General features: G+C 65.8%; 114 protein-coding genes (2 of these 114 running past the window's edge). 41 read left to right on the top strand and 73 right to left on the bottom strand.

Annotation, left to right across the window (positions count from 1 at the left end):
* From ACN9MV_RS16840 to ACN9MV_RS16825, 4 genes are all read right to left on the bottom strand, one after another.
* Positions 1-857 carry the 5' end (the start) of a DUF2169 family type VI secretion system accessory protein gene (locus ACN9MV_RS16840; protein WP_426388698.1) on the bottom strand. The gene continues 1807 nt to the left of window position 1, outside the view, so 857 of the gene's 2664 nt are visible here — the first part of the coding sequence; its start codon is at positions 855-857; its stop codon lies off the left edge, out of view.
* Positions 858-879: 22 nt separating this feature from the next.
* Complete coding sequence (locus ACN9MV_RS16835) at positions 880-1269, bottom strand: DUF3592 domain-containing protein (protein WP_307614261.1); 390 nt, start codon at positions 1267-1269, stop codon at positions 880-882.
* A 5-nt stretch (positions 1270-1274) separates the two neighbouring features.
* Positions 1275-3611: a type VI secretion system Vgr family protein gene (locus ACN9MV_RS16830; protein WP_426388696.1), complete on the bottom strand. Its 2337-nt coding sequence runs from the start codon at positions 3609-3611 to the stop codon at positions 1275-1277.
* A gap of 138 nt (positions 3612-3749) precedes the next feature.
* Positions 3750-4886: an iron-containing alcohol dehydrogenase gene (locus tag ACN9MV_RS16825; protein ID WP_426388692.1), complete on the bottom strand. Its 1137-nt coding sequence runs from the start codon at positions 4884-4886 to the stop codon at positions 3750-3752.
* Between the two features lie 141 nt (positions 4887-5027).
* Between ACN9MV_RS16825 and ACN9MV_RS16820 the strand changes: the two genes are divergently transcribed.
* Positions 5028-5942 carry an alpha/beta hydrolase gene (locus ACN9MV_RS16820; RefSeq protein WP_426388691.1) on the top strand — a complete coding sequence of 305 codons (915 nt, stop codon included), beginning with the start codon at positions 5028-5030 and terminating at the stop codon, positions 5940-5942.
* A complete protein-coding gene (locus ACN9MV_RS16815) occupies positions 5939-6829 on the top strand; it encodes a YbgC/FadM family acyl-CoA thioesterase (RefSeq protein WP_426388689.1) in 891 nt (296 codons plus the stop codon). Before ACN9MV_RS16820 ends, ACN9MV_RS16815 begins: the two co-directional genes overlap by 4 nt.
* 2 nt (positions 6830-6831) lie before the next feature.
* Here the strand turns inward: ACN9MV_RS16815 and ACN9MV_RS16810 are convergent, their stop codons facing one another.
* Positions 6832-7749 (bottom strand): hypothetical protein, encoded by a 918-nt coding sequence (locus ACN9MV_RS16810; RefSeq protein ID WP_426388687.1) that lies wholly within the window; start codon positions 7747-7749, stop codon positions 6832-6834.
* A gap of 147 nt (positions 7750-7896) precedes the next feature.
* Positions 7897-8823, bottom strand: coding sequence for a YgfZ/GcvT domain-containing protein (locus ACN9MV_RS16805; protein WP_426388686.1), 927 nt, complete (start codon positions 8821-8823; stop codon positions 7897-7899).
* 125 nt (positions 8824-8948) lie between these two features.
* Here ACN9MV_RS16805 and mltG point away from each other — a divergent pair, with 125 nt between their 5' ends.
* From mltG to ACN9MV_RS16770, 7 genes are all read left to right on the top strand, one after another.
* The gene (mltG, locus tag ACN9MV_RS16800) at positions 8949-9974 is read left to right on the top strand and encodes an endolytic transglycosylase MltG (protein WP_093173509.1); all 1026 of its coding nucleotides are present in this window, start codon (positions 8949-8951) and stop codon (positions 9972-9974) included.
* Positions 9971-10627, top strand: a complete 657-nt coding sequence (tmk, locus tag ACN9MV_RS16795) for a dTMP kinase (protein WP_426388684.1) — start codon at positions 9971-9973, stop codon at positions 10625-10627. The genes mltG and tmk overlap by 4 nt, the downstream gene beginning before the upstream one ends.
* Positions 10624-11637, top strand: a complete 1014-nt coding sequence (locus ACN9MV_RS16790; protein WP_426388682.1) for a DNA polymerase III subunit delta' — start codon at positions 10624-10626, stop codon at positions 11635-11637. The genes tmk and ACN9MV_RS16790 overlap by 4 nt, the downstream gene beginning before the upstream one ends.
* The gene (locus tag ACN9MV_RS16785; RefSeq protein WP_093056792.1) at positions 11634-12011 is read left to right on the top strand and encodes a PilZ domain-containing protein; all 378 of its coding nucleotides are present in this window, start codon (positions 11634-11636) and stop codon (positions 12009-12011) included. The genes ACN9MV_RS16790 and ACN9MV_RS16785 overlap by 4 nt, the downstream gene beginning before the upstream one ends.
* 73 nt (positions 12012-12084) lie before the next feature.
* Entirely contained in the window at positions 12085-12891 is an 807-nt protein-coding gene (locus ACN9MV_RS16780; RefSeq protein WP_093075199.1) for a TatD family hydrolase, read from the top strand.
* Positions 12888-13568, top strand: a complete 681-nt coding sequence (locus ACN9MV_RS16775; RefSeq protein ID WP_426388679.1) for an ankyrin repeat domain-containing protein — start codon at positions 12888-12890, stop codon at positions 13566-13568. The genes ACN9MV_RS16780 and ACN9MV_RS16775 overlap by 4 nt, the downstream gene beginning before the upstream one ends.
* Positions 13562-13777 carry a DUF4124 domain-containing protein gene (locus ACN9MV_RS16770; protein WP_426388678.1) on the top strand — a complete coding sequence of 72 codons (216 nt, stop codon included), beginning with the start codon at positions 13562-13564 and terminating at the stop codon, positions 13775-13777. The genes ACN9MV_RS16775 and ACN9MV_RS16770 overlap by 7 nt, the downstream gene beginning before the upstream one ends.
* Before the next feature lie 582 nt (positions 13778-14359).
* On the opposite strand, the gene ACN9MV_RS16765 is transcribed toward ACN9MV_RS16770, so the two are convergent.
* The 5 genes from ACN9MV_RS16765 to ACN9MV_RS16745 all read right to left on the bottom strand — a co-directional run bounded on the left by ACN9MV_RS16765 (position 14360) and on the right by ACN9MV_RS16745 (position 19955).
* Entirely contained in the window at positions 14360-15898 is a 1539-nt protein-coding gene (locus tag ACN9MV_RS16765; protein WP_426388677.1) for an ArnT family glycosyltransferase, read from the bottom strand.
* A complete protein-coding gene (locus tag ACN9MV_RS16760; protein WP_426388676.1) occupies positions 15898-16998 on the bottom strand; it encodes a glycosyltransferase family 2 protein in 1101 nt (366 codons plus the stop codon). Before ACN9MV_RS16760 ends, ACN9MV_RS16765 begins: the two co-directional genes overlap by 1 nt.
* A gap of 89 nt (positions 16999-17087) precedes the next feature.
* The gene (locus tag ACN9MV_RS16755; protein ID WP_426388674.1) at positions 17088-18467 is read right to left on the bottom strand and encodes a sensor histidine kinase; all 1380 of its coding nucleotides are present in this window, start codon (positions 18465-18467) and stop codon (positions 17088-17090) included.
* Positions 18436-19122: a response regulator transcription factor gene (locus ACN9MV_RS16750; protein WP_426388673.1), complete on the bottom strand. Its 687-nt coding sequence runs from the start codon at positions 19120-19122 to the stop codon at positions 18436-18438. The genes ACN9MV_RS16755 and ACN9MV_RS16750 overlap by 32 nt, the downstream gene beginning before the upstream one ends.
* 95 nt (positions 19123-19217) lie before the next feature.
* Positions 19218-19955 (bottom strand): SDR family oxidoreductase, encoded by a 738-nt coding sequence (locus ACN9MV_RS16745; protein WP_426388671.1) that lies wholly within the window; start codon positions 19953-19955, stop codon positions 19218-19220.
* A 160-nt stretch (positions 19956-20115) separates the two neighbouring features.
* Here ACN9MV_RS16745 and ACN9MV_RS16740 point away from each other — a divergent pair, with 160 nt between their 5' ends.
* The gene (locus ACN9MV_RS16740; protein ID WP_256216635.1) at positions 20116-20556 is read left to right on the top strand and encodes a MarR family winged helix-turn-helix transcriptional regulator; all 441 of its coding nucleotides are present in this window, start codon (positions 20116-20118) and stop codon (positions 20554-20556) included.
* 65 nt (positions 20557-20621) lie between these two features.
* Here ACN9MV_RS16740 and ACN9MV_RS16735 read toward each other — a convergent pair whose 3' ends face one another.
* From ACN9MV_RS16735 to ACN9MV_RS16695, 9 genes are all read right to left on the bottom strand, one after another.
* On the bottom strand, positions 20622-21284 hold the full coding sequence (locus ACN9MV_RS16735) for a carboxymuconolactone decarboxylase family protein (RefSeq protein ID WP_093074190.1): 663 nt from the start codon (positions 21282-21284) through the stop codon (positions 20622-20624).
* Between the two features lie 124 nt (positions 21285-21408).
* Positions 21409-21732 carry a hypothetical protein gene (locus tag ACN9MV_RS16730; RefSeq protein WP_093173521.1) on the bottom strand — a complete coding sequence of 108 codons (324 nt, stop codon included), beginning with the start codon at positions 21730-21732 and terminating at the stop codon, positions 21409-21411.
* Positions 21733-21814: 82 nt separating this feature from the next.
* Positions 21815-22555, bottom strand: a complete 741-nt coding sequence (locus ACN9MV_RS16725) for an SDR family oxidoreductase (RefSeq protein WP_093173525.1) — start codon at positions 22553-22555, stop codon at positions 21815-21817.
* A gap of 22 nt (positions 22556-22577) precedes the next feature.
* Positions 22578-23609, bottom strand: coding sequence for an amidohydrolase family protein (locus tag ACN9MV_RS16720; protein ID WP_426388668.1), 1032 nt, complete (start codon positions 23607-23609; stop codon positions 22578-22580).
* Between the two features lie 27 nt (positions 23610-23636).
* Positions 23637-24332 carry a type 1 glutamine amidotransferase domain-containing protein gene (locus ACN9MV_RS16715; protein WP_093074200.1) on the bottom strand — a complete coding sequence of 232 codons (696 nt, stop codon included), beginning with the start codon at positions 24330-24332 and terminating at the stop codon, positions 23637-23639.
* 28 nt (positions 24333-24360) lie between these two features.
* Positions 24361-24660: a superoxide dismutase gene (locus ACN9MV_RS16710; RefSeq protein WP_426388667.1), complete on the bottom strand. Its 300-nt coding sequence runs from the start codon at positions 24658-24660 to the stop codon at positions 24361-24363.
* A gap of 26 nt (positions 24661-24686) precedes the next feature.
* Positions 24687-25256, bottom strand: a complete 570-nt coding sequence (locus ACN9MV_RS16705) for a flavodoxin family protein (RefSeq protein WP_426393177.1) — start codon at positions 25254-25256, stop codon at positions 24687-24689.
* Between the two features lie 214 nt (positions 25257-25470).
* A complete protein-coding gene (locus tag ACN9MV_RS16700) occupies positions 25471-26166 on the bottom strand; it encodes a helix-turn-helix transcriptional regulator (protein ID WP_093074206.1) in 696 nt (231 codons plus the stop codon).
* A gap of 1 nt (position 26167) precedes the next feature.
* Positions 26168-27100: an NAD(P)-dependent alcohol dehydrogenase gene (locus ACN9MV_RS16695; RefSeq protein ID WP_426388665.1), complete on the bottom strand. Its 933-nt coding sequence runs from the start codon at positions 27098-27100 to the stop codon at positions 26168-26170.
* A gap of 288 nt (positions 27101-27388) precedes the next feature.
* On the opposite strand from ACN9MV_RS16695, the gene ACN9MV_RS16690 reads away from it, so the two are divergent.
* Positions 27389-28339, top strand: a complete 951-nt coding sequence (locus ACN9MV_RS16690) for a LysR family transcriptional regulator (protein ID WP_426388664.1) — start codon at positions 27389-27391, stop codon at positions 28337-28339.
* A gap of 45 nt (positions 28340-28384) precedes the next feature.
* Here ACN9MV_RS16690 and ACN9MV_RS16685 read toward each other — a convergent pair whose 3' ends face one another.
* The gene (locus ACN9MV_RS16685) at positions 28385-28696 is read right to left on the bottom strand and encodes a zinc-binding dehydrogenase (RefSeq protein ID WP_426388663.1); all 312 of its coding nucleotides are present in this window, start codon (positions 28694-28696) and stop codon (positions 28385-28387) included.
* Positions 28677-29657 (bottom strand): AraC family transcriptional regulator N-terminal domain-containing protein, encoded by a 981-nt coding sequence (locus ACN9MV_RS16680; protein ID WP_426388662.1) that lies wholly within the window; start codon positions 29655-29657, stop codon positions 28677-28679. The genes ACN9MV_RS16685 and ACN9MV_RS16680 overlap by 20 nt, the downstream gene beginning before the upstream one ends.
* A gap of 113 nt (positions 29658-29770) precedes the next feature.
* Between ACN9MV_RS16680 and ACN9MV_RS16675 the strand changes: the two genes are divergently transcribed.
* The 3 genes from ACN9MV_RS16675 to ACN9MV_RS16665 all read left to right on the top strand — a co-directional run bounded on the left by ACN9MV_RS16675 (position 29771) and on the right by ACN9MV_RS16665 (position 32376).
* The gene (locus ACN9MV_RS16675; protein WP_426388661.1) at positions 29771-30502 is read left to right on the top strand and encodes a putative quinol monooxygenase; all 732 of its coding nucleotides are present in this window, start codon (positions 29771-29773) and stop codon (positions 30500-30502) included.
* A gap of 24 nt (positions 30503-30526) precedes the next feature.
* Positions 30527-30946, top strand: a complete 420-nt coding sequence (locus tag ACN9MV_RS16670; RefSeq protein ID WP_426388659.1) for a DUF1330 domain-containing protein — start codon at positions 30527-30529, stop codon at positions 30944-30946.
* Between the two features lie 290 nt (positions 30947-31236).
* Positions 31237-32376: a hypothetical protein gene (locus ACN9MV_RS16665; RefSeq protein ID WP_426388657.1), complete on the top strand. Its 1140-nt coding sequence runs from the start codon at positions 31237-31239 to the stop codon at positions 32374-32376.
* Between the two features lie 131 nt (positions 32377-32507).
* Here ACN9MV_RS16665 and ACN9MV_RS16660 read toward each other — a convergent pair whose 3' ends face one another.
* The 6 genes from ACN9MV_RS16660 to ACN9MV_RS16635 all read right to left on the bottom strand — a co-directional run bounded on the left by ACN9MV_RS16660 (position 32508) and on the right by ACN9MV_RS16635 (position 39737).
* A complete protein-coding gene (locus tag ACN9MV_RS16660; RefSeq protein ID WP_426388656.1) occupies positions 32508-32855 on the bottom strand; it encodes an alpha/beta hydrolase in 348 nt (115 codons plus the stop codon).
* Positions 32856-33048: 193 nt separating this feature from the next.
* A complete protein-coding gene (locus ACN9MV_RS16655; protein WP_426388655.1) occupies positions 33049-33954 on the bottom strand; it encodes a LysR substrate-binding domain-containing protein in 906 nt (301 codons plus the stop codon).
* A 52-nt stretch (positions 33955-34006) separates the two neighbouring features.
* On the bottom strand, positions 34007-34813 hold the full coding sequence (locus ACN9MV_RS16650) for an oxidoreductase (protein WP_426388653.1): 807 nt from the start codon (positions 34811-34813) through the stop codon (positions 34007-34009).
* Between the two features lie 40 nt (positions 34814-34853).
* Positions 34854-37931: an efflux RND transporter permease subunit gene (locus ACN9MV_RS16645; RefSeq protein WP_426388651.1), complete on the bottom strand. Its 3078-nt coding sequence runs from the start codon at positions 37929-37931 to the stop codon at positions 34854-34856.
* Complete coding sequence (locus tag ACN9MV_RS16640; RefSeq protein WP_426388649.1) at positions 37928-39037, bottom strand: efflux RND transporter periplasmic adaptor subunit; 1110 nt, start codon at positions 39035-39037, stop codon at positions 37928-37930. Before ACN9MV_RS16640 ends, ACN9MV_RS16645 begins: the two co-directional genes overlap by 4 nt.
* 82 nt (positions 39038-39119) lie before the next feature.
* Entirely contained in the window at positions 39120-39737 is a 618-nt protein-coding gene (locus ACN9MV_RS16635) for a TetR/AcrR family transcriptional regulator (protein ID WP_093074232.1), read from the bottom strand.
* A gap of 107 nt (positions 39738-39844) precedes the next feature.
* Here ACN9MV_RS16635 and ACN9MV_RS16630 point away from each other — a divergent pair, with 107 nt between their 5' ends.
* Both ACN9MV_RS16630 and ACN9MV_RS16625 read left to right on the top strand, forming a co-directional pair.
* Positions 39845-41302, top strand: coding sequence for an efflux transporter outer membrane subunit (locus tag ACN9MV_RS16630; protein ID WP_426388648.1), 1458 nt, complete (start codon positions 39845-39847; stop codon positions 41300-41302).
* 50 nt (positions 41303-41352) lie between these two features.
* Positions 41353-41583, top strand: coding sequence for a hypothetical protein (locus ACN9MV_RS16625; protein WP_143062557.1), 231 nt, complete (start codon positions 41353-41355; stop codon positions 41581-41583).
* Between the two features lie 46 nt (positions 41584-41629).
* On the opposite strand, the gene ACN9MV_RS16620 is transcribed toward ACN9MV_RS16625, so the two are convergent.
* Entirely contained in the window at positions 41630-42325 is a 696-nt protein-coding gene (locus tag ACN9MV_RS16620) for a Crp/Fnr family transcriptional regulator (RefSeq protein ID WP_426388647.1), read from the bottom strand.
* A 101-nt stretch (positions 42326-42426) separates the two neighbouring features.
* Here ACN9MV_RS16620 and ACN9MV_RS16615 point away from each other — a divergent pair, with 101 nt between their 5' ends.
* On the top strand, positions 42427-44010 hold the full coding sequence (locus tag ACN9MV_RS16615; RefSeq protein WP_426388645.1) for a tannase/feruloyl esterase family alpha/beta hydrolase: 1584 nt from the start codon (positions 42427-42429) through the stop codon (positions 44008-44010).
* Positions 44011-44148: 138 nt separating this feature from the next.
* Here the strand turns inward: ACN9MV_RS16615 and ACN9MV_RS16610 are convergent, their stop codons facing one another.
* The 4 genes from ACN9MV_RS16610 to ACN9MV_RS16595 all read right to left on the bottom strand — a co-directional run bounded on the left by ACN9MV_RS16610 (position 44149) and on the right by ACN9MV_RS16595 (position 46559).
* Positions 44149-44454, bottom strand: coding sequence for a high-potential iron-sulfur protein (locus tag ACN9MV_RS16610; protein WP_093074240.1), 306 nt, complete (start codon positions 44452-44454; stop codon positions 44149-44151).
* On the bottom strand, positions 44451-44609 hold the full coding sequence (locus ACN9MV_RS16605; RefSeq protein ID WP_179830444.1) for a hypothetical protein: 159 nt from the start codon (positions 44607-44609) through the stop codon (positions 44451-44453). The genes ACN9MV_RS16610 and ACN9MV_RS16605 overlap by 4 nt, the downstream gene beginning before the upstream one ends.
* 84 nt (positions 44610-44693) lie before the next feature.
* Positions 44694-46136, bottom strand: coding sequence for a trypsin-like peptidase domain-containing protein (locus ACN9MV_RS16600; RefSeq protein ID WP_426388643.1), 1443 nt, complete (start codon positions 46134-46136; stop codon positions 44694-44696).
* Positions 46137-46559 carry a universal stress protein gene (locus tag ACN9MV_RS16595; protein ID WP_426388642.1) on the bottom strand — a complete coding sequence of 141 codons (423 nt, stop codon included), beginning with the start codon at positions 46557-46559 and terminating at the stop codon, positions 46137-46139.
* A gap of 194 nt (positions 46560-46753) precedes the next feature.
* Here ACN9MV_RS16595 and ACN9MV_RS16590 point away from each other — a divergent pair, with 194 nt between their 5' ends.
* Positions 46754-47281 (top strand): flavodoxin family protein, encoded by a 528-nt coding sequence (locus ACN9MV_RS16590; RefSeq protein ID WP_426388640.1) that lies wholly within the window; start codon positions 46754-46756, stop codon positions 47279-47281.
* A gap of 58 nt (positions 47282-47339) precedes the next feature.
* Here ACN9MV_RS16590 and ACN9MV_RS16585 read toward each other — a convergent pair whose 3' ends face one another.
* Positions 47340-47924, bottom strand: a complete 585-nt coding sequence (locus tag ACN9MV_RS16585) for a hemerythrin domain-containing protein (RefSeq protein ID WP_093060135.1) — start codon at positions 47922-47924, stop codon at positions 47340-47342.
* Positions 47925-48089: 165 nt separating this feature from the next.
* On the opposite strand from ACN9MV_RS16585, the gene ACN9MV_RS16580 reads away from it, so the two are divergent.
* Entirely contained in the window at positions 48090-48596 is a 507-nt protein-coding gene (locus ACN9MV_RS16580) for a universal stress protein (protein WP_426388638.1), read from the top strand.
* Positions 48597-48600: 4 nt separating this feature from the next.
* On the opposite strand, the gene ACN9MV_RS16575 is transcribed toward ACN9MV_RS16580, so the two are convergent.
* From ACN9MV_RS16575 to ACN9MV_RS16555, 5 genes are all read right to left on the bottom strand, one after another.
* Entirely contained in the window at positions 48601-50139 is a 1539-nt protein-coding gene (locus ACN9MV_RS16575) for an AAA family ATPase (protein ID WP_426388636.1), read from the bottom strand.
* Positions 50140-50203: 64 nt separating this feature from the next.
* Complete coding sequence (locus tag ACN9MV_RS16570) at positions 50204-51046, bottom strand: universal stress protein (RefSeq protein WP_426388634.1); 843 nt, start codon at positions 51044-51046, stop codon at positions 50204-50206.
* A gap of 63 nt (positions 51047-51109) precedes the next feature.
* Positions 51110-52147, bottom strand: coding sequence for a zinc-dependent alcohol dehydrogenase family protein (locus ACN9MV_RS16565; protein ID WP_426388633.1), 1038 nt, complete (start codon positions 52145-52147; stop codon positions 51110-51112).
* Positions 52148-52228: 81 nt separating this feature from the next.
* Positions 52229-53185 (bottom strand): hypothetical protein, encoded by a 957-nt coding sequence (locus ACN9MV_RS16560; protein WP_426388631.1) that lies wholly within the window; start codon positions 53183-53185, stop codon positions 52229-52231.
* A 39-nt stretch (positions 53186-53224) separates the two neighbouring features.
* The gene (locus ACN9MV_RS16555; RefSeq protein ID WP_426388630.1) at positions 53225-54409 is read right to left on the bottom strand and encodes a DesA family fatty acid desaturase; all 1185 of its coding nucleotides are present in this window, start codon (positions 54407-54409) and stop codon (positions 53225-53227) included.
* Between the two features lie 244 nt (positions 54410-54653).
* On the opposite strand from ACN9MV_RS16555, the gene ACN9MV_RS16550 reads away from it, so the two are divergent.
* Positions 54654-55580 carry a histone deacetylase family protein gene (locus tag ACN9MV_RS16550; RefSeq protein ID WP_093074260.1) on the top strand — a complete coding sequence of 309 codons (927 nt, stop codon included), beginning with the start codon at positions 54654-54656 and terminating at the stop codon, positions 55578-55580.
* A gap of 36 nt (positions 55581-55616) precedes the next feature.
* Here ACN9MV_RS16550 and ACN9MV_RS16545 read toward each other — a convergent pair whose 3' ends face one another.
* The gene (locus ACN9MV_RS16545; RefSeq protein WP_426393176.1) at positions 55617-57323 is read right to left on the bottom strand and encodes a cation acetate symporter; all 1707 of its coding nucleotides are present in this window, start codon (positions 57321-57323) and stop codon (positions 55617-55619) included.
* A gap of 17 nt (positions 57324-57340) precedes the next feature.
* A complete protein-coding gene (locus ACN9MV_RS16540; RefSeq protein WP_426388629.1) occupies positions 57341-57661 on the bottom strand; it encodes a DUF485 domain-containing protein in 321 nt (106 codons plus the stop codon).
* Positions 57662-57787: 126 nt separating this feature from the next.
* On the opposite strand from ACN9MV_RS16540, the gene acs reads away from it, so the two are divergent.
* Positions 57788-59764, top strand: a complete 1977-nt coding sequence (acs, locus tag ACN9MV_RS16535) for an acetate--CoA ligase (protein ID WP_426388627.1) — start codon at positions 57788-57790, stop codon at positions 59762-59764.
* Positions 59765-59779: 15 nt separating this feature from the next.
* Here the strand turns inward: acs and ACN9MV_RS16530 are convergent, their stop codons facing one another.
* Complete coding sequence (locus tag ACN9MV_RS16530; RefSeq protein WP_093074264.1) at positions 59780-60673, bottom strand: MBL fold metallo-hydrolase; 894 nt, start codon at positions 60671-60673, stop codon at positions 59780-59782.
* An 88-nt stretch (positions 60674-60761) separates the two neighbouring features.
* On the opposite strand from ACN9MV_RS16530, the gene ACN9MV_RS16525 reads away from it, so the two are divergent.
* The 5 genes from ACN9MV_RS16525 to ACN9MV_RS16505 all read left to right on the top strand — a co-directional run bounded on the left by ACN9MV_RS16525 (position 60762) and on the right by ACN9MV_RS16505 (position 63377).
* Positions 60762-61085, top strand: coding sequence for an ArsR/SmtB family transcription factor (locus ACN9MV_RS16525; protein WP_093060072.1), 324 nt, complete (start codon positions 60762-60764; stop codon positions 61083-61085).
* Positions 61085-61519 carry a YeeE/YedE family protein gene (locus ACN9MV_RS16520; protein ID WP_426388626.1) on the top strand — a complete coding sequence of 145 codons (435 nt, stop codon included), beginning with the start codon at positions 61085-61087 and terminating at the stop codon, positions 61517-61519. Before ACN9MV_RS16525 ends, ACN9MV_RS16520 begins: the two co-directional genes overlap by 1 nt.
* Positions 61520-61528: 9 nt before the next feature.
* Positions 61529-61945 (top strand): DUF6691 family protein, encoded by a 417-nt coding sequence (locus tag ACN9MV_RS16515; RefSeq protein WP_426388624.1) that lies wholly within the window; start codon positions 61529-61531, stop codon positions 61943-61945.
* Between the two features lie 136 nt (positions 61946-62081).
* Positions 62082-62531 carry a host attachment protein gene (locus ACN9MV_RS16510; protein ID WP_093060076.1) on the top strand — a complete coding sequence of 150 codons (450 nt, stop codon included), beginning with the start codon at positions 62082-62084 and terminating at the stop codon, positions 62529-62531.
* 54 nt (positions 62532-62585) lie between these two features.
* Entirely contained in the window at positions 62586-63377 is a 792-nt protein-coding gene (locus tag ACN9MV_RS16505; RefSeq protein ID WP_426388623.1) for a response regulator, read from the top strand.
* A gap of 164 nt (positions 63378-63541) precedes the next feature.
* Here ACN9MV_RS16505 and ACN9MV_RS16500 read toward each other — a convergent pair whose 3' ends face one another.
* Positions 63542-63916: a hypothetical protein gene (locus ACN9MV_RS16500; protein ID WP_426388622.1), complete on the bottom strand. Its 375-nt coding sequence runs from the start codon at positions 63914-63916 to the stop codon at positions 63542-63544.
* Between the two features lie 225 nt (positions 63917-64141).
* On the opposite strand from ACN9MV_RS16500, the gene ACN9MV_RS16495 reads away from it, so the two are divergent.
* Both ACN9MV_RS16495 and ACN9MV_RS16490 read left to right on the top strand, forming a co-directional pair.
* Positions 64142-64870 (top strand): winged helix-turn-helix domain-containing protein, encoded by a 729-nt coding sequence (locus ACN9MV_RS16495; RefSeq protein ID WP_093074276.1) that lies wholly within the window; start codon positions 64142-64144, stop codon positions 64868-64870.
* Positions 64863-66977 (top strand): PAS domain S-box protein, encoded by a 2115-nt coding sequence (locus tag ACN9MV_RS16490; protein ID WP_426388620.1) that lies wholly within the window; start codon positions 64863-64865, stop codon positions 66975-66977. Before ACN9MV_RS16495 ends, ACN9MV_RS16490 begins: the two co-directional genes overlap by 8 nt.
* A gap of 17 nt (positions 66978-66994) precedes the next feature.
* Here ACN9MV_RS16490 and ACN9MV_RS16485 read toward each other — a convergent pair whose 3' ends face one another.
* Positions 66995-67747 carry a Crp/Fnr family transcriptional regulator gene (locus ACN9MV_RS16485; RefSeq protein WP_093074280.1) on the bottom strand — a complete coding sequence of 251 codons (753 nt, stop codon included), beginning with the start codon at positions 67745-67747 and terminating at the stop codon, positions 66995-66997.
* A gap of 236 nt (positions 67748-67983) precedes the next feature.
* Between ACN9MV_RS16485 and ACN9MV_RS16480 the strand changes: the two genes are divergently transcribed.
* On the top strand, positions 67984-68487 hold the full coding sequence (locus ACN9MV_RS16480; protein ID WP_093060163.1) for an ornithine carbamoyltransferase: 504 nt from the start codon (positions 67984-67986) through the stop codon (positions 68485-68487).
* 53 nt (positions 68488-68540) lie between these two features.
* Positions 68541-69194, top strand: a complete 654-nt coding sequence (locus tag ACN9MV_RS16475) for a BON domain-containing protein (protein ID WP_093173597.1) — start codon at positions 68541-68543, stop codon at positions 69192-69194.
* A 193-nt stretch (positions 69195-69387) separates the two neighbouring features.
* Here ACN9MV_RS16475 and ACN9MV_RS16470 read toward each other — a convergent pair whose 3' ends face one another.
* A complete protein-coding gene (locus tag ACN9MV_RS16470; protein WP_426388618.1) occupies positions 69388-70212 on the bottom strand; it encodes a universal stress protein in 825 nt (274 codons plus the stop codon).
* Positions 70213-70398: 186 nt separating this feature from the next.
* On the opposite strand from ACN9MV_RS16470, the gene ACN9MV_RS16465 reads away from it, so the two are divergent.
* Positions 70399-71979, top strand: coding sequence for an oleate hydratase (locus ACN9MV_RS16465; RefSeq protein WP_426388617.1), 1581 nt, complete (start codon positions 70399-70401; stop codon positions 71977-71979).
* A gap of 165 nt (positions 71980-72144) precedes the next feature.
* The gene (locus tag ACN9MV_RS16460; RefSeq protein WP_176928965.1) at positions 72145-72390 is read left to right on the top strand and encodes a hypothetical protein; all 246 of its coding nucleotides are present in this window, start codon (positions 72145-72147) and stop codon (positions 72388-72390) included.
* Between the two features lie 6 nt (positions 72391-72396).
* On the opposite strand, the gene ACN9MV_RS16455 is transcribed toward ACN9MV_RS16460, so the two are convergent.
* The 3 genes from ACN9MV_RS16455 to ACN9MV_RS16445 form a co-directional block, all read right to left on the bottom strand.
* On the bottom strand, positions 72397-72570 hold the full coding sequence (locus tag ACN9MV_RS16455; protein ID WP_256216638.1) for a hypothetical protein: 174 nt from the start codon (positions 72568-72570) through the stop codon (positions 72397-72399).
* A gap of 83 nt (positions 72571-72653) precedes the next feature.
* Positions 72654-73181, bottom strand: a complete 528-nt coding sequence (locus ACN9MV_RS16450) for a hypothetical protein (protein ID WP_307614225.1) — start codon at positions 73179-73181, stop codon at positions 72654-72656.
* Positions 73182-73186: 5 nt separating this feature from the next.
* A complete protein-coding gene (locus ACN9MV_RS16445) occupies positions 73187-73519 on the bottom strand; it encodes a hypothetical protein (RefSeq protein WP_143042647.1) in 333 nt (110 codons plus the stop codon).
* A 259-nt stretch (positions 73520-73778) separates the two neighbouring features.
* On the opposite strand from ACN9MV_RS16445, the gene ACN9MV_RS16440 reads away from it, so the two are divergent.
* Both ACN9MV_RS16440 and ACN9MV_RS16435 read left to right on the top strand, forming a co-directional pair.
* The gene (locus ACN9MV_RS16440) at positions 73779-74351 is read left to right on the top strand and encodes a LexA family protein (protein ID WP_093058424.1); all 573 of its coding nucleotides are present in this window, start codon (positions 73779-73781) and stop codon (positions 74349-74351) included.
* Between the two features lie 125 nt (positions 74352-74476).
* Complete coding sequence (locus ACN9MV_RS16435) at positions 74477-74704, top strand: hypothetical protein (protein WP_093058423.1); 228 nt, start codon at positions 74477-74479, stop codon at positions 74702-74704.
* 25 nt (positions 74705-74729) lie between these two features.
* On the opposite strand, the gene ACN9MV_RS16430 is transcribed toward ACN9MV_RS16435, so the two are convergent.
* The 11 genes from ACN9MV_RS16430 to ACN9MV_RS16380 all read right to left on the bottom strand — a co-directional run bounded on the left by ACN9MV_RS16430 (position 74730) and on the right by ACN9MV_RS16380 (position 84539).
* On the bottom strand, positions 74730-75431 hold the full coding sequence (locus ACN9MV_RS16430; RefSeq protein WP_426388615.1) for a sulfite exporter TauE/SafE family protein: 702 nt from the start codon (positions 75429-75431) through the stop codon (positions 74730-74732).
* Between the two features lie 2 nt (positions 75432-75433).
* Positions 75434-76840: an oxygen-independent coproporphyrinogen III oxidase gene (hemN, locus tag ACN9MV_RS16425; protein ID WP_426388613.1), complete on the bottom strand. Its 1407-nt coding sequence runs from the start codon at positions 76838-76840 to the stop codon at positions 75434-75436.
* On the bottom strand, positions 76837-77103 hold the full coding sequence (locus tag ACN9MV_RS16420) for a hypothetical protein (protein WP_093058420.1): 267 nt from the start codon (positions 77101-77103) through the stop codon (positions 76837-76839). The genes hemN and ACN9MV_RS16420 overlap by 4 nt, the downstream gene beginning before the upstream one ends.
* The gene (locus tag ACN9MV_RS16415) at positions 77100-77396 is read right to left on the bottom strand and encodes a FixH family protein (protein WP_426388611.1); all 297 of its coding nucleotides are present in this window, start codon (positions 77394-77396) and stop codon (positions 77100-77102) included. Before ACN9MV_RS16415 ends, ACN9MV_RS16420 begins: the two co-directional genes overlap by 4 nt.
* Positions 77397-77405: 9 nt before the next feature.
* Complete coding sequence (ccoG, locus tag ACN9MV_RS16410; protein ID WP_426388609.1) at positions 77406-78818, bottom strand: cytochrome c oxidase accessory protein CcoG; 1413 nt, start codon at positions 78816-78818, stop codon at positions 77406-77408.
* Positions 78819-78840: 22 nt separating this feature from the next.
* Positions 78841-79764 (bottom strand): cytochrome-c oxidase, cbb3-type subunit III, encoded by a 924-nt coding sequence (gene ccoP, locus ACN9MV_RS16405; protein WP_426388607.1) that lies wholly within the window; start codon positions 79762-79764, stop codon positions 78841-78843.
* A 13-nt stretch (positions 79765-79777) separates the two neighbouring features.
* On the bottom strand, positions 79778-79918 hold the full coding sequence (locus ACN9MV_RS16400) for a cbb3-type cytochrome oxidase subunit 3 (protein ID WP_093074305.1): 141 nt from the start codon (positions 79916-79918) through the stop codon (positions 79778-79780).
* Between the two features lie 24 nt (positions 79919-79942).
* On the bottom strand, positions 79943-80572 hold the full coding sequence (ccoO, locus tag ACN9MV_RS16395; protein ID WP_093074307.1) for a cytochrome-c oxidase, cbb3-type subunit II: 630 nt from the start codon (positions 80570-80572) through the stop codon (positions 79943-79945).
* A gap of 9 nt (positions 80573-80581) precedes the next feature.
* The gene (gene ccoN, locus ACN9MV_RS16390; protein ID WP_426388606.1) at positions 80582-82021 is read right to left on the bottom strand and encodes a cytochrome-c oxidase, cbb3-type subunit I; all 1440 of its coding nucleotides are present in this window, start codon (positions 82019-82021) and stop codon (positions 80582-80584) included.
* A gap of 65 nt (positions 82022-82086) precedes the next feature.
* Positions 82087-82224: a cbb3-type cytochrome oxidase assembly protein CcoS gene (gene ccoS / locus ACN9MV_RS16385; RefSeq protein WP_093058414.1), complete on the bottom strand. Its 138-nt coding sequence runs from the start codon at positions 82222-82224 to the stop codon at positions 82087-82089.
* Positions 82224-84539, bottom strand: coding sequence for a heavy metal translocating P-type ATPase (locus ACN9MV_RS16380; RefSeq protein WP_426388605.1), 2316 nt, complete (start codon positions 84537-84539; stop codon positions 82224-82226). The genes ccoS and ACN9MV_RS16380 overlap by 1 nt, the downstream gene beginning before the upstream one ends.
* A gap of 105 nt (positions 84540-84644) precedes the next feature.
* Between ACN9MV_RS16380 and ACN9MV_RS16375 the strand changes: the two genes are divergently transcribed.
* Complete coding sequence (locus ACN9MV_RS16375; protein ID WP_093074311.1) at positions 84645-85088, top strand: universal stress protein; 444 nt, start codon at positions 84645-84647, stop codon at positions 85086-85088.
* A gap of 36 nt (positions 85089-85124) precedes the next feature.
* On the opposite strand, the gene fusA is transcribed toward ACN9MV_RS16375, so the two are convergent.
* Both fusA and ACN9MV_RS16365 read right to left on the bottom strand, forming a co-directional pair.
* Positions 85125-87185, bottom strand: coding sequence for an elongation factor G (gene fusA / locus ACN9MV_RS16370; RefSeq protein WP_093058411.1), 2061 nt, complete (start codon positions 87183-87185; stop codon positions 85125-85127).
* A 137-nt stretch (positions 87186-87322) separates the two neighbouring features.
* Positions 87323-87946: a TetR/AcrR family transcriptional regulator gene (locus tag ACN9MV_RS16365; RefSeq protein WP_093058410.1), complete on the bottom strand. Its 624-nt coding sequence runs from the start codon at positions 87944-87946 to the stop codon at positions 87323-87325.
* Between the two features lie 142 nt (positions 87947-88088).
* Between ACN9MV_RS16365 and ACN9MV_RS16360 the strand changes: the two genes are divergently transcribed.
* The 4 genes from ACN9MV_RS16360 (at position 88089) to ACN9MV_RS16345 (ending at position 95092) form a co-directional block, all read left to right on the top strand.
* Entirely contained in the window at positions 88089-89300 is a 1212-nt protein-coding gene (locus tag ACN9MV_RS16360; RefSeq protein WP_426388603.1) for an efflux RND transporter periplasmic adaptor subunit, read from the top strand.
* A 15-nt stretch (positions 89301-89315) separates the two neighbouring features.
* Positions 89316-92483, top strand: coding sequence for an efflux RND transporter permease subunit (locus tag ACN9MV_RS16355; protein WP_426388602.1), 3168 nt, complete (start codon positions 89316-89318; stop codon positions 92481-92483).
* A 10-nt stretch (positions 92484-92493) separates the two neighbouring features.
* A complete protein-coding gene (gene adeC, locus ACN9MV_RS16350; protein ID WP_426388601.1) occupies positions 92494-93924 on the top strand; it encodes an AdeC/AdeK/OprM family multidrug efflux complex outer membrane factor in 1431 nt (476 codons plus the stop codon).
* 88 nt (positions 93925-94012) lie between these two features.
* A complete protein-coding gene (locus tag ACN9MV_RS16345; RefSeq protein ID WP_426388600.1) occupies positions 94013-95092 on the top strand; it encodes a hypothetical protein in 1080 nt (359 codons plus the stop codon).
* Positions 95093-95101: 9 nt separating this feature from the next.
* On the opposite strand, the gene ACN9MV_RS16340 is transcribed toward ACN9MV_RS16345, so the two are convergent.
* From ACN9MV_RS16340 to ssuD, 10 genes are all read right to left on the bottom strand, one after another.
* Positions 95102-95863: an ABC transporter ATP-binding protein gene (locus tag ACN9MV_RS16340; protein ID WP_426393136.1), complete on the bottom strand. Its 762-nt coding sequence runs from the start codon at positions 95861-95863 to the stop codon at positions 95102-95104.
* A gap of 1 nt (position 95864) precedes the next feature.
* Positions 95865-97124, bottom strand: a complete 1260-nt coding sequence (locus ACN9MV_RS16335) for an SfnB family sulfur acquisition oxidoreductase (RefSeq protein WP_426393135.1) — start codon at positions 97122-97124, stop codon at positions 95865-95867.
* 51 nt (positions 97125-97175) lie between these two features.
* A complete protein-coding gene (locus ACN9MV_RS16330) occupies positions 97176-98498 on the bottom strand; it encodes an ABC transporter substrate-binding protein (protein ID WP_093174150.1) in 1323 nt (440 codons plus the stop codon).
* Positions 98499-98549: 51 nt separating this feature from the next.
* On the bottom strand, positions 98550-99554 hold the full coding sequence (locus tag ACN9MV_RS16325; protein ID WP_426393134.1) for a branched-chain amino acid ABC transporter permease: 1005 nt from the start codon (positions 99552-99554) through the stop codon (positions 98550-98552).
* 3 nt (positions 99555-99557) lie between these two features.
* Positions 99558-100454 carry a branched-chain amino acid ABC transporter permease gene (locus ACN9MV_RS16320; protein WP_093058403.1) on the bottom strand — a complete coding sequence of 299 codons (897 nt, stop codon included), beginning with the start codon at positions 100452-100454 and terminating at the stop codon, positions 99558-99560.
* Positions 100454-101293 (bottom strand): ABC transporter ATP-binding protein, encoded by an 840-nt coding sequence (locus tag ACN9MV_RS16315; RefSeq protein ID WP_426393175.1) that lies wholly within the window; start codon positions 101291-101293, stop codon positions 100454-100456. Before ACN9MV_RS16315 ends, ACN9MV_RS16320 begins: the two co-directional genes overlap by 1 nt.
* Before the next feature lie 59 nt (positions 101294-101352).
* Positions 101353-102489 (bottom strand): dimethylsulfone monooxygenase SfnG, encoded by a 1137-nt coding sequence (gene sfnG / locus ACN9MV_RS16310; protein WP_258354919.1) that lies wholly within the window; start codon positions 102487-102489, stop codon positions 101353-101355.
* 37 nt (positions 102490-102526) lie between these two features.
* Entirely contained in the window at positions 102527-103129 is a 603-nt protein-coding gene (gene msuE, locus ACN9MV_RS16305; RefSeq protein WP_093058401.1) for an FMN reductase, read from the bottom strand.
* A gap of 341 nt (positions 103130-103470) precedes the next feature.
* On the bottom strand, positions 103471-104661 hold the full coding sequence (locus ACN9MV_RS16300) for an acyl-CoA dehydrogenase family protein (RefSeq protein ID WP_426393133.1): 1191 nt from the start codon (positions 104659-104661) through the stop codon (positions 103471-103473).
* Entirely contained in the window at positions 104658-105842 is a 1185-nt protein-coding gene (gene ssuD, locus ACN9MV_RS16295; protein WP_426393132.1) for an FMNH2-dependent alkanesulfonate monooxygenase, read from the bottom strand. The genes ACN9MV_RS16300 and ssuD overlap by 4 nt, the downstream gene beginning before the upstream one ends.
* 316 nt (positions 105843-106158) lie before the next feature.
* Here ssuD and ACN9MV_RS16290 point away from each other — a divergent pair, with 316 nt between their 5' ends.
* Together ACN9MV_RS16290 and ACN9MV_RS16285 are read left to right on the top strand one after the other, a co-directional pair.
* Positions 106159-107286, top strand: a complete 1128-nt coding sequence (locus ACN9MV_RS16290; protein ID WP_256329605.1) for an acyl-CoA dehydrogenase family protein — start codon at positions 106159-106161, stop codon at positions 107284-107286.
* Complete coding sequence (locus ACN9MV_RS16285) at positions 107283-108416, top strand: sigma-54 interaction domain-containing protein (protein WP_426393131.1); 1134 nt, start codon at positions 107283-107285, stop codon at positions 108414-108416. The genes ACN9MV_RS16290 and ACN9MV_RS16285 overlap by 4 nt, the downstream gene beginning before the upstream one ends.
* 147 nt (positions 108417-108563) lie before the next feature.
* Here ACN9MV_RS16285 and ACN9MV_RS16280 read toward each other — a convergent pair whose 3' ends face one another.
* Positions 108564-110033, bottom strand: a complete 1470-nt coding sequence (locus tag ACN9MV_RS16280; RefSeq protein ID WP_426393130.1) for an N-acyl-D-amino-acid deacylase family protein — start codon at positions 110031-110033, stop codon at positions 108564-108566.
* A 23-nt stretch (positions 110034-110056) separates the two neighbouring features.
* Positions 110057-110636: the 3' portion of a DSD1 family PLP-dependent enzyme gene (locus tag ACN9MV_RS16275; RefSeq protein WP_426393129.1), read on the bottom strand. 536 nt of this gene lie beyond the right edge of the window; the window shows 580 of its 1116 coding nt (coding positions 537-1116); its start codon lies beyond the right edge, outside the window; it ends in the stop codon at positions 110057-110059.

The raw sequence follows: 110636 nt of genomic DNA, 5'->3' as shown, positions 1-110636 counted from the left end.
GCGGTCGTCATCCGCATCGGCACGTCGGTGAAGGTGGTTTCACCGGCCTCGGAAGCCAGCGTCAGGAAGCAGCGTGCGCGCCAGTCCGGCAGGCGGCCTGCCTGATAGGGCTTGTGCGGGTGCATGTTCCAGATTTCGTAGGGCGCGGCATCGGGAATGCGATCGGCATCGCGCCACCACTGGTCTTCGGGCGCCGCGTTGAAGAGGTGCCAGTCCATGTCGCCGGAGAAGGCCGGAAAGTCTTCCTTGGCCCATTGGGCGTCGTATTCCTTGCCGATGCGGGCAAAGCGCCGGGGCCACATCACGTCGATGGCGCCGAAGCCAGCGGGGGAGGGCTGCTGATCGGCGCGCTGGATAGGTGCATCTGCAGACTCGACGTTCGGCAGCCGGCGCGTGCGCACGCCGTTGATCATCTCTTCCGCGGCGCCGATGCCGAGTGGGTTGTCCGCAAACGAGGCGCCGCCGTAGGCGTGCTGCCAGTCGAGCGGCATGCGCTCGAAGTCTTGCGGCGGCGTGGCGCGCTTGTCGAGCCAGTAGCGGTCGCCCGAGACGCGCAGGGTTTTTTCGAGCGTGCCGACGCGCATCTTTACCAGGCACTGGTTGCGGATCTGCTGGTGCGCGGTGTAGGCGTGGCCGGTGGCCAAAAACTCTGCGCTGCGCTTGGGCATGCCGAGATCGAGCACACCCTGCTCGCCGATTTCCTCGGCCACCAGGGGCCAGAGCTCGGCGTCCGGGTAGAGCATGGGCACGCCATCCATACCTGTCATGGCGACCACTGTCAGCCCCAGGCGCTGGCGTCGCTGCCATGGAAACGGGCGGCTCAATACGCTGAGCCGGAGAGGCTTGATGACTTTCATGAAACAGGGAATGCGCTCGGGATCAGCGGGGAATGGTCGTGGTCGACTGGCGGCGGTCGATGGCCACGGCCGTCGAATCGGCCGGGTCGATCAGCACATGAATCGTCTGGCCGGGCATGAAATTGACCACCAGCTCGCGCGCGATGCGGGTCTTGAACATCTGCTCGAGCGGTGGACGGCCAGCCAGCTCGGCGGTGCGCACGCGCAGTTCGACGTCGTTGTCGTAGGTGCCCTGTGCTAGCTCCCGCAGTGCAAGCACCTGGGCGCTGGCGGGCTGGCCTTGCTTCACCAGGCGCTCATAGCGCTGCGCTTCCTCGCGGTACGGCCTGTTGTTGCGCACGGTGTGCACGACCACGAACACCAGGAAGACAACGATCAGAACACCAGAGATTACGGGCAACCAGAATTGCATGTGCGCTAGCTGAAGATGCTCATGACCTTGGCCTGGATCGCCAGCCCGCCGCTGCGGATCTTGGCGCCTGCGGCCTTCACGTTGGCGCCCGAGGCTTCGAGGCTGAGCCCGTTGTCCTTGTTCTTGAAGGCCGAGATGTCGATCTTCACGGTTGCCAGCTGCAGGTTGAGGGCGGCGTAGATCTGCGCTCTTGCGCCCCAGACGTCGAAGGAGGTTGCCACCGCGCCGAAGCGGAAGACGCAGCCGCTTGCGCGCGCGATCCGCCAGTTGTTCTCCTGGGAGGAGCTGATGGTGTGTTGGGGCACGTTGAAGGTGACCTTCGGCGCGTTCACGATGATCTCGACGCTGACGTTCTCGGTCACCGTGCCGGTGATGTTGCGGGTCTCGCCTGCTGTGATGTTCTCCGTGCGTGGCCCCTTGGTGGTGAGCATCTCCGCGCCGTCCACCGTGGCCGTGAGGCCGCCGGTGATGGTCCATGTTGCGCCGCCGGTGGTGGTGCGGGTTTCGCCGCCCGCAATGGTTTCGCTCTGGCCGCCGGTGATGCTGCGGGTTTCTCCGCCGGAGATCGTCTCGGTGCGGCCACCCGTCACAGTGCGCGTTTCGCCGCTGTGAATGGTCTCGGTTTCGCCGCCGTTGACCGTGCGGGTCTGCCCGCCGTTGATGGTCTCGACGCCGCCACGGTTCACGAGCCGTTCTTCGCCGCCGTTGTAGGTGGCGGTTTCCTTGTCGGTGATGGTGGTGGTGCGTGTGCCGATGACGTCGAGCTTTTCGTTGACGTGAATGACGGAGGTGCGGTTGCCGCCCACGTCGCGCGTTTCGTCGGCTTCCACTTCCACATCGAGATTGCGCTCGGCATGCAGCAGGATCTGCTCGGCGCCCGTGCGGTCTTCGAAGCGCAGCATGTTGGCCTGGTTGGCCGCGCCGCCGGTGCTGGAGCGCGTGAGGATGCCGCTGGCGGTGGCGTTGGCGGGCAACTCCCATGGCGGCATCTGGTCGCTGTTGTAGACGCGGCCGGTGATGATGGGGCGGTCGGGCTCGCCACCGATGAAATCGACGATCACTTCCTGGCCCACGCGCGGCATGTGCATGGTGCCGTAGTTGGCGCCGGCCCAGTTGCTCGACACCCGCACCCAGCAGGAGCTGTTTTCGTCGGACTGGCCATAGCGGTCCCATCGGAACTGCAGCTTCACGCGGCCGAAGCGGTCGGTCCAGATTTCTTCGGGGCCGACCACGGTGGCGGTCTGCGGGCCGTTGGTGCGCGGGCGCGGCGTGTTGCGCGCGGGGCGATAGGCCACGGTCGAGGGCAGCACGGTGAAGTCGAATTCGCACACCGATTCGGTGGTGCCGCCCGTGGAGTATTCGGGCTCCTGCAGGTCGTAGCGGGTTTCGGTGACGAGGTATTCGCGGTTGTCCGATTCGCGCGGGCAGTGCGTCATCTCGAACAGGTAGCCCGGCGCCATGCCGACCACGTTGGTGTGACCCGATGCCAGCTCGTGCGCGCACTGCAGCTCCTGCAGGCGGATCTTTGCGTAGGCGTCGCCCTGCTGGTGCTCGCTGTAGCCGCCGAGCCATTCATAGACCTCGTAGGTCGAATGCTCGTGGGCCTTCGGGTCTTGTTGCACGCTTTGCAGCGAGGCGCGCGACTTCTTGAAGTCGAAGTCGTCGAGCATCACGCGGCCCGAGGTGATCTGCTCGGACACGCGCCACTGGTCGATGCAGGGCTCCATCGCATTGAGCACGCGGTCGCGCGGGCGGTAGGTAATGCTGGCGTGGCCGGGCAGCGGCTTGTAGCTGCCTGCATCGTCAGCCAGCACCAGCAGGTGCGATCCGTTGCTGTGCTCGAAGTGGTAGGCGATGCCTTCGTGCTCCATGAGGCGGCTCACGAAGGCGAAGTCGCTTTCCTGATACTGCACGCAGTACTCCTGGGCGGAGTAACTGCCTGTGAGGCGCTTCTCGAACTGGAAGCCGTACTTGCCCAGCACGTCGTCGAGCACCTCGGGCACGCTCTTGTTCTGGAAGATGCGGCAGTCGGTGGTGCGCGTGAGGTACCACAGCCAGGGCTGCACGAGCGCGCGGTAGATGTAGTGGCGGCCGGTTTCGTTGGCGCGGCCCACCAGCTCGAAGCGCACCACGGTGCCGTTGAGAAAACGCGGCGCGCCTTCGTCGGCGAGTTCCAGCGTGAGCGAAGTGCCGAGCAGTTGCTTCAGGTCGAGGCTGAAGCTGGTGCTGACCATGTCCACTTCGAACTCGAAGAGTTGCGAGAGGCCTTCCTGTCCCCGCATGGAGCGGAACTTGAGCTGCTCGGCGCTCAGGACGGTGTGGACTTGGACGGTACGCGGCATTCGGAACTTCCCTGACCCTTGGGCTTCTGCGGCTGAGAAACCTTCGGTGACAGTCTAGAAATTCCTTATGTCACATAAATGACGCGAGGGGCGCAGAAGGGCGCCTTTCTCCTCTGAAACAACGCGTAGAAGAAGCCCTTACATCGAGGCTTCGAGCATGGCCTTGTAGTCGTCGCGCGTGGCCAGGCGCGGGTTGGTCTTGTGGCAGTGGTCGGCCATTGCGCCGTCGATGATCTTCTCGAACAGCGCGGGCGTTACGCCCACCTCAGCCAGGCCCTTGGGCAGGCCGAGGCGTGCGTTCATGTCGCGGATCGCGTCGCCGAGATCACCGGCCGAATCGAGGTGCATGGCCTGCGCCATGCGCTGCAGGCGCTGTTCCTTCTGCACCGATTCCGCGCCAGAATTGAAGTGGATCACGGCAGGCAGGAAGAGGGCGTTGAGCGTGCCATGGTGCAGGCGTGGATCGACGCCGCCCAGGCTGTGGCTCAGCGAATGCACGCAGCCCAGGCCCTTCTGGAAGGCCATGGCGCCCTGCATCGAGGCGCTCATGAGATTCAGGCGCGCCTCGCGGTCGCTGCCGTCTTTTGTTGCGCGCTCGATGTGGCCCCAGGCGCGCTCGAGCCCGTCGAGGCCGATGCCGTCGGCCGGCGGATTGAACGCGGCCGACATGAAGGTCTCCATGCAGTGCGCAATGGCATCCATGCCGGTGGCGGCCGTGAGCCTGGGCGGCAGGCCCAGCGTGAGCTCGGGGTCGCAGATCGCGGCCTTGGGCATCAGGAACCAGCTGTGAAAGCCGAGCTTGCGATGGTCGTCGACGATGACGATGGCACCGCGAGCCACCTCGCTGCCGGTGCCGCTGGTGGTGGGCACCGCAATCAGCGGCACCGCGCGATCGGTGATCTTTGGCGAGCCGCCTTCGATGGTCGCGTAGGTCTTGAGCGGGCCCTCATGCGTGGCCGCGATGGCGACGCCCTTGGCACAGTCGATGGCGGAGCCGCCGCCCACGGCGATCAGGCCGTCGCAACGGCCGCTGCGGTAGAGCTCGACGGCCGCACGCACTGCGCCTTCGGTGGGGTTGGAAGGCGTCTGGTCGAACACCGAGACTTCCAGGTCGGCGATGGCGTCGAGCGCCTTCTGCAGCACGCCGGCTGCACGTACGCCTGCATCGGTCACGATCAGCGGGCGGTTGATGCCGATGCGCGCGCATTCGCTGGACAACAGCTTGATCGCGCCGAACTCGAACTGGATCTGGGTGAGGTATTGGATGAGTGCCATGGGGATGAAGGCCTCCGGGAGTCCGGGGCAGTACGATTGCCGACCAGCCAAATCTAACAAGAGCGATCAGTCTTGCACACGAAAGAAACCCTTGCCGCTGTCGCGCCGGGAACACCTCCCGCCATACGACTTACCCCGAAGATGGCCAGCGTTGTCGAGCGCATGGCGCGCGCCGGCCACCCCACGCTCGACCAGCTCACGCCCGAGGAGGCCAAGGCCTCCTACGAAAAGGGCGCGGGCGTGCTCGAAGTGCCCAAGCCCGAACTGGCGCGGGTGGAAGACTTCACCATTCCCGCGCGCGACGACTTCGCGATCCCGGCACGGTTGTATGCGCCGTCCACCGATGTGCTTCCCGCGCTGATGTACTTTCATGGCGGCGGCTTCACCGTCGGCAATATCCGCACGCATGACACGCTGTGCCGCGTGCTGAGCGCCAAGAGCGGATGCGCGGTGGTGTCGGTGGACTACCGCCTCGCGCCCGTGCACAAGTTTCCGACGGCGTCGAACGATGCATGGGACGCCTTCGCCTTCCTGGCCCACGAGGGTAGACGCGTCGGTGTCGACACGCGGCGCCTGGCGGTAGGCGGCGACAGCGCCGGCGGCACGCTCGCGGCCGTCTGCGCGATCCTTTCGCGAGATGCCGGCCTGCCGCTCGCGCTGCAGATGCTGATCTACCCCGGCATGACAGCCCATCAGGACACGGCCTCGCACCAGCGCCACGTCAACGGCCCGCTGCTGACCAAGGCGATGATCGATTTCTTCTTTGCGCAATACGTGCGCACGCCGGCCGACCGCGACGACTGGCGCTTTGCACCGCTGCTGGCCGACGACGTCGACGGCGTGGCGCCGGCCTGGATCGGTCTGGCCGAATGCGACCCGGTGGTTGATGACGGCATTGCCTATGCCGACAAGCTGCGCGCTGCCGGCGTGGCGGTCGACCTGGAAATCTACCGGGGCGTGATCCACGAATTCATCAAGATGGGGCGCGCTATTCCCGAGGCGCTGCAGGCGCAGGAGGATGCGGCCCGGGCACTCAAAGAAGCACTGACACCATGAGCGACACAACAGCTACCCAACGCAAGGATTTCCGTTTCTTCCACCGCCTGCGCGTGCGCTGGGCCGAAGTCGACATGCAGAAGATCGTCTTCAACGCGCACTACCTGATGTACTTCGACACCGCCATCGCGGACTACTGGCGCGCGCTGGCGCTGCCGTACGAAGAGGCGATGCACGCGCTGGGAGGGGACCTCTACGTGCGCAAGGCCACGATCGACTTTCGGGCCTCGGCCCGCATGGACGACGTGCTCGACGTGGGCATGCGCTGCACGCGCATCGGCAATTCGTCGATGGTGTTCGAGGGTGGGCTGTTCCGGCAGGACCAGTTCCTGGTGGGCTGCGAGCTGGTCTATGTGTTCGCCGACCCGGCCACGCAGACCTCGAAGCCGGTGCCGGCGCTGCTGCGCGAGGTGCTGACCGGTTATGAGGCCGGCGAGCGCATGAGCACCGTCGAGACGGGCGACTGGGCCACGCTGGGCGAAGGCGCGGGCGCTTTGCGGCGCGCGGTGTTCATCGAGGAGCAGAACATTCCCGAAGCGATGGAGTGGGACGAGCACGATGCCGTGGTGCTGCACGCGGTGGCGCGCAACCGCATCGGGCAGGTCATTGCCACGGGCCGGTTGCTGCCGGCCGAGAACGGCGTCTCGCACATCGGACGCATGGCGGTGCATCGCAACCTGCGCAGCGGCGGGCACGGCGCTGCCGTGATGCAGGTGCTCGAAGAGGCCGCCAGGGCCCGCGGCGACAGCGTGGTGGCGCTGAACGCGCAGCGCAGCGCCGAGCGCTTCTATACGCGGCTGGGCTATGTGCCGCATGGCGATGGCTTCGAAGAGGCCGGCATCCCGCATATCGAGATGCGTCGGTCTCTTCTTTCTTCTTCTCAATAGCTTCAATAGCGGCTGGGTGGGTCCGGCACGTAGCCCGGGTCCGAACCCGGGAACGGCGACGGGCCAGCCGGACGCGGCCAGCGCAGCGGAGGCGGCACCGGAATCACGCCCGCGGCGACGAGGTTCTCGCGGCTGTCGTAGCGGATGCGCACCACCTCGTCGGGCGAGGACTGCGCGCGCTCGAAGGTGGTCTTGCCAACGTACGAGGTCTCGCGGCGGCCGTGGGCGGTGCCCAGGCTCGGGCTTGGGGCTGCCTGGCGAGCCATGCTGCCCGAGGCGGACGCCTCCGCAGCGGGTGCGCTGTCTGCCGAGCCGGCCTTCGCACGCGCATCGCCTTGGTACGACGACGATGACTCGCTGCGGCGCTCGCGTTCGCCGTATTCGTCGCGGCGCGGGTATGGCGTGATGGGAGGCGGAAGCGGCTCGGGCATGCGCTCGCGGAACATTGCGACGCCGATCACGCCCACGTCGTCGGGCCGGCCGGTGCGGCTTGCGTAGGAGTTGCCGGCCGCGGCGAATTCGAAAGCCGCGATCTGCGAGTCGCTCTTGCGCCAGCCTGTGATGTCGCTGCGCTCGCTTGCGCTGAACACATAGCCGTTCTGCCCGACGCCCGCGGTTTCGCCGGTGACGACGTTGACGCCGTCCACCGACATCACGGCCATGATGCGTTCGCCCATCGCGTTGCGCGCCCGGATGGCATAGCGCGCGCCGGGACGGCCGGCCACCCAGTATTCGCCGCGGTGGCGGTAGATCGGCAGTTCCGCGCCGGTACCGCGGTCGACCACGCTGATCTGCATCAGTGAGCCGATGCGGCTGGATGGCGTTGGCGGAGCGTAAGACCGCTCGGGGCTCTGCGCGCAGGCCGAGAACGAGGCCACGGCGCTCAGGGCCAGGGCGGTGGAGAAGAATCTGCGCTTCATGGTGTGTCTTCCTTGCCAGGAGTTGATCGGTGCAGGCTTCTACGGCGCAGCATCGGCGGCAGGGTTAAACGACGCGCAAAAAAATGGCGCTATCTGTTCGATAGCGCCGAGCGCCCCTTTTCTTCAAGGGCGTTGGGGGTAAGGGGCTCAGATGTCTTCGAGCAAGGGGTAGGGCAGCGGCTCGACGGTGAGGGCTGCGCCATCGGCCGATCCGACGCGCAAGCCACCGGCTTCGAGCGCGGCGATCTGCATGGAGATCAGCGCGGACCAGCCGCCATCGGGAGCCGGCGCAGCTTGCGCCACGGTACCCACGGGCTGCTCGGCGTCGCCGGCGGCGAACACTTCCTGCCCGGCGGACACGGGGGCATCGGCCTGCACGAGGTAGGTGCGGCGCTTGAGCGTGCCGCGGAACTGGCTGCGCGCGACCACTTCCTGGCCGGGGTAGCAGCCCTTCTTGAAGTTCACGCCGCCGACCGATTCGTAGTTGATCATCTGCGGCACGAAGGCCTCGATGACCGGCGTGGTCAGCGTCACGATGCCGCTGCGGACTTCGCTCCATTGCCACAGGCTGGCGTCGACTGCCGGGCCCACGGGGGCGGCATGGCCGGCCGGCGCGATCCAGAGCGCGCGCGGAACGCCGTCGGCGGGGTACAGCGACACGGCGCTGACCTCGTCGCCGACTGCCGTGCGCTTGCCGGGCAGCGCGGTGGCGTCAAGGCCGTTGCCAGTCAATGCCGTGCCGGCCAGGCCGTACAGCGCAAATTGTTCGGTGGCGTCGGTCAGCTTGACCTTGGCGCGCAGTACGAACATCGACAGGCGCTTGAGCGTGGCGGCCAGGATGTCGCGGCTGCACACCAGCAAGATCAGTTCGGGTTGCGGCTTGATGCCGATGAAACTTGCGATCACACGGCCCTTGGCAGTGCACAGCGCGGCCAGGCGGGCGTCGGAGGCGCCTTGCAGCGAGAAGTCTTGTGTCAGCTGGCCGTGCAGGAAGCTGGCGGCATCGGGGCCCTCTGCACGGATCACACCAAGGTGGGAGAGGGCGGTCACGCCATTGAGAACGACAGTGGTCATCGCTGAATTATCATGGCCGTGCCTGTTCCTTCGGGTCGGCAGGGGCTCCCGCCCTGCAACCTGCAAGGCCACCGGTTTTTTCACCTCCTCCTCCGGCTTTTCCCCGTCATCCCCACATCGGATCCGTGCGCAGCTTCTTCCTCACGCTTTTCCTGCTCGCCGCCCTGATTGCGCTTGCGCTCGGCGGCGCTGGCCTCTGGTGGGTGCACCAGCCGCTCAAGCTGCCCGCGCCCACCGTCGATCTGTCGGTCGAGCCCGGCACCACGCCGCGCGGCATTGCGCAGGCCGTGGCCGACACGGGCGTTGACGTGCAGCCGCAGCTGCTCTACCTGTGGTTCCGTGTTTCGGGGCAAGACCGCCAGATGCGCGCCGGCAGCTACGAGCTGGAGCGCGGCATTACGCCCAAGCTGCTGCTCAATATCCTGGTGCGCGGCGAGGAGGCCACTCGCAGCTTGGTGCTGGTCGAGGGCTGGAACATCCGCCAGGTGCGCGCCGCGCTCGCCAAGGCCGACCAGCTCAAGCCCGACAGCGTGGGCCTGACCGACGAGGCGCTGATGGCCAAGCTCGGCAAGCCGGGCATGCACCCGGAAGGGCGCTTCTTCCCGGACACGTACACCTACTCGAAGGGCTCGACCGACATCGCCCTGCTGCAGCGCGCGATGCGGGCCATGGACAAGAAGCTCGAAGCCGCCTGGGCCGCCCGCGCCTCCGATCTGCCGTTGAAATCGGCCGATGAGGCGCTTATTCTGGCCAGTATTGTCGAAAAGGAGACAGGCAAGGCCAATGACCGCGCGGAAATCGCGGCCGTCTTCACCAACCGCCTGCGCATCGGCATGCCGCTGCAGACCGACCCGACGGTGATCTACGGCATGGGCACGGCCTTTGAAGGCAACCTGCGCAAGAAAGACCTGCAGACCGATACGCCCTGGAACACCTACACCCGCGGCGGGCTGCCGCCCACGCCGATTGCCATGCCTGGCAAGGCCGCGCTGCTGGCGGCGGTGCAGCCGGCGCAGAGCAAGTCGCTGTACTTCGTGTCGCGCGGCGACGGCACCAGCCAGTTCAGCAGTTCGCTCGACGACCACAACCGCGCGGTCAACCAATATCAGCGCGGCGGCGGCAGTCCCAACAAACCGAAGGCGACCCAATGAGTGACAACGGTCTGTTTCTCACGCTGGAAGGCATCGATGGCGCCGGCAAGTCGAGCCATCTCGATGCGCTGGAAGCGCTGTTCAGGGCGCAGGGCCGTGAAGTCGTGCGTACGCGCGAGCCCGGCGGCACGCCTCTGGCCGAGACGCTGCGTGGGCTGATCCTCGAAAAGCCGATGGACCCGCTGACCGAATCGCTGCTGGTGTTCGCGGCGCGGCGCGATCACATCGTGCAGGTCATCGAGCCGGCACTGGTGCGTGGCGACGTGGTGCTGTGCGACCGGTTCACCGATGCGACCTTTGCCTATCAGGGCGCAGGACGCGGCTTCGATGAAGCCGTGCTGTCGACGCTCGAGCGGTGGGTGCAGGCGGAGGCGGGCAGGGCGACGCTGCTGCAGCCGCACATCACGCTGTGGTTCGACCTTGCGCCCGAGATTGCTGCACAACGATTGGCCGGGGCCCGCGTGCCCGACAAGTTCGAAGCTCAGCCTGTCGAGTTTTTCAGCCGCGTCGCCCAGGGCTACGCGGCCCGTGCGGCTGCCGATGCGAAGCGCTTCGTGCGCATCGACGCCAGCCAGTCCCGCGACCAGGTCTGGCAGCAGGTTGAAACGGCGTTGGTGGCGCGTGGTGTGCTGAGCGGTGGTGTCACTCGATGAGCGCTCCGGCACTGACTCCCTGGCTGCGCCGGCCGCTCGCGGAACTGCTGCGCCAGCGCGGCCATGCCTGGCTGCTGCAAGGCCCCTCCGGCATCGGCCAGTACGAACTGGCGCTGGCGCTCGCGTCCGCGTGGCTGTGCGAGCAGCCGACGGACGAGGGCACCGCCTGCGGCCACTGTGCCAGCTGCCATGCCATCGAGGTCCGCACCCACGCCGACCTGTGCGTGCTGATGCCCGAAGTCGCCATGCAGGAGCTGAACTGGCCGCTCGACGAGAAGGCGCAGGCCGACATCGACGACAAGAAGCGCAAGGCCAGCCGCGAAATCCGCGTCGAGGCGATGCGCGATGCGGTCGGCTTCGCCCAGCGCACCAGCGCGCGCGGCCGCGGCAAGGTGGTGCTGGTGTATCCGGCCGAGCGCATGAACACGATCACCGCGAATGCGCTGCTGAAGACGCTCGAGGAGCCGGTCGGCGACGTGCGCTTCGTGCTCGCCAGCGAGGCTGCGTGGCAACTGCTGCCGACCATCCGCAGCCGCTGCCTGGGCTTCACGCTGCCATGGCCCGAGACTGCCGAGGCCGAAGCCTGGCTGGCCGCGCAAGACGTGCCCGCCGCCGATGCGGCCGCCCTGCTGCGCGCTGCCGGCGGCCGGCCAAGCGACGCCTTGCGGCTTGCGCGCTCGGGTCAGTCACCCAAGGCATGGGCCTTGCTTCCCAAGGCGATGACGCGCGGCGACGTGGGTGCTCTGGCCGATCACGCGCCAGCGCAGGCCGTCGGTGCGCTGCAGAAGCTTTGCCACGACCTGATGGCTGTCGGCAACGGTGCCGAACCCCGGTTTTTCGATGCTGCCGATTTGCCTGCGGCCCCGTCCCGGCTGGCGCTGGCGCGCTGGTCGAAGTCGCTTGCAAGCGCCGCGAGAACCGCGGAACACCCGTTCAATGCGGGCCTCATGCTGGAATCGCTTGTGAGCGAAGCGCGAACCACCCTAAACTCTGCCGCTCGTCGCCCATGAATCAACCCACAGCCCCCGCCGCCAACGCCACGCCCGCCCGGCCGAGCGTCATCCAGCTCGCCATCAAGGAAAAGGGTGCCCTGTACGCGGCCTACATTCCGCTGTTCGCGGAGGGCGGCATCTTCATTCCGACCACCCGCGAATACCGGCTCGGCGACGACGTCTACGTGCTTTTGACACTGCCGGAAGACCCGCAGCGCTATCCGGTGGCCGGCAAGGTGGCCTGGATCACGCCGTCGCGTGCGGCTGGCAACCGGGCGCCTGGCGTGGGCATTCGTTTTCCGTCCGACGAAAAGTCGCGCCAACTGAAGGCGCGCATCGAGGCAGCATTGGGTGGCTCGATGGCGTCCGACCGCCCCACGCAAACTATCTAATCGGCTTCCCCCATTGCGACCCGGCAAAGCCGGTGTTCGCGGTATTTCTGGCATGGGCCCGACAATCAGCGCCATGTTTACAGACTCTCACTGCCACCTCACGTTTCCCGAATTCGCGGGTCAAATGCCGCAGATCCGCGCCGCCATGGCCGCTGCGCAGGTCGACCGGGCGCTTTGCATCTGCACCAAGCTCGAAGAGTTCGATGAAGTGCAGGCCCTTGCTGCCAGCTACGACAACTTCTGGGCCAGCGTGGGCGTGCACCCCGACAACGAGGACATCGCCGAACCTAGCGTCGAAGACTTGGTGCGGCTTTCAGCCCGGCCGCGCGTGGTTGCCATCGGCGAGACCGGCCTCGACTACTACCAGATGGAAGAACGCAAGGGCGGCCGCAGCATTGCCGACATGGAATGGCAGCGCGACCGTTTTCGTGTGCACATCCGCGCCGCGCAGCAGACCCGCAAGCCCTTGGTGATCCACACCCGCGAGGCCTCGGCCGACACGGTGGCGATCCTGAAGGAGGAGGGCGAGGACGGCGGCGGCAACGCGGCCGGCGGCGTGTTCCATTGCTTCACCGAAACCGCTGAGGTGGCGCGCGCGGCGCTCGACCTGGGTTTCTACATCTCGTTCTCCGGCATCCTGACCTTCAAGAAGGCCCAGGACTTGCGCGACGTGGCCGCTTTCGTACCGCTGGATCGCATGCTGATCGAGACGGACAGCCCTTATCTCGCGCCCGTGCCGTACCGCGGCAAGACCAACAATCCGTCGTATGTGCCATTCGTGGCGCAACAGATCGCCGAGCTGCGAAAAATGCCCGTAGAGGCCATCGCCAAGGCGACGAGCGACAACTTCGAAACATTGTTCAGGGACGTCAAATCATGAAAAACTACATTAAGAAGTCGATTTATCTCGTTGTCATTGCTACATCTTTTGCAGCGCAGGCAGGCTCGTTCGAGGATTTCTTCCGGGCCGTGCGCGGCGACAACGCCAGCAGCGTGCGCAGCCTGCTGCAGCGCGGGTTCGACCCGAACACGCGTGACGAACACGGCCAGACCGGCTTGCTGATCGCACTGCGCGAGCCGTCGCCGAAAGTCATCCAGGTGCTGATCGAGTCGCCGCAGACCAACGTGGACCTGGCCAACGCCAAGGATGAAACCCCGTTGATGCTGGCCGCGATCAAGGGCCAGCAGGACCTGGTCACGCAACTGCTGAAGCGCGATGCCGCGGTCAACAAGACGGGCTGGACGCCGCTGCATTACGCAGCCACCAGCGGCCAGTTGACCATCATGAAGGTGCTGCTCGACAACTACGCGTTCATAGACGCGCAATCGCCCAATGGCACCACGCCGCTGATGATGGCGGCGATGTACGGTTCGAGCGAAGCGGTGAAGCTGCTGCTGGCCGAGGGCGCCGATACGACGATGAAGAACCAGCTGGGCATGACAGCCGTCGACTTCGCGAACAAGGTGAACCGATCGGACACCGCGGCGATGATCACCGCGGCTGCGGCGGCACGGGCCAATGCGCCAAAGGCAATACCCAAGGACGGCAAATGGTGAGACAGGCAGGCGCCAAGTTGGCGGTCGGCTTGACGATGATGGGCCTTGCATCCGGCGCGATGGCACAGCACGCGATCTACAAGTGCGTTCAGGGTGGCAAGGTCGTTTACTCGAATGAGCCTTGTCCGGATGCAAAGAAGATCGAAATCAAGCAGACGAAGGGTGTGAATTACGAAGGCAGAGGTTCTGGGGCCGCGCCGAAGCGCTGAGTGTTTTCAAACACAATGTGCATTATGTTAAATGCCGCACGCGTCGAGTCCTTCGTGGCTAGGGTGAGATGCGTTTGCCATTGGTCATGCCCGTTCCACCGTCGGGCCAGTCCACTCTGGGGGGTGTCCGCTGTTCAACATTGCGGACACATGGTCGCCCGCTCACGCCCTCGCCGCAATGCGATCTCGACCGTACGCTTACGCAGCAAGGGCCTCTCTGCGGACCAACTGCGTTTTTGGGTTGAGGGCCAGGGAATGAAATGGCGACGTGACCCAGCCACCGGCCCGGTAAATCCTTTCCCCGGAGATCATCTAAAGAGCGCAAACGCTGGGGCGTCCTAAGATCGGACGGTTGCCAGACAGGCTGGAAGTTGCTACAGCGTTGGAACAAACCGTGGGCACAGAAGATGGCGTCATCGTGCCCGAAGGCAAAGTTCCTTGCCACCGGCATGAGCTTTGTGCAGCGTGCGCGACTGCGCCCTACTCCTGCTCGTCATCACCAGAAAGTCGAGCGCCACCCGCCGTGCTCAACCCAAGCCGTCCGTGCGCTGGTGGAGGCGATCCACAGGAACAGGAAAAGATTCAGTTCCTCCATTCGCTGTCCCCGCCCTCTTCAATGGCGTCGCCGCTCGACTTCATGGCAAGGCGCGGCTCGGTGCACGGCGTGCGCAGAAAAAGGCGGTAGCTCCCGGCGTCGCCTGCGACTTGCAGGCATGGCAAGACGGCCTGGGGCAGTTGCCCCAGTACCGAATGCGGTACTGCGACGAACAGGGACTCCTGTGGTCGCTTATCCGCAAGCCGCAGCGGGTCGGCAATGTGCAGTGCTCGCCCGCCTGAATAGAACGCAGCGGAGAACATGCGCTCCTGCACGAACGCCAGTGGCGTTTCCGGTCGCAGTTGGGCGCGGTACAACTGCACCACTGCCTTGGCCGATTTGGCTTCAGCACGGCCGCCTGCGGTGAGATTGAGCAACCATCCCGCAAACAAGACGGTAGCGACGAGCGTTCCGGCAAGCAGCAGCCGGCGCGCAACGCCGTCGTCGCGATCGTTCAACCAGAGCGCGGCCAACAACGCCAGCGGCGGCAGGCCTGGAAGCACATAGGTCCAGAGGATATTGCCGGCAGCCGTGAAGATCACGCACGGCGCGAGACCGCAGGCCAGCAGATAGAGAACGAACGACCGCCGCGCGTCCGCGCCATCTGCCGGCGAACCTGTGCTCCTGCGCCGCGTGCGCCAGGCGGCAAGCGGCACCACGATGCTCCACGGAAGAAATGCACCTGCCAGGAAGAGCCAGATGGTGCCGCGGGGAAAGGCATGCGCCGAACCGTAGCGGTCACCCTGCCAACCCGAAACGACGAATCGGTTCCAGTGCTCCCCGATGAAAAAGTAGTCGAGGAAACCGGGCGTGCGTGTTTCGGCGAGCACATACCAGGGTGCAGCAAGGGCCAGGAGCAGTACACCGTTTCGCATCCACGGCGCGGCCTGCCACACCCTTCGCGCCTGACGCGTCCACAAGGACCAGGCTCCGGCAGGCAACAGGATCAGCGCGAATCCCACAGGGCCCTTCGCCAGGAGAGCGATCCAGAGCCCGGCGATGAACAGCCACGCCTCGCGCTCGCGGTGCTCGGCCGGCCCTTGCAGCGCCAACCAGAAGCTGCGCATCGACAGCACCGTGCCCAGGCACAGCGCCATGTCGGTCGTCACGGCGCCGGAGACCGTCCAGAACAGGACCGTGGTGGCGAGCAAGGGCAGCACATAGGCGGGCCGCCGCATCCCGGCGCACCGCGCCCAGTCGTACGTGAGCACGGCAATCGCAACGGCCATCAGAAAGTGAGGCAAACGCGCGGCGAACTCGTTGGCTCCGAAGAGCTGCATGCTCCCTGCGGAGAGCCAGAAGGCCAGCGGCGGCTTGCCCCAGAACGGCGTGCCATCGGTGAACCAAGGCGTGATCCAGTCCCCGCGCTCCGCCATTTTTCGCGCGATCTCGCCATAGCGTCCCTCGGTGGTGTCCATCAGCGGATAGCCCGCCAGAGAAACCAGGCGCAGTGCAACGAGAAAAACGAGGATGCAGGTGGTCGCCGTGCCCAGCGCCTGCCGGGTGTCGGTAAGAAGGCGCGACATCAGCGAGCAGCGTTCGATTTCGACTTGGACGGCACCGTCGCCGGCTCGTAGACGTCGATCAGGTAGATCGGGCGACCTTTGGTCTCGGTGAAGATGCGCGCCACGTATTCGCCGAGCATTCCCATGCACAGCAATTGCAGCCCGCCAAGGAACAGCATGCTCACAATCAAGGTCGGGAAGCCCTGCACCGCATCGCCAAGAATCAGCGCCTTGAGGAAAAAGAAGATTGCATATGCGAAGGCGCTGCCGGCGCTCGCGAGGCCGAGAAGCGTGGCCACCTTCAGCGGCGCGGCCGAGAACGCGGTGATGCCGTCGAAGGCGAGACCGATGAGCTTGAGGAAAGGCCATTTGGTCTCGCCGGCCGCGCGAGCGGAACGCTCGTAGTCGATGGTTGCCTGCGGAAAGCCGACCCAGGCGAACAGCCCCTTCATGAAGCGCCCGCGTTCGGGCAACTGGTTGAGGGCGTCGACCGCCCGGCGGCTGAACAAGCGGAAGTCACCCACGTCTCGCGCGATCGGCACATCGCTCACGCGCTCGATGAGGTGATAGAACGCGCTGGCGGTGGTCCGCTTCCACCAGGATTCGCCCAGGCGCACTCGCCGCCTCATGTTCACCACGTCGGCACCGCCGCGCCAGGCCGCGACCATCGCGGGAAGGAGCTCGGGAGGATCCTGCAAGTCGGCGTCGATGACCACCACCGCCTCACCGGTTGCGAGTTTCAGCCCTGCGCTCATCGCCGCTTCCTTGCCGAAGTTCCGGGTCAGACGTGCATAGGAGGTTCCGGGGTGGCTGCGCTGCAGGCGCTTCAGCAGATGAATGGTCTGGTCGGTACTTCCGTCGTCGATGTAGATGATTTCGTACGCCACGCCAAGGTCTGCCAGCACAGCGGCCAGGCGACGCTGGAATTTGACCAGCACCGCCTCTTCGTTGAAAACCGGAACCACAACACTGAGCGTTACGGCGGCAGCCGGACGCGGAGTCGCCCTCCCCGGCCGGCCCCACACGGCGTTTGTTGGCGGCCCACTGACAGTGCGGCCAGGCGAATAGAACCGATCGGAGCGCGCGCGATAAGGGGAACTTGAGCCGACAGAGTGAAGCATTGAAATCGCACCAGGACAACAGGATTTCCGCATCCTCTGCCTGGAAGACTTTCCGGCGACTTACCGGCCCTGCCCCGCCCCTCGCGCAGCTACGGCCGCCCTTGCGCACCTGAACGGGCCAGCAGAAATCTCATGCCCGGTTCGGCGTCTTCTGCGGACAGCTTCCATCCATGCGCCTGCGCGATTTCCTGGCAAATGGCCAAGCCAAGGCCGGCGCCATGGTCACGCCGATGTGGGCCACGCCAGAAACGCGTGAACATCATCGAAAGCTGCGCCGGATCTGCGCCCGGTCCCCAATCCCGAACCGCCATTGCCTCGGCGCCCACCTCGACGGCTACCTTCGTGCCTCGCGGTGCGTGCTGGATCGCGTTCTCCATGAGGTTCTTCAGCACCGTGAAAAGTGCGCCCCGATCGGCGGTCCAGTGAACCGCCTCGCCATGGAGTTGCACCAAAAGATGTACGCCTGCTGCCTTGGCCATGCGCTCCAGGTAGGTGACGCCCTCTTTCACGACCTCCTGCACATCAACTTCCTTGAAGCTGTAGTTCTGAACCTCGCTGGCCTCGGCCAAGTGCAGCAGCTGTTGCACCTGGCGCGCCATGTGTTCAACGTCTTTGAGCAATGACTCGCGGCCCACACCTGATTCGCTCAATTCGATTTGTGCGCGGATCAACGCGAGCGGCGTCTTCAGCTCATGCGCTGCCGTCGCAAGAAATTCCTGCTGGATGCGAAACCCGTGCTCCAGCCGTTCGAGCACGCGATTGAAGCTTTCCACGAGCGGCACGATCTCGGATGGAACGCCATCGACCTGCAGCCGGGCATGGATGGACCTCGGGGCAATCGCCGCTGCGGAAGCCGCCACATTTCGCAGTGGCTTGAGCGTGTAGCCCAGGACCAGGTACGCGCATGCACCGAACACGATGAGCAGGACGAGGCTGAACACGGCGATCCCGGCGGCCACGAACGGCAGCACGAAATGCCGATGCACGAGATCTCCAAACCGTGTGCTCGCGGCGAACTGCAGGAACCACTTCCGGCCGGCGTGCTCCACCGGCACGGTGGCGCCGTGTATCGGCATCCCGCTGTGTTCGAACTTGAAATATCCGCGTTCCCCCTGCGGGGCTGCCCCCGCCCAGAACGCTTCGCCCGACGCGGACGACATCACGGTCTTGCCGGAGGCATCGAGGACGCGGTAAGCCACCTCTTGCCTGAGGCTCTCGTACATCCAGTCCGCACCGCGTTCACGCGCATCGAACCCGACGGGCGTTCCCGAGTCGTCGAACTGCAATGCGCCCGCGAGTTCTTCGGCGCGTCCCACCAGATCGGCAACGAACAGGAGATCGCTGCGCACCGTCAGCACGGTGATGGCGATCGACGCGATCAACACGATGCTCAGCACTACGCCGACCACGAACGCCAGCAGGATTTTCAGGCTGAGGCTATGCAGCCACGCCGGCTTCGCGAAGCGCATAGCCCAGCCCTCTCACGTTGACGACTCGCTGCCGCGAGCCGATGGCGAGCAGTTTTCGGCGAAGCCGGTGCAGCGCCACATCCAACGCGTTCGGCGTGACGGCTTCCCCCAATCCCCACGCTGCCGCCTCCAGCGCGGCTCGGCGCACCGTCTCGCCGCCGTTGTGCATCAGGAGGAGCAGTATCTGCATCTCCGCAGGCGCCAATGCCGCGCGCTCATCGCCGCAACACACGCTTCCATCGGCGGGCTTCAACTGGAGATCGCCGTGCGCGGGATCGAGCGGCCGGCACGCCGTTGGGCGGCGCAGCAGTGCCCGCACGCGGGCCACCATCTCGTCCATCGCGAACGGCTTGGCAAGGTAATCGTCGGCGCCGGACTCGAGCCCTTCCACCCGATCGCGCAAGGCATCGCGCGCCGTCAAGACAAGGCACGGCACACCGAATCCGCGCGCACGCAGGCGTTGCAGCAAGGCCAGCCCGTCTCCATCGGGCAGTCCCCGGTCGAGCACCAGCGCGCCGTAGGGCACTTGCTGGAGGGCCGCCCATGCGGCGTCGCCGCGATGAACGACGTCGACCGCAATGCCTGCCGCTTCAAGCCCGCTGCACGTGAGCCGGGCCAGCCGTTCATGGTCCTCGACCAGGAGAATGCGATTCATCGGCAGCGATGCGGAAAGCTCGGGAGCGCTCGTCAACGTTCATGTCGCATCGACGAGCAAGGGATGGCGCGGCGTCAGAAAGCGGCCGGATAGGCTCAACTGCCATTCATGCGCTGGAACAGCGCCTCGCCGTGCTGGCGCGTACCGATCGCCTGCCCGATCAGCACTTCGTCGCGGCCCTCATCGAGGAGCGTCAACGCTTCGGTTGCGAACGCTTCCGGGCTCATCATTCCGGCGCTCTTCGTGCCGTCGCTGCGCGTATCGCCGCCCAGAGCGGTGTCGACGATGGGAGGCGCCAACTCCACGACCTTGACCGCGGTGTGCCGAAGCTGATGCCGCAGGCTGAGCGTGAACGAATGAAGCGCAGCCTTGGTGGCGCAGTACACGGGCACATCGGCCATCGGTGCGAAAGCCAATCCCGACGTGACGTTGACGATGACAGCCCGCTCTTGCCCGCGCAGCAGCGGCAGGAGCTCGCCGATGAGTTGCACCGGCGCGGTGAAGTTGATCGCAACCTCCTGCTCCAGGTCGTCCAGCGCGTGATCTCCGGTGAAGCTGCGGCGCGATTGAACGCCGGCATTGTTGAAGACGACGCTGAGGTCCGGGTGCTCGGCAGCAATCCAATCGACCAGCGCCCTTCTGCTTTCGGCGTTCGTGATGTCACAGATTCGCGTGATCAACGCTGGCTCGATCGCTTGCGCGCGAGCCAGCGCCTCTGCGCCCCGGCCGCAGACGATGACTCGATTGCCACGCTGAAGAAGTTGTTGCGCAAGCGCCAATCCGATGCCGCTTGAGCCTCCGGTAACGAGGATCGTGCTGTCGCGCAATGTCATGCTCTGGTCCTTTGAAGCGAGAACGCGGAGTCCATCGCCCTCGATGGCTCCCTGACTGTCGTTCTGATACGATCAAATGATGCCAATATGACATCATATTGTCAATATGGATTTATAGAGACCTATGGCAAAAGCAAAGCGAACCCCCTCCGGCGAAGCGATGAGCAGCTTGATGCTCGAGCTGTTCAGGCTCAACAGCCGCCTGCTGACAGCCGGCGACCGGCTGGTCGCGCCGCTCGGCCTCACGAGCGCCCGCTGGCAGATCCTCGGCACCATCTTCAAGGGCGAACACCCGCAGCCGGTGGCATGGCTCGCCCGCAACCTGGGTGCCAATCGGCAAAACGTGCAGCGGATCGTCAACGACCTCGAAAAGGAAGCGCTGGTCGCATTCGAGGCCAATCCTCACCACCGGCGGGCGCAGCTCGTGGTCCTGACCGACAAGGGAAGGCAGGTCTACGCTGACGCAATGGCATTGCAGGCTCCATGGATCAACAGCCTCTCGGACGGGATTGCCGTGGGCGACCTCAAGACGATGCAAACGATCATGGCGTCGCTGCGGCAGAAGCTGGAGCAAGACACGGAGGAGGACGAGCCAAGCTGACTGTGGTCAGCGGATTGATCGGGACATCGCGGGGGTCGGCCATGTGTGGACTCCTTCCAATCACTTCAACCCGCGGGTTGCGTCGCCAGGTGCCGCGCCAGCGCCTCGCGCGCACGCCGGGCGCTGGCGGCATCCACGCGATCGGCCAGCAGCTGCCCGAGTTGCTGCAGTTGCTGCGCCGACAGGCCGACGTTCATGCTGATGCGGATGTGCGCCTGCAACTGCGACTCGACGCCCGCGAGCGCGGCCAGCATGCTGACCGTGGCGACCTCGCGGCTTTGCCAGTCGAGGTTGTCGCGCTCGAAGATGTCGCCGAACAGATGGGTGCGGAGGTATTCGTTCGCCACGGGCGCGAAGTCGAACAGCGGCCCCTGCACCGGCGCACCCGACAGCTTGGTCTGGTTCGCGGTTCCCGCGGCTAGCAGGGCATCGCCCTTCGGAATCGGGCGGCCAGGCGCGTGGCCCGGCGCATCCTTCACGCCGCGCTGCTTGCGCGCCTCCACGACCTTCATCAGTTCCGTGAGCGCATTGAGGCTGCGCGGAAAGCCGGCATAGGCATAGAGCTGCACCAGCACTTCCCTGGCATCGCTGACCGCGAGGCCGGCGTCCAGCCCCTCGTTCAGTGCTGCGTTCAATTTGGCAATGTCGCCGGAGGCTGCGAAAGCCGCGATCGGCACGATGGCTTGCTGTGCGGCCGACAAGGTTTCGGAGGGGGATGTATTTGTCATGCGGGTCGACTCCTGGTTTTGCGATGCATGGCCGACGGAAGCCGTCAGCCCCGAGGCCATAGCGGCAGTCATGGCTGCCGCGGTGCGGCGCTTAACGTGCGTTGTATCGCTCAGCGCGACAGCGTCAGCCCGAAACCTGGTTGCAGCTCTTTGATTGCCGCTCTTGCGCCAGCAAGGTGGCTCTGCGCTCCGATTCGTTCATATGGCTCGATGCATCGATGTAGCGAGCGGCAATGGCAAAAGGTATGACGACCTTCCAGGAGTTGCTCTTGGCTTGCGCCGCACGCTCCTGCGTCACCTGCTCTTGCGCCAGCTGGTCTGCGATGGCCCGGCAATCGAGCGAGGAAAACTGCGATTCCGGCATGCCGCTTTTAGGGATGTTCGAGCAACCCGTCCCGAGCAGGACAAGCGGGAACGACAGCAACAACGCATATCTTTTATTGATCATTCATTTCTCTTTGAAGTGGAGGACGCCTCGGCTTGAACGGGCTTGATTTGGACATGCGCTCGTGCCAGTTTCTGGCACCAGTTCAGAACTCCTGCCGTGTCGGTCGGAACAGGATTTCGTTGATGTCGACGTCTTCAGGCTGGCTCATGGCGAAGAGCACGCAGCGCGCAAAGCTGCTCGCGGGAATCGCATTGCGCTCGTAGAACGCCTGCATGGCCTGCGTCATGCCCTCTTCCTTGGTGGAGGCGGGCAGTTCCGTGTCCACCGCGCCCGGCGAGAGGATGGTGGAGCGGATGTTGTAGGGCTTCACCTCCTTGCGCAACCCTTCGGAAATCGCGCGCACGGCGAACTTGCTCGCGCTGTAGACCACGCCCCCCGCACTCACGATGTGGCCAGCCACCGACGAGACGTTGATGATCTGCCCACTCTTTTGCGTCTTCATGGGAGGCAGTGCCGCAGCGATGCCATGAAGCACGCCCTTGATGTTCACGTCGATGGTCTGGCTCCACTCGTCCACGCGCAGCATCTCCAGCGGCGAGAGCGGCATCACCCCTGCGTTGTTGAGCATCACGTCGATCCGGCCGTGGGATTCGATGGCACGGGCGACCAGCGCCTGGACCTGATCGAGGTGCGCGACGTCAGTCTGCACGACGCTCTCGGCACCGAGGCCGAGTTCTTCTGCCAGGGCCTGCAGGCGATCGAGCCGCCGTGCGCCCAAGACAACCTTGGCGCCGGCCCATACGAGATGGCGTGCCGTTTCCGCTCCCAGGCCGCTGCTGCCGCCGGTGATGACGACCACCTTGTTTTCGATTCCTTGGGTCATGTATTTCTCACTTGAAGTTGGGTCACAGGCCCAGGAGACGCTCGGCATTGCCGTGGGCAATGAGGGCCTTGTCCGCGTCGCTCACGGGCAGGCGCTCGATGAAGGCTCGCGCGCCGTCCAGGCTTTGATACGGGTAGTCAATGGAATAAAGAATGCGCTCGGCGCCCATCAGCGCATGGATGAACTGGAAGTGCGGCAGCGTGAGCATGCCGCTGGGCGAGACGTACACATGCTCACGGTAGGTCTGCACGATGGGACGCCTGAGGCCCGAGGCTTCCCGCGGGATGGAGTCTTCCAGCCGTTGAAGGAAGAACGGCACCATCTCGCCCCAGTGGCCGCTGATGACCTGCAGCCCGGGGTGCCGGTCGAAGGCGCCCGCGAGCAGCATGCGCACGACCTGGATGCCCGATTCGTTGTGCCAGCCCCAGGCGAACATGGCCAGGCGCGCGCTGAGCTCGCGCTCGAGGCCGCCGTAGTACGGCGCCTGCACGGCGGGCAGAGGCAGGCCGGGGTGCACGTACAGCGGCACCTTCAATTCGCTGAAGGCCGCAAGGATCGGCTCGTAGCGCGCATCGTCCAGGAAGGTGTCTCCGGGGCGGCCGTTGATGAGCGCGCCCTTGAGTCCGAGCTCTTTCACCGCCCGCTCCAGTTCGCGCGCAGCCGCCTCGGGCGCTTGCCAGGGCAACGTGGCAAAACCCGCGAAGCGCGCGGGATGCGCCTGCGCCGTTTCGGCCAGCTTGTCGTTGGCCGCACGGTTCAGCTCGATGGCCTCTGCGGCGGGCAGCAATTGCGGGAACCCGCCATAGGAGAGCACCTGCATGTCGATGCCGGCGGCATCCATGTCGGCCAGGCGTGCAGCGCCCATCTCCAGCGTTTTGCGAGCGGACTCGCTGGGCGCAATGACATGCGGGCGGCTCGGATCGGCCACGTTCTGGCCATCCACCACGCGGCTGCCCCAGTCGGCAAAGTAAGGCGCCTCGGCGCGCACCAGCGCCTGGGTGGCCCCGCCGATGGCACGGTCGAGCACGTGCTCTTCGACACAGATCAGTTTCACGCTATCCCCTTGAAAGCTTCAGCGGGCTTATGCCAACAGGGCGTCGCGCAGCGCGATGCCCAGGCTCGCCGCGGACTGCGGGTTCTGGCCGGTGATGAGCCGTCCGTCGACGACCACGTTGTCGGCCCAGTTGGCGGCGTTCTGATGCTGCGCGCCTCGTTCGTTGAGCGTGGATGCGAGCAAGAAGGGCACGACGTGCGTGGACTCCACCTCCTCTTCCTCGCCGTTGGTAAAGGCCGCCACCCGCTTGCCCGCCACCAGCAGGCTGCCATCGGCACGGCGCGCGTTGATCAGGGCCGCCGGGCCGTGGCACACGGCCGACACGATGCCGCCGGCGGCATCGATCTCGCGGATGGCCTTCTGCGCGGCCGCGTTGTCGGGGAAGTCCCACATCGTGCCGTGGCCGCCCGCAAAGAAGATGGCCGAGTAACGCGAGGGGTCCACGTCGTCGATGCACAGCGTGTGGGAGATGGCATGGCGGAAATCGGCATCGGCCCAGTAGCGGGCGATGACCGGGTCTTTCATGTCCTCCAGTCCATCCAGCGGCGCGTCGCCACCCAGGATGGAGGCGAACTCCACCTGGATGCCGGCTGCCTGCAGCTTTTCCAGCGGATGGGTGACTTCGGCCAGGTTGTAGCCGGTGGGAATGCCCGTTGCGCCCTTCACGGCGTTGCTGCTGACGACGAAGAGGATGGGCTTGAGTTCGGACGCTTGCTTGGTCATGGTCGTAGGTTCCTGTGTTCGGCGCGCCTCAGGCGTTGCCTGGCGCAAAGAGCGATTCCCAGTTCAGGAAGGGGCCCAGCGGGATGACGTCCCAATCGAGAAGACCGGCCTTGGCGAGCGGAAATTCGCGCAGCGTCTTCAGGGCGACCTCGGCCGATTCGCACTCGGCAATGATGGCCACGCCGGGGCGGTCCTGACGGAAGTAGATGTCGCGCACGACGCCGCCCTTGTAGAGCTGCCAGGCGTGGCGGGCTTCGTCCTGCAAGTGCGGCTGGTACTTTTCCAGGGTGGCGCCGGGCGCGGGGATGTCGAGGCAAAGAAATTTCATGAAGAGGCTCCTTGGTAAAAAACGCGTCAAGCGGGTTGAAGTCGGCGAACGGTCTCGGCCACGCGCCTGCCCAGGTGGGCGGCGGTTTCCAGGTCGCTCGTGATGGGGGCGTCGTCCGGTCCCTGGTCGCCGTTGGACTGCGCCATCGCGCCTAGCCAGCTGCCCAGGCGATTAAGGTCATGCACGCTGCCGCGGCTGCTGTCGTTGCCCGGCTTCAAGTCCAGGCCTACCCACAACATGCCGTGCTGCGCCGCAAACAGCGCCATCGAGATCAGCGAGTGCAGCTTGTCGCCGTTCTGCGCACCCGAATTCGTGAAGCCGGCGGCCACCTTGTTGCGCCACTTCATGTCGTTCCAGACGGGCTTGGTGGAGGCCTCGCAGAACTGCTTGAAGCGCGCGCTCGGCGAGCCGTTGTAGGTGGGCGAACCAAAGACGATGGCGTCGCTCGCCTCGAGCACGTCCCAGGGGATGGCGCCTTCGGAAACGGCGATCAGCTGCACCTGCGCGCCGGCCACCTCTCGCGCGCCTTCGGCCACGCTTTGCGCCTGCCTGGCTGTGTGGCCCCAGCCGCTGTCATGGACGATCGAAATCAGCATTGGGGTCTTTTCCATTTCAAGATTTCCTACGCTGTAGGGTGAGAGGAAGGTCCAGGGCGATCGAGTTGCAAAGCTCGCTTTGTCGCCCAGAATTCTCTGTTTTAGAGAAAATGTGATGCTAAGGTAGAAAAATACTATCCAATGTAGAAAAGCATTCCCCTGCGAGAAAGTTCGAATTCACCAATGGACTCGTCGAACGCGGCCGTGGACCGCGCTAGGCGCTGTCGGGCTGGTTGCAAGGAAGCCCGTCTCGCCATTCCTTGACAAGCTGCCGGCGCGCACGCGGATAGCGTTCGTCCAGAAAATCGACCGTCACGATGCGGTCTGTGCGAATACGGCAGAAGTCGCCGCTCGACTCGCACCACGCGGCAATCAGCCGCTGCGATTCGACGAAGCCGAGCATGATCGGCCAGATGGTCCGCTGCGAAATGGCCCCGCTGTCGTCCGCGTACCCGATGTGCATCTTTCGCTGCTCGCGCATGGCCCGCCGTACCTGCGCCAGATCGAAGACCGAGGCTTCTTTTCTCTTGCGAAAGATGTAGAGCGCGTTGTCGTCCAATTCCGCCCTCATCTCGGCCGGGAGCACACCATTGATTTTTGCGAGCGCGTTCTGCACGGCAAGCGCCAGCGCTTCGTCGGCGTGGCGGCTGACCCACTGCGCACCGACCACGAGCGCCTGGACCTCTTCTTCCGTGAAAGACAGCGGCGGCAGCAAAAAATCGGGCCGAAGGATGTAGCCGACGCCGGCCTCGCCCTCGATGTGCGCCCCGATGGATTGCAGCGTGGCGATGTCGCGGCGGATAGTCCGCAGCGACACGCCTGTCTCGCGCGCCAGCACTTCGCCGGACACGGTTCCGCGATGCCGGCGAAGCACCTGCATGAGATCGAACAGGCGGTGGCTTCGCGACATGTCAGGCCATCGCCACGAGGCCCTTGCCGCCGAGCTTGCGGCCCGCTTCGAGCGCGGCGACGAGGCCGATCGCCTCGTTCAGGGGAACGATCTCGGCGATCGGCATCCGGAACCTGCCCTCCCCCGCGGCACGGGCGAGGCTGTCGAGAATGTCGGGCCGCGGCGTGCAGACGATCGGTTTGAGCCGCCGGTTGAAGACCGAACGGATGAACTTGCCCGGCGTGGGATCGAGGTCCAGGAACACGCCGTCCTCGCGCAGCAGGCCCAAGCCTTGGGCGGTCGTCATCGTGGCGGCCGTGTCGTAGACGACGTCGAAACGCTCGTGCAGCTTGGACAGATCCGTTGTCCGATAGTCGAAGACGTTCTGCAGACCGAGAGCCCGCGCCCGTTCCATTGCTCCGGCGCTGCAGCTGCCCGAGACAATGGCCCCGTGCATTCGCGCAATCTGGACAGCCGCTTCGCCAACCGCCCCGGTGCAGCCGTTGATGAAGACATGCTGGCCGGCTGTCAGCTTCGCCTTGTCGACCAGCCCGTTCCACGCCGTGACGCCGGGGGTTCCAAGGCAAGCCGCATCTTCGAAGGAGACGTTGCCGGGCTTTACCGCCAAGGCGGTCTCGTTCGCGATCACGGCTTCTCCCAACGCGCCGCTTTCCTTGAAGCGCGCAAGCCCGAAGACGGCATCGCCAGGCACAAAGCGCGTCACGCCAGGTCCGACGGAGATGACCGTGCCGGAGAAGTCGAACCCCATGGCACGGGGAAACGCCCTGCCCGTCACGATCTTCATCTGGCCGTTGCGCAGCTTCCAGTCGATGGGGTTGATGGCTGCGAACTTGACCTTCACGGCCACCTGTCCCTGGCCGGGCGTCGCCAACTCGAACTCGTCGAGCCGCATCAACTCCGGACCGCCGTACATGCCGTACTGAATGCGTTTCATGGCCGGCTGCTCCTCGCGAACGATTCAGCGAAGTCCCGGATCACCGCGCGCGCAATTTCCGCTGCGGCGCCATTGGCTTGAGTCACGATATTTCCTTGTGTTGCCTGAGAAATTCCAGTCTAGGCAGCGCTGGTGCCAGGTTTTGGCACCAGTCTTTTCGTGGCGCGTGCTCTCAAACCGATCCTTGTTGCCCTGCATTCCCACAGGAGCTTTCGGCAGGCATACTAAGTAGAAAAATACTATCCAATGTAGAAACGAATTCCCATGCCCGATGATCTGAATTCACCAATGTATTTGGCAAAGGCACCGCCGGAACGCCAGGAGCGGCTCGACGGCGTGACCTTGTTCGTGGACGTCGTGCGCCTCGGCGGCTTCACCCGCGCAGCCGAGCACCTGAGCCTCACCCGCTCGGCCGTGGGCAAGGCGATCGCGCGCCTGGAGGCGCGCCTGGACGTGCGCTTGTTTCATCGCACGACGCGCGTGCAAAGCCTCACCGAGGACGGCCAGATCTATTACGAACACTGCCTGCGCGCGCTCGCGGAGCTGCAGGCTGCCGAGGCGCAGATGGAGTCCGGCCGGCACCAGGTGGCGGGCCGTTTGCGCGTCTCCATGCCGGTCTTGTTCGGCCGCCATTGCATCGCGCCGATCCTGCTCGAACTCGCACGCGAGCATCCATCGCTCGAATTGCTCCTGAGCTTCAGCGACCGACCTGTCGATGTGCTGGCCGAAGGCTTCGATCTCGCCGTTCGCAGCGGCTTCCTCGGCCACGAAAGCGAAGGCCTGCGCGCACGCAAGCTGGTGGTGCAGCGCAAGCGGGTGTGCGCCTCACCCGACTACCTGGCTGCGCACGGACGACCGCAGAACACGGGCGAACTGGCCTCGCACAGCATCCTCATTTACCGGCGTGCCGACCGCATCAACACGTGGCAGTTGCCCGATGCGACGGGACGCATCACGGAGATGCCACTCAGTTCACGCCTGCAGCTCGATGACCTGGAGGCCATAGCAGACGCAGCGACGGCCGGCCTCGGCCTCGCGTGGTTGCCCGAGTGGCTGGTGAGGGAACGCCTGCGCACAGGGGCGCTGGTCAGCGTGCTGGACGACCAGCCCGGCGCCGCGATGGATTGCTACGCCCTCTGGCCCGCTGCGCCGCACATGCCGCTGCGCCTGCGGCTGGCGGTGGATGCGCTGGTGGAACAGCTGCCCAAGGTATTGGGTGTGCAGGGCGAGGTCGGGTAGCGAGGCGCAAGCAGGAGCACTCCCCCACTCCTGCTTGTTTCGCAATCAACCCATCGTGACGATGAGCCGCCCGGTGACACGACCTTGCGCGCTCAGTTCATGCGCGGCGGCAATGCTGTCCAACGGAAAGGCCTTCTCTACTGGCAAGGTGAACGATCCAGCGGTGAACAGTGCTGCGGCGCCTGCCAGGGCCTTTGTCGATTCCGTCGGCTCGAACGATGACTTTGCGCCGTATTGAGGTGCAGACAGGTCTGCGATCGACAAGACCCGCGAAGGGTAACCGGTGATCGCCACAAGTTCCTGAATGACGCCAGAACCGGCGATAGGCCAGGCGCAGCTAGCGAGCCGCGTCGGCACTGGTTTTCTGCCGCAGATCCTGGACATCGCGCCGCGGCGGCGCGCCGAACAGACGACCGTATTCGCGGCTGAACTGCGACGGGCTCTGATACCCCACCTGGAACGATGCGCTCGAAGCATCGATGCCTTCGGACAGCATCAGCCTGCGCGCTTCGTTCAGGCGCAGCCACTTCTGGAACTGCAGCGGGCTCATGGCCGTCAGGGCACGGAAGTGCCGACGGAAACGCGATGGACTCATCTGCACGTCGGCCGCAAGCGCTTCGACGCGCAGCGGTTGCGCGAAATTCAGCTTCAGCCATTCGATGGCACGCGCGATGCGCTGGTTGTGGCTTCCTGCCGACGCCATCTGCCACAACTGCACGCCCTGCTCGCTCATCAACAAGCGATAGAAGATCTCCTTGCACATCAATGGCGCAAGCACCGGAACGGCCGCCGGATCGTCCAGCAGGTCGACGAGCCGCAAGAAGAGTTCGAGGAGTTTCTCCGTCGTTTCGCCCAGAACCAGGCCCGGCATCAAACTCGCCTGCCCCTCCAGCGCCGGCGGTTCGGCCTGCAGGACGAGCTCCGCGATGCTGCGTGCATCCAGCGTCAGCACCAGGCTCAGGTATGGCCGGTCTGGGTGTGCCTCCACTGCCTGCAACACCACCGGCAAGTTGAGCGCGGCGAGGAGGAAGCGGCCACTGTGATAGCTGTAGGCATGCTCGCCCAGCAACGCGCGCTTGGCGCCCTGCACGGTCAGCGCAATGCTGGGGCCCACCATGCAGTTCATCGGCTCTGTCGGCTCGTCGTGACGATAGAGCGTCAGTCCCGGAACGGCGGTGTCGAATTGCTCGGTGCCGTCCGTCCAGCGGGCGATGCGCTGTGCCAGCGCGGCTCGCAGGGCCTCGAACGTATCCGGTTGCGCGCCGGAACTGGGCCGCTCTTGCTTCACTTCTCTTTCTCCACGGCTGAAATGGCGCATGGTAGGGCGTACTTGCCGGTCGCTTGTCCATTACCTGCGGCGACGGTCGGATCAGGCAAGAACTCGCGCGGATCTGTCTATCGAGGCTGTCGTGTTTGCGCCAAGAATGAGGCATGCCATTTCCGACCATTCGCGCGCCCAGGCATTTCTGGAAGCTCGCACTCTTCGGCACGTCGCTGCTGACGCTGGCGCTGAGCGAGACCGCGCTCGCCCAACCGGCCTCGACACCGCTCGTGCGATTTGCAGAACTCGATGTCGACAAGACCCGACTCGACGACTTTCGCAAGGCCGCGCGCGAAAACGCCAAGGCCAGCATGCTGGAGCCAGGAGTCCTCGCCTTCCACGCCGCGGCGGAGAAAGACAATCCAGCTCGCGTCCGCGTGTTGGAGATGTATGTCGACGCGCAGGCCTACAGGGATCACGTGCAGACGCCCCACTTCCAGAAATTTCGCGCGGTGACCGACGCCATGATGCTGCGCCGTGAACTGCATGAAGTCGTACCCGTGCGTCTTGGAGCCAAGGCAAGCCTGAGCGGCCAGCCGCTTGTGCGCGTGGCGGAACTCACGATCGATCCAGCCCAGCTCCAGGCCTACAAGGATGCCGTGACGGAAGAAATCGACACGTCGATCCGCATCGAGCCGGGCGTGCTGGCAATCTATGCCGTTGCACTGAAGGCGCAGCCCGCTCAATTGCGCTTCTTCGAGATCTACGCGGATGACGCGGCGTATCGATTGCATATTGACTCGCCGCATTTCAAGAAGTACGTCGAGGCCACCAAGTCCATGATCGTTTCGCGCAAGCTCATGGAGGCGCAGCCCATCGCCCTCGGCCTTCCCTCACGTTGAGTTCACCACACCACGCTTGCATCCATGATCTCTTTCACCCATATCAAGAGCCTGCAGATTGCTGCTCTTGCCGCCGTCGTCCTGAGCGGCTGCGCAGCGGATGCCGTGCACACGCAGGCTGCTGCCACCAAGGCACCGGCCTACTACGTCTCGGAATTCGAGGTCACGGATCCGGAGGGCATCAAGCCCTACAGCGCGCAAGTGGACTCGACCTTCAAGCCCTTCGGCGGCTACTACTTCGTGCGGGGCGGGCAGGTCAACTCACTCGAAGGCGAGCCTGGCAAACGCATCGTCATGATTGCCTTCCCCAGCCTCGAGCAGGCACAGGCCTGGTACGACTCGCCAGCGTATCGGGCGATCCGGCCCATTCGCTTCAAATCGGCGAAGTCGCGCGTGTACATCGTCGAGGGTGCTCCGCCTGTGCCAGAACACGTCCGTCGGTAACGGGCCAAGCAAGAGAAAAAGACGAAAGCAGCGTCCATGAAACCATCGAATCAGCCTGCGCGGCCTGCGGAACGCCGCATGTTCTTCAAGGCAGTGGGCAGAAGGTTCAGATAGCGCCCCGAGACTTCGCTTGCGCATCCTCCGCACGCGTATGTGCTTGCAGGCACGTGTGGTCAGGCGAAGGTCATGGAGCGCTGCCATAAACGCGGCATCGTGCGAGAGCTGTAGGCCTGCAAAGGTTGGCGGCCGCACGACCATGTCTTCGATTTGATAAAAGCCACGCGCTTCTCATGAAACTACTTGAATTGCTGCACAGAACTGCGCGTCTGCTGACGATCGGCTGCGGGATCGCCCTCTTCGCTTCCCAATGCCTTGCTGAAACCGAAGTGCGTGAAGAGCGGCTCATGCTGCCTGTCCGTGTTGCGCCCGACAAGGTCGAACTGCTCGAGGCGTTCGTGGTTCGACCTGTCGGCGACGGGAAATTTCCGGTTGCGCTCATCGTGAACGGCTCCAACGGAAAACTCGAACCTTCGGACATGCATGCCGATTGGCTGTCCCATCTTGCCCATGATTTTGCGCATCGCGGCTGGTTGGCCGCGTCGGTCGTCTGGCGCGGCTATGGCAACTCGACCGGCGCCGTTCAGGACGAGGCCGGCACTTGCAAGGCGCCTGAAGTTGCGCATTACTTCGATGCGCATGCCGACGACCTGGGCCAGGTGCTGAATGCACTGCACAGCCGACCGGACGTCGACCCGGCGACGACGCTGGGTGTCGGCTTTTCGATCGGCGGCGCCTCCATGCTGGACCTGGCGGCCCGCGCGGATCATCCGTTGACGGCCGTGGTGAACATATCGGGCGGCGTCTACCACCACAACGCCACTCCCGGTGTGCGCGCCTCGGGCTGCGATCTCTTCGATGCGGACCTCGTCCGCACCATGAACGGGTTCGGGAAAACGTCGCGGGTACCAACGCTGTGGCTATACGCGGAAAACGATCCGTTCTTCGGCCCGAAGCTTATGGAACGCATGCTTGTCGCCTATCGCTCAGGCGGCGGCATTGCCGACTCTGTTCTGCTCCCGCCGTTTGAGAAGGACGGGCATACGCTCTTTCGCTGGCAAGCCAGCGCGCTGACGCGGCCGGAAATAGACAGGTTTCTTCGAAGCAACCGTCTCCCCGCGGGAGATCGCGTGGACCTGACGGCGTTTCTCGATGGCTTGCCGCCGGAATCGCGCCAACAGGCGATGCTCTATTTCCACGGTGTCCCCAATGAAAAGGCCATGGCGATGTCGGCAGAAGGCGGGCGTGTCTACTGGGCTCAGGACGCCCACTCCCCGGACAAGGCACGAAACTCCGCCCTTTCCTACTGTCGCCAGAAGACGGGGCAGTCATGCCGGATATTCGCGGAGAACGATCGCCTGATGGGCAGCTAGCTGTTGCGGCGTGAGTTGCGACTCTACAGACTTGCACAAGCGTCTCGGCTTGGCGCGTCAACTCCGCTCCCTGTACCACTCAAGATGAACGCCCTGCGCATCGACTTCTGGCATCAACAGGTCCGGGGCTTCTACTTTGCAGCGTTAACCTGCTGCGGCTGATTCAGGTACTGGGACGGAATAGCGTCTCTGTAGTAGGCCTTTCCAGTGAGGTTCTGATTTGCCGAATGCGCCTCCTTGACTGCTTCGGCATGGACGGCATCCCGGGACTTCGAGTACCCGAGTGGAGCAGCGACTCCACTCGATGCGGAATCCCGATAGGGGTCTTCCTTTTTCGCCACGGCTGCGGCCTCTGCGTCGACGTCCGCCCGAGAGCGAACGCTGGAGTTTTGGAGTACGCCATCGTAGATTTCTGCCTGGGCATTCGAAGCGAAAAGAAGCGCAAGAAAAGCGCCCTGAGCAATTTGAATCTTCTTCATATCGGTCCTTGAAAATTGTCGATTGGTACTTTCTCGGCTCAAACTTTCATCAATCTGAAAGTTGTCGGCCAGAGAACGCAATTTTCTGGTGCGTTATTACCGCCGAAGTACGGGTACGTAGCAACGCCGCGTCTTCAAAGCGGAAACCTCATCCCTCTTCGCCTAGAAGGTCGAGTAAGTCGACCGCTCTGGCTCAAGCACCGCGTGCAGGCTTGAGAGGTTTGATTCGGTCCTCAAGAAAGTTCAGGAACGCACGCTGTACAGCCGTACTGTGTCGCCTCTGCAAGTAAACAGCCGACAGCCACATGTCGCTGCGAACGAACTTCGACAACACCGGCACCAGCCGTCCGCTTTCGATGTAAGGCGCCAGCATTGCCGTAGGCAAGTAGAGAACCCCTGCTCCCAATAGCGCGGCCTGGATCAGCGGCGCCGCCTCGGTTGCATTCAGGCGTCCGCTCACGGGGACTTCCAATGGAGCACCGTCAACCTCGAAACGCCACTTCGGTTGAGGGTTCAGATGTGTGCTGACCAGCGCGTTGTGGCTGGCGAGATCATTGGGGTGAGCCGGCATGCCGTGCGCCGCCCAATACATTGGCGCAGCACAAACGCTCAGGTCCATCGCAATCAATTTTCGAACAATGAGATTCTCGTTGGCCGTCGGCGCAAACCGCAGTGCGATGTCAATGCCGTCCTCCGCCAGATCTACGATCCGGTTGGTGAGGACCAGGTTGATGCTGACTTCCGGATAGTGGCCCAGGAAGGTATTGATAAGCGCTGGAAGCTGCGTCTGGTCTATGCCATGCGGCGCGGAAATGCGCAGGCGTCCGCGGGGAGTCAACGCCCGATCCTGGAGTTCTGCTTGAGTTTCTTCCACCAGTTCCAGCATGGGTTTGCTTCTTTCGAGCAGCAATACGCCGGCGTCCGTCAGACTTACAGCGTGGCTGGTGCGGTTCAGTAAGCGGACACCGAAGCGACTTTCCAGCGTCGCGATGTACTTGCTGACGGTTCCTCTGGACAGCTTCAGCTGACTCGCGGCGCGGGAGAAGCTGCCGGAGCCCGCGACTTCGCTGAAGGTTCTCAAGAGATCCAGGCTATCCAAGGGCTTCTCCCGGCTTTACGAACCGCAAGACGAACTCTTCAGGTCGAACTCTTCAGGTGAGGCCGAGTTTTTTTCTGAGGCTCGCATCGACGAGTCCTGCGGGCATGAAGCGGCGCAGTTTCGTCAGGATGGACGCCTGCCCCGGTGGCGTGCAACGCATGCGCCAGGGACCGAGTGCCGCCTCAACGATGGTATTTGCCACGCTCTGCGGCCCGGGCGCGCTGCCGACGCTGTCGGTCACAGAACGCTCGACCAGGTTGCGTTCGCGGTCGTAGTCCGCGATCGGCGTGTTCGCACGGGGCGCGTTGGCGTCAAGGTTGGTCCGGGTGAACGCCGGCTGCACCAGCGTCGCGCGAATGCCGAACTGTCGCACCTCGTGGTCCAGCGACTCCGACAGCCCTTCGACTGCATGCTTGGTGGCCGCATACATTCCCATGTACGGTGCCGGCAGTACACCGAACACCGAACTGACATTGACGATTCGCCCGCGATGCTGCTTGCGCATGTACGGGAGCACGGCGCGCGTGGTGCGAAGCATGCCCAAGACGTTGGTGTCGAACAGCGCTGCGGCCTCTGCTGTCGCGGTCTCCTCGACTGCGCCGATCATCATCATCCCCGCGTTATTGACCAGCACATCGATGCGCAGGGCCCTGGCAATGATGGATTCGATGCCGGCCTGCACCGATTCCTCTTCCCGGACATCCATCTCGACGAACTCGACATCGGGCAGCGCGGGCACCTTGCGCAGGTCGCGCGCTGTGCCGAAGACCCGGCAACCTCGCGCGGCAAAGATCTCCGCAGCGACGCGTCCGATGCCCGATGACGCGCCGGTCACAACAACAACCGATGAAACCGACATGGTGTTTTCCTTCGATCGGAATGAGTGATGAAACGCGCCGTCAGTGCGTCGCCGCGTTGCCGCTGCCCGGCCTGATCCTGAACCAAATAGAGTACATGGCCGGCAAGAACACCAAGGTCAGAACCGTCCCCGCCAAGGTGCCGCCGATCAGCGTGTAGGCGAGCGCTCCCCAGAACACCGAGTGGGTCAATGGAATGAAGGCCAGGATCGCCGCCAGCGCCGTCAGGATCACCGGTCGCGCACGCTGCACGGTGGCTTCGACCACCGCATGGAACGGGTCCAGCCCCTCCTGCTCATTGTGGTGAATCTGCCCGATCAGGATCAGCGTGTTGCGCATCAGGATGCCCGACAACGCGACAAGTCCGACGAGCGCATTGATGCCGAACGGCGCCCGGAAAAGAATCAGCATCGGCACCACGCCGATCAGGCCCAGCGGACTCGTCAGGAAGACCATGACCATCGCCGAGATGGAGCGCACCTGGAAGATGATGATGAGCAGCGTGATCGCCAGCATGATCGGGAACAACGGCAGCATGGCCTTGGTTGCCTTTTCCGACTCCTCGATGGAGCCGGCCTGATCGATGCGATAGCCGGCCGGCAGCTTGTCCACGAGGGGCTGAAGCTGATGGGTGATGGCCGTCGATACGTCCGGCGGCTGCAGGCCATCGGCGATGTCGCCATGAACGGTGATCGTCGGCATGCGGTCGCGCCGGCGCATGACCGGTTCTTCCATGCGTACGTCGACCTCGCCCACCTGCGACAGCGGGATGCGTTGCCCGTTGGCGCCGGACAGCGTGAAGTCCGCAATTCGCGCCGGGTCGAGGCGGATGGCGCCGGCCGAACGGGCCACGACCTGCACCGTGCGGATGTCCTCGCGCACGGCGGTGACAGGCACGCCACTCAGGAAGAACTGCAGCTGCTGCGCCACCGCGCTGGAGGTCAGCCCCACGGCCTGCAGCCGGTCCTGGTGCAAGGTGAAGTGCAGCGTGGGCGTGCGCGTGCCCCAGTCGGTGTTGACCGTGCGCATCATCGGACTCGCATCCATGACCCGCTGCACCTCGGCCGCAATATTGCGCAGCTTGTCGGGGTCCGGACCCGTGACCCGGTAGGCGACGGGGAACGGCGAATACGGGCCGAACACGAGCTGGGTGACGCGCACGCGCGCCTCGGAGGCAAGACCGTCGGCGATCGCCTGGCGCAGCCGGTGCTTCAAGGCATCACGCTCTTCCTGGCTGGCGGTGCGGACCACGATCTTGGCGAACGACGGATCGGGAAGCTCCGGCCCCATCGCGAAGTAGAAACGCGGCGCGCCCTGCCCGATATAGGCCGTGACGATATGGGCCTCCTTCTGCTTGGCCAGCCACGCCTCCACCTTCGCCGCGGCGTCGCTCGTCTGGGTGATCGACGTGCCATAGGGCATCTGCACCTCGACCAGCACCTCGGGCCGGTCGGAGATCGGGAAGAACTGCTTCTTGACCAGTCCCATGCCAAGAATGGCCGCCACGAAAAGGCCGACCACCGCGCCGGCGACCAGCCACTTGCGCGCGATCACACGCGCCAACACCTGACGCAGACGGTTGTAGCGCGGCGTGTCGTAGATCGCGGCATGGCCGCCCTCGACCTTCTTGAAGTCGGGCAGCAGCTTGACGCCGAGGTAGGGGGTGAAGACGACAGCGACGACCCAGGACGCGATCAGCGCAATGCCGACGATCCAGAACATGTTGCTGGTGTATTCGCCCGCGGTCGATGGCGCGAAGCCGTTGGGCATGAAGCCCACAGCCGTGACCAGCGTGCCCGAGAGCATCGGCGCCGCAGTGTGGCTCCAGGCATAGGCGGAGGCGGCGACGCGGCTGTAGCCCTCCTCCATCTTCACCACCATCATCTCGATCGCGATGATCGCGTCGTCCACCAGGAGGCCCAATCCCAGGATCAGCGACCCGAGCGTGATGCGGTCGAAGTTCTTTCCGGTCGCAGCCATCACCACGAAGACGATCGCCAATGTCAGCGGCACGGCGGCAGCGACCACGAGGCCCGCACGCCAGCCCATGCTCAGGAAGCTCACGAGCATGACCACCAGCAGTGCGGCAAAGAACTTGACCATGAATTCGTCGACCGAGGCGCTGATGTTGACGGCCTGGTCCGTGACCTTGCTCAGGCTCATGCCCAGCGGCTGCTCGGCGTTGATGGCGCTGACTTCGTGATCCAGCGCCTTGCCCAGGTCGAGCCCGTTCCAGCCTTCGCGCATGACAACGCCCAGCAGCAGGGCTGGCTCGCCGCCGTTGCGGATCATGAAGGTCGCCGGATCTTCATAGCCACGCTTGACGGTGGCGATGTCGGACAGCTTCAGGGTGCGGCCCTGTGCCACGACCGGCGTATCGCGGATCTTCTGCAGCTCGTCGAAGGAGCCGTCCAGGCGGATGAACACCTGGGGCCCCTTGGTTTCGACAGAGCCCGCCGGCGTCAGGGCATTCTGGCCATTGAGCGCGCCGAACACGTCCTGCGGACCGATACCCAAGGTTGCCAGGCGCTCGTGCGAGAACTCGACATAGATGCGTTCGGATTGCTCGCCGGCGATGTTGACCTTCTTCACGCCCGCCACATGCAGGAGGCGCTGGCGCAGCGTCTCCGCGTCGCGCACCAGCAGGCGCTGCGCCTCGCCCTTGGCCTTGAGCGCGTACAGCGCAAAAGTGACGTCCGCGTATTCGTCGTTGATCATCGGCCCGATCACACCGGCCGGTAGGTTGCCCGCCTCGTCGCCGACTTTCTTGCGGGCCTGGTAGAACTGCTCCTGGACCTGCGAAGGTGGCGTGCTGTCGAGCAGGGTCAGTGTCGTGAAGGCCAGGCCGGGCCTGGTGTAGGTTTCGGAACGGTCGTAGTAGCGCAGCTCCTGCAGGCGCTTCTCGATCTTCTCGGTGACCTGGTCCTGCATCTCTTGCGCGGTGGCGCCAGGCCAGGCGGTGATGATGGTCATCACCTTGACGGTGAAGGCGGGGTCTTCCGCCCGGCCCAGCTTGAAGAACGAAACAAGACCCGCCAGCGAGATCAGGAAAATCAGGAACAGGGTGATGGAGCGCTCGCGGACCGCGAGCGCCGACAGGTTGAATCGGCCTTCGCTCACGGGCGGACTCCGTCAGCAGCAGCCTGGCCCGCCACCCGCACCTGCTCGCCCTCGTGCAACAGGTGGGCGCCGAGCGCGACGATGCGGTCGCCTTGCTTGAGTTGGCCGGCGACGATGCGTGCGCCGTCGTCTTCCAGGTGCTCGACCACGACCGGCCGCCAGTTGACCTTGGCCGGCTCGCCGCCGATGACCCACACGCCTGGCCCCTTGCCAGCATCGAACAGGGCGCCGATCGGCACCTGCAAGCCACCTTGCGCAGAGGAAAGCCCGTCCGGAATCCGGATGGTGACCGTGGCGCCCAGCGGCGCGTTGGCAAGGTCGCCCTTGAGCACATAGCGCGCCTCGAAGGTGCGGGTCTGCCGATCCGCGGCCTCCGAGAGCTGCCGCAGCGTGGTCGGCACCGTCACACCCTCTTTGCCGAAAAGCGTGGCCTGTCCGACGGATCCGACCGCCGGGCGCAGGGTTTCCGGCAGCTGGACAACGGCTTCGCGCGGACCGGCGCGGGCCACGCGCACCACGGCCTGCCCAGCGCTCACGACCTGGCCGGGTTCGGCCAGCGTTTCCATGACGACGCCATCGCCGTCCGCCACAAGCTCGGCATAGCGGCTCGCGTTGCGGGCCACGTCGGCCTGGGCCTCGGCCGCGCTGAGCTGGGCTTTGGCGGCGTCCGCGGCCGCCTTGATCTGGTCGTAGGCCGATGCCGAGATCGCACCGGTGCCGCGCAGATCGCGGTAGCGGGCTTCATCCTCCGCCATCTGCTGCGAGCGCGCCCGCGCGGCGGCTACCGCCTCCAGCTGCGCATGGGCCGCGAGCTTCAGATCGACGGGGTCGATGCGCATGAGCAACTGACCGCGCTTGACGGCCTGCCCCGCGTCCACCACCCGCTCCAGCACCTTGCCGGAAATCCGGAATCCCAGGTCACTCTGGACCCGGGCGGCTACGGTGCCAGTGAAGGCGCGCGATGTGGCACCGGCCCCCTGGACGGTGGCGGCGCGCACCTGCGGCGCTTGAGTGCGCGGATCGGACGGCGCTTTCTCGCCGCAGGCGACCAAAGCAAACGGCAGTGCGCAGATGACTGTAGAGGTAGCAAGGCGGCGCCAAAGCATGAGAGTCCCGGTGACGAAGTGATCAGGACCCGCATTTTGATACTAGTGACCATTTCAGTCAATAGTCACATCAATCCTTGCCTCATGGCGAAAGGCTGCGCAGCACCAGCCCAGACAGTTGCGCCGGCGCTTCAGCCGTGTGGTCGAAGCTGTGCTGCAGGAGAAGCGGATTGATGTAGGGGCGCATGACAAGGTGAATCGCCCCCACCGCCTCGTCCAGCGGCGTCTTGCGCTCGAACTCGCCCATCTCCCGCCCTTCGCGCAGGATGTCCTGGAGCAGTTGCCGAATGCGCTCTTCATAGACGACTACCGCCTGCCACCGCTCGGTGGCCGCCGAGATCGCGATTTCGTAGAGCTTGCGATCCTCGGAGAACAGCCGAAGGCTTGCTTCGACCACCGACTTGAACATCCGACGCAACTTCTCGGGAGGGCGATCGGCGCCGTCGACGGCCGCCCGGACCTCGGCTTCGATCTCGCGCAGGCAGTTCGCGCAGATCATTTCGCCGATCGCCTGCTTGGACTCGAAGAACTTGTAGATGTAGGCCTTGGAAAACCCGATGGCCTTGGCGAGGTCGGAGACGGTCGTCTTCTCGTAGCCATACCGGCTGAAGTGCTCGGTCGCCGCGGCAACGATCTGGTCTCGCACATCGTGGTCGGCAGGGCCGCGCGCCACAGCCGGAGAAAGAGTTGCATTGCTCATGGCCGACAGCTTACAGCGAGCAGGGGAAATCAACAACGAGTGACCATATTGAATTATAGTCACATCAATTCGACGCTTCTTTCCCGCCCTCTTTCCGGAAGAACTCCATGCTCCAGCGCGTTTTTGTCCCGCTCTTCGCTGCCAGCCTCGTCGCAGGTTGCGCGGTCGGCCCCAACTATGTCCGGCCCGATACGCCCCTGCCGCAGCAGTACCTCGGCCAGGCGGCCGTCGATGCACGACCCGCCTCAACCAGCGTCGACCGACTCGCATGGTGGACAGGTTTCGGCGACCCGCAACTGGCTCGGTTCGTGACGCTTGCGCTGGCGCAGAACCTCGATCTTGTGCAGGCATCCGCGCGCGTCGCTCAAGCGCGTGCGGGACTGGGGGCGGCGAATGCTGCCTTGCTGCCTTCGGGAAACATCAGTGGACAAGCCGCCCGGGCTTATCAGTCCGTTGAAACGCCGCTGGGACAAGTCTTGAACTCGAGGCCCGGCTTCGACCGCTACGGCAATGCCTACGAAACGAATCTCGGTGCAAGCTGGGAAGTGGATGTTTTCGGCGGCCTGCGCCGTGGACGCGAAGCGGCACTTGCCGAGTACCAGGCTTCGGAAGCAGGCGCGGCCGCAACAAGGTTGACCGTGGCGGCACAGACCGCCGACATCTACATCAGCATCCGCGGACTGCAGACTCGGCTCGACGTGGCGCGCCGGCAGGTGCTCACGCAGCAAGAGTTGCTGTCCAAAGTCAATCTTCTGTACGGCAAGGGGTTGACGGCCGAACTTCAGGTGCGGCAGGCCGAAGGCGCGCTGGCACAGGTTCGGGCATCCGTCCCGGCGCTCGAGGCGGGGCTGGACGCGGCCATGAACGCGCTGGATGTGATGCTGGGCTCGTCCCCGGGCACGCACCGGGCGGAATTGGCCAACTTGGGCACCATCCCGGTCGCCCCGCAGATCACGGACGCGGGAACGCCGGGCGACTTGCTCAGGCGGCGGCCCGATCTGATCGCGGCCGAGCGCCGCCTCGCCGCATCGAACGCACGCATCGGCATCGCCATTGCCGAGTACTACCCCAAGCTTTCCCTGAGCGGCCTGATCGGCAGCGCGACATCGGTGTCCGGCGGCAACCTGTTCACCAGCGGCGCAAGCCAGGCCGCTGGTGTGCTGGGCCTGCGCTGGCGCCTGTTCGACTTTGGCCGCATCAACGCGCAGATCGATCTCGCCAAGGGCCAGGATGCCGAATTGCTAGCCGCGTATCGGCTGGCCGTGCTGCGCGCTACCGAAGATGTGGAAAACGCTTTCTCGACCCTGGTCAAGCGCGAGGAACAAGCCAGCGTGCTTGCTCAGGGCGTGGACTCGCTCGACCGAGCGCGAGGCGCTTCATTCGCGGCCTACCAGAAAGGCGTTGTCAGCCTGATCGAAGTGCTTCAGGCAGACGAGAACCTGCTGCGCGCTTCCGACGCGCGAGCACAAGCGCAAACCGAATCGGCACGCGCCGCGGTCACCGCCTTCAAGGCATTGGGGGGTGGCTGGCAACCAAGTGGAACCGACGCGGTTGCAACCCGATAGGTGCCGTCCATGCACGACCCTTTGCAAGCACTTGAACTGGGGGAATCAAAATGAGTGATGACCGCGGTGCTACGGAAAAACCTGCGCCAGGCTTCTGGCGGAAATTGATACTGGCGCTTGAAGGTATGGACGAGTCCTATGTAGCGGACTTGGAATCGCGCATTCGCATGCTCGAAGTCGAGGTCGCTCGACTTGGTGAACTCGAAAGAAAGCGTGGCAACTCCTCGCCGCACTGCGCTACCTGGAATGCTTCTGAAGCCTCCGGCTCGATGACATCCTGACCCGAAGGCACGAGGTCTTACGCTGCCATCGAATGGCACGAGGCCCCTACTCCGAGTGCTCGCGCGCGTACACCCGCAAGCCATCGACGTTCAGGACGTCGATGCTTCCGTAGCGGATGTGAAGCAGGCCCGCTTCCTCCAACTCGTGCAGGGCGCGATGGGCGACCTGGCGGGAAATTCCGGCCAGCCGGCCAATCTCCTCCTGCGAAATATGCAGGACTGGATGGGTCTGGGGGTTGAGTTGAGGATTGAAGAGTTCAGCTAGGCAGCCCGCCACACGCGAACTGATGTCGTGCATCCGATAGCTCTCGGCCAGCGCAATGAACTGGCCGAGCCTTGCGTTGAGCTGATCGATCATGAAATGGCAAAAGCTCAAGCTGTTGGCGACCAAGTAGTGAAAGGTCTGGCTCGGTATCAACGCAATGCGGGTGTCGCGCAGCGCGACAACGCCATAGGGACGCAATTCCCCCTTGAGAACGGAACCTTCCCCGAGCCAACCGCCATTGGTGACCCCGGTCAATGTGGTGCTTCGGCCGTCCGCCGACAGGACGTCCACTTTGACCATCCCTTCGACGATTCCGATCCAGTGCGTCGCCGCGCTTGATTTGTGGCAGACGATCTCACCAGCCGAATAGAAGCGGTCCTGCGTTTCCAGTTCGACGCGCTGAAGTTGGTCGCGCGTCAGTCCGCCAGCCCAAGCAGCCGCTCGCAACATCGAAATGGTCTGCGCGTGATTTGTCATCGGAAAGACTTTCTTCCTCGGCCTTAGTGCCTAGCATGCGCTGCGCAGGCGACGGCCTGAGTCGTCTGAGTTTATGTGGCAGTACGAACAGGAGACAAATCATGAGAAACCCTCTCTCGATGGCAGGCTACGCGCTGCTGAGCATTCCCATCCTGCTGACCGCCTGCGGCGGCGGAAGTGACGGCGCAGGCAACTGGCCGGTGCTGTTCCCGACACCGGCGCCAACGCAAACACCGCCGCCGACACCGGTTGCGACGGCGCAGGAGAAGTGCTCGATCTTCGCCGGCGCTTCGCTTGCCGGTGCAGCGCTCAAAGAGGCGACGCTCGTCCCGGCGGCAGCAGGAGCTGCGGAGTACTGCAAGGTTACGGGCATCCTGCACGGCACGCTCAACTTCGAAGTGCATCTCCCCACTGTGTGGAACAACAAGCTCCTGTATGCCGGCGGCGGCGGTTGGGACGGCAGCATCAACATCACGCCCGTCTCGCCAAGCGGTGCAACTGCCGGCTACGTACTCGTGGCCTCGGATGGCGGGCGCCAGGGAGACGCCTTGGACGCTTCGGCCTTCCTGAACAATCCCACGGCTCAGGCGGACTTCGGCTATCTCTCGATCCATTCGGTCAATGAGGTCACCAAGGAGATCGTTCGCAAGCGCTATGGCTCGGATGCCGCGTTCAGCTATTTCGAGGGCTGCTCCAATGGCGGCAGGGAGGCATTGATCCAGGCCACGCGCTTCCCGAACGACTTCGACGGCATCGTCGTGCGGGCGCCGGCCTACTCTTTTACCGAACTGTTCCAGGCCTTCGTCGCGAACGGAAAGGCGCTCGCCGCGCCGGGCGGGCAACTCAGCGATGCGAAGGTCTCGCTTATCGGGAAGACCATCACCGCTCAGTGCGACGCACTGGATGGTATTGCCGATGGCATCGTGAGCAACCAGGAAGCCTGCACGTTCAACCCGGCGGTGTTGCGCTGCACGGCAGGCGATGCCGACACATGCCTGACCGACCAGCAGATAACGACCGCCAACACGATCTACTCCGAGCTCAAGCGTAAGGACGGGACAACCGTCTACCCCGGCTGGGGACCTGGCGGCGAAGACCAGGGCTGGCCCCTGTGGGTGACAGGCTCCGCCATCGGCGGAACCGGCCTCCAGTTCCGGTTCGGCAGCGGCCTCGTGAAGTACTGGGTCACGGGCGATCCGGCCTTCAACGTGCTTGGCTTCGATCCGGAGTTCTACTCCGCGGGACTGCGGCTCGCGGCCACCACGCTCGATGCGACGCCGGACCTTCGCTCCTTCTTCGGGCAGGGCGGCAAGATGATCCTTGCCCATGGAACGAACGACTGGGCGATCAGCTACAAGGGCTCGATCAAGTACTTCAACGATGTAGCGACCACGGTCGGCGGCGCATCCACGCGGGATGCCTCGATGGAGTTCTTCCTCCAGCCGGGCGTTCAGCATTGCGCCGGCGGTGTCGGTCCTGACACCGTCGACCTTGTGGACGCAGTCGCGAAGTGGCGAGAGGGCGGCACAAAGCCCTCCACGCAAAACATCGTAGCGACGAAGCTGGATTCGACGACCAAAGCTCCGGTACTTGCGCGCCCCTTGTGCAAGTACCCGACCTTTCCGAAATACAAGGGCAGCGGCGACGTGAATTCGGCGGACAGCTACAGCTGCCAAAGTTCTTGAGCGTCTTCATTTGCTGAGGTAGCCCTACTTTCCCGTGTGTCCGGCCGTCGCCTCGCGCGGCCGGTCCATGACGTGTGCGCGGACGCGCTCGACACGGAAGCGAAGGTACCCTTCGACAGCAACACTCAAGTTGCGCTGCTAGGCCTTCTTGGCCCAAGCGCTGCACCAGCCTTTGGCACTGACCTGTTTTCCAGCAAACAACGCGCAGTTACCTTGCGCGTCCGTCGGCTTGGATTGCCAGAGCGCGCAACCGCTGCATAACTGGGCGTTGTCGTGCTTGGGAAATTTCTTCGCGTCGGCCTTCGACGAATCGGCGACGTAGCCCAGAGCCGCGGCCTGCGGATCCTTTTCTTCAAGCCGGGCCTGCGCGAACGAGCTGGGGGCGGAAATGGCAGCGCCCGTCGCGGCAAGCGTGAGCATGAAGGTGCGGCGGCTGGAGTTCATCGTGAGTCTTTCGTTGTGTGGGAGACGGAAATCAGGTTGCCCGACGCAGAGTTGCGCTCGCTCAGACCCGCAAGCACGAGAACACCCGTGGCCAGGAGCGTGGCGATGCAGAACCCCAGGGTTTGCAGGGTTCCGCTCAATGTGATGTTGTTCATGGGACGACCTCGTTATGGGTGATTGGCATTGCCTGCGGTCATTCTTGGGCGAGCGGCCACGCGCGACCTTGCGCAGGATCAATCTCACGGCGTCCGTGCGGTGGCATCGCCCGCGCCTCGCGCCACAGGGGCACGTTGCGGACCGCGCGGAAGAATCGGCACATAGCTGCGGGTCGAGCCGCGCATGACCAGCAAAGCGACCGTGTCGCTCTCTTTGATGGACTGGATCGCTGCATCGAAATCCGCCAGGCCGGCCACTTGCACGTCGTTGACCGCGATCAGCATGTCGCCGTAGCGCAACCCCGCCCGCTGGGCCGAACCCGAGGCCGATTGCACAAAGAGGCCGGGATCCAGAAGGCTGATGCCCAGCACACCCTTTCGCTCCGAGAGTTCGAGCCCGAAGCGCGTCTCTTGCGGCAAGGCACGCGCGGCCAGCCGAGGCGCGAGGTCCGGTGGGATCTCGGCCACGCCTACCTGCATCGTCAACGGCGTCCTGTGGCGCCAGACTTTCAGTGCGAGCAGGCTGCCCTTGCGGGCTCCAGCTACACGATCCTGTATGTCGGCATAGGGCATTGCGGCAGCGCCATCGATGGCCAGCACGACGTCGCCGCTGCGAAGCCCAGCCTGCTCGGCGGGGCTGTCCGGGTCGACGCGCACCACCAGCGCTCCCAATGCGGTATCGAGCCCGAAGGCCGGCGCGAGTTCGACGGTCAGGGGCTGGATGCGGGCACCGATATGCCCCCGCATCACCCGCCCGGTGATACGAAGCTCGTCCGCAATGTGCATCGCCGTGTCGATCGGCAGGCTGAACGACATGCCGGAGTACCCACCGCCGGGCGAGTAGGCCATCGAGTTCATGCCGACCACCCTGCCCCGTTCGTCGAACAACGGCCCGCCCGAGTTGCCCGGGTTGAGCACGACGTCGGTCTGGATCAGCGGCACCCCGCTCCCACCTGGCACGTAACGCGGATTGGCGCTCACCACGCCGGCGGTCACGCTGCGCTCGAAGCCGAATGGGGCACCCATCGCGGCGACCCATTCGCCCGGGCAGAGCTCGCTGCTGCGGCCCACGGTGACGACCGGCAAGTCGGACGCCGCGACCCGCAGCAGCGCCACGTCGGTGCGGCGGTCGATGCCAATCACTTCGGCGTCGAAGCGGCGCTGGTCCTCGGTGACGATGGAGATCGCCTGGGCACCGGTCACTGCGTGCGCACTGGTCAGGATGTAGCCGTCGCGGCGGAAGATGAACCCCGACGCGAAACCGCGCTCAACGCCGCGGCCCCATTGCGTCGGCGCGCGCTGATCGCTGTTGGCAACCCAGTCGTTGCCCGTGCCCGCGACTGTCACGCTCACCACCGCAGGCGACTGACGCGCTGCGGCCGCCACGAAATCAGAGCCTTGCAATCCCGACGACGTGCGCTCAAGGCACGACGATCGCGTCTGCGACCAGGCGCTCGTTCCGCCCGCCAGTGCGAATGCACCGAAGGCAGCCACGATCACGCCCCGTGCCAGGGTTGCGGCACTCATTCAACGCACCAGCAAGACCGGCACCGTGCACGCAGCCAGCACTTTGGTGGCAACCGACCCCAGTACCAGGTTGGTCAAGGTGCCATGGCCCCGCGAACCCATCACCACGAGGTCGAACTGCCCCTTCTGCGCGAACGAAGCTATCTCTTCGGCGGGATGACCGATGCGGTGCTCGAAGCGGGCTTCAATGCCGTCCCTGGCCAGTAAAGCGCGCACGGGCTCGAGCACCACCCGCGCATCGTCTTCGTAGTACCCGTGCACGATGTCCGGCCCTGCGAAGGCCGCGGCTCGGTGCGGCACAGGCAGCACCGCATGGAAGACGGTGAAGGCGTGGCCCGCATTCGCCCATTCCTTGTGCGTGGTCAGGTAGGACAGCATGCGATTCGTGTAGTCGCTGCCATCGACGGCAAGCAGGATTTTCATGATGGTTCCTTCGGCGGAGACGTTCTCCGGTGCAAGGATGGTCCTCGCGCACCCGGCGCCTCGCCTTGCGCCATATCAAGAAATCCGATGGCTCGTGGCGCGCCGGCGCGACACCGCCGGTACTTGATGCAGCGCAAGGCCGCGGCTTCCGACGCTGCCTACATTGACTGTCCATGAACGCAGCAGAGGCAAGCATGAACAACGTCCTGGTGATCGTCTATTCCTACACGGGCACTTCCCGCCAGGTCGCGGAGCTCCTGTGCAGCCAGCAGGGCTGGCAACTCGCGAGCGTCACCGAGGTACGCCCTCGCAGCGGCGCTCTCGGCAGCTTGCGTTGTGTGCTCGATTCGTTCTTCCGGCGACAGCCCGCCATTCACTACGACGGTCCGCCGCCCGGCGACTTCGATGCCGTCGTGCTGGTGTCGCCGATCTGGATGCTGCAGCTCGCCGGCCCCATGCGCAGCTTCGTCGCTCGCCAACGCTATCGGCTGCCCGACGTCGCCCTGCTCTCGGTCATGGGTGGCCAGGGGGCACCGAACGCGGCAGCAGAAATCAGCGACTTCATGGGCCGAGCGCCGATCCTGAGCTCTTCGGTCACGATGCGCGAGGTCGATGACGGCGGCTGTGCAGCGCGTCTTCAGGCCTTCGGCACCGCCGTCAGAAGCGCGGAAGATTCGCGAGACGTGGTGCGCCCGGTCACGCTGTCGCCGCAATCGATCTGAGGGGCGGCATCCAATTGGTGACCGCCCTTCTCTTTCCGGTCGGCCTGCGGCTACCGGCCTAGAGGGCCGGCCCCAGGCCAATGGGCGCGGGAACGATATTCACGATGCGCGTGAAGAGCGCGTTGTATTCGAGGTCGGGCACGTGCCCGGTCATCGGGTCGCGGTTCTGCGCGAAGGCCTCATCCAGGTCGCGCCAGTCGTTCTCGGTCAGCACCCGCTCGGCCAGCGGCAGGATCTCTCGCTCCTCCAGCGCCATGTGGCTCAGGTAGAAGTCGACATACTCGCCGACCGTTTTCTCGAATTCTTCGCGCCGCGACTCGCCCAGCATCTCGAACGCGAGCAAGGCGTGCTCGACGTTGCGGATCCTGCGTTCACCCTTGGCATGGTCGCCGTCGAGCTTGTCGAGCAGATCCCGCGAGATCGGCGTCCTGGCGCGCAGCTTGGGAAACAGCAGTTCGGTCTCCTTGCGGTGGTGGCGCTTCTCCGGAAACTCGTCCACGTAGAAAAGCATGGCTCGCAGCGTCGCGAAATCGGGCAAGGTGCCCTTCTTTCGGTGTTGCTCGAGCAGCATGACGATGGAACGGAGCACGGCGGCGAGCGCGGCGTGCTCCTGGCGAATGATGCGAACGGTGGCGTGGGTCATGAGGGTTGTCCTGTGCATGCCTCAAGGGTCGCGCTTTCATTCACGCGCGGGTTTGTTCCAGATCAAGTCCCGTCCAGTCGCAGCTTCGCACTTGATCAATGTCAAGCCGTGCGGAGCGCCCGTGCGGATACTGGACCGATCCATTCAACAAACCGGAGTCGTGCCATGTACCAGCGAATTCTTGTTCCCATTGACGGCAGTTCCACATCCAGCCATGGCCTGGCCGAAGCCATCAAGCTGGCAAAGCTCACGGGCGGACGCCTGCGCCTGGCGCACGTCATCGACGAGCTGTCCTTCGCGCTGGCCATGGATGCCTACGCGGGCCATGCCGGCAACTGGCTCGAAGAGCTGCGCGGCAACGCCACGAAGCTGCTCCAAGCCGCGCGGGCCACGGCTGCGGGAGCAGGCGTCGAAGCCGACACAGTGCTGCTCGACAGCTTCAAGGGCACCGTGCACGACCAGGTCATCGCCGAGACGGAAGCATCGAAGGCCGAACTGATCGTGATCGGCACTCACGGCCGTCGAGGAATCGGCCGCTGGGTCATGGGCAGCAGCGCGGAGCACATCCTGCGCTTGTCGCCCGTACCGGTGTTGCTAGTGCGTGCTCCCGAAAGCGCGAAGACCGAACACGAGCGTTTCACACTGCCGAGCGGGACGCTCGCCAGCCAGTGAGGGTTCAGCGGTTCGCGGTCGCAGCGCGCCAACTCGCGGCGACCAGCGCGATGTCTACGGTGTCTTCCGTGGAAACCTCGATGGCCAGCGCGCGCTCGTCGGCCTCCAGCGGGTCTTGCCATTCAAACTGACGCTCCAGCACTGCGAGGCCGGCTTCCGAGGCGTCCGTGCCTGCCGCGTCGCGCTCGGCCACGCGGCGGCGCAACGTGGCCGGGGTTGCGCGGCAATCCAGGATCGTGAAAGGCACGCGGAGCTCGGTTGCCAGGGCTTCGAAGCTGCGTCGCTCGGCGCCGCGCAGGAAGGCCGCGTCCACGATCACCGGATAGCCCGCCAGCAGCGCATCGCGGGCGCAGGCGCGCAGCCTTTCGAAAGTCCGCAGGGTTGCCTGCGCGCCGTAAATGTCGAGCCCAAGGGCGACGGATCGCGCCAGCGGATCGAGGCCATACAGGCGCTTGCGCTCCACGTCCGACCGCACGCGGACAGCGCCCGCGGCGCACAACAGTTGCAAGGCAACGCTGGATTTTCCCGAGCCCGACAAGCCGTGCGTGATCATCAGGCGGGCGCCCTCCTCCGGCTGCGTCGTCAGCCGCGTCGCGCAGGCAAGGTAGTCGGGGCGGGCCTCGCCATCCGGGGGCCTTGGACCCAGCCCCGTGGCCATGGCCCGCACCAGCGCCCGATAAACCTCGTAGAAGCGCCACACCTGCAGGCCCGGGTAGTCACCGCTGTGCTGCATCGAGGCATCCAGGAAGCGGAATGCGAGGTCGTCGCGGCCGTGGGCCTTCAGGTCCACGGTGAGGAATGCAAGGTCGCTCATCACGTCGATCCAGCGCAGCGCCGGGTCGAACTCGATGCAGTCGAAGGGCATGAGCGCACCGTCGACCAGGACCACGTTGGCCGTGTGCAGGTCGCCGTGGCATTCACGTATCGAGCCGCCCTGTTGGCGGGCGATCCATGCCATGCGCAGCACCTGGCCCTGCTCCCGAATCCACGTGTCCAGCGCGGCAAGGGTGGCGAGACGGCTGTCGTCGCCCTGTGCTCGCAACGCGGCCAGCACATCCGTAGCCGCTCGAACAATCGAGTCGGGGCTGCCGAAGCCTGACACCGGCGTCGCTTGCTCCGCAGCCGCGTGCAAGGCGGCCAGCCGCTGCGCGAAGCCGTCGAGCAGCGCGGGCTGCAGCCGGTCTTCCACCAGCAGATTGCGTAGCAGCGACGAATCGGGGAAACGCAGCATGCGCACCACATGGTCGATCACCGTGCCGGCACCGCCGATGCGCGGCGACTCGCGCGTGCCGCAGACCGGTGCCACGTCGATGTAGAGCGAAGGAGCAAAGCGTCGGTTGAGGCGCACCTCCTCCTCGCAGAAGTGCTTTCGGGCCTCGACGCTGCCGAAGTCCAGGAACGGCAGGCGTACCGGCTTCTTGAGCTTGAAGGCCTGCGTCTGCGTCAGCAGCACCCAGGAGATGTGCGTCTCGACCAAGGCCACGGGTTGCCCGGTCTCCCGCTGGAGTTGCTCTCGCAGTGCGTTGACCAGTGTGGTGTCCATGTGGCTTGTTTGCGATTCAATGACGTCAAAGAATGGCGAAAAGGCGCCAAGGCGCCCTGCCGCCTCAGTGCGCCATCAAGACCGGCACCGTCATCTGCTCAAGTATCTGCCGCGTCACGCCCCCCAGGATCCGCTCGCGCAGGCGCGAATGGCTGTAGCCGCCCATCACCAGCAGGTCGGCGCTCAGGTCCGAAACCCGCGACAGCAACGCGTCCGCGATGTCGATTTCGGTTACCTCGGACTCGGCGCGCGCCTGCACGCCGTGCCTCAGCAGGAACTGGATCATGTCCGATACCAGCAGCTGCTGCGTGTTGTCTTCGTCGCGCGGGTGGCGCAGCGACAGGAGCGTGACGCGTGCCCCGCGCCGCAGCGCCGGCAATGCTGCCTGAAGGGCCATGGCGGCTTCACGCGAGCTGTCCCAGGCCGCAACGATGTTCTTCGGGATCCCCCCGAACATACCGGCCGAAGGCACGACCAGCACCGGTCGCCCCACTTCCATCAGCACCTGCTCGGCGAGCCCGCGCACCGTGGTGTCTTTCCTGTTCGAGTCGTCTTCCTGTCCGAGCACCACGAGATCGCTCGCACGCCCGTACCGCACAACGGCGTCCACCGTGGCGCCATCGACCAGTCGCACCTCGTACGACAGGGGCCCTGATCCGGCGATGCCTTCCCTGAACTCGCGCGCGATGGCTTCGGCTCGCCGATGCAGGTAGTCGGCGGACTCGGCGATGTAGTCGGTCATACCGGTGGCGATGGCGTCGGCGGGAATCACGCCGTCGTACAGGCCCGTGGGCACCAGCCCGACCAGGTGGCTCTCGTGCACTCGAGACCACTGGGCCGCCATAGCGGCGCGCACGGGGCTGCGGACCGAGTGGTCCAGGTGAACGAATATGGTCTTGAAGTTCATGGATGCTCCCGCAAGGTGGTGCGCCGCGTCCTGACGCAGGAAATGGACCGGAAAATCCACTGCCTACGCTTCGATGATCACCTTGAGCGCATGCGTCTCGGCGGCGCGCCCGAAGGTGTCGTAGGCATCCAGCACCTGGTCCAGCGTGAAGCGGTGCGTGATCAGCAGGGCCGGGTCCACCTTGTGAGACTGCACCGTCTTCAGCAGCATCGGCGTGGACACGGTGTCGACCAGCCGCGTGGTGATCGCGATGTTCTGCGACCACAGCCGCTCCAGGTGAAGCTCGGCCGGGTGCCCGTGAACGCCGATGTTCGCGATGGTGCCGCCGGGCGCCACGATGTCCTGGCACAGCACGAAGGTGGCCGGTATGCCGACCGCCTCGATCGACACGTCGACGCCGCGCCCGCCTGTCAGCGCGAGCACCGCCTCGGCCGCCTTGCCGTCGGTGCTGTTGATCGTGTGCGTCGCGCCGAAGCGGCGCGCAACCTCGAGCCGGCTGTCGTCCAGGTCGATCAGGATGATCTGCGACGGCGAATAGAACTGGGCCGTGAGCAGCGTGGCCAGGCCGATCGGCCCGGCGCCCACGATGGCCACCGTGCTGCCGGGCGCGACCTTGCCGTTGAGCACGCCGCATTCGAAGCCGGTCGGCAGGATGTCGCTGAGCATCACCAGCGCCTCTTCGTCCGCGCCGGGCGGAACGGGATACAGGCTGGTGTCCGCATGCGGAATGCGCACGTACTCGGCCTGCGTGCCGTCGATGGTGTTGCCGAGAATCCAGCCGCCGGTGGCGCAGTGCGAATACATGCCGCGGCGGCAGTTCTCGCACTTGCCGCACGAAGAGATGCACGAGATCAGCACATGGTCACCCGGGCGGAAAGCCGTGACGCCGGCGCCGACGCTCTCGATCACGCCCACACCCTCGTGCCCGAGGATGCGGCCCGGCGTGCAGGTCGGCACATCGCCCTTGAGGATGTGCAGATCGGTGCCGCAGATGGTCGTCTTGAGTATCTTGACGATGGCGTCGCCCGGCGCCTGGATCTCCGGCTTGGGATGGTCTTCGAGCGATTTGAGGCCAGGGCCCCGGTATACGAGTGCTTTCATGCCGCAACGTTATGCGTCCCTGCCCGCCCGCCCTTTGAGGTAGCGCAAGGAATCCTCGCGTCTGCAACGTCGTCTGGCGCGCTAACTCCAGGACGCCTCGGCGAAAGCCTCGACAAAGCGCGACAAGTCACCACGCGGCAGCCGGTCGATGCCCGCCGCGCGCGAGCGGCCGGCACCGCCGAAGCGGCTGCACAGCGCATGGGCGCCGCGCGGAAGTGCCAGCGGCGCGCGCACGCTGACGACATAGCCGTCGCCCTGCACCTTCAGCACCGCGTGCGCACAGCCGGGCTCGCCGTTTGCCAGCTCGTTGGCAAGACAGCCCTGCACGCGCCGGCTCCACTGCGCATCAGGCAACACGCGCACGCTGCCCTGAGGCCCCTGCCAGAGCACGGCGGCGTCCGCACCCAGCCGCAGGTCGCTGTGGCGCATTGCATCGATCTCGTCGACAACGCTCTCGTGCGCCAGCATGTCGCGCGGGTCCGGGTAGTGCGCCATCAGCGGAAACAGCAGGCGGGGTGCGATGCGCACGTCGTGCTCGAACTCGCCATAGGCGTTGTAGTTGATCAGCACGCCCAGCCGGCGCAGCCCGGCGCAGTCGCCGGGCTCGAAGCCGCCTTCGAGCGCCAGCCGGTCGGCCACTGCGCCCAGGTTGTCGCCATAGATGCCGACCAGCGCCCAGGCGCGATGCGCTCCGCCCAGGTGGCGGTCGACCAGCAGGCTGGTGCAGACATCGCTCGCCTCGTCGATGTGTGCCTCCAGGTTCGGGTGCACCGGCACCTTGCCGGCGGCGTGATGGTCGAAGTAGCGCACTCGCAGGCCGTCGTCGAGCAGGCGCTGCAGTTCGCCGCGGTTGCGCTGCATCGAGATGTCGAACACGTTGACTTCGTCGCCGGCTTGTCCCTGGACGCGGCCGAGCAGCGCGATGTCGCGCTTGAGCCCCGTCACGAGCTCTGCCGGCCCGGGCTCGTGCAGCCGCCACTGCACGACGGCGCAGAGGCCGTCGGCATCGCCGTTGCAGACATCGAATCGCCAAACCATTACGCAAGCCTCAATCGCATCCTCTCGGCGCAGGGCCGTTCAGGCGTAGGAACGCAGGCGGCGGGAAAAGTCCGCCAGCGGTGCGATGCCGCTCGCCTCGGCGCGCTGGCACCAGTCCTGCAACTGCCTGGCAAGCTGCTCGCCGGTGGCGGTGGAACGGCTCCACAAGGCGGTCAACTCCCCGCGCATGGAATACATAGTAGTCAGTGCCTGCGATGCATTCAACGCCTGTATCACCTGCTGGTACCGCGACGGGCCGAGCAGGCCCTGGTCCTTGCCCAGCAATGGCTTCACGGCCTTGAGGGCGCGCGCGGCTTCAGGCGACATGCGGCGCAGGCGACCGAGCTCCACTGCGCAGGCCTTCTTCAGCGAGCGCGAGTAGTTCGACAGCACGTCGTAGTGGCAGCGGATGACTGCCTGCACCGTGGCGAGATCGACATTCGCCTTGGGCGCGACGAGGCGCGGCGTGGGCGCCACGTGCTTCACCGTCGCCAGCCCCAGGGCCTGCAGCGTGCGGATGTAGAGCCAGCCGATGTCGAACTCGAACCACTTGCTCGAAAGCTTGGCCGAGCTGGGAAAGGCATGGTGGTTGTTGTGCAGCTCTTCCCCGCCGATCAGGATGCCGATCGGCGAGATGTTCGTGCTGGCGTCACGGGCGGGCCAGTTGCGGTAGCCCCAGTAGTGGCCGATGCCGTTGACCACGCCGGCCGCCCAGAACGGGATCCACGCGATCTGCGTGAGCAGGACCAGGCCGCCCGGCACCACGCCGAAGAGTGTCATGTCCACGATGCCCATCAGCACGATGCCGAAGATCTTGTGCTTCGAATAGAGATTGCGCTCCAGCCAGTCGTCAGGCGTGCCGTGGCCGTAGCGCTCGAGGGTTTCCGCATGCCCCGCTTCGCGCACGTAGAGGAACACGCCGCCCCACAGCACCCTGTTGAGCCCGTACACCTGCGGGCTGTGCGGGTCTTCGGGTGTTTCGCACTTGGCGTGGTGCTTGCGGTGCACCGCGGCCCACTCCTTCGTCACCATGCCGGTGGTCAGCCACAGCCAGAAGCGGAAGAAATGGCTCGCCGCCGGGTGCAGTTCGAGAGCGCGATGCGCCTGGTGGCGGTGCAGGAAGATGGTGACCGAAGCGATGGTGACGTGCGTGAGCGCCAGCGCGGACAGCACCGCGCCCCACCATGGAAGATCGAGAAGACCGGAATAGAGAAGGGATTGCATTCGTACCTCGTGAACAGTGCGGGCGATTCTGCGGACCGCACCTCCCACGGCCTTTGATGCACGTCAACACCGTGCCGGCATTCCAGCCGTAGCGAATGCGGCGCTTGTCGTCCGCTTGCTTGATACAGCGCAACAGCGACATGCGCCTGTTTGCCTAGAGTGAAACTTCCCCAACCCACTTCGGGGTCGCGTCTGGCAGCGAGCCTTCCGCGCGTACCGCCCCCGGGACTCCGAAGGAACTCGCATGCTCAGCGCCTACATCACCCATCCCGACTGCGCGCACCACGACATGGGCGCGGGCCACCCGGAATGCCCCGAGCGGTCTTCCTCCATTCATGACCGGCTGCTGATCGCGGGCCTGCTCGACTACATGGCTCCGTACGATGCGCCCCTTGCCACGCGCACCCAGCTGGCGCGCGCACACACAATGTCGTACGTGCGCGAACTCATTGCCGCCGCTCCCACCGAAGGCCACCGGTTCGTCGACCCCGACACCCTCATGAACCCGCACACCGTGCAGGCCGCGCTGCGCGCCGCCGGTGCCGCGGTGCTGGCAACCGACCTGGTGCTGGCGGGCAAGGCGTCCACGGCTTTCTGCAACGTGCGCCCGCCCGGGCACCATGCGGTGCGCGAAGCGGCCATGGGGTTTTGCTTCTTCAACAATGTGGCAGTGGGCATCCGGCATGCGCTGGACGTGCACGGCCTGCAGCGCGTGGCCCTGATCGACTTCGACGTGCACCACGGCAACGGCAGCGCCGACATCTTCCGCTGCGACGATCGCGTGCTCATGTGCTCCATCTTCGAGAAGGGCATCTACCCCTTCTCGGGCGAAGACGACAACGGCTCGCACATGGTGAATATTGGCTTGCCCGCGCGTTCGGGCAGCGATGCGTTCCGCGCGGCTGTCACCGGGTGCTGGCTGCCGGCGCTCGAAGCCTTCGCGCCGCAGCTCGTCTACATCTCGGCGGGCTTCGACGGGCATCGGGAGGACGACATGGGCAACCTCGGCCTGGTGGAGCGCGACTACGCCTGGGTCACACGGCAGATCATGGATGTGGCGCAGCGCCATTGCCATGGGCGCGTCATCTCTTGCCTTGAGGGCGGCTATGCGCTCAGCGCCCTCGCCCGCAGCGCCGCAGCGCATGTCAAGGTGCTGATAGGCGCTGACTGACCACGGCGCCGGGCCGTGGCCAGCGTGCAGGCTCGTTCAGTGCCCGCTCGCGCCATGCGCGCCGATGCCGGTCTCGGAACGCACCTGCTGGGCGAGGAAGCCGCCGCGGTCCACCTGGGAGCGCGCGCTGCGGTCCTGCACCGAGAACAGCCAGATGCCCGCGAACGCGATGCTCATCGAGAACAGGCACGGCGAGGTGTACGGGAACGGCGCCGACCCCGCCGGGTAGCCGAAGGTGGCCTCCCAGACCGAAGGCGACACCACCGTCAGCGCCACCGAAGAGACCAGCCCGAGGAAGCCGCCGATCACCGCGCCGCGCGTGGTGCAGCCCTTCCAGAGCACCGACATGAAGAGCACCGGGAAGTTGGCCGAGGCCGCGATGGCGAAGGCCAGCGACACCATGAAGGCAATGTTCTGCTTCTCGAACACGATGCCCAGCAGCACCGCCAGCGCACCGAGCGCCAGCGTGGTGATCTTGGACACGCGCAGCTCGGCCGCGCTGCCGGCGTCGCCCTTCTTGATGACGGTGGCATACAGGTCGTGCGACACCGCCGACGCGCCCGACAGCGTAAGGCCTGCCACCACCGCGAGGATGGTCGCGAAGGCCACCGCCGAGATGAAGCCCAGGAACACGTTGCCGCCCACCGCATTGGCCAGGTGGATCGCCGCCATGTTGCCGCCGCCCTTGAGCACGCCCTTGGCGTCGAGGAAGTCGGGGTTGGTCAGCACGAAGGTGATGGCCCCGAAGCCGATGATGAAGGTCAGCAGGTAGAAGTAGCCGATCCAGCCCGTGGCCCACATGACCGACTTGCGCGCCTCCTTGGCACTGGGCACGGTGAAGAAGCGCATCAGGATGTGCGGCAGGCCTGCCGTACCGAACATGAGCGCCATGCCGAAGGAGATGGCCGAGATCGGGTCCTTCACGAAGTTGCCCGGGCCCATGATCGACTGCCCGATGCTCGCTGCCACCTGGGCGGTCTTGCCGTCCTTGAGCGCCAGGTCGGTCTTGACCTTCACCGCACCGGCGAACATCGCCTCCGGGCTGAAGCCGAAGTGCCACAGCACCGACACCGCCATGAAGCTCGCGCCGCCCAGCAGCAGGCCGGCCTTGATGATCTGCACCCAGGTGGTGGCCGTCATGCCACCGAAGAGCACGTAGACCATCATGAGCGAGCCCACGATGACCACCGCGATCCAGTACTCCAGGCCGAACAGCAGCTTGATGAGCTGCCCTGCCCCCACCATCTGCGCGATCAGGTAGAACGCCACCACCACCAGCGTGCCCGAGGCCGCGAAGATGCGCACCGGGGTCTGCTTGAAGCGGAAGGCCGCCACGTCGGCGAAGGTGAACTTGCCGAGGTTGCGCAGCCGCTCGGCCATCAGGAAGGTGATGACCGGCCAGCCCACCAGGAAGCCGATGGAATAGATCAACCCGTCATAGCCGGTGGCCATCACTGCGGCCGAAATGCCGAGGAACGACGCCGCCGACATGTAGTCGCCGGCAATGGCAAGCCCGTTCTGGAAGCCCGTGATGCCGCCGCCGGCTGTGTAGAAGTCGGATGCCGATCGGGTGCGCGCCGCGGCCCACTTGGTGATGAAGAGCGTTCCCACCACGAACAGCGCGAACATGCCGATGGCGGTCCAGTTGGTGGGCTGCCGCTGGAGCTGGCCCAGGTCGGCGCCAGCCGCAAGAGCGCCCTCCGAGACTGCGCCCAAGGCAAGAAGGACGGCGGCGGATCGCATGCGCAGGAGATGTGCGTTCATGGCTTGGCCACCTTCTGCACGGCCTTGACCACGGCGTCGGACAGGATGTCGAACTCCGCGTTCGCACGGCGCACGTAGTAGCCGGTGATGGCCACGGTGAAGACGATCACGCCGAAGCCGATCGGCATGCCAAGGGTCATGACGCCTTCGCCCATGCGTCGCGCCAGGAATTCCTTGTCGAAGGCCACCAGCAGCACGAAGCCGTAGTAGGCGGCGAGCATCAGCACCGCCAGCGTCCAGCCGAAGCGGTCGCGCCGGCGCTTGAGTTGCTTGTACTGCGGATTCGCGGCAATGCGCGCGACCAGATCGTCTTCCATGGAGTCTCCTTGTGTGCGATGGCCCCATTAGGAGTGCACGCGCCGCATCGAAGCTTGCGCTGGCGCAAGGTTTTCTCCTTCACCGTCGGCAAGATCGCGCCACCACCCCCACGAAAGACACGAGACATGAACGCTCCCGATCTCCCGTCCCGTCTTCCGGTCTATGCGCCCCCGGAAGCACTCTCCCGCACCGCGCATATCGCCGGTCGCGCCGCATACGACGCCCTTGTGGCCGAAGCCGATGCCGACCACGAGGGCTACTGGGCTCGCCTTGCGCGCGAATTCATCGGCTGGAAAACGCCGTTCACCAAGACGCTCGACAGCAGCGATGCGCCCTACTACCGCTGGTTCGAGGACGGCACCCTCAACGTCTCGTGGAACTGCCTCGACCGCCAGGTGGAGGCCGGCAAGGGCAACAAGGTGGCGATCATCTTCGAGTCGGACGACGGCAAGGTCACTCGCACAACCTATTCGCAACTGCTCGCGCAGACCTGCCGCATGGCCAACGCGCTGAAAGCACGCGGCGTGAAGAAAGGCGACCGTGTCGTCATCTACATGCCGATGTCGGTCGAAGGCGTGGTCGCGATGCAGGCCTGCGCGCGGCTGGGCGCGGTGCACTCGGTGGTGTTCGGCGGCTTCTCGGCGCACGCGCTGCGCGACCGCATCGCGGACACCGGCGCCGCCGTGGTCATCACAGCCGACCAGCAGGTGCGCGCGGGCAAGCAACTGCCGCTCAAGGCAATGGTCGACGAGGCGCTCGCACTGGGCGGTTGCGAGGCGGTGGAGTCGGTCATCGTCTACCGCCGCACCGGCGGGCCCATTGCATGGACGCCGCGCGATCTGTGGATGCACGAGATCACTGAAGCACAGGGCGACAGCTGCGAACCCGAATGGGTGGGCGCCGAGCATCCGCTGTTCCTGCTCTACACATCGGGCTCCACCGGCAAGCCGAAGGGCGTGCAGCACTGCAGCGGCGGCTACCTGCTGCATGCGGCACTCACCACGAAGTGGACCTTCGACATGCACGACGACGACGTGTTCTGGTGCACGGCCGACATCGGCTGGGTCACCGGCCACACCTACATCGCCTACGGCCCCCTGGCCATCGGCGCGACGGAGGTGGTGTTCGAGGGCGTGCCCACCTTCCCCGACGCGGGGCGCTTCTGGCAGATGATCGAGCGGCACGGCGTCACGGTCTTCTACACGGCACCCACCGCCATCCGCTCGCTCATCAAGGCAGCCGAAGGCAACTCCGCCGTTCACCCCGACCGCTACGACCTGCGCAGCCTGCGCGTGCTCGGCTCGGTCGGCGAGCCGATCAACCCGGCCGCATGGGAGTGGTATCGCAAGCACGTGGGCGGCGGCCGCTGCCCGGTGCTCGACACCTGGTGGCAGACCGAGACCGGCGGCCACATGATCACGCCGCTGCCGGGTGCCACCGACCTCGTGCCGGGCTCCTGCACCCTGCCCTTTCCGGGCATCGCCGCGGCCATCGTCGACGAGATGGGCAACGACGTGCCCAACGGCGAGAGCGGCCTGCTGGTCATCAAGAAGCCCTGGCCGAGCATGATCCGCGCGGTGTGGGGCGACGACGCGCGCTACCGTTCGAGCTACTACCCGCCGGAGCTGCGCGGCTACTACCTGGCGGGCGACGGCGCCGCGCGCGATGCGCTCACGGGCTACTTCACCATCGGCGGGCGCATCGACGACGTGCTGAACGTCAGCGGCCACCGCATGGGCACCATGGAAATCGAATCGGCGCTCGTGGCCTGCACGGCGCTGGTGGCCGAGGCCGCAGTGGTCGGCCGGCCAGACGACACCACCGGCGAGGCGATCTGCGCGTTCGTGGTGCTCAAGCAGCCGCGCCCCGAGGGCAAGGAAGCCGACCGCCTGGCGGCCGAGCTGCGCGCCTGGATCGGCAAGGAGATCGGCCCCATCGCCAAGCCCAAGGAGATTCGCTTCGCCGACAACCTGCCCAAGACGCGCAGCGGAAAGATCATGCGCCGCCTGCTGCGCTCGGTGGCCAAGGGCGAGGCGATCACGCAGGATGTGTCGACGCTGGAGAACCCGGCGATCCTCGATCAGCTGACCGAGGCGCACTGAACCCGCCCTGCCCGGCTAGCTCCGGGCCGGGGAGCGGTGCACCGGGAGCGCATTCAACGGAATGCGCAGGTACGCAACGCCGTTGTCGTCGGCCGGCGGAAGCCGCCCCGCCCGCACGTTCACCTGGATCGACGGGAGGATGAGCGTCGGCACATCCAGCGTCGCGTCGCGGGCCGTGCGCATCGCGACGAACTCGTCGGCGCCGATGCCGTCGCGCACATGGATGTTGTGTGCGCGCTGTTCCGCCACGGTGCTCTGCCAGCGGGCCTGCCGCGACGCCGGCGGGTAGTCGTGGCAGACGTACACGGCGGTGTCGGGCGGCAGATCCAGCAGCCTGCGCATCGACCCGTAGAGCTGGCGCGCATCGCCGCCGGGAAAGTCGGCGCGTGCGCTGCCGAGGTCGGGCATGAAGAGCGTGTCGCCGACGAAGACGGCGCCGTCCACCAGGTAGGCCATGTCTGCGGGGGTGTGGCCCGGCACCAGCAAGGCGGTGGCTTCGACGTCGCCGATCCTGAAGACTTCGCCATCCTTGAACAGGTGATCGAACTGGCTTCCGTCCGGCAGGAAACCGCGTTCGAGATTGAAGAGCTTCTTGAAGGTCGACTGGACGACGCGGATGTTCTCGCCGATGGCGATCTTTCCGCCGACCTGCTCCTGGACGTGGCGGGCGCCGGACAGATGATCGGCGTGCGCATGGGTCTCCAGGATCCAGTCGACGCTCAGGCCGTGGTCGCGGACATAGGCAAGCAGCTTGTCTGCCGACGCGGTGCCGGTGTGCCCTGACTTGAAGTCGTAGTCCAGCACGGGGTCGATGACCGCGGCATGCCTGGTGGCGTGCTCCCACACGACGTAGGAAATCGTCCATGTCGCGGGATCGAAAAAGCCTTGGGTCGTCGTGCGTGCTGTCATGAGTGCTCCATCCATGGATGTTCCGTTGCCCGTCATAACAATATATATTTGAATATAATATGTCAATCGAAAGCGAAGCCCGGAACTCATGAAGCACTCATCCCTGGCCATTGACCCTGAACTCCTGCGCGGAGCCGCCGGCAAGGCGGTCGTGGCGCTCAAGCTCCTGGCCAACGAAGACCGCCTCCTCCTCCTGTGCCAACTGTCGCAAGGCGAGATGTGCGTGAGCGATCTGGAGCAGAAGCTGGGCATTCACCAGCCCACGTTGTCGCAGCAACTGGGCGTGCTGCGTAACGAGGGCGTGGTCAACACCCGTCGCGACGGCAAGAACATCTTCTACAGCGTGGCCGACCCGGCGATGCTGGAAATCCTCGCGGTTCTCTACCGCCTCTACTGCCCGAAAGAGGAATGATGGCCATCGACTGGAACCACTTCACCCCGTTCGCAGCGCTGGCCGGCGGCGTGCTCATCGGCATCGCCACGGCGATGTTCGTGTTGCTCAACGGGCGCATCGCAGGCATCAGCGGCGTAATCGGCGGGCTCCTCGGGCCGATCAGGGGCGACATAGCCTGGCGCGCCGCCTTCACGCTAGGGCTTGTCGGCGCACCGCTGGTCTATCTGCTCTTCGCGGCGCTGCCCAGGCCGCAGATCGACGCGAACTACGGCACGCTGATCCTGGCGGGGTTGCTCGTCGGCCTGGGCACTCGCTACGGGTCTGGCTGCACCAGCGGCCACGGGGTCTGCGGCCTTTCCCGCCTGTCGCCGCGCTCGCTCGTGGCCACGGCCGCATTCATGGGCGCCGGCTTTGCCACGGTGTTCGTGACACGTCATCTGCTCGGTGCCTGAGGAGATTTCATGCTCGTTCTCGCTTCGCTGCTCGCCGGCCTGGTCTTCGGGCTCGGCCTCATCGTCTCCGGCATGGCCAATCCGGCCAAGGTGCTCGGCTTCCTCGACCTCTCCGGCGCCTGGGACCCGTCCCTGGCCTTCGTCATGGCCGGTGCCATTGCCGTCGGCATGGTCGCATTCATGCTGGCAAGGCGTCGCACGGTATCCATCCTCGGGGCCGAGATGCGCCTGCCCTCGGCGCGCCAAATCGACCGTCGCCTGATCGCGGGCAGCCTGCTCTTCGGCATCGGCTGGGGCATCGCAGGCTTCTGCCCCGGCCCGGGCCTGGTCGCCCTCGGAATGGGCGAAGTCAAGGCCCTCGTCTTCGTGGCCGCGATGCTGGCAGGCATGGGCATTTTCGAATTCTTCGAGCGGCTCGGTCGCTGACAGAGTCCGGGGCGGTCAAAGACCGCCTCGTGCGCCGCACAAGCAGCCCGGGCAAGGGGCGGAACTTGATCCAGCGCAACGTCTGCCGTGAATGCACGTCCTAGTCTTGGGCATCGCCCTTACTCCGGGAAGCGTCATGAAGACCCAATTGATCGTCATCGCCAATGCCGCATCGGCACGCATCTTTCGCCGAGACACCGCCAAGTCGCCGCTCGTGCCGGTCGAAACCCTCGCACACGATGCAAGCCGGCTGCACGCCAGGGAACTCGAGTCGGACCGTCCCGGCAGCCAGGCCGCCGACAACAGCCGGGGCCTCAACCATTTCGAGCCGCGCAGCGACGCACGGCGCAAGGAGCACCAGCGCTTCGCGAAGGAAATCGCCCAGCGGCTGGAGGCGGGCCTGAAGGTCGGCGAGTACGCCTCCCTCACGCTTTTCGCCTCGAACCCTTTCATGGGCGAACTGAAGGCGCAGCTGAGCGAAGCGGTCACCCAGCGGCTCAAGGCCACGCTGAACAACGACCTGTGCCACGTGGGCATCGCGGAACTCGAAAGCCGCATCTCGGGCTCGTGGTCCGCAGTGCTCTGATGCCATGGACTCCTTCAGCCTGAACTGAACTTCAGCAACAGTATGGAGCCATCCTTGGATGCAGTCCCACCCGAGCCGTCACCGTTGACGCGTGGCGCCCCGCACTGGCTCGCGAAGATCGAAAGCGCCCCTGCGCAAGAGACGAATCGGGTACCGGCGAATTCATGGCCGGGCTTCCTGGCCGGCCAGCCCGGGAAGCCTGTGCGGGTGCTGGTGATCGACGAAGACGCCGATGCGCGGCGTGCAATCGCCCGCGAACTGGCGATGGACGCGCGCGTGCGTATCGTCGGCGAAGCGGGCAGCCTGCAGGAAGGCAAGCGCCTTCTGACACAGCATGAATTCGACGTGCTCATCATCGATGTCCGGCTCGGCGGCGGCAAGGGATTCGAACTTATCGAGAGCGCCCGACGCCATTGCAGTTCAGTCGAAGTCATCGTGCACTCGGCACTGGAAGACGAGGTTCATGTGCGCCGGGCGTTCACCGCGGGTGCGTGGGGCTATCTCGTCAAGAACTCCTGGTTCCAGAATTTCGCGCAAGCGGTGCTGCAGGTCGTCAATGGCGGCGCGGCGGTGTCGCCGAGCGTGATCCGGCACCTGCTGATGCGACTTGGAAATGCTCCCCTTGCACTGCGGGAAGCCGAAGGCGGCCCCCGCGGAGTTCTCTCGGCGCGGGAACGCGAGGTGCTCCGGCTCGTTGCCGAAGGCCATGTCACAGGAGACATCGCTCGCCATCTTTCGATCAGCGGGCGGACGGTTTGCGCTCACATGAAAAATATCTGCCTCAAGCTGCAGGTGCGCACGCGTGCGCATGCGGTGATCGCGGCCGCCAACCAGGGGCTGCTGTAGCCGTGCGCGTCAGTGCTCCACGAGCATATCGGCCCATCGGCCGCTTCTTCCGCGCAAGCAGGTGGCGGCGCCGGGTTGCATCAGCCTGGCGATCCGCACCGCCAGGCGGGTGCGGACTTCGCACCGCTCGGTGTGGTCGAGGTGCACGGAGATGGTCGAGAGCGTCACGCTTTCCTTCGCGTCGCGGCTGCCTTGCGACCAGCATGCTGCCGGCGTGCGGGCGGTGCCGCGGCCAATGCCCCGTGCAGGGTGCGCAAGGCGTCGTTCACCACGGCCCGCCGGGATGGTGTGGCCTCGATGGCTACCGGTGGCGTGTGGGAAACATCGTTCGTGTCCGAGCGCCGGAACGCATGCATCGGCGCCATGGCCAACGCCCGCCAGTCCTCGGCCCGCGTGACGGCATCCGTCTCGGCGCGGGTCAGTGCGATGTCGTCCTGCAGGATGCGCGATCCGATCGTCTCGAACATTTCGAGCGAGTGCAGCCAGATGCCGTACTGCGCCTTGCACAGCGCCAGCGGAAAAGTGAAGTCGGAGTTCATGGTGTGTCCTCTTGCCCCGATGGGGCGTTCACACGAATGCTGACGCCGCACCGCCCTGCCCGGCTTGCGCGGGATCAAAGGCCGCACAAGATCGCACATCCTTTATCGCTGGACGCTACGGCCGACGGCACGGCTGCAAAGAGAGCCGCAAACAAGGCTTGCGTGCTACGCTCCCCTTCGATTCAGGATGTTTACAACATTCGTGCTCTATTTCCTTGCCCTTGTATGAAACCTGCCTCCCACATCGCGGTGCTCGACGACGAGGTTGACATCACGCTGCTGCTGGCCAACTACCTGCAGGGCCACGGTTTCCGTGTCACCCAGGTCCACAACGGCCGGGCCCTCATGGCGCTGATGGACACCGATCCCGCAGACCTCGTACTACTCGATCTCGGCCTGCCCGGCGAAGACGGCTTCACCATTGCGCGCCACGTGCGCGAGAGCTGGCGCTGCGGCCTCGTCATCGTCACCGGCCGGGGCGATGCTGTGGACAAGGTCGTGGGCCTTGAGGTTGGGGCCGACGACTACGTGACCAAGCCCTTCGACCTGCGCGAGCTGGTGGCGCGCGTGAAGGCGGTGCTGCGCCGGCTCACGCCCGAGACACCCGCGTCCCCGGCGCCCGTTGCAGCCTCTCCCGACAAGCTGAGCTTCGCCGGCTGGCAGCTCGACACCGCCGCGCGCAGCCTCAGGAACCCGCAAGGCGAGCAAGTGCCGCTGACCGGCGGCGAGTTTGACTTGCTGCAAGCCTTTGCCCGCCATCCCGGCCGCGTGCTGTCGCGCGACTTCCTGCTCGAGCAGACACGCGGACGCGAAGCCGCCCCCTTCGACCGCACGATCGACGTGCAGGTCGGCCGGCTGCGCAAGAAGATCGAGGCGGATGCGGACGACCCGCAGCTCATCAAGTCGGTGCGAGGCGCAGGCTACATCCTGGTGCCGCCGGTTTCCCATGGCTGACGCTGCACGCAACCCGCCTTTCCTGCTCGACGTGCCCATCCAGGGCTTGCCGTCGGGCATCGAGGAAGGCAGCGTGTTCCGCTCGCTCTTCATCGCCTACCCCGATTCGCTGCTGCTGGTGGACCAGTCCGGCAGCATCATGCTGGCCAACCCCTCGGCAGCCGCGCTGCTGGGCTATGCGGTGGAAGAACTGGTGGGCCTGAACGTCGACGTGCTGGTGCCCGACAGCATCCGCCCGCGCCACGCCTCCTACCGTGAAGCCTATGGCCGCTCTCCCCGCCCGCGACCCATGGGCACGCAGATGGAGCTGGTGGCCAAGCGAAAGGATGGCAGCGAGGTCATGGTCGAGATCGCGCTCAGCCCGCTGCAGAACCATGGCCTGCCCTTCGTCGTGGCCGCCATCCGCGACATCGGCGCCTACCCGCGCGTGAAGCAGGCACTGCAACGCGCCCGCTACAGCGAGCACCTGGCCCAGTTGGGGCGCCTGGCAGTCGACACGCGCGATCTGCAGGTGGTGCTCGAGCATGTGCCGGAAATCATCACAACGGCCTTGCAAGTCGAGGTCGCGATGGTGTGGCTGCTCGACAGCAACGGCCTCGAGTTTCGCGTAGTCAGCGGCATCGGCCTGATCGCCGGTGAAGAGATCGGTTCGCGCCTTGCCAACCGCCCCGACACCCCGCCGGGTTTCGTGCTCTCCCAAGGCCGGCCGGTCGTGGTGCCGGACTATGGCAAGGAACATCGCTTCGCCGTGCCCCAGGCCTACCTCGACGCCGGACTGGTCAGCGCACTCGCGGTGCCGCTGTCCGACCGGGGGCGGGTAATCGGCATGCTGTCGGTGCGCTCGAAGGAGTCCAAGCGCTTCGGCGACGAAGAAGTGCGCTTTCTCGAGTCGCTTTCCAGCCTGCTTGCCACCAGCCTGCAGCGCGTGCAGACCGAGGAGGCGCTCAACCATGCGCAGCGGCTCGAAAGCGTCGGCCAGCTCACGGGCGGCATCGCGCACGATTTCAACAACCTGCTGACCGTCATCCAGGGCAACCTCCAGGTTCTGGAAGAACTGCCCGCACTTGCTCAGGACAGTTACGCCCAGCAGTTGCTGGGCGCCGCCACACGCGCCACGCGACGGGGCGCCGAACTCACCGGCAAGCTGCTGGCGTTTTCGCGCCGGCAGATGCTGCAGCCGATCGCCGTCGACACGCATGCGCTGCTGCACTCCCTGGCCGACATGCTGCGGCGCACGCTGGACCAGCGCATTCGCATCGAAATCGACACCGCGCCCGGTTGTCCGCCTGTGGTGGCAGACGCGGGGCAGCTGGAATCGGCGCTGCTCAACATTGCGATCAATGCGCGTGACGCCATGCCCGAAGGCGGCACGCTGCGGTTTCGCACCGAGCTGTGCGGTGCGTTGCCGGAGGCCCTGCGCAGCGAACGCAACGACCCGAACAGCAACGCCGCTGCGCGCTTCGTCGCAATTTCCATCGCTGACAGCGGCACGGGCATGTCCGAGGAGGTGAAGGAGCGCGCCTTCGAGCCCTTCTTCACCACCAAGGACGCCGGCCGCGGCACCGGGCTTGGCCTGAGCACGGTGCACGGCTTCGTCAACCAGTCCCGGGGCGCGGTCGCGATCGACAGCAAGGCGGGCCGGGGCACTACCGTGACGCTCTACCTGCCGCAACAGGAAGAAGCCGGACCGCCGGCCACCGAGGACGAACGTGCCGACGAAACGATTCCGCCCGGACTGCGTGTGATGCTGGTCGAGGACGACGCGGAGGTGCGCAAGGTGGTGCACACCTTCCTTGCCACGCTGGGCTGCGATGTCGTCACGGCCGCCACGGCCGAGCAGGCGTTGTCGGCGCTGGACGCAGGCGCCGGGCCTTTCGACCTGCTGCTGAGCGACATCGCCCTGGGCGCCGGCATGCGAGGCACGCGGCTGGCCATCGAGGTGCAGCAGCGCTTTCCCCGGCTGGCGGTGTTGCTGATGTCGGGCTTCTCGTCCGAGTTGCTGGATGCCGACCGAGAAGTGCCGCAGAGCTGGGAACTGCTGCGCAAACCCTACTCGCGCTCCGAACTTGCGCGGGCCATGGCAAAGGTGCTGGCCGGCCACGCCTGAACGCGCGGCTGCGACCCTTACTGGAGCATTGCGGGTGCAGGTGCCAGGCAGCGCTGCACGAAGGCCGACAGTGCGCCGACGTCGGGAATCTGCACATCGCGGCGCCCCTTGGTGGCAAACCCGATGACGTTGTCGCGCGCCAGCCGCGACAGCGCGCGGCTCACGCTCTCGAGCGTCATGCCCAGGTAGTTGCCGATCTCGGCGCGCGTCATGCGCAGCGTGATCTCGTCGGTGCGCATGCCGCGCTCGGCCAGCGTCTCCGCCCAGTAGCGCAGGAAGTCGGCCACGCGGGCGTCGGCCGGCAGTGTGCAGACGGACATCAGCGAGTCCCGGTCGTGCGAGATCTCCCGGCTCATGGCGGTGTGCAGAACTTGCAGCAAGCCGGGATGCGTGACGCAGGCGGCCAGCAGGGCCTCGTACGACACAACCCAGATCTCGCCGGTATCCATGGCCACCGCATCGCATGAATAGCGGCTGCCCGCGATGCCGTCGAAGCCGAGCCAGTCACCGCGGAACTTGAGACCCACCACCTGCTCGCGCCCGTCGGCCGAGAGATTCACGATCTTGAAGAAGCCCGAGTTCAGGATGTAGAGATTGCCGAAGCGCTCGCCCGCCTGGTAGATCGTGTCACCCGTGTGCACCACACGGCGCTGCGGCTTGAGTTGCTCGGCAAGCAGCTTCAGCGTATCGCCGGTGCTCCGGTCCGCGCACTCCCGGCCGATGGTCGGCAGGACCGGTGTGGTCTTCGAGGAAGTGGCGGTATTGAGCATCTGGACTCCTTGGTGATCTGTCGCGTGTCGATGGATGGATGCTAGGAAGCCCTCGGCAACGCAATGACAACGGTCGGAATCGGTGGGTAACGCTCGGTGAATGAAGTGTGTCCGGCGTGTATCAACGGCATTCGGCGTGCTGCAAGTCGCACGAGGCCCGCTCCGTGCTTTGACCTGCATCAAGTCCGGGACCGTTGGCGTCCCTAACCTTGGCGAGTCACACATTGACCATTGCCATGCCCCTTTCCAACAACGCCCGCAGTCCCGAGGCCGAGCCGCAGCTCTCTCCACTGAACGTGGCGAGCCTGCTGTGCCACGCGCGCATCCTCCAGCGCGCCTCGCTGGACGGGACCACCCGCCAGCTGCTGCGCGGCAAGAACCTGGGGCTGCTGTGCGAAACGCAGCCCGACGAGGCTCAGGCGCTGTTCCGTCGCGCCGCGGAGGCGTTGGGCGCCCACGTAGCCGTCATGCGCTCGAGCCTGTCGTCCGCGAGTACGCCGCAGGAAGTGCAGCACACCGCCCGCATGCTCGGCCGCCTCTACGAGGCCGTGGAGTGCCAGGGCCTGGAGCCCGTGCTCGTTCAACAGATCGGCCAGCATGCCGGGATTCCGGTCTTCGATGGTGCCGCCATGCGAGGCCATCCGGCCGAGCAACTGGCCGGGCTTCTCGGAGACAAGACCCCGCTGGCCGACAACCGGTGCTTCGTGCTCCAGGCCCTGCTGCTGGACGCCATCGCCTGAGCTGCCGGGCCCGAGGCAACTGCCCTTCCATTCATTCACCGCAAGGAATCCTCATGAAGACCGATACCCAATTGCGCAACGACATCCAGGCCGAGCTGACCTGGGCGCCCGAGGTCAAGACCTCCGACGTCGGCGTGATCGTCAAGGACGGCGTGGTCACCCTCACAGGCCACCTCGCCAGCCACGCCGAGAAGTACGCTGTCGAGCGCGCCGTGCAACGCGTGCATGGCGTCAAGGCGCTGGCCGTCGAATTGACCGTCAAGCTGCCCTTCGACAACCAGCGCACCGATGCCGACATAGCCATGGCAGTCGAATGCGCACTCGACTGGAATGCGCTCGTTCCCGACGACAAGATCCAGCCCCTGGTGGAAAACGGCTGGATCACGCTGGCTGGCGAAGTCGAGTGGGGATATCAGCGCAGCGCCGCCGAAAGCGCAGTGCGCGACCTGATGGGGGTGACCGGCGTGTCGAACCTCGTGAAAGTCAAGCCGAAGGTGAGCCCTGCCGACGTCGAGAAGAAGATTCACGACGCGCTTTCGCGCCAGGCCGACCGCGAAGCCCGCAAGCTTGCCATCACGGTCAACGGCTCGCAGGTCACGCTGCGCGGCACGGTCCATTCCTGGACCGACCGCGATGCGGTGCAGGGTGCCGCATGGGCCACGCCAGGCGTCACAGTGGTGGTGAACGACCTGCTGGTGGACGCCTGAGGCGGCAACGCCCGGGCTGTCTTTTGAGCGAGTCCTGCCGTGAATGCCGCACTGCCGCCACTCGTACTGGAGCAATGCAATATCCCCGGGCCCGGCTCCGGGGGAACAGGCTATCGCGCAGGCGCGCAATTCGCGCAGCTGCGGGCAGTCAAGCGCATTGCAGCCTCCCCTGCGCACTGACGCCCCAGTGGCCTCAGTGCGACATCAGCACGGGCAGAGTCATCCACTGGAGCATGGACAGCGTGGCGCCGCCCATCACCCATTCGCGCGCCCGGCTGTGGCCGTAGCAGCCCATCACCAGCAGGTCCGAGCCCAGGTCGGCAGCGAAGGACAGCAGCTTGTTGCCGATATCGTCGTCCTTGTCGCCGCCGGAATGCAGCGTGATGTTCTGGACGTCCTGCATCCGCAGGTAGTTCTGCAGGCGCTGCAGCGACGCCTCTGCGTCCTCGCCGTAGGCCACGACATGCACCCGGGCCGCCTTTCGCAGCCATGGCAGCGCGGCGGTCACGGCGCGCGCGGACTCGGGGGTTTCCTTCCACGCCACCAGCACGTTGCGGCCGACGGAACCGACCGGCCCCGCATACGGCAGCACCAGCGCCGGCCGACCGCTCTGCACCAGCACGCTGGGCAGGAAATCGCCGGGGAGCTCGCCGTCCATCGGGTCGTTCCGGTCGCGTTGGCCGAGGACCATCAGGTCGGTGTAGAGCGCACGCCGCGCGAATCCCCACGGACCGTCGCTCTCCGGCTCGGCCCAGTGCAGGCGCTGGGAGCCTGCACTGTGCTCCATGAAGGTGGCGTGCATCGCGCCGCGCGCGTCCTTGTCGATCTCCTGCATGATCGCGACGGCCTCCGCGGCAGCCTCGATGGCGAACGGGTAGCGCATGAGCGCGGACAGGGTGCACGGCTGGCCGGTCACCTCGGCATCGAAAGTCTCTGCGAGCTGGCGCGCCAGCTTGATGCGCTCCACCGTACGGGCCGAGCCGTCGAGGTGAAGCAGGATGGATTTGGGGGTCTGCATGAGGGCTCCTTGGACTGACGGGCTTTGGACGGGGCGACCTTAGGCCTGCTCGAATCGCGCAGCCTTGCGCTGAATCAATCGCCCGCGAACTTCCACGCGACAGCGCCGATGCTTGATCGAGCGCAAGGCCGGGCCGGGCGCGCAGGCCTAGCCTCGGACCTCGTCTTCGCATCACGGCACCAATCCATGAACTCTTTCCAACAGGCCTGCATCGTCGGCAGCGGCATCGGCGCGCTTTCCGCGGCCGTGCTGCTGATCCGCGACGCCGGCATGCCCGGATCGCACATCCGCATCCTCGAGGAGGGTCCGACACCCGGTGGCGCTCTCGATGGCAGCGGCAATGCCATCCAGGGATACGTGACGCGCGGCGGGCGCATGTTCACTGACGAAACCTATACCTGCCTGTGGAACGTGCTGCAGAGCATTCCCTCGCCCGGCGCGCCGAACCGCACGGTGCGCGACGAGATTCAGGCCTTCAATGCACTGTGGCGCTCCGATGCGCACGCCCGCCTGATCGACCGCCATCGCCGCATCCTGAACGCCAGCGACCTGGGTTTCAACTTCCAGGACCGCGTGGAGCTGATGCGCCTGCTGGCCACGCCCGAGCGGGTGCTGGGCAGGCAGCGCATCGAGGAATGCTTTTCCACCCACTTTCTCGACACTCATTTCTGGGCCATGTGGCGCACGACCTTCGCATTCCAGAACTGGCACAGCGCCGTCGAGCTGAAGCGCTACATGCTGCGCTTCCTGCAGGAGCTGCCGCGCATCCACACGCTGGGCGGCGTGCGGCGCACCGAGTTCAACCAGTACGACACCATCGTGCGCCCCATGGTGAGGTGGCTGCTGGATCGCGGGGTCCGGTTCGACTACGGCATGCGCGTGGTCGACGCGGACTTTGCCGCCGGTGCAGACGGTCTGCGGCTCGAGACGCTGCATTGCGTCAGGGAAGGCCGGCCCCTGGCATACCGCCTCGGCATGGAGGAATGTGCCTTCATCACCATCGGCTCCATGACTGCCGACTCGCGCAACGGCAACGACCACCAGGCGCCGGAACTGGTGCGTGACCAGAGCGACGGGGCCTGGACCCTGTGGCGCAACATGGCGCGCAAGGTACCGGGCCTCGGCAGGCCGGAAACCTTCTGCGGCAACGTGGACGAGAGCAAGTGGGAGTCGTTCACGCTCACGATGCGTAGCCCCTTGCTGATCCAGCGCATCCAGGCACTCTCTGGCAATCCGCCCGGCACCGGCGGGCTCATGACCTTCAAGGATTCGAGCTGGCTGATGTCGATCGTGGTGCCGCACGCGCCGCACTTCGAGGGCCAGCCCGAGGGGGTCTACACGCTGTGGGGCTACGGGTTGCTGATCGACACCCAGGGCAACCACGTCGACAAGACGATGGCACAGGCTGGTGGCCAGGAAATTCTCACGGAACTGATGCATCACCTGGGCTTCGAGGACATCCTCGAGGAAGTGCGGCGCACCACGACCGTGGTGCCGGTGATGATGCCCTACATCACCAGCGAGTTCGCATGCCGCAGCGCATCGGACCGCCCGCCCGTCATACCGGCCGGCGCGAAGAACTTCGCCCTGCTGGGCCAGTACGTGGAGATTCCGGAGGATGTGGTCTTCACGGTCGAGTACTCGGTGCGCGGCGCGATGCACGGGGTGTACGGACTCATGGGCCTGGGCCTCGAGGTGCCGCCCATCTACCACGGCATCGCCGATCCGAAGGTGGCGCTCGCGAGCCTGCGCACATTGATGGGTTGACGCGCGAAGCTTGATCCATCTCAACACCCACCGCTGGTCGGGCGCGCAAGATTCCTCTTCAGCCACCCAAGGAGACAGTCGCGTGCCTTTCCTGTCGAAGAATGTCGGGATCCTCGATCGGGCGCTGAGCTACGGACATGACTGCATGGAGGCGCTGCGATGTGCATGACCCTGCTCAGGAAACTCGCCACAGCGAAGCTGCCTTGCACCGAGGCTGCCCTGGCGACGATCGACAGGCTGCGCGTGCTCGAAGCCGCCGGGCACGTCAAGGTGCGGATTCCTCCTGCCCACGTGGACTGCGACGACTGCCTGCGCCAGGACGCGGCCACGGTATTCGAGATCACGCTCCGGGGATGGAAGACCCTTGCCGCCGATGCGCCCGAAGAGGAAGCACCGTTGCGTCGCGGGTAGATGAAGCTATCGGATGCTGGAGGCGAACCATCGAAAGATGTTCTGCCGGCTCTCCGAGCTACCTCCAGTCCGCACGAAGAGGAAGCCGGTTTTCGCGTTGCCCAGCCAGTCGACTGGAATGCCTGCGGTTCGCAGAGCCTCGATTTCATCGCGCGCGTTCATGCCGAGCGGCAGTTTCAAGGTGATGGTCGCGCTGTGGATGGTCCGCCTTTTCGTCATTCGCTTCCCTTGCGTGTTCCTGGAGATCCGGCCGAACCATTCCCCTACGCAGGACCGGCAGCCAGGAGCCTTGCGCGCACCATGCCTTCGCGCAAGGCACGGGCAACATCGGCGGACATGCCGTTCCTTGAATCGAAGGTGGTTGCCTCGCCTGCGCCCGATCTCGCGACGACGGCTGCCTGCGCGCTACCCGGCGTCTCCACCACTTGCTGCAGGTACAGATCGAAGCGCCCATGAAAGCCCAGAGGGAGCAATTCACCATGCTCCCGCAGGACGGCTTGCCGATAACGCGGCCCGGGGAAGAAAGCGGACTTCCATCGAATGCTCGCACCCGTGTCATCGATGGAGGTCACGCGAGCTCCAACGAAGACCGCACCATCGGCGAACATGCTGAATTTTCCGAGCGCCTCGAAGTACTGGAACTGACGGTCGATACGCTCCTGAACCCGGCCGATCGTGTACTCGATCGGTTTCGGCGCAAACGGCGCCTGGCAGGCGGCCCTTATACGCGCACCGAGCGTTGTGCCCACAGCGACTTCACTGGGCGGAGTCACACGCAGATCGTGGAACATTGCCGTCATGGCCTGCGCGCAGCGGCAGCCGATGGCGGGCCGATCTTCGCAAGCACGTATGAAGCACTGGCCGATGCAGCGGAAAGAGCGGCGTGCAAGTGGATGTGCGTTGGCTTGCTCTCGCAGGAAGGGAAGGCAGCAGCCATTCGACGGCCGTTCTCCGTGATCTGGAACATCGTCGCCATGATCACTTTGCCCCCGGTGGAAGGCGTCGAGTCCACACGCAGATCCGCGCGCACGAGACCACCAAGAACCAGAACCTTGATCTCCTCGATTTCATCGAGCGAGAAGGTTCTCGCCGGCAATGCCCCTTCGACCAGGCGATGCAGCAACAGCATGGGCATGGGACTCCCCCCAAAACCGCCAGCGCTGACTGTTTGTTACGCGGGCCGACAGTTGGCTCATCCTAAGACTGCGAAAGCTTTAAGACCAGGATAGAAATTTCGTCGAACAGGTACAAAACTATCAAGCTGCCGGAATGCCCTCTGGCTTGACGATGGAAGAGCTATCATCGATTTTCTTTCTATCTGAAACAGCGCCTACCCTAGGGCTGTGAATAGCCGTCAACTAATTCGCGAAGGACGCAAGCGCCTCCAGATGAGCGAGCAGCAATTTGCTGATGCGCTGGGGGTGAGCCGTGGCGCAGTACAGCAATGGGAAAAACAAGGCGGCACAGCTCCCAAGCGCGCCAACCAGGCGCGTGTGGCCAAGCTGCTTGGAATTTCCGTTGCGGAACTGGTCTCGGGTGTGTCGGCGGGTGCGCGGGGAGTCGACGTGCGCGCTGAGGTTCCCCTGGTGTCCGAGGTCGAGGCAGGCAACTACACCGTCATCGACAACTTCAAGCCGACGACGCAATTCGACACCATCCCGGTGAGCGTGCCGGTCAAGAAGCACACCTACGCACTGCGGGTGCATGGCGACAGCATGGTCAGCGAGGCCGGCGACTCGTTTCCCGCCGGGTCCATCCTGATCGTGGAGCCGGAGATGGAGGCGGTGCCCGGCGACTATGTCATCGCGCTGAACGAAGCCAGCGAGACCACGTTCAAGCAGCTCGTGAAAGACGGCGGAGACCTGTATCTCAAGCCGTTGAACAGCCGTTATCCCATCAAGCCGCTCGGCGATGCCCAGGTCATCGGCGTGGTGCGCGAGTTCACCAAGCGTTTTCGATAGCCGTCGCGAAAAACGCACGACGGTGTAGATAGATTTTCTACGCAGAGATACATTTTTAATCCTGACGCAGCAACGGCCTGAATTGCCCGAACAAGGCACGGGGCTGCGGCGAAAGGATTGAAAACATGGGTCCGCCGCAGTACCGGGATCGGTTTGAATTCGTGTTCCATGTCGAGCAAAGCACCGATGGCCAAACGGTCGTGTGCAGAGCGGAAATCTTCGAGTACTCGGTCCTGAAGGCTGTGTTGCAGATCGTGGACACGCAGCTCACGCGCCTGGAAGTCGTCGATGTGGTCCTGGGTCGCTGCATCCGGTGGGCGGACCTCCGGATTGCCAGCGGGAATGCTTTCTGATCTGCATCCAGATCGCAGCGTTGCCTCAGCGGCACCAGGCGTCGATCTGGCGGATGAGGTCCGACCACAGGGCCTGTACCGCCACGGCCGCCAGCAGCAGGCCGGCCACCCGCGCACCCCAGGTCTGGCGTGCCCCGCCGCCGCCCCACCGCAAGCGCTGCCAGAGCCACGGCCCGATCAGTAGCGAAAGACTGCTCCCGAGTGCAAACAGCGCCATCAGTCCGGCGCCCTGCAATGGGCCGTTGCCCAGGCTGGCCAGCATCAGGGCTGAATAGAGCAGCCCGCAAGGCAGCGCGACCCAAAGCAGCCCGGCTGCAAGCACTCCCAGCCACGTGCCGCCGGCATGGGGGCGAAGACGCGACTCGAGCGAGCGGCCGACGCGCTGCGCCCACAGCGGCTGCCGCCCCGTGGCGGCCAGCATTGCACCCCAGGCGAACACGAAGACGTGCAGCAGCACCCACAGCGGCCGCAGCGCGGCAACCTGCGTGCTGGCCTGCGCCAGGCTGTCGACGCTGGCCGCGGCAATGGCGCCTGCCGTCGCGTAGCTCGCGATGCGGCCGAGATGGAAGGCGGCCGGCGCCGCTCGCGCCGACGCGGCGCCCTGCCCCGCCGGCACGAGCGGCACGATCCGTATCACCGCCGATGAAGCGGCGCCGCACATCGCCACGCAATGCGGCCCACCGGCCAGGCCCATGAGAAACGCGGCACCGGCGAGCGCGAGTTGCATGGTCAGACCACGCGGGAAAAGCGCGTGCGGGTCGCGCGGCAGTACCGGTCGAACACCATGGCGACCGCGCGCACCAGGAACCAGCCCTGCTCGGTGACCACCAGATCGTGGTCGCTCAGCCGCACCAGGCCGTGAGCGACCATCGGCCCGAGCGCCGCGAACTCGGTGGCGAAGTAGCGCTGGAAGTCGACTGCAAACGCGTCCCCCATGGCGTTGAAGTCGACCCGACCGCGGCACATCAGCGCCATGATCACGTCCCGCCGCAACAGATCGTCGCGCGACAGCGCAAGGCCGCGAACCACGGGCAGGCGCCCCTGGTCGAGGAGGTCGTAGTACTCGTCGAGGCTCTTTGCGTTCTGGCTGTAAGTGGCGCCCACGCGGCCGATGCCGGAGACGCCGAGTGCGATCAGGTCGCCCTCGGGCCTGGTGCCATAGCCCTGGAAGTCGCGCTGCAAGCGCCCTTGCCTCCTGGCAACCGCGAGAGGATCGTCGGGCAGCGCGAAGTGGTCCATGCCGATGTAGACGTAACCCGCTTCGGTCAGCCGCGTGATCGCGCTTGCGAGCATGCGCACCCGTGTGGCGGCATCGGGCAATTCTTCGGCCGCAATGCGCCGCTGCGGCTTGAAGCGCTCGGGCAGATGCGCATAGGCGTAGAGCGCAATGCGGTCGGGCCGCAGCTCGCCGATCTGCGCGAGCGTGCGCTCGAAGGAGGCGTCGTTCTGCCGCGGCAAGCCGTAGATCAGGTCCACGTTGATCGATTCGAAACCCAGCGTGCGCGCCGCATCCATCAGCGAGAAGACCTGCGATGCCGGCTGGATGCGATGCACGGCTTGCTGCACCTCGGGGTCGAAGTCTTGCACGCCGAAGCTCAGGCGATTGAAGCCCAGCGCGGCCAGGTTCGCCAGCCGCTGCGCATCGACCGTGCGCGGATCGATCTCGATGGAGCGCTCGCCTCCGGGCACGAAGGCGAAAGACCGGTGCAGCAGCGCCATGAGCTCGCCCAACTCCGAGTCGTCGAGGAAGGTCGGCGAGCCACCCCCTAGGTGCAGCTGGCCTGCGGTGGCGCTGCGGCCCAGTTGCGCGACTTGCAGCTCCACCTCGCGCGCGAGGTAGGCCAGGTACTGCCGGCCCCGCTCGCGGTGGCGAGTGACGACCTTGTTGCAGGCGCAGTAGTAGCACAGCGACTCGCAGAACGGAATATGGACATACAGCGACAGCGGCGGCGCCTCAGCGCTCGCCGCGCGCCGACGGCTCAGCGCCCTGGCGTAGTCGTCGGCGCCGAAGGCCTCAACGAAACGGTCGGCTGTGGGATAGGAGGTGTAGCGTGGCCCGGGAACGTCGAACTCCCTCAGCAGATCGATGGGTAGCGGTGCCTGCACGGGCACAGGAGCAACGGCGGCAGGAATCATTGCGAGGGTGTCCGCAGAGGTGCTCCAGAAGGTTCCGAAGCCGATGGCCTGGCGAGCAATGCCGTGCATGCGCTCGACGACGCCGCCATCAGCCAGAAGACGAAGAAGGCGGCGGTGTAGATACCCTGGCGCGACATCCGCAACGCGTCGGCCCCGCAGAACGCATTGACGGGATCGACGAGCGCGAACACCAGCACCTCCATGCCGCAGGCCACCAGGAAGGACGGCCACAGGATGCCCGCGAGCTGGCGCACTCCGTTCATGGCGCGGCCTTCCGGGCCGGCGGCGGCATGTCGCTCGCGGGCGTGGTCGCGTGGTTGCGACCGGTCAGCGCGGGCAGCAGCTTCTTCGCGGCCAGGGTCTTGTTGATCTCGACGCCTTCGCGGTAGTAGTCCTCGGACACCAGCGCATCGGGGCTGCGCCAGGCCAGCCAGAAGGTCACGAAGCTCGCGACCACCACGACCGCCGGACCGCCGATCACCATCCAGAGCAGCGGATAGCGCCACCAGGCCTGGGCCGCCGGTTCGTTCGTTGTCGCCATTGTTGTTGCGCTCATCTCGACCTTTCAGCGCGGCACAAGGAAGGCCGCTTTTTCCGAAACCTGGGCGCCGCCGCCCTCCTCGCGGATGCCGAAGTGCACCGTGTGCGATCCGGCAGGCACGACCCCATAAGGCACCTGCAGACGCACCGCGACCCAGCGTGACTGGGCGGCGTCGACCGTCACCGGCTCGTCGGGCGAGACGCTGAGGCCTTCCAGTCCGTCGGCGACGATGCGGTACTGCTGCGGTTTTTCAGTGGCGTTCATGATCTGGAGCCGATAGACATTCTCCAGCCGCCCGCCCTCGGCAATGCGGGCCAGCGAGGCGCGGTCGCGCACCACATCGACCTTGAACGGCGTGCGCACGATCAGGCTGGCCAGCAGTCCGGTCACCAGCAGCGCCAGGATCGTCGTGTAGAGCAGCACGCGCGGCCGCAGCACGCGCCGCAGCAGTTCGCGGCGCGACCAGCCGGCTTCCATGCCGTTTTGCGTGTCGTAGCGGATCAGCCGCGGCGGGTAGGCCATCTTCTGCATGACGGTGTCGCAGGCATCCACGCAAAGGCCGCAGCCGATGCACTCGTACTGCAGGCCCTGGCGGATGTCGATGCCGGTCGGGCACACCTGCACGCACAGGCCGCAGTCGATGCAGTCGCCCAGCGCCAGCGTGCGCGGGTCGGGGCCCTTGCGGCGCGGCGCGCGAGGTTCGCCGCGCTGCGGGTCGTAGGTGACGATGAGCGTGTCGCGGTCGAACATGGCGCTCTGGAAGCGCGCATAGGGGCACATGTACTTGCAGACCTGCTCGCGCATGAAGCCGGCATTGCCGTAGGTGGCAAAGCCGTAGAAGAAAACCCAGAACACCTCCCACGAGCCCATCTGCGTCTGCAGGAAGGCCATGCCCAGTTCGCGGATGGGCGTGAAGTAGCCCACGAAGGTGAAGCCGGTCCACAGCGCGATGCCGATCCAGACGATGTGCTTGAACCATTTCTTCACCAGCTTCTCGAGCGACATCGGCTCGGCGTCCAGCCGCATGCGCGCGGTGCGGTTGCCTTCGATCTTGTGCTCCACCCACATGAAGATCTCGGTGTAGACCGTCTGCGGGCAGGCGTAGCCGCACCACAGCCGCCCCGCCACCGCGGTGAAGAGAAAGAGCGACAGCGCACTGATGACCAGCAGGCCCGAGAGATAGATCAGGTCCTGCGGATACAGCACCAGCCCGAAGATGTAGAAGCGGCGCGCGGCCAGGTCGAACAGCACCATCTGCCGCTCGCCCCACTCCACCCACGGCAGGCCGTAGAACACCAGCTGCGTAAGAAAGACCATGGCCCAGCGCCAGCGCGCGAACATGCCGCGCACCGTGCGGGGATAGATCTTCTTCGTGGCTTCGTAAAGGCCGACCTCCTCGCTGCCCGCGCTGACGATGGGAATGATCTTCCGGGTCATGGCGTTGCGCCGATCTCGGGTTTCACGGCGTGGCCGCGGCCGTGTTGGTATTGTTGGAGAACCCCCAGACATACGACGCGAGCATCCGGATCTGCGCCTCGGTAAGACGGCCTTCCTGCGCGGGCATCTCGTTGTGCTTGCCCCCGTTGATCATCTGGACGATGGCGACCTCGCCGTAGCCGTGGAGCCAGATCCTGTCGCTCAGGTTGGGCGCACCGATGGCCTGGTTGCCCACGCCGCCGATGCCGTGGCAGGCCGCGCAGACCGTGAACTTCGACTTTCCGAGTCCGGCACGCAACGAGTCGTGCGGCTCGCCCGCCAGGCTCAGCACGTAGTTGGCAACGTTCTTCACGTCATCCGGTGTGCCGACGGCCGCAGCCATCGGCGGCATCACGCCGACACGGCCCTTGGTGATGCTCTCGACGATCTTCTCGGGCGTGCCGCCGTGCAGCCAGTCCTTGTCGGTCAGGTTGGGAAAGCCCTTGCTGCCGCGCGCGTCGGAACCATGGCACTGGGCGCAGTTGTTCATGAAGAGACGCTCCCCGATGGCCCTGGCCTGCGGGTCCCTTGCAACCTCCTCGACCGGCATGGCGGCGTATTTCGCGTAGACGGGTGCCAGCTCTTGCGTGGCCTTGGCGACGTCCGCCTCGTATTCGCCGCGCGAACTCCAGTCGGACTGGCCGCGAAAACTCCCCAGGCCCGGAAAGATCGCCAGGTAGCCCAGCCCGAAGACGATGGTCAGCACGAACAGGCCGATCCACCACATGGGCAACGGGTTGTTGGCTTCGCGCAGGTCCTCGTCCCAGACGTGGCCCGTGGTGTTGTCGGCGTTCGGCGCAACCCGCTTGCGGGCTGTGAACCACAGCAACAGCACGCAGCCGAGGATGCTCAGCAGCGAGGCCGCGGCCACGTAGTTCGACCAGAAATGGCTGATGAAATCGCTCATCGTGGTTCTCCCTTCAGTCCTGCTCGAACGGCAAGCGGGCCGCTTCCTGGAAGTCGCGCGCGTTGCGACGCGAATACGCCCAGATCACGATGCCGATGAATAGCGCGAAGCACACGACGGTGGCTGCAACGCGCAAGGTGGTGACGTCGATCATGGTTTCGGTCCTTTGCCGCTGTGCTTACTTGAGAGCCAGGCCCAGCGATTGCAGATAGGCCACCGTGGCCTCCATCTCGGTCTTGCCCGTGACCTCTTCCGTGGCCTTGGCGATTTCCTCGTCGGTGTAGGGCACGCCGACACGGCGCAGCGCGCGCATGTGGGTTGGCAAGGCTTCGGCGTCGACGAGGGCCTTTTCCAGCCATGAATAGGCCGGCATGTTCGATTCGGGAACCAGGTCGCGCGGATTGTTCAGGTGGATGCGGTGCCACTCGTCGCTGTACTTGCCGCCCACGCGGTGCAGGTCGGGGCCGGTGCGCTTGCTGCCCCACTGGAACGGGTGGTCGTAGACGAACTCCCCAGCCACCGAGTAGTGGCCGTAGCGCAGCGTCTCCGAGCGGAAGGGCCGGATCATCTGCGAGTGGCAGTTGTAGCAACCCTCGCGCAGGTAGACGTCGCGGCCTGCGAGCTGCAGCGGCGTGAGCGGCTTGACGCCCTGCACCGCCTCGGTGGTCGACTTCTGGAAGAAGAGCGGCACGATCTCGACAAGGCCGCCGACGGCCACGACCACGAGGATCAGCACGATCATCAGCAGGTTGTTGGTCTCGATCTTCTCGTGGGTAAAGCCGCTGGACTTGGGAGTGTTCGGGTTCATCGTGCGTCCTCAGGCGTGGGCCATGACGGAGGGCGGGATCTCGACGCGCACCGAGCGGCCCGAGATGACGGTCATCCAGACGTTCCAGGCCATCACCAGCATCCCGGACAGATAGAGCAGTCCGCCGATCAGGCGCACCACGTAGAACGGGAAAGTGGCCTTCACGCTCTCCACGAAGGTGTAGGTGAGCGTGCCGTCGGGGTTGATGGCGCGCCACATCAGCCCTTGCATCACGCCGGCGATCCACATGGCGGCGATGTACAGGACGATGCCGATGGTGGCGATCCAGAAGTGCGCCTCGATGGCCTTCACGCTGTACATGGTGGTGCGGCCATACATGCGCGGGATCAGGTAGTAGAGCGAGCCCATGGTGATGAACCCCACCCAGCCGAGCGCGCCGGAGTGCACGTGGCCGATGGTCCAGTCGGTGTAGTGGCTCAGGGCGTTGACGGTCTTGATGGACATCATCGGCCCCTCGAAGGTCGACATGCCGTAGAACGACAGCGCGACGATCAGGAAGCGCAGGATCGGGTCGGTGCGCAGCTTGTGCCAGGCGCCCGAGAGCGTCATCACGCCGTTGATCATGCCGCCCCAGCTCGGCGCCAGCAGGATCAGCGAGAACACCATGCCCAGCGATTGCGTCCAGTCCGGCAGCGCCGTGTAGTGCAGGTGGTGCGGGCCGGCCCACATGTAGGTGAAGATCAGCGCCCAGAAGTGGACGATGGACAGCCGGTACGAATACACCGGCCGGCCGGCCTGCTTGGGGATGTAGTAATACATCATCCCGAGGAAGCCCGCGGTGAGGAAGAAGCCCACGGCGTTGTGGCCGTACCACCACTGCACCATCGCGTCCTGCACGCCGGCATAGGCCGAGTAGCTTTTCATCCAGCCCGCCGGAACCTCTGCGCTGTTGACGATGTGCAGCAGCGCCACCGCGATGATGAAGGCTCCGAAGAACCAGTTCGCCACGTAGATGTGGCGCACGCGGCGCATGCCGATGGTGCCGAAGAACACGATGGCGTAGGCCACCCAGACCACCGCGATCAGCAGGTCGATGGGCCACTCCAGCTCGGCGTATTCCTTGCCGCTGGTGTAGCCCATCGGCAGGCTGATGGCGGCCGCGACGATCACGGCCTGCCACCCCCAGAACACGAAGGACGCGAGCTTCGGCGCGAAGAGGCCCACCTGGCAGGTGCGCTGAACCACGTGGAAGCTCGTGGCCATCAGCGCGCAGCCGCCGAACGCGAAGATGACCGCGTTGGTGTGCAGCGGCCGCAGTCGCCCGTAGCTGAGCCATGGAATGCCGAGGTTGAGCTCGGGCCAGGTCAGCTGGGAGGCGATGATCACGCCGACCAGCATGCCGACCACGCCCCAGACCACGGACATGAGCGCGAACTGCCGCACGACGGTGTCGTCGTATACCGCGGCGGGTGGGTTCGGTTGTTGCATCGTCGTGCCCTTGAATGAGTTGTGGGCAGTTTCCGTGGGCCTCTGCCTCGCGGGCTTGATGCAAATCAATCGCCGTGCAGGATGCGGTCGCCTTCGGTTTCGACGTCGTCGAACTGGCCGCGCTCGATCGCCCACCAGAGCCCGCCGAGGATCGCGAGAACCAGCACCACGGACAGCGGGATGAGCAGGAAGAGGATGTCCATCAGCGGCTTGCCTTGCCGGCGGCCGCGAGCCGTGCCGCATTGAGGACCACCACGAGGGAGCTCGCGGCCATGCCCAGGCCCGCGAGCCATGCCGGCAACCAGCCCGCCACGGCGAGCGGCACGCACAGCGCGTTGTAGCCCGCGGCCCACCAGAGGTTCTGGCGCACCACGTGCAGCGTCTTGCGGGCTTGTGCGATGGCATCTGGAATGGTGGCAAGCCTGTCGCCCAGCACGACGAAATCGGCGTGCGCGCGCGACAGCGGCACGCTGCGGCCGAAGGCGAACGAGGCGTTCGCACGCGCCAGCGAGGGACCGTCGTTCAGGCCCTCGCCCACCATCGCAATCTGCCGTCCCTCGGCCTGCAGCCGCCAGAGCACGTCGAGCTTGTCCTCCGGTGTGCAGCCACCCTGCGCGAAGTCGATGCCGCAGCGCGCGGCGATCTCCTTGGCGGCGCTGTCGCGATCGCCCGAGAGCAGCCGCACCGTCAGGCCCTGCGCGCGCAGCGCAGCCACCGCAACGGCGGCATCAGCGCGAAGCTCTTCGGCCAGCACGAAGCTGGCGACCCACCCCTGCTCGTCGGCCAGATGGACCTGCGCAGCGTCAACCTCCAGCGCATTCACGCTGCAGAAGCTCGACGAGCCAAGACGCGCACGCTGGCCTGTTCCGGTGCGCGCATGCGCTCTGCGCAACAGGCCTTCGAGCCCGAGCCCTGCCGCTTCGGTGGCCCGTTCCACGGTCCAGCCCGGTGGCGAGCGGAACTGGGCATTCCACGCATTCACCAGCGCCTGCGCAACGGGATGCAGCGACTGCGCAGCGAGCGCCGCCGCCATTTCAAGTGCGTCGCCGGGCCGCAGGCCCTGCCGGCAATAGATGCGCTCCAGCCGCGGGATGTCGCCCGTCAACGTGCCCGTCTTGTCGAACACGACCGTATCGACCGATGCCAGTGCCTCCAGCGCCTGCAGGTTGGAAGTCAGCACGCCGCCGCGCGCCAGGGCGCCGGCGCTCGCGAGCATGGCAGCCGGGGTCGCGAGCGAGAGCGCACAGGGGCAGGTCACGATGAGCACCGCGACCGCCACCATCAGCGCCTTGCCCGGGTCCGTGTGCCACCAGAACACTGCCGCCACCGCCGCCGATGCGAGCACCGCGACGAGGAAAGGCCGCGCCACCCGGTCCGCCTGCAGCGCCAGGCGCGGCTTGCGCGAGGCGGCGCTTTCCATCAGCCGCACGATCTGGGCGAAGCGCGTACCCTCGCCCACTGATTCGATCCGCACACTGACCACCGCCGAGAGGTTGTGGCTGCCGGCCAGCACGCGGTCGCCGCGGGGGCGCGGCACGGGGCGGGATTCGCCTGTCAGCAGGGCCTCGTCGGCGCTGGTGTCGCCTTCGATCACCACGCCGTCGGCCGGAAACGCCTCGCCGGGGCGCACGCGCACCACGTCTGCGGCTGCGAGCCTGCGCACGGCCACGCGGGTCCAGCTGCCATCGGGAGCGAGTCGATCGATGCTGTCGGGCAGGCGGTTCATCAGGGCCTCGAGCGAGCCGGCGGTACGGTCTCGCAGGCGTGCCTCGAGCCAGCGCCCGGTCAGCAGGAAGAAGACGAACATCGTCAGCGAGTCGAAGTAGACCTCGTGGCCCAGCGGCCCGCTGGCGTCGAAGGTGGCGGCGCTGCTGACCGCGAAAGTCGCGAGCACGCCGAACGCCACCGGAAGATCCATGCCGATACGGCCCGCGCGCAGGTCGCGCCAGGCGCTGCTGAAGAAGGGACCGCAGGAGAACAGCACGACGGGCAGCGTGAGCACCCAGGAGGCCCAGCGCAGCAACTGCGCGGCGTCGTCCGTCATGTCGCCCGGCCTGGCGATGTAAGCCGGGTAGGCATACATCATCACCTGCATCATGCAGAAGCCCGAGACCAGCCAGCGCCACAGCGCCATGCGCAGTTCGCGCGCGCGCCCCGCGCTTGCCAACTGGCTGCCGGCGGGAACCAGCGGGTATCCGGCCGCAGCCGAAGCCTCGAACCAGCGTGAAGGCCGGGTGACCGCGGCCGACCACACAACGCGCGCCCGCCGGCTGGCCCCATTGACCTGTGCCTCGCGCACTCCGGGCATCTTCAGCAGCGCAGCCTCGACGGTGAAAGCGCAAGCGGTGCAGTGCATGCCTTCGACCGCGACCTGCGATGCCCACTGGCCGGTGGCTGCATCGCCCTCCTCCAGCTGGCCGAACGCCGGCCATTCGGCCGGGTCGTCGAGCACCTGCCAGGTGTCGGCGGTGGCCGGAGCCGACGGATGCGTAGAGAACGGGGCGAGCGCAGCTTGCATCGGAGCGAGGCTAAGGGCGGGCCGCACCACGCTCTTTGATCTGTATCAACGCTCGGGGCCCCGGCCTGCCTAAGCTCGCGGCATACCTTTCCCTGGAGACCTCACATGTTCAAGCGCATCCTCGTCGCCACCGACGGCTCCACACTCTCGAAGAAGGCTGTCGCGAGCGCGATCGCTCTCGCCGCACAGAACGATGCCGACCTGGTGGCGATCAACGTGGTTCCGCGCTACCCCCGAAGCTACTTCGAGGGCTCCATGACCTTTTCGCCAGAGGACATCGGCCGCGTCGAGAAGCAATGGGCGGAGAAGGCACAGGCAATGCTCGACACCGTGAGCGCACGCGCCAAGGAAAGCGGCGTACGTGTCAAGACGGCAACGGCCAACTCGGACCTGGTGGCGGAGTCGATCATCGCCGCGGCGAAAAAGCACAAGAGCGACCTGATCGTGATGGCCTCGCACGGCCGCAAGGGCATCAAGCGGCTGCTGCTTGGCAGCGAGACGCAGCACGTGCTGGCGCATTCGGCGCTGCCTGTGCTGGTGCTTCGGTAGCCGGGCTCATTGCGATATCTCGCAAACACAATTCCCCTAGTCCTCTTCATGCACCCGGTACTGGTCCGTCAGCGTCTGCTGGACGGCCGGCGGCACGGCTTCGTAATGTGACAACGCGATGGTGTAGCGGCCCTGGCCGCTGGTCATTGCATTGAGCCGCGACTGGTAGTTGGCCAGTTCGGCCATGGGCACTTGCCCGCCGACGGCCACAACACCGCCCCCCAGGGCCGACGTTCCGGTGACCAGGCCGCGCCGCGACGACAGGTCGCTCGTGACATCGCCGACGGAATGCTCCGGCACGTCGATCTCGATCTGGACGATCGGCTCGAGCACGACCGGCCGGGCCTCGCGGATGGCGGCCATGAAGGCCTTGCGGCCGGCAGTCGCAAAGGCGATGTCCTTGCTGTCGACGCTGTGGTGCTTGCCATCGTGCACAACAACGCGCACATCGACCACCGGGTAGCCGGCGATCGCGCCGCACACCAGCACCTCGCGCACGCCCTTCTCGACTGCGGGGATGAACTGGCCCGGAATCGCCCCGCCCCTGACCTCATCGGCGAACTGGAAGCCCGCACCGCGCGCCAGCGGCTCGATGCGCAGGAAGACTTCGCCGAACTGGCCAGCGCCGCCGGTCTGTTTCTTGTGCCGGTGGTGGCCCTCGGCCGGCACGGTCACGCTCTCGCGGTAGGCAATGCGGGGCGGCCGCGTCTGGACCTCGAAGCGATACACCTCGCGCAGGCGTTCGAGCACGATGCGCAGGTGCAGTTCGCCGAGCCCGTAGAGGACCGTCTCGTTGGTCGCGGCCACATGCTCGATGCGCAGGCACGGATCCTCGGCCGTGAGCTTGCCGAGGATCTCCCAGGCGCGCTGCTCGTCGCCATGGCGCTTGGGCTCCACGGCCAGGCCGTACACCGGCACCGGGAACGCCAGAGGTGCGAGATGCACGTGGCTGTCTTCGGCCACATCGTGCAGCACGGCGTCGAAATGGATCTCCTCGACCTTGGCCACCGCCACGATGTCGCCGGGCACCGCGTGCGACACCTCGACATGGTCCTTGCCCTGGAGCATGAACAGGTGCCCCACCTTGAAGGGCTTGCGGCCGTCGCCGATGTAGAGCTGGCTGTCGCGCGTGAGCGTGCCCTGGTGCACGCGGAAGATGCCCATCTTGCCGACATAGGGGTCGATCGTGACCTTGAATACGTGCGCCAGCACGTGCAGCGACGGGTCGGGCCTGGCCTCCATGGGCTTGGCCTGCGCGCCCTCGCCGACGATGAAGTCCGGCGGGTTGGCCTCGGTCGGGTCTGGCAGGAGCTTGACGATCACGTCCAACAGTTCGGCCACGCCGGCGCCGCTGCGCGACGAGACGAAGCACACCGGGATCAGGTGGCCCTCGCGCAACGCCTGCTCGAGCGGCGCATGCAGCTCGGCCGGATCCACGTCGCCTTCCTCGAGGTAGCGGTCGACGAAGGCCGCGTCGACCTCGACCACCTGCTCCACCAGCGCGCGGTGCGCCGCTTCGACAGGGCCGAAGTCGGACCGCCCGAAGCGGTTGAAAAAACAGTCCACCACCTGCCTGCCGACCCCGTCGGGCAGGTTCAGCGGCAGGCATTCGCGGCCGAAGGTGGCCTGGATGTCGGCCAGCAGGCCCGCGAGCGAGACGCCCTGCGAGTCGATCTTGGTGACGATGATCATGCGGGCGAGGTGGCGCGAGGCCGCGTACTCCATCATGCGCACCGCCATCGGCTCGATGCCGGTGGCGGCATTGATGACCACTGCCGCCGTTTCGACCGCCTCCAGAGCCGGCAGGCTCTGGCCAAGGAAGTCGGGGCCGCCGGGCGTGTCGATGAAGTGGATGCGCGTGCCGGCGTGCGTGAGGTGCATCACCGATGCATTGAGCGAGTGCTGCATGCGGCGCTCGAGCGGGTCGTGGTCGCTGACGGTGCTGCCGCGTTCGATGCTGCCGCAGGCCCCGATGGCACCCGCCTTGTACAACAAAGCCTCGGCAAGAGAGGTCTTGCCGGCGGCCGCGGCGCCGACGAGCGCCAGCGTTCGCACTGCTTCCACTTCGGCCGCGAGGCCGTTCGATCGGCTTGGCATGGCATGGACTCCTTGGCGTCCGCAAAGCTGGCCCGGCGGCCCGCAAGGGCTCGGGCGGTGCGCAAAGACGCCGGGTCAGCGTACGGGATTGACCGTGCCAACGCAAGCCGGGTGCGCGCGGCGCGCATATCGCAAGCTCACTTGGCCTTCTTTCCTTCGGGCGCATAGCCTCCGAGAAAGGTCTGCAGAGCGCGTCGTGTCGCTTCCCGCAAATCCTTTCGGGACAACGGTCCATCGATACCGATAAGAGCCGGCATGACGGTCTCCGAATCCAGCAATGCCGTCAGGTGGCGCGCCGCTACCTGCGGATCGGCCTTGCGCAGCCGGCCCTTTTGCATCTGCAGTTCCAGGAACCCCGCCAGCTCGGTCAGCCCCTTCTTGGGCCCACCTTCGTAGAACAACCGCCCGATGTCGCTGCGGCCGGACTCCGCGATCACGGCCCTGCGCGCCTGGATGGCCTCCTGCGAACACACCACTGCCAGGATTTTTTCGCCGAAGCGTTGCAGCACCTGTTCGAGGTCGTCGTCGCTCTCCTGCCCGAGCGCCTCAAAAATTGGCGCGAAATGGACCTTGGCCGTGCCGTGGGTCACGGCAACGAACAACTCCTCCTTGGAGCTGAAGTAGCCATACAGCGTGGCCCTCGAGCCGCCCACGCGCGCAGCGATCTCCACCATGGAGGCCCCTTCGAACCCCAGCTCCCGGAAGACCTCGGCGGCCACCTGAACGATGGCGTCGCGCTTGGCCTCTGTTTTGACTCGCATCTAAATGCCTCCTCATTTCTGGACAACAGTGTTCATTATTAATTGACAGCCCCTGGAAGTCAAAATACATTACTAGACACTACTGTCTGTTTAACAGCAGGCCGACCCCATCACCGATCCGTCGCTCTTCAGGAGATTCGCCATGCGTCCACCTCTCACCTATGGCCTGACCTTCACGGCAGCCCTCGCGTCCACCTTCATGCTTGTCGCGTGCGGCAAGCCACCGGGCGGGCCGCCCGCCGCGCAGGGCATGCCCGAGGTGGGGGTAGTGTCTGTGCAGCCGCAGCGCGTGGCCATCACGGCCGAGCTGCCCGGGCGCACGACGCCCTTTCTCATCGCCGACGTACGGCCCCAGGTCGGAGGCATCGTGAAGGCCCGCCAGTTCCGCGAAGGCAGCGACGTGAAGGCTGGCGAAACGCTCTACCAGATCGATCCCGCCACCTACAAGGCAACCTACGACAGCAACGTCGCCGCGCTCGCCAAGGCGCAGGCCAGCCTCACGACCACGCGGCTGAAGGCCGAGCGCTACAAGGAGCTGGTCGCCATCAAGGCCGTGAGCCAGCAGGACTACGACGACGCCGCCGCCTCGCTGGGCCAAGGCGAGGCCGACGTCGCCTCGGCGCGAGCCAATGTGGAGACGAGCCGCATCAACCTAGCCTATGCGCGCATCGATGCACCGATCTCCGGGCGCATCGGCAAGTCGACGGTCACGCCCGGCGCGCTGGTCACGGCAAGCCAGTCGACCGCGCTGGCCACCATCCAGCAGCTCGATCCGATCTATGTCGACGTGACGCAGTCCAGCGCCGCGATGCTTCAGTTGAAGCAGGCCATGGCCCGCGGCGATCTGCAAAAGAGCGGCGCCAACGCCGCGAAGGTGCGGCTGCTGCTCGAAGACGGGAGCGCCTATCCGCTCGAAGGCAAGCTCGAGTTCTCTGACGTCACCGTAGACCAGAACACCGGCGCCATCACGCTGCGCGCGGTGTTCCCCAACCCCAAGGCGGACCTGCTGCCCGGCATGTACGTGCGCGCCGTGCTGCAGGAAGGCGTGAAGGAACAGGCGCTCATGGTGCCGCAGCAGGCCGTGTCGCGCGACAGCACCGGCAAGCCGACGGCCTACGTGGTGGATGCCCAGCATAAGCTGCAGCGGCGCGTGCTCGAAACGGAACGCGCCATCGGCGACCAATGGCTGGTGCGCAGCGGCCTGCAGGCCGGCGACCAGCTCGTGGTGGACGGCCAGCAGCGCGCGGCGCCGGGCGTCGAGGTGAAGACGGTGCAGTGGAACCCCAAGTCCAAGCCCGGCACTGAAACGACTGCCAAGGCGGCCCTCCCCTCGCCCGGCGCCACGGCGGACTGATCCAGGAAGACCACCATGGCACGCTTCTTCATCGACCGCCCCATCTTCGCGTGGGTCCTCGCCATCATCGTGATGCTGGGCGGCGTCATGTCCATCGCCACGCTGCCGATCGCGCAGTACCCGAGCATCGCGCCGCCCGCCGTCGCGATCACCGCCAACTACCCCGGCGCTTCCGCCAAGACGCTCGAAGACACCGTCACCCAGGTCATCGAGCAGAAGATGAAGGGACTGGACCGGCTGAGCTACATGGCCTCGACCAGCGAGTCGTCGGGCTCGGTCACCATCACGCTCACCTTCGAGAACGGAACCGACCCCGACACCGCTCAGGTGCAGGTGCAGAACAAGCTCTCGCTTGCCACGCCGCTGCTGCCGCAAGAGGTGCAGCAGCAGGGCGTCACCGTCACGAAGTCGGCCACCAACTTTCTGAACGTGTTGGCCTTCACCTCCGAAGACGGCAGCATGAACGGGTCGGACCTGTCCGACTACGTCGCGGCCAACGTCCAGGACGCAATCAGCCGCGTCGAGGGCGTGGGCGACACCACGCTCTTCGGCTCGCAGTACGCCATGCGCGTATGGCTCGACCCGAACAAGCTCTCCAGCTTCAGCCTCACGCCGCTGGATGTGAAGAACGCGATCACGGCGCAGAACGCGCAGGTTTCGGCCGGCCAGCTCGGCGGCATGCCTGCGGCAAGCAACCAGCAGCTCAACGCCACCATCACCTCGCAGACGCGCCTGAAGACCGCGCAGGAGTTCGATGACATCCTGCTGCGCACGCAGACCGACGGCTCGAAGGTCCGCCTGCGCGACGTAGCCCGCATCGAGCTCGGCAGCGAGTCGTACAACACGGTCGGTCGCTACAACGGCAAGCCGGCCGCGGGCCTGGCCATCAAGCTGGCCACCGGCGCCAATGCGCTCGATACGGTCAAGGCCGTCGATGCGCGCGTCGCCGAGCTCGAGAAGTTCTTTCCGCAGGGCATGAAGGTGCAGAAGCCCTACGACACCACGCCCTTCGTGCGGATCTCCATCGAGGAGGTCATCAAGACCCTCGTAGAGGCCGTGGTGCTGGTGTTCCTGGTGATGTATCTCTTCCTGCAGAATTTCCGCGCCACGCTGATCCCGACCATTGCGGTTCCCGTGGTGCTGCTGGGCACCTTCGGCGTGCTCGCGGCCTTCGGCTTCACCATCAACACACTGACGATGTTCGCGATGGTGCTCGCCATCGGGCTGCTGGTGGACGATGCAATCGTGGTCGTCGAGAACGTCGAGCGCGTGATGGCCGATGAAGGCCTCCCGCCCAAGGAGGCCACGCGCAAGTCCATGGGCCAGATCACCGGCGCGCTGGTCGGCGTGGCCCTGGTGCTGGCGGCGGTGTTCGTGCCGATGGCTTTCTTCGGCGGCTCCACGGGCGTGATCTACCGGCAGTTCTCCATCACCATCGTCTCGGCCATGACGCTGTCGGTGCTCGTGGCGCTGGTGCTCACGCCGGCCCTTTGCGCGACGCTGCTCAAGCCGGTCGACAAGGATCATGCAATGGCCACCACCGGCTTCTTCGGCTGGTTCAACCGCAGCTTCGATCGCGGCAACCACCGCTACCAGGGCATCGTGCGGCACATGGTGGGCAAGGGCTGGCGCTACATGGCCCTGTACGCGGTCTTGTTTGCCGTGGTGGTGTTCGGATTCATGAAGCTGCCCATCGGGTTTCTGCCCGACGAAGACCAGGGCACGATGTTTGCGCTGGTGCAGCTGCCGCCGGGCGCGACGAACGCGCGCACGGAAGAAGTCATCCGCCAGGTGGAGCATCACTTCCTGGTCGATCAGAAAGACGCGGTCTCGGGCATCTTCACGGTGGCGGGTTTCAGCTTCGCGGGCAGCGGGCAGAACACGGGCTTTGCCTTCATCAAGCTCAAGCCCTGGAATGAACGCGAGGGCGAAGCACTGAGCGTGACGGGAGTGGCCGCAAAGGCCGGCGCCTTCTTCAACACAATCAGGGACGCAAAGGTGTTCGCCTTCGCACCGCCCGCCGTGGCAGAGCTCGGCAACGCGACCGGCTTCGACCTGATGCTGCAGGACCGCGCCAACCTCGGGCACGAGGCCCTGATGCAGGCGCGCAACCAACTGCTCGGCACGCTGGCCAAGGACAAGCGCCTGGTGGCCGTGCGCCCCAACGGGATGGAAGACACGCCCGAATTCAGGCTCGAGATCGATCCGCACAAGGCACAGGCCCAGGGCCTTTCGATGTCCGACATCAACGACACCTTCTCCACCGCCTGGGGCAGCAGCTACGTCAACGACTTCATCGACAAGGGGCGCGTGAAGAAGGTGATGCTGCAGGCCGATGCACAGTACCGGATGCTGCCGGAGGACATCGACCGCTGGTACGTGCGCAACAGCGCCGGAACGATGGTGCCCTTCACCTCATTCGCCAAGGCGGGCTGGAGTTCGGGCTCGCCCCGCCTGGAGCGCTACAACGGGGTGCCCTCGGTGGAAATCCTGGGCATGGCGATGCCGGGAGCCGCATCGAGCGGCGACGCGCTCGCCATCGTCGAAGCCGCAGTCGCCAAACTGCCGCCGGGCATCGGCTACGAATGGACCGGCCTGTCGCGCCAGGAGAAGGCATCGAGCGGGCAGACCGGGCTGCTCTATGGGCTGTCGATCCTGATCGTGTTCCTGTGCCTTGCGGCGCTGTACGAAAGCTGGGCGATTCCGTTCTCGGTGATCCTGGTGGTGCCACTCGGCGTGCTGGGCGCGCTGATCGGCGCGATCCTGACGTGGAAGATGAACGACGTGTACTTCCAGGTCGGCCTGCTCACGACCATCGGGCTGGCGTCGAAGAATGCCATCCTGATCGTCGAGTTCGCGAAGGACCTGCACGCGCACGGCAAGAGCCTGGTCGAGTCGGCGATGGAGGCTGCTCGCATGCGGCTGCGGCCCATTCTCATGACCTCGCTGGCCTTCGTGCTCGGCGTGTTGCCGATGGTGCTGGGCACCGGTGCGGGGGCCGGCGCGCAGCATGCGCTGGGCACAGCGGTGATCGGCGGCATGTTGTCGGGCACGCTGCTCGCGATCTTCTTCGTGCCTCTTTTCTTCGTGCTGGTGCGCGGTCTCTTCAAGGGACGGTCGCCCTCGCCTGCTTTGCCCGCCTTGCCGGACTCGCATGCACAACCGGCCGCGGCCGCTTCCTGAGGTGTCTGCCATGAAACCATTCCGCCTTGCTCCGCTCGCGCTCGCCGCCCTGATGGCCGGCTGCAGCCTGATTCCCACCTACCAGCAACCCGCGGCGCCCGTGGCCGGCAAGTTCGCCGGCGACACGGGCAACGCCCCGGCCTCCACGCCGGTGGCCGACATCGGCTGGCGCAACGTCTTCACCGATCCGTCGCTGCAGCGCGTGATCGAGATGAGCCTCGCCAACAATCGCGACCTGCGCGTCGCGGTGCTGAATATCGAGAAGGCCCGCGCCCAGTACCGGGTGCAGGACGCGGCGCTCTTCCCCACCGTCAACGCCAGTGCCGGCGGCAGCGGCAGCCGCACGCCGGCCGACCTGTCGTCGACCGGCGAAGCCCTCACGGCGCGGCAGTACAGCGCGTCGGTCGGGTTCAGCTCCTACGAAATCGACCTGTTCGGTCGCGTGCGAAGCCTGAGCGCGCAGGCGCTGGAGCAGTTCTTCTCCACGGCCGAGGCGCGCCGCAGCACGCAGATCACGCTGGTGGCCGAGGTGGCGACGAGCTACCTCACGCTCGCGGCCGACCAGGATCAGCTGAAGCTCGCGCGCGACACCCTGCGCAGCCAGAGCGACTCCTACAGCCTCAACCTGCGCAGCTTCGAACTGGGCGCGGCGTCGGCGCTCACGCTGAGCCAGGCGCAGACCAGCGTCGACACCGCGCGCGTCGACGTCGAGCGCTACACCTCCCAGGTAGCGCAAGACCGCAATGCGCTGGTGCTGCTCGTGGGCGCAGACGTGCCGGACGAACTGCTGCCGCAGTCGCTGCCCGATGGCACGGCAGCTGCAGCGAGCCCGCTGGCCACCATTCCGCCCGGGCTGCCCTCGGAGCTGCTGCAACGGCGACCCGACATCCTGCAGGCCGAGCGCGACCTGAAAGCCGCCAACGCCTACATCGGCGCGGCGCGTGCGGCTTTCTATCCGAGCATCAGCCTCACCGCGTCGGCCGGCACGTCGAGCAGCCAGCTCTCGGGCCTGTTCAAGGGCGGCTCGGGCAGCTGGAGCTTCGCACCGCAGATCTCGCTGCCGATCTTCGACGGTGGCGCCAACCGCGCCAACCTCAAGATAGCGACAGTGAGCCGCGACATCTCGGTGGCGCAGTACGAAAAGGCGATCCAGACGGCGTTCCGCGAGGTTTCGGATGCGCTGGCGCAACGCAACACGCTGGGCCGCCAGCTCGATGCACAACAGTCTCTGGTGAACGCGACGGCGGAGAGCTACCGCCTTTCGGACGCGCGCTTCCGGCGCGGTGTCGACAGCTACCTGAGCGTGCTGGATTCGCAGCGCTCGCTCTACACGGCGCAGCAGAACCTCATCACCACGCGCCTGTCACGCCTGACGAACCTCGTGACCTTCTACAAGACGCTGGGCGGTGGATGGACGGAGAACACCGGCACGCCGATCTGAGCGCCGTTGGCAATCAGGCTCCTCGCTAAGATGCGCACGGTAACGCCCGGCATTGCCGCCGCGGCGCAATCGCCACGAGGGAGCACCTTTGACCATCGACCTGCAGACGCTGAAGTGCGGTGAGTGCGGCAGCAGCGTGCTTCAACGCGCCGGCCTCAACCAGTACACCTGCGCGCATTGCGGGTCGATGTCGGTCGTCGAGGACGACGTCTCCGACCGGCTGGAGCGGGTGCTCGAGCAGGTCAAGAACGAAGCCGGCCGACGGTTGGCGATCGAGCAGTCGGCACGCAGCAAGAGCATGGCCCGGATGATCGCCCTGGGCGCGGCGGCGGTGGTGGTGCTGGTTACGGGCTTCTTCGGTGTCATGGCCTATGTCATCGACCGCAACCAGCCGCCAGGAACGTACAGGCCCGGTGGGGCCTCGACGGCGCAGCGCACCATTCCGAGCGAAGGCCTCAAGCTCGAGGCGCGCCAGGTGCTGGTGGGCAACGGCAGCTCGGCCAAACCCCAACTGCTGGTGATTGCGCGCAACGAAACCGGCACAGCCCTCGAGCGGCCGAACGTCAAGGCGATCTTCTTCGACCGCGACAGCCGCATCGGCGAGAACAGCGAATCGGTCCCCATCGGCACGCTGATGCCCGGCGAAATGGTGCCGGTGCTGGTGAAGCTGCCGGGCGACGGAACCCTCACGCGGCAGGAGCTGCAGGTGGATGCGCTATCGGCACCTTACTGGAAGATCGAGGGTCCGCCGCTGCAGTTCACGCGCGTGCGACTGGTGCAGCAAGATGGCGAGACATGGCTGTTCGGCCGCCTCGTCAATGCGCGCAAGGACGAAATGGCGCTGGTCGGCATCGAGGTGCTGGTCACGCTGTACGACGGTGCCGGAACGGTCATCGGCTTCGGGCGGGGCTTCTCGCAGGCCAGCGAGATCAGGCCGGGCGAGCGCAGCGCGGCGGAAGTGCGCATCGAGCGCCTTGGCGACCGCAAGGTGCCGATCGCGGCATGGGACTACCGCATCGACTACAACCTCACGGCAGGGGCGCAGCAGGTCCGCAACCGGGTATTGAGCAGCAACCGCGTGATCCGCACGACCGGCGCGCCGGAGGCCCTTCCCCCGTCGCCGCAAATGAGCAGCCAGGCGCTGCTGGCCGACGTTGCCGGGCGCTAGGTTCGGTCTTCAGGCCACGGCTTCGGCAACGCCTTCGCCGAAATAGAAAGACTGGATGTCGGCACGCTGGCGCAGGGCCTGCGCATCGCCGCCAAGTACCGCGACTCCCGCATCGAGCACCGTTGCGCGATCGGCGTACTGAAGCGCAACGGTGGAGTTCTGCTCGGCAACGAGGATCGACAGGCCCTGCTCGCGGTTGAGCCGCCGCAGTTGCTCGAAGATGTCGCGCACCACCAACGGCGCCAGCCCCATCGACGGCTCGTCGAGCACCAGCAGCCGGGGCCGCGACATCAGCGCGCGGCCGATAGCCGTCATCTGCTGTTCGCCGCCGGAACTCAGGCCGGCGAGCGTGCGTCGCCTTTCCTTCAGCTTGGGAAAGATCGCGTAGACCCGCGCGAGGTCTTCGGCGACTTCCGAGCGCCGTGTGCTGCGGCCGAGCCCGCCGGTCAGCAGGTTTTCTTCCACTGTCAGCGTGCGAAAGCAGTGGCGGCCCTCCAGCACCTGAACCAGGCCAAGCCTGACGAGATCTGCCGGGCTGGTGCGGCCCGTGTCGTGCCCGTCGAAGACGATGCGCCCGGCCGTCACCTGCCCGCGCTCGGCCGGCAACAGGTTCGACACCGCCTTGAGCGTGGTCGATTTGCCTGCACCGTTGGCGCCGAGCAACGCGTGGATTTCGCCGGCGCGCACGTCCAGGCTCACACCGTGCAGCGCGACGATGGAGCGTTGGTACGCGGCCTCGATGGCTTCGATGCGCAACAAGGGGGCCGTCACCTCAGCTCCAGGCATGGAACGGCGGCTTCACACCATTGAGGAAGTAGTTGCCCACGATGGCGTACTTCCACCGCACCGGGTCATGCAGCGTGTGCGTGCGTGCATTGCGCCAATGGCGGTCGAGGTTGTACTGCCCCAGCGTCGATCGCGTGCCCGCCAGTTCGAACAGCTTGTTGGTCGCAAGAATCGCGATCTCGGTAGACAGCACCTTGGCCTCCGCCGTCGCGATCTGCGCCGCAGCCACGCCGTCGGCATCTGGCGCGGCCACCGCGCGGTCGATCGCACGGCCCGCACGCTCCAGCAGGGCCTCGCTCGCATGCAGCCGGATCTGCAGGTCGCCCACCGCCTGGATCGAGTACGGGTCTTCCCATGCATGGTCGCGCTGGCTGTCTATCCACGGGCGCGTCTTGGTGCGGATGAAATCGACCGTCTCCGCGATGGTGCCGCGCGCAATGCCCACGTCGACCGCCGCCTGGATGATCTGGAAGATGGCGCCGTCGGCCGAGGGCGTGTCGTAGCCCTTGTAGGCCGGGATCAGGTGCGTCTTCGGCACCTTCACGTGGTCGATGACCACCGTGCCGCTGAGCGTGGTGCGCTGGCCGAAGGCCGACCAGTCGTCGATCACCGTGAGGCCCGGCGCATTGCGCTCGGCCACCACGTACCAGGTGTTGCCCTGTTCGTCGTTGGCCACGATGGGCACGTAGTGCGCGAGCAGCGCGCCGGTCGAATAGAACTTCTTGCCGGTCACCACCACGTGGTCGCCCGCATCGGTGAAGCGCGTCTCGAAATCGGCCGCGCGCTTGGAGCCCGATTCCGAGAACGCATTGCCCCAGCGCACGCCGCGCAGGAAGTCGGCGAAGAACAGCTTCTGCTGCGCCGCGTCGGACACCGTGCGCACCGCGGCGACGAAACCCAGGTGGTTCTGCGTGATCTGCCCGAGCGAGGGATCGGCCGCCGAGATGATCGCGATCACCTCGGCCAGCGTGGCATACGACACCTCCGCACCACCGAAGGCCTTGGGCACGTTGATGGCCCAGAGGCCGCTTTGCGAGTAGGCGTCGATCTCTTCGACAGGCCAGCGGCGCAGGCGGTCGCGCTCGGAGGCGCCGACGATCAGCTTCGCGGCCAGGGCATGCGCCACGGCGATTGCCTCGGCGTCGCCGCGGATCACATGCGCGGGCGTGTCGGGAAGTGGCAGGCCGGGCACTGCGTCGTTGGCTGCGGGCGGTGCGGATGCGGAGGGTTGGAGAACAGCGGACATCTGATGGCCTTTCGACTTGCGAGTGATTTCGAATGAGGACGTGCGTGGGGCTCAGTCGTCGATGCTCTTGCGCACCTTGACGTTCTTTTCCTTGGCATAGGCCAGCGAAGATTTTTCGATGATCGGCCGCAGCAGCTTCCAGTCAGGCGCGATCCAGTCGGACACCACGTTCCACTTGCTGCCGTCCCACTGCTGGAAGGCCACGCGGCCATCGCCTTCGTGGTTGTCCCAGGTCACGTTGATCGAATGGAACAGGCCCTTGGCGCCGAGCGCCGCGGCGCGTGCCTCGTCGATCTTCAGGTTTTCCAGGCCCCAGCGGATCTCGTCGCCGGTGAGCGTGCGCTTGCCGAACTTCGCCTGCGCGATGCGGATGGCCTCCACGTTCAGGATGCCGTTGAGCACGCCGAGGTTGTGATAGACGCTGCCGATGCGCTTGGGGTCCTGCAGGTTGCCCTTGCCCGCGCCGTAGACGGTCTTGGTGATCTCCTGCAGCACCGGGTACTGCGCGCCCGCGGCCACGGTGGTAATGGCCACGTAGCCCTTGGCCGCATCGCCGGCAGGGATCACGTCTTCCTCGGAGTTGGACCAGACGTTGCCCACGATGTGGTCGACCGGAAAGCCCGTCTTCTGCGCTGTCTTGAGCGCCACCGGATTCATCACGCCCCAGCCGCGCAGCACCACGTAGTCGGGCTTCACGCGGCGGATGGTGAGCCACTGCGATTGCTGTTCGTTGCCCGGGTGCGGTACCTCGATCTGCTGCAGCGTGAAGCCGTACTTCTTCGCGAGCAGTTCATAGATCGGGATGGTCTCCTTGCCGTAGGGCGAGCCGTGGTACAGCACCACGATCTTCTTGCCCTTGAGCTTGTCGGTGCCGCCCTCCTTGCCCGCGATGTAGTTCACGATGCCGGAGGTTTCGCTGTACGGGTTGAGCAACAGCGGAAAGATGTACTTGAACACGCGGCCGTCGGTGGTGTCGGTGCGGCCGTGGTTGATGGTGAGCAGCGGCACCTTGTCGGCCGTCACGCGGTCGATCAGCGCATAGGCGATGCCGACCGACAGCGGGTTCCAGGTCGCGATGCCGGGGCGCTGCTTGAGGCGCTCGTACACCTCCACGCCGCGCTCCACTTCGTACTGCGTCTCGCCCTCCTCCCAGGTCAGCTTGACGCCGCCCACGCCGCCGTCGCGCGTGTTCACCAGGTTGAGGTAGTCGATGAAGCCGCCGAAGAAGCCCGTGCCGCCAGCCGCATAAGGACCGACGCGATAGCTCTGCAGCGGGAAGAACTGTTCGTTGCCGTCGGCATGCGCGAGCTGCAGGCCGCTCGCGGCCAGGGTGACGGCCACGGCCGCGGTTTTCAGGTGCTTGATGAAGGACATGGTGATGAAGGCATCCTGGGATGCGAAGAAAAAAACCAGAGAAATCTGCACTCAGGCCGGTGAGAGCCGCTTGCGCGCGCGATCCCAGAGGGCGACCAACCCTCGTGGCTCCACGGCAAGAAAGAAAATGATCAGCGCGCCCAGCACGATGCGCTGGCTCATGTCGAGCACGCCCGAATCGAACCAGCCGCCGAAGAAGAAGCTGCCCACGCGCGAGAGCAGCAGCGGAAACACCACGATGAGCGCCGCGCCGAAGAAGGCTCCGCGGATCGTCGCGAGCCCGCCGATGATCACGATGAACAGGATCTGGAACGAGCGGTCGAGGTTGAAGCCCGCCGGCTCCACGGTGCGCAGGTACACGAAACCCCACAGCACGCCCGCCACGCCGACGATGAACGACGACACCGCGAACGCCAGCAGCTTGGTGCGCAGCACCGGCACGCCGATGACGCGCGCCGCCAGTTCGTTGTCGCGCACGGCGATGAAGTGGTGGCCCGTCTGCGTGCGCACGAGGCGCCATGCCAGCAGCGTCAACACCGTGACGACGGTCAGCGAGAAGATGTAGCGCCCCACCGGCGTGTCGAACACGATGCCCGCCACTTCGAGCGCCGGCGCGTCGATCACGCCAGAGGCGTTGTCGTTGCTGAACCAGCCGAACTTGGTCAGCGCCCATTGCACGAAGAACTGCGCAGCCAGCGTCGACACCGCAAGGTAGAAGCCGCGCAGCCGCAGGCTCGGCAGCCCGAACACCAGGCCGACGGCCGTGGCGGCAAGGCCAGCGAGGCCGATGCTCACGAGCAGCGGCAGTTCTTCCACGCGCAGGTTGAAGTTGTAGGCCGCGAAGGCGCCGACCGCCATGAAGGCCGCGGTACCCAGCGACAGCTGGCCTGCGTAGCCGGTCAGCAGGTTCAGCCCGACAGCCGCGAGCGACAGCGCAAGGAACGGGATCAGCAGCGCGTCGAACACATAGCCGGATGCGACAAACGGCACGACGCCGAAGGCAATGACCAGCACGGCCAGCGGCCAGGTCAATGGATGCACAGAAGCGGTACGCATGGCTCAGGCGCGCTCCACCAGTTTCTGTCCGAACAGCCCGCTTGGCCGGATCAGCAGGAAGGCCAGCGCTGCGACGTAAGCGAACCAGCTCTCGATGCCACCGCCTACGAAAGGCCCGATGTACACCTCGGCCAGCTTCTCCAGTGCGCCGATCACCAACCCGCCGACGATCGCGCCAGGAATGGAGTCGAACCCACCCAGCACCAGCACAGGCAGTGCCTTCAGCACCACGAGCGAGAGCGAGAACTGCACACCTAGCCGCGCGCCCCACAACAGCCCGGCCACCAGCGCGATGACGCCGGCCGCCGCCCACACCGTGGCCCAGATGCGCGGCAGGCGCAGGCCCACCGCGATCGCCGCATAGGTGTCGTCCGCCACCGCGCGGAACGCCAGGCCCACGCGGGTGTAGCGGAAGAAGGCCGAAAGCGCCGCCACCATCACGCCGGCCGTCGCGGCGGCGAACAGGTCGAAGGTCGAGACCATGATGCCGAAGAACTGCAGCGGCTCGTCTGCGATGCCAAGCTCCAGCGCATGCACCTGCGTGCCCCACACCAGTTGGGCCACGCCCTCGATCACGTACGACAGGCCCAGCGTTGCCATGAACAGCGTGATCGGCGGCTGGTTCACCAGCGGGCGAAGCACGGTGCGCTCGATGGTCAGGCCCAGCAGCACCATGAGGGCGAAGGTCAGCACGAGCGCAAGTGCAAAGGGCACGCCGCGCTCGACCAGGCTCACGAAGGTGAGCGCAGCAAACAGCAGCTGCGCGCCCTGCGCGAAGTTGAGCACGCCTGAAGTCTTGTAGATCAGCACGAAGCCGATGGCGACCAGTGAATACATCACGCCCGAAAGCAGGCCGCCGATGAGCACCTCGGCGAAGAAGCTGAAGTCAGCGCCGTCCATCAGGCCTGCCCCTCCGCGTCGTCATGCGCCACGCCCAGGTAGGCATCGATCACGGCCGGGTCGCTGCGCACCTCGGCCGGCGTGCCGTCCGCGATCTTGCGGCCGTAGTCGAGCACGGCCACGCGGTCCGACAGGCCCAGCACCACGCCGATGTCGTGCTCGATCAGCAGGATGGTGGTGCCGAATTCGTCGCGCGCGGCGCGCACGAAATGCGCCATCTCGCTTTTCTCGGTGACGGTCATGCCGGCCATCGGCTCGTCGAGCAGCAACAGTCGAGGCGATGCGACCAGCGCACGCGCCAGCTCCACGCGCTTCTGCAGGCCATAGGCCAGCGTGCCGGCCAGCCGCTCGCTCACGGTGCCCAGCCCGAGAAAGCCGATGATCGCTTCGGCCCGTGCGCGCGCATCCTCGCGCTCACGACGTGCGCGGCCCAGCCCGACCAGTTGTTCGATGAAAGTGGAGCGCGCCGCATCGACGCGGCCAAGCACGATGTTGTCGCGCACGCTCAGGCCTTTGAACAGCGCGAGATTCTGGAAAGTGCGCGCAACGCCCAGCCGTGCCAGCCGCGCCGTCGGCACATGGCCGAAGCTGCGTCCGCCGATCCACACGCGCCCGCGATCGGGCCGGTACAGCCCGCTGATGACGTTGACCAGCGAACTCTTGCCGGCGCCGTTGGGGCCGATGACGGCGCGGATCTCCCCCTTCGCGATGGACAGGTCCACGCCCGACAGCGCGGTGACGCCGCCGAAGGACAGGTCGATGCCCTCCAGCCGCAGCACGGCCGAGGTCGTGGCGTCGTCCCCTGCCGCAGCCGCACGCCCCGCCGGCACGAAGGCCACCGGATCGACGCCCAGCGAGACGGGCCCCGCCTCGAAGAAAAGATCGGGCGTCACCAGGCTCACGCCACGGCTTCCAGTGCCGCCTTGCTCGGCTTTTCTCCGCGAGCGGCCTGCTCCGCTTCGAGCTTGCGCACCAGCGGCAGTACCTTCTGACCGAAGTACTCCACCTCCTCGATGAAGTGCAGGAAGCCCGTCAGGACGAGGTCGACGCCGATGGCTTTGAGCGCCACGATGCGTTCGGCAATCTGCTGCGGCGTGCCGATGAGGTTGGTGCGGAAACCGTCGTTGTATTGCACGAGGTCTTCGAAGGTGGACTTGGCCCAGTTGCCCTCGCCTTCGGGCGAAGACTTGCCAGCCTGCTTGGCCGCATCGCCGAAGGCGTGCACCGCCTCGACGTGTGCGTGCTTGATGATGTCGGCCAGCACGGCCTTGGCTTCCTCTTCGGTGTCGCGGGCGATGACGAACGCGTTCACGCCGATGCGCACCGTGTGGCCGTTCTGCGCGGCCTTGGCCTGGATGTCGTCGATCTGCGCCTTCAGGCCCTCGGGCGTGTTGCCGTTGGTGAAGTACCAGTCCGACACGCTGGCCGCGTTGTCGCGTGCGGCGCGCGAGCTGCCACCCTGGAAGATTTCGGGGTGGGGCTTTTGCACCGGCTTCGGGCTCAGCGTGTAGTCGCTGAAGCGATAGAAGTCGCCCTTGAAGGTGAAGTTGTCCTGCGTCCAGATGCCCTTGAGCGCGCGGATGAATTCGTTGGAGCGGCGATAGCGCTCGTCATGCTCCAGCCACGGCTCGCCAATGGCCTGGAACTCACCCTTGAACCAGCCGCTCACCACGTTGATGGCGATGCGGCCATTGGAGATGTGGTCGATGGTGGCGATCTGCTTGGCCACCACGGCCGGGTTCCACGGCCCTGGCAGGATCGCAGCCAACACCTTGAGCTTGGTGGTCGCATGCAGCAACGCCTGGCTGAAGGACACCGACTCGTGCTGGTACTCGGCACCGTAGCCAGCGGTGAAGCGGATCTGGCTCAGCGCGTATTCGAAGCCGGCCTTCTCGGCCGCGAGTGCGAGGCGCTGGTTGTATTCGAGGCTCCAGTCGGTGCGCTGCTCGATGGTGCTGACCACGAGGCCGCCGCTGACGTTGGGCACCCAGTAGGCGAACTTGACGGGGGCGGCGGTGGAAGACGGTTGGCTCATGGCAGGTTTCTCTCTGTGAACGGTCGGTGGGAGGGCTTCAGGCGGCCAGCGCAACGGGCGCGGGCTTGCGGATGGCGGGCGTGGCGGACGTGGTGGCCGGCGAGGCATCACGCAGTTGCGGCACGGCGCGCGCCACGGCCAGCGCGATGCGTTCGCGCAGCGCGGGGTTGGCGATCTCGTAGCCCTCGAAGTCCTTCTCGACCGCGTAGACGCCGATGGGCAGCGTGCGGGCCTGGAAGAAGCTGAAGAGCGGGCGCAACTGGTGGTCGATGACCAGTGCGTGGCGGTCGCTGCCGCCAGTGGCCGCGAGCAGCACGGGCTTGTCGGTCAGTGCCTCGTGGTGAACGAAGTCGAACAGGTGCTTGAAGAGGCCGGTGTAAGAGCCGCGATAGACCGGGCTCGCCACCAGCAGCAGGTCGGCGGACTCGATGGCGGCAATGCTCTCTTCGACGGCGGCAGGCAACTGGTTGCGGTAGAGCACGCCGGCAAACTGCGGGCCGATCTCGCCGAGCGAGAGCACGTGCGCATCGATGGCGATCTCGTTGCCGAGCGCGGCCAGCAGTTGATCGACCAGCACCAGGGTGCGTGAGGGACGTTGCAGGCTGCCGGAGACGGCAACGACTTTCAGTTTTCGACTCATGTTGATATGACCTCTGTTTGGAAGCTGCGATCGATTCGCGGTGCACTCGATATAAGCGAATGGCGTGCCACTTCCTTTTTCCTTATGAATCAACGAGTTAGGGCGAAATGGCTATCTGCGCTCATGCTGGATCGGCAGCAGGCTGCGGGTAGGTTGCTGATGGGTCAGCAGTTCCGCAGCGATAGTTGTTTGGGGTAGATCGGTATGCGGCCGTCGCATGAACGCCAGGCAGCAATCCGATGAAGAAGCTGCTTCCCCTGCAGCAGGGTGATGTGCGCGTTGGAAAGCACAACGGGCCTGCGACGCGAAGCCGCAGGCCCGTTGCAAGGCAATGCCGAAGTTCAGGAATAGAAGCTGGGTTGCGGCACGCGCACATTGAGCGCCCAGTCGCCGAGTTCGCGCAGCTTGTAGTCGACCGGATCGTGCAGCGTGTGCACGCGCAGGTTGCGCCAGTAGCGGTCCAGGCGCAGCGCGGCGGTGGTGGCGCGCGCGCCCGTCACCTCGAACATGCGGTGCGCCACCTCGAGGCTCGCGCGTGTGCTCGCGACCTTGGCTGCGGCAACAGCAACAGCCACCTGCCCGCGCTCGTGCTCATCGAGCGAAGTGCCGCGCAGCCACGCCTGATCGAAGGCCGCGGCCGCATGGTCCAGCAGCATGCGGGCGCCTTGCAGCGCGAGCCAGAAATCGCCGTAGTGCGTGAGCACGTAAGGATCTTCGTTTGCCGCCGAAGCCGTCGAGAACAGCCAGGGCCGGCCTTGCTGCAGCGTGAACGACCTCGCCTCTTCGAGCGCGCCCTCCCCCAGGCCGAGGTAGATGTTCGCGAGGATCAGTTGCGCAAGCAGCGGACGCAGGCAGGCGAACGGCGTCGAGAGCGGGCCGGGGTCGAGCAGCAGTTCATTCGTCTCGACGCGCACGCCATCGAACACCACGCTGCCGCTGTCGGTCTGGCGCTGGCCCATGTTGTCCCAATCGCCCTGCACCGCAATGCCGGCGCGCCCCGTGGGCACGACGCCAATCAGCAGGCGATCGTTCGCGTCGAGGGCCGAGGCGAGCAGCATGTCGGAGTCGCTGGCACCGGAGCAGAAGCTCTTGCGGCCCGAGAACACATAGCCCCCGTCGACGGCTTGCGCGCGCGTGGACTTGTCGAGCGGGTTCAACGCATTGCCCCAGAACCAGCGCTGCGCGCGGGTCTGTTCGATCCACGGCTGCCACTGCCCGCGTTGCGCGAAGAGCTGCGTGGTCGCGAGCAGCAGATGATGAAAGGCGAACAGGTGCGCCACCGAGCTGTCGACACGCGCAAAGCCGCGCACCACGTCGAGCGTCTGCTGCCAACTCGCGCCCAGGCCGCCGAGTTCGGTCGGCACGCTGAGCATCAGTAGGCCGCTGCCCCGCAGCAGGTCGCGCTCGACCTTCGGGGTGCCGCCACGCTGGTCGCGCTCGACGGCGGTCTGCGCCAATGTCTGCGCGACGCGCTGCGCGGTCGCATGCCACGGCACGACTTCGTCGCCGGCCTCCGCGGAGAAATGCTTCATGCGGCGGCCTTCTCGGGCACGGGCACAGACAGGGGCGCCTGCAGAGCCTGCGAAGGCGGCGGCACGATGTCGTTGGCAATGACCTCACCGAAAGGGCCGGTGATGTTGGCTTGCCCCGCCGGGCGCGCATGGTCGAGCGGCAGCAGCGGAAACAGCAGCTCGGCCACGCGATAGGCCTCCTCAAGATGCGGATAGCCCGAGAAGATGAAAGTCTCCACGCCGAGTGCCGCGTATTCCTTGATGCGCGCCGCCACCTCTTCGGGGCTGCCCACCAGCGCCGTGCCCGCGCCGCCGCGCACCAGGCCCACGCCGGCCCACAGGTTGGGCGACACCTCCAGCCTGTCGCGCCGCCCGCCGTGCAATGCGGCCATGCGCTGCTGGCCCACCGAGTCGAAGCGCGAGAAGGCCTTCTGCGCGGCCGCGATGGTGTCGTCGGTCACGTAGGAAATGAGTTCGTCTGCAGCGCGCCAGGCCGCCTCGCTGGTCTCGCGCACGATCACATGCAGCCGGATGCCGAAGCGCAGCGTGCGGCCATGCTCTGCCGCCGCGGCGCGGGCCTTCGCGATCTTGTCGGCCACATCGGCCGGCGGCTCGCCCCAGGTGAGGTACACGTCGACCTGCTCGCCCGCGAGTGCGATTGCTGCGTCCGACGAGCCGCCGAACCACAGGGGCGGATAGGGCTTCTGCACCGGCGGATAGAGCGTCTTGGCGTTCTCCACGCGCAGGTGCTTGCCCGAGAAGTTGACGGTCTCGCCGGCCGCAACGCCGCGCCAGATGCGCAGGAATTCATCGGTGACCTCGTAGCGCTCGGCATGCGTCAGGAAGCTGCCGTCGCCATGTTGTTCATCGGGGTCGCCGCCGGTCACCACGTTGATGAGCAGGCGGCCATCGGAAAAGCGGTCGAGCGTCGCGGCCTGGCGCGCGGAGACCGTCGGCGAAATGATGCCGGGACGGATCGCCACCAGGAATTTGAGCCGCTCGGTCTGCGCCGCGAGCGACGAGGCGACCACCCACGAGTCTTCGCAGGAACGCCCCGTGGGAATCAGCACGCCTTCGTAGCCCAGTTCGTCGGCGGCCTGTGCCACTTGCCGCAGGTATCGATGGCTCACGGTGCGTGCGCCGCGGGAAGTGCCGAGGTAGCGGCTGTCGCCGTGCGTGGGAAGAAACCAGAAAAGTTGCATGAGGCGGTTCAGCAGTTAGCGTGCCAGTCGAGCTGCCTGTGGGAACGCGCCGAAACGCGCGATTTGTGCTGCTCCAGCAGCAGCGGAACACCACATCTGCTGCGCGCGGCACATTGCCCGCCCGCACTGCTGCCATGGAAGCAAAACAAGGATCGATATACGCATCGCATCGTTGGCCGGGCGCTTGCGCGCCGCCAACATGCTGCTGGCGCAGCAACCGTGCTGCCTGCACATACCGAGGCCTTGTGTGAGTTCAGTGAGTTCCGTTCTTTCCATTCCTGCTTCCGAATCCCCTCGCGACATCGCCCGCGAGCTGATGCAGCGCTTCGCGGCCACCGCGGTGGAGCGCGACGAGCGCGGTGGCACGCCGAAGGCCGAGCGCGATGCCCTGCGTGAAAGCGGCCTGCTCGCCTTGAGCATCCCGTCCGAATTCGGCGGCGGCGGTGCTGACTGGCGCGAGACGCTCGACGTCGTGCGCCTGCTCGCGCAGGCCGATAGTTCGCTCGCGCATGTGTTCGGCTTTCATCATCTGATGCTCGCCACGGTGCGCCTCTTCGCGCGGCCCGTGCAATGGCAGCCATGGTTCGAGCAGACCGCGCGCCGCCGGTGGTTCTGGGGCAACGCCCTCAACCCGCTGGACGACCGCACGGTGTCCAGCGCGCACGAGGGCTGGCGCGAGTTCACCGGGCAGAAGAGCTTCTGCTCGGGCGCGCTCGATTCCGAAATGCTGATCGCCTCGGCGCGCGAGGAAGGCAGTGGCGCCTTCATCGTCGCGGCGGTACCCACCGGCCGCTCGGGCATCTTCGTCGCGCCCGACTGGAACAACATCGGCCAGCGCCAGACCGACAGCGGCAGCGTGACCTTCGAGAAGGTGCGCGTCGAGCAGCACGAGGTGCTGGCCGATCCGGGCCCGCTCTCGACGCCCTTCGCCTGCCTGCGGCCGCTGGTGTCGCAACTCGTGCTGGCCAACATCTACCTCGGCATTGCGGAGGCGGCCTTCAACGATGCAAGGCACTACACGCTGCACGAGTCGCGCCCGTGGCATACGGCCCATGTATCGCAGATGCACGAGGACCCCTATGTGCTCGGCCACTACGGCGACTTCTGGGTCGGCCTGGAGAGCGTGCGCGTGCTGGCCGACCGCGCGGCCGACCGGCTCGACGCGGCATGGCGGCTCGGCCCCGCGTTGACCGAGGCCGAGCGCGGCGACGTCGCGGTGGCCGTGGCCACCGCGAAGGTCGCGGCGACAAACACGGGGCTGGACATCTGTACGCGCATGTTCGATGTGGCCGGCGCGCGTGCCACGCATGGCGGCCTGCGCCTTGACCGCCACTGGCGCAACCTGCGCACCCAGACCTTGCATGACCCCGTGGCCTACAAACTGCGCGAGCTCGGCGAATGGGCCCTCAAGCAGCAATACCCCGTACCGACCTTCTACTCATGACCGCCTTCACCCGCCCTCTCGCTGTGCTGCCGCCGGCCGACGCCTCCCCCGCATCGGACGAGGACTGGGATGCCCCCACCCTGCTGACGCTGCCCAACCCGCGCAAGCTCACCACCTCGATCCGCGCCACGGCCCAGGTGTTCCAGGATCCGCGCTCGGCTGCGCTGCTCGAACGCGTGCGCATGGTGGCGCCCAGCGATGCCAACGTGCTCATCATCGGAGAGACCGGCACCGGCAAGGAGCTGATCGCGCGCCACGTACACGACCTGAGCCGCCGCAGCAGCCGGCCTTTCGTGGCCGTGAACTGCGGTGCCTTCTCCGAGAGCCTGGTCGAGAGCGAGCTCTTCGGCCACGAGAAAGGCGCCTTCACCGGCGCGTTCTCGGCCAAGACGGGCTGGTTCGAGGCGGCCAACGGCGGCACGCTGTTCCTCGACGAGATCGGCGACCTGCCACTGTCGATCCAGGTCAAGCTGCTGCGCGTGCTGCAGGAGCGCGAGGTGGTGCGGCTGGGCTCGCGCAAGAGCGTGCCCATCGACGTGCGCGTGGTGGCCGCGACCAATGTGCGGCTGCAGGACGCGGTGGCCGCCGGCAACTTCCGCGAAGACCTGTTCTACCGGCTGCACGTGGTGCACCTTGCGCTGCCGACGCTGCGCGAGCGGCCCGGCGACATTCTTCCGCTGGCGCGGCATTTCATCGAGGAGTACCGCCAGCGGCTGGGCTACGGCGCGGTGCGGCTCGATGCGAGCGCCGAACAGAAGCTCTCCGAGCACGCCTGGCCCGGCAACATCCGCGAGCTGGAGAACGTGATTCACCACGCGCTGCTGATCTGCCAGCACGGCGTGCTGGGCGCGGAGCATCTGCATCTGTCCTCGTTGAACATCCAGAGGCGTCCAGCCGAGAGCGAGGTCTCCGCGCACGCCACGCCGCGGCAAGCGCTGGAGACGGTACTGCGCGAGCTGTTCAACGAGCCTCACGAACAGATGTTCGAACTGATCGAGGACACCGTGATGCGCACCGCCTTCGAGTTCTGCCACCGCAATCAAGTGCAGGCGGCCAGGCTGCTTGGGATCAGCCGCAACATCCTGCGCTCCAGGCTTATCAAGAGTCGGGAGATTTCCGCGTTGAAGTAGTCCCCGGACCGGTTCGGTCTTTCGCAGCATTGCGGTCATCGCGTTGCCGTTGTCGATGCTCAGGACCGTGCATTGAAGGCGGTCGCCAGCGCAGCAGCCTGGAGATGAAGGACCGCGGAGCCGATGCGACCAGTGCGTCCAGATGGTTCAATGACCCGCCGTCTGCGGCACTTCGCGCGCCAGCACCCGCCCCGGCCGCGCTCCCGTCGACCCGCCATCGCGCCACACGATCGCGCCATTGACGATCACCGCCTCGATGCCATGGGCCGGTGCAATGGGCGCTTCGTACGTGGCGGCTTCGCCGACCGTGTCTGCATCGAACAAGGCCAGGTCGGCATATGCGCCTTCCTTCAGCACGCCGCGGTCCTTCAGGCCGAAGTTCTTTGCGGTCAGTCCGGTCATCTTGTAGATCGCGGTTTCCAGCGGGAACAGCCCGAGCAGGCGCCCGTAGTGACCCAGCACGCGCGGAAAGCTGCCCCACAGCCGCGGATGCGGCGCGGCATCGTGCGGCAGGCCGTCGGAGCCGATCATGGTCTGGTCGAACTTCAAGATGCGCTGCACGTCGGCCTCGTCCAGCCTGAAGTAGATACCGCCGGCGGGACTGAGGCGCCGGATTGCCTCTTCTTCGGTAACGCCCATTTCCTTTGCGATGACGTCCAGGTCGCGGCCGGCATGTTCGGGCAGCGATTTCGACCAGCTCACGATCACGCGCGAAGAGCTTGCCGCCCGGTCCGCCGACAGGATGGTGGAGCCTGCCGTGTAGGGGTAGCAGTCCAGGCAGATCGGCTGCTTGGCCATGTTCTTTTCGATGAAGGACAGCGCCTCTTCCGACCGGCCATGGTTCGCCGGCCCCACCACCTTCATGTGCGAGATCACCACCTGCACCCCGACTTCGCGGCCGACGCGAAAGGTTTCTTCGAGCGAGTCGATCACCTGGTCAGCCTCGTTGCGCATGTGGGTGCAATACACGCCGTTGAATTCCTTCAGCGGACGGCAGGTTTCGATCACCTCCTCGGTGGGCGCGGCAATCGACGGTTCGTAGAACAGGCCGGTGGACACGCCGATGGCGCCGGCCTGCAGCGCCTCCTGCACCAGTTCGCGCATGCGGGCGATCTGTTCCTGCGTCGCCGGCAGTCCGAGGTCGTCCAGCGTCGCAACCCGCAAGGTGGTGTGGCCCACCAGCAAGGCGCAGTTGGTCGCGGCTGGCTTGGCGCGCAGTTCCTCGATGTACGAGGCGAAGGTCGGAAAGGAGAACCAGTCGCCCTGCTCGTCGAGCAAGTTCAGCGGTGGCGTGACCGGTTGCGTGATGCCGCCCGGCATCGGTGCCAGCGAAATGCCGCAGTTGCCCGCGATCACCGTGGTGATGCCCTGGCTGACCTTGGGCGCCATGTCGGGGTTGGACAGCATGAGGCGGTCGTCGTGGGTGTGGGCGTCGATGAAGCCGGGCGCCGCGACGCGCCCTGCCCGGTCGATCTCCACCTCGCCGTGCGCTGCGGACAGATCGCCGATGCGGGCGATGCGGTCGCCGCGAATGCCGATGTCGCCCGTGAAGCGGGGCGCGCCGGTGCCGTCGACGATGCTTGCGTTGCGGATCAGAAGGTCGAATTTTTCCTGCATCGATTGCCTTGGATTGAAAGGAGTTAAAGCAGCGCGCCGCGAGCGGCGATCGGCCACAGGGCTTCCACCCGCTCGCCGCGCACGCAGATCAGGTCGTCGTAGAGATTGACGGTCGGGTCGCAATGGCCGGGCACCAGCATCAGCTGGTCACCCAGAGAAAGCGCGGCGGCATCGGGCGTGGCCAGCGCACCGTGCTCGTCGGCGGCTTTCACGTAGCGCAGGTCGGGCCGCTGCCACACGGTGGGCATGCCCGAGTCCACGCTGGAGGCCTTGAGGCCCGCGTCGACGATGGCACGCTCGGGCGTGGCGCGGCTCATGACGGTGGTGCGCACGAACAGGGCGTGCTCGAACGCGATGTCGTGCTCGCCACGCTGGTTGTCGCCGTAGTCGCGATCCATGAAGACGTAGGAGCCGGCCTGGATTTCGTTGAAGACGCCGGAGTCGCGCTCGTGCAGGAAGCTGCCGGTGCCCGCCCCCGTCACGCGCTCGACGGGGATGCCGCAGGCCTCGATGGCTGCGCGGGTCATGCGCGCGGCTTCTGCGGCGGCGGCAATGGCCGCGGCGCGGTCCTGCGGCGCGCGCAGGTGCTGGGCCGGCCCGTGA

It is taken from the genome of Variovorax sp. R-27 (assembly GCF_049913215.1).
GTDB lineage: Bacteria > Pseudomonadota > Gammaproteobacteria > Burkholderiales > Burkholderiaceae_C > Variovorax.
This window is presented reverse-complemented; position numbering and strand designations above follow the sequence as displayed.

Coding starts and splice junctions, on each gene's coding strand:
- ACN9MV_RS16835 (WP_307614261.1), bottom strand. CDS start 1,269: ATGCAATTCTGGTTGCCCGTAATCTCTGGTGTTCTGATCGTTGTCTTC.
- ACN9MV_RS16830 (WP_426388696.1), bottom strand. CDS start 3,611: ATGCCGCGTACCGTCCAAGTCCACACCGTCCTGAGCGCCGAGCAGCTC.
- ACN9MV_RS16825 (WP_426388692.1), bottom strand. CDS start 4,886: ATGGCACTCATCCAATACCTCACCCAGATCCAGTTCGAGTTCGGCGCG.
- ACN9MV_RS16820 (WP_426388691.1), top strand. CDS start 5,028: ATGGCCAGCGTTGTCGAGCGCATGGCGCGCGCCGGCCACCCCACGCTC.
- ACN9MV_RS16815 (WP_426388689.1), top strand. CDS start 5,939: ATGAGCGACACAACAGCTACCCAACGCAAGGATTTCCGTTTCTTCCAC.
- ACN9MV_RS16810 (WP_426388687.1), bottom strand. CDS start 7,749: ATGAAGCGCAGATTCTTCTCCACCGCCCTGGCCCTGAGCGCCGTGGCC.
- ACN9MV_RS16805 (WP_426388686.1), bottom strand. CDS start 8,823: ATGACCACTGTCGTTCTCAATGGCGTGACCGCCCTCTCCCACCTTGGT.
- tmk (WP_426388684.1), top strand. CDS start 9,971: ATGAGTGACAACGGTCTGTTTCTCACGCTGGAAGGCATCGATGGCGCC.
- ACN9MV_RS16790 (WP_426388682.1), top strand. CDS start 10,624: ATGAGCGCTCCGGCACTGACTCCCTGGCTGCGCCGGCCGCTCGCGGAA.
- ACN9MV_RS16785 (WP_093056792.1), top strand. CDS start 11,634: ATGAATCAACCCACAGCCCCCGCCGCCAACGCCACGCCCGCCCGGCCG.
- ACN9MV_RS16780 (WP_093075199.1), top strand. CDS start 12,085: ATGTTTACAGACTCTCACTGCCACCTCACGTTTCCCGAATTCGCGGGT.
- ACN9MV_RS16775 (WP_426388679.1), top strand. CDS start 12,888: ATGAAAAACTACATTAAGAAGTCGATTTATCTCGTTGTCATTGCTACA.
- ACN9MV_RS16770 (WP_426388678.1), top strand. CDS start 13,562: ATGGTGAGACAGGCAGGCGCCAAGTTGGCGGTCGGCTTGACGATGATG.
- ACN9MV_RS16765 (WP_426388677.1), bottom strand. CDS start 15,898: ATGTCGCGCCTTCTTACCGACACCCGGCAGGCGCTGGGCACGGCGACC.
- ACN9MV_RS16760 (WP_426388676.1), bottom strand. CDS start 16,998: ATGCTTCACTCTGTCGGCTCAAGTTCCCCTTATCGCGCGCGCTCCGAT.
- ACN9MV_RS16755 (WP_426388674.1), bottom strand. CDS start 18,467: ATGCGCTTCGCGAAGCCGGCGTGGCTGCATAGCCTCAGCCTGAAAATC.
- ACN9MV_RS16750 (WP_426388673.1), bottom strand. CDS start 19,122: ATGAATCGCATTCTCCTGGTCGAGGACCATGAACGGCTGGCCCGGCTC.
- ACN9MV_RS16745 (WP_426388671.1), bottom strand. CDS start 19,955: ATGACATTGCGCGACAGCACGATCCTCGTTACCGGAGGCTCAAGCGGC.
- ACN9MV_RS16740 (WP_256216635.1), top strand. CDS start 20,116: ATGAGCAGCTTGATGCTCGAGCTGTTCAGGCTCAACAGCCGCCTGCTG.
- ACN9MV_RS16735 (WP_093074190.1), bottom strand. CDS start 21,284: ATGACAAATACATCCCCCTCCGAAACCTTGTCGGCCGCACAGCAAGCC.
- ACN9MV_RS16730 (WP_093173521.1), bottom strand. CDS start 21,732: ATGATCAATAAAAGATATGCGTTGTTGCTGTCGTTCCCGCTTGTCCTG.
- ACN9MV_RS16725 (WP_093173525.1), bottom strand. CDS start 22,555: ATGACCCAAGGAATCGAAAACAAGGTGGTCGTCATCACCGGCGGCAGC.
- ACN9MV_RS16715 (WP_093074200.1), bottom strand. CDS start 24,332: ATGACCAAGCAAGCGTCCGAACTCAAGCCCATCCTCTTCGTCGTCAGC.
- ACN9MV_RS16710 (WP_426388667.1), bottom strand. CDS start 24,660: ATGAAATTTCTTTGCCTCGACATCCCCGCGCCCGGCGCCACCCTGGAA.
- ACN9MV_RS16705 (WP_426393177.1), bottom strand. CDS start 25,256: ATGCTGATTTCGATCGTCCATGACAGCGGCTGGGGCCACACAGCCAGG.
- ACN9MV_RS16700 (WP_093074206.1), bottom strand. CDS start 26,166: ATGTCGCGAAGCCACCGCCTGTTCGATCTCATGCAGGTGCTTCGCCGG.
- ACN9MV_RS16695 (WP_426388665.1), bottom strand. CDS start 27,100: ATGAAACGCATTCAGTACGGCATGTACGGCGGTCCGGAGTTGATGCGG.
- ACN9MV_RS16690 (WP_426388664.1), top strand. CDS start 27,389: ATGTATTTGGCAAAGGCACCGCCGGAACGCCAGGAGCGGCTCGACGGC.
- ACN9MV_RS16680 (WP_426388662.1), bottom strand. CDS start 29,657: ATGCGCCATTTCAGCCGTGGAGAAAGAGAAGTGAAGCAAGAGCGGCCC.
- ACN9MV_RS16675 (WP_426388661.1), top strand. CDS start 29,771: ATGCCATTTCCGACCATTCGCGCGCCCAGGCATTTCTGGAAGCTCGCA.
- ACN9MV_RS16670 (WP_426388659.1), top strand. CDS start 30,527: ATGATCTCTTTCACCCATATCAAGAGCCTGCAGATTGCTGCTCTTGCC.
- ACN9MV_RS16665 (WP_426388657.1), top strand. CDS start 31,237: ATGAAACTACTTGAATTGCTGCACAGAACTGCGCGTCTGCTGACGATC.
- ACN9MV_RS16660 (WP_426388656.1), bottom strand. CDS start 32,855: ATGAAGAAGATTCAAATTGCTCAGGGCGCTTTTCTTGCGCTTCTTTTC.
- ACN9MV_RS16650 (WP_426388653.1), bottom strand. CDS start 34,813: ATGTCGGTTTCATCGGTTGTTGTTGTGACCGGCGCGTCATCGGGCATC.
- ACN9MV_RS16640 (WP_426388649.1), bottom strand. CDS start 39,037: ATGCTTTGGCGCCGCCTTGCTACCTCTACAGTCATCTGCGCACTGCCG.
- ACN9MV_RS16635 (WP_093074232.1), bottom strand. CDS start 39,737: ATGAGCAATGCAACTCTTTCTCCGGCTGTGGCGCGCGGCCCTGCCGAC.
- ACN9MV_RS16630 (WP_426388648.1), top strand. CDS start 39,845: ATGCTCCAGCGCGTTTTTGTCCCGCTCTTCGCTGCCAGCCTCGTCGCA.
- ACN9MV_RS16625 (WP_143062557.1), top strand. CDS start 41,353: ATGAGTGATGACCGCGGTGCTACGGAAAAACCTGCGCCAGGCTTCTGG.
- ACN9MV_RS16620 (WP_426388647.1), bottom strand. CDS start 42,325: ATGACAAATCACGCGCAGACCATTTCGATGTTGCGAGCGGCTGCTTGG.
- ACN9MV_RS16615 (WP_426388645.1), top strand. CDS start 42,427: ATGAGAAACCCTCTCTCGATGGCAGGCTACGCGCTGCTGAGCATTCCC.
- ACN9MV_RS16610 (WP_093074240.1), bottom strand. CDS start 44,454: ATGAACTCCAGCCGCCGCACCTTCATGCTCACGCTTGCCGCGACGGGC.
- ACN9MV_RS16605 (WP_179830444.1), bottom strand. CDS start 44,609: ATGAACAACATCACATTGAGCGGAACCCTGCAAACCCTGGGGTTCTGC.
- ACN9MV_RS16600 (WP_426388643.1), bottom strand. CDS start 46,136: ATGAGTGCCGCAACCCTGGCACGGGGCGTGATCGTGGCTGCCTTCGGT.
- ACN9MV_RS16595 (WP_426388642.1), bottom strand. CDS start 46,559: ATGAAAATCCTGCTTGCCGTCGATGGCAGCGACTACACGAATCGCATG.
- ACN9MV_RS16590 (WP_426388640.1), top strand. CDS start 46,754: ATGAACAACGTCCTGGTGATCGTCTATTCCTACACGGGCACTTCCCGC.
- ACN9MV_RS16585 (WP_093060135.1), bottom strand. CDS start 47,924: ATGACCCACGCCACCGTTCGCATCATTCGCCAGGAGCACGCCGCGCTC.
- ACN9MV_RS16580 (WP_426388638.1), top strand. CDS start 48,090: ATGTACCAGCGAATTCTTGTTCCCATTGACGGCAGTTCCACATCCAGC.
- ACN9MV_RS16575 (WP_426388636.1), bottom strand. CDS start 50,139: ATGGACACCACACTGGTCAACGCACTGCGAGAGCAACTCCAGCGGGAG.
- ACN9MV_RS16570 (WP_426388634.1), bottom strand. CDS start 51,046: ATGAACTTCAAGACCATATTCGTTCACCTGGACCACTCGGTCCGCAGC.
- ACN9MV_RS16565 (WP_426388633.1), bottom strand. CDS start 52,147: ATGAAAGCACTCGTATACCGGGGCCCTGGCCTCAAATCGCTCGAAGAC.
- ACN9MV_RS16560 (WP_426388631.1), bottom strand. CDS start 53,185: ATGGTTTGGCGATTCGATGTCTGCAACGGCGATGCCGACGGCCTCTGC.
- ACN9MV_RS16555 (WP_426388630.1), bottom strand. CDS start 54,409: ATGCAATCCCTTCTCTATTCCGGTCTTCTCGATCTTCCATGGTGGGGC.
- ACN9MV_RS16550 (WP_093074260.1), top strand. CDS start 54,654: ATGCTCAGCGCCTACATCACCCATCCCGACTGCGCGCACCACGACATG.
- ACN9MV_RS16545 (WP_426393176.1), bottom strand. CDS start 57,323: ATGCGATCCGCCGCCGTCCTTCTTGCCTTGGGCGCAGTCTCGGAGGGC.
- ACN9MV_RS16540 (WP_426388629.1), bottom strand. CDS start 57,661: ATGGAAGACGATCTGGTCGCGCGCATTGCCGCGAATCCGCAGTACAAG.
- acs (WP_426388627.1), top strand. CDS start 57,788: ATGAACGCTCCCGATCTCCCGTCCCGTCTTCCGGTCTATGCGCCCCCG.
- ACN9MV_RS16530 (WP_093074264.1), bottom strand. CDS start 60,673: ATGACAGCACGCACGACGACCCAAGGCTTTTTCGATCCCGCGACATGG.
- ACN9MV_RS16525 (WP_093060072.1), top strand. CDS start 60,762: ATGAAGCACTCATCCCTGGCCATTGACCCTGAACTCCTGCGCGGAGCC.
- ACN9MV_RS16520 (WP_426388626.1), top strand. CDS start 61,085: ATGGCCATCGACTGGAACCACTTCACCCCGTTCGCAGCGCTGGCCGGC.
- ACN9MV_RS16515 (WP_426388624.1), top strand. CDS start 61,529: ATGCTCGTTCTCGCTTCGCTGCTCGCCGGCCTGGTCTTCGGGCTCGGC.
- ACN9MV_RS16510 (WP_093060076.1), top strand. CDS start 62,082: ATGAAGACCCAATTGATCGTCATCGCCAATGCCGCATCGGCACGCATC.
- ACN9MV_RS16500 (WP_426388622.1), bottom strand. CDS start 63,916: ATGAACTCCGACTTCACTTTTCCGCTGGCGCTGTGCAAGGCGCAGTAC.
- ACN9MV_RS16495 (WP_093074276.1), top strand. CDS start 64,142: ATGAAACCTGCCTCCCACATCGCGGTGCTCGACGACGAGGTTGACATC.
- ACN9MV_RS16490 (WP_426388620.1), top strand. CDS start 64,863: ATGGCTGACGCTGCACGCAACCCGCCTTTCCTGCTCGACGTGCCCATC.
- ACN9MV_RS16485 (WP_093074280.1), bottom strand. CDS start 67,747: ATGCTCAATACCGCCACTTCCTCGAAGACCACACCGGTCCTGCCGACC.
- ACN9MV_RS16480 (WP_093060163.1), top strand. CDS start 67,984: ATGCCCCTTTCCAACAACGCCCGCAGTCCCGAGGCCGAGCCGCAGCTC.
- ACN9MV_RS16475 (WP_093173597.1), top strand. CDS start 68,541: ATGAAGACCGATACCCAATTGCGCAACGACATCCAGGCCGAGCTGACC.
- ACN9MV_RS16470 (WP_426388618.1), bottom strand. CDS start 70,212: ATGCAGACCCCCAAATCCATCCTGCTTCACCTCGACGGCTCGGCCCGT.
- ACN9MV_RS16465 (WP_426388617.1), top strand. CDS start 70,399: ATGAACTCTTTCCAACAGGCCTGCATCGTCGGCAGCGGCATCGGCGCG.
- ACN9MV_RS16460 (WP_176928965.1), top strand. CDS start 72,145: ATGACCCTGCTCAGGAAACTCGCCACAGCGAAGCTGCCTTGCACCGAG.
- ACN9MV_RS16450 (WP_307614225.1), bottom strand. CDS start 73,181: ATGTTCCACGATCTGCGTGTGACTCCGCCCAGTGAAGTCGCTGTGGGC.
- ACN9MV_RS16445 (WP_143042647.1), bottom strand. CDS start 73,519: ATGCTGTTGCTGCATCGCCTGGTCGAAGGGGCATTGCCGGCGAGAACC.
- ACN9MV_RS16440 (WP_093058424.1), top strand. CDS start 73,779: ATGAGCGAGCAGCAATTTGCTGATGCGCTGGGGGTGAGCCGTGGCGCA.
- ACN9MV_RS16435 (WP_093058423.1), top strand. CDS start 74,477: ATGGGTCCGCCGCAGTACCGGGATCGGTTTGAATTCGTGTTCCATGTC.
- ACN9MV_RS16430 (WP_426388615.1), bottom strand. CDS start 75,431: ATGCAACTCGCGCTCGCCGGTGCCGCGTTTCTCATGGGCCTGGCCGGT.
- hemN (WP_426388613.1), bottom strand. CDS start 76,840: ATGATTCCTGCCGCCGTTGCTCCTGTGCCCGTGCAGGCACCGCTACCC.
- ACN9MV_RS16420 (WP_093058420.1), bottom strand. CDS start 77,103: ATGAACGGAGTGCGCCAGCTCGCGGGCATCCTGTGGCCGTCCTTCCTG.
- ACN9MV_RS16415 (WP_426388611.1), bottom strand. CDS start 77,396: ATGAGCGCAACAACAATGGCGACAACGAACGAACCGGCGGCCCAGGCC.
- ccoG (WP_426388609.1), bottom strand. CDS start 78,818: ATGACCCGGAAGATCATTCCCATCGTCAGCGCGGGCAGCGAGGAGGTC.
- ccoP (WP_426388607.1), bottom strand. CDS start 79,764: ATGAGCGATTTCATCAGCCATTTCTGGTCGAACTACGTGGCCGCGGCC.
- ACN9MV_RS16400 (WP_093074305.1), bottom strand. CDS start 79,918: ATGATCGACGTCACCACCTTGCGCGTTGCAGCCACCGTCGTGTGCTTC.
- ccoO (WP_093074307.1), bottom strand. CDS start 80,572: ATGAACCCGAACACTCCCAAGTCCAGCGGCTTTACCCACGAGAAGATC.
- ccoN (WP_426388606.1), bottom strand. CDS start 82,021: ATGCAACAACCGAACCCACCCGCCGCGGTATACGACGACACCGTCGTG.
- ccoS (WP_093058414.1), bottom strand. CDS start 82,224: ATGGACATCCTCTTCCTGCTCATCCCGCTGTCCGTGGTGCTGGTTCTC.
- ACN9MV_RS16380 (WP_426388605.1), bottom strand. CDS start 84,539: ATGCAAGCTGCGCTCGCCCCGTTCTCTACGCATCCGTCGGCTCCGGCC.
- ACN9MV_RS16375 (WP_093074311.1), top strand. CDS start 84,645: ATGTTCAAGCGCATCCTCGTCGCCACCGACGGCTCCACACTCTCGAAG.
- fusA (WP_093058411.1), bottom strand. CDS start 87,185: ATGCCAAGCCGATCGAACGGCCTCGCGGCCGAAGTGGAAGCAGTGCGA.
- ACN9MV_RS16365 (WP_093058410.1), bottom strand. CDS start 87,946: ATGCGAGTCAAAACAGAGGCCAAGCGCGACGCCATCGTTCAGGTGGCC.
- ACN9MV_RS16360 (WP_426388603.1), top strand. CDS start 88,089: ATGCGTCCACCTCTCACCTATGGCCTGACCTTCACGGCAGCCCTCGCG.
- ACN9MV_RS16355 (WP_426388602.1), top strand. CDS start 89,316: ATGGCACGCTTCTTCATCGACCGCCCCATCTTCGCGTGGGTCCTCGCC.
- adeC (WP_426388601.1), top strand. CDS start 92,494: ATGAAACCATTCCGCCTTGCTCCGCTCGCGCTCGCCGCCCTGATGGCC.
- ACN9MV_RS16335 (WP_426393135.1), bottom strand. CDS start 97,124: ATGTCCGCTGTTCTCCAACCCTCCGCATCCGCACCGCCCGCAGCCAAC.
- ACN9MV_RS16330 (WP_093174150.1), bottom strand. CDS start 98,498: ATGTCCTTCATCAAGCACCTGAAAACCGCGGCCGTGGCCGTCACCCTG.
- ACN9MV_RS16325 (WP_426393134.1), bottom strand. CDS start 99,554: ATGCGTACCGCTTCTGTGCATCCATTGACCTGGCCGCTGGCCGTGCTG.
- ACN9MV_RS16320 (WP_093058403.1), bottom strand. CDS start 100,454: ATGGACGGCGCTGACTTCAGCTTCTTCGCCGAGGTGCTCATCGGCGGC.
- sfnG (WP_258354919.1), bottom strand. CDS start 102,489: ATGAGCCAACCGTCTTCCACCGCCGCCCCCGTCAAGTTCGCCTACTGG.
- msuE (WP_093058401.1), bottom strand. CDS start 103,129: ATGAGTCGAAAACTGAAAGTCGTTGCCGTCTCCGGCAGCCTGCAACGT.
- ACN9MV_RS16300 (WP_426393133.1), bottom strand. CDS start 104,661: ATGAAGCATTTCTCCGCGGAGGCCGGCGACGAAGTCGTGCCGTGGCAT.
- ssuD (WP_426393132.1), bottom strand. CDS start 105,842: ATGCAACTTTTCTGGTTTCTTCCCACGCACGGCGACAGCCGCTACCTC.
- ACN9MV_RS16290 (WP_256329605.1), top strand. CDS start 106,159: ATGCAGCGCTTCGCGGCCACCGCGGTGGAGCGCGACGAGCGCGGTGGC.
- ACN9MV_RS16285 (WP_426393131.1), top strand. CDS start 107,283: ATGACCGCCTTCACCCGCCCTCTCGCTGTGCTGCCGCCGGCCGACGCC.
- ACN9MV_RS16280 (WP_426393130.1), bottom strand. CDS start 110,033: ATGCAGGAAAAATTCGACCTTCTGATCCGCAACGCAAGCATCGTCGAC.